General features: G+C 49.8%; 88 protein-coding genes and 8 tRNA genes. 17 read left to right on the plus strand and 79 right to left on the minus strand.

Annotated elements, in window-relative coordinates:
• Positions 1 to 343: 343 nt before the first annotated feature.
• Positions 344 to 1,216 (plus strand): 3-isopropylmalate dehydrogenase, encoded by an 873-nt coding sequence (locus DFR60_RS25245; protein WP_110325496.1) that lies wholly within the window; start codon positions 344 to 346, stop codon positions 1,214 to 1,216.
• A gap of 48 nt (positions 1,217 to 1,264) precedes the next feature.
• On the opposite strand, the gene DFR60_RS25250 is transcribed toward DFR60_RS25245, so the two are convergent.
• Positions 1,265 to 4,342 carry a glycoside hydrolase family 2 TIM barrel-domain containing protein gene (locus tag DFR60_RS25250; protein WP_110325498.1) on the minus strand — a complete coding sequence of 1,026 codons (3,078 nt, stop codon included), beginning with the start codon at positions 4,340 to 4,342 and terminating at the stop codon, positions 1,265 to 1,267.
• A gap of 144 nt (positions 4,343 to 4,486) precedes the next feature.
• Between DFR60_RS25250 and DFR60_RS25255 the strand changes: the two genes are divergently transcribed.
• Positions 4,487 to 5,338, plus strand: coding sequence for an AraC family transcriptional regulator (locus DFR60_RS25255; RefSeq protein ID WP_025529180.1), 852 nt, complete (start codon positions 4,487 to 4,489; stop codon positions 5,336 to 5,338).
• Positions 5,339 to 5,488: 150 nt separating this feature from the next.
• Here DFR60_RS25255 and DFR60_RS25260 read toward each other — a convergent pair whose 3' ends face one another.
• The 3 genes from DFR60_RS25260 to DFR60_RS25270 all read right to left on the minus strand — a co-directional run bounded on the left by DFR60_RS25260 (position 5,489) and on the right by DFR60_RS25270 (position 8,574).
• Complete coding sequence (locus DFR60_RS25260; RefSeq protein WP_110325500.1) at positions 5,489 to 7,354, minus strand: aryl-sulfate sulfotransferase; 1,866 nt, start codon at positions 7,352 to 7,354, stop codon at positions 5,489 to 5,491.
• 116 nt (positions 7,355 to 7,470) lie between these two features.
• Entirely contained in the window at positions 7,471 to 7,866 is a 396-nt protein-coding gene (locus tag DFR60_RS25265) for a nucleoside 2-deoxyribosyltransferase (protein ID WP_110325502.1), read from the minus strand.
• A 27-nt stretch (positions 7,867 to 7,893) separates the two neighbouring features.
• A complete protein-coding gene (locus DFR60_RS25270) occupies positions 7,894 to 8,574 on the minus strand; it encodes a Crp/Fnr family transcriptional regulator (RefSeq protein WP_110325504.1) in 681 nt (226 codons plus the stop codon).
• 175 nt (positions 8,575 to 8,749) lie between these two features.
• Here DFR60_RS25270 and DFR60_RS25275 point away from each other — a divergent pair, with 175 nt between their 5' ends.
• Entirely contained in the window at positions 8,750 to 10,213 is a 1,464-nt protein-coding gene (locus DFR60_RS25275; RefSeq protein WP_110325506.1) for an SLC13 family permease, read from the plus strand.
• Between the two features lie 97 nt (positions 10,214 to 10,310).
• Here the strand turns inward: DFR60_RS25275 and DFR60_RS25280 are convergent, their stop codons facing one another.
• Positions 10,311 to 10,670 (minus strand): helix-turn-helix domain-containing protein, encoded by a 360-nt coding sequence (locus DFR60_RS25280; RefSeq protein WP_110325508.1) that lies wholly within the window; start codon positions 10,668 to 10,670, stop codon positions 10,311 to 10,313.
• 210 nt (positions 10,671 to 10,880) lie between these two features.
• Between DFR60_RS25280 and DFR60_RS25285 the strand changes: the two genes are divergently transcribed.
• On the plus strand, positions 10,881 to 12,206 hold the full coding sequence (locus tag DFR60_RS25285) for a DEAD/DEAH box helicase (RefSeq protein ID WP_110325510.1): 1,326 nt from the start codon (positions 10,881 to 10,883) through the stop codon (positions 12,204 to 12,206).
• A gap of 96 nt (positions 12,207 to 12,302) precedes the next feature.
• On the opposite strand, the gene DFR60_RS25290 is transcribed toward DFR60_RS25285, so the two are convergent.
• Both DFR60_RS25290 and DFR60_RS25295 read right to left on the minus strand, forming a co-directional pair.
• Positions 12,303 to 20,147, minus strand: a complete 7,845-nt coding sequence (locus DFR60_RS25290) for a carboxypeptidase regulatory-like domain-containing protein (protein WP_110325512.1) — start codon at positions 20,145 to 20,147, stop codon at positions 12,303 to 12,305.
• A 214-nt stretch (positions 20,148 to 20,361) separates the two neighbouring features.
• Complete coding sequence (locus DFR60_RS25295; RefSeq protein WP_002601427.1) at positions 20,362 to 21,252, minus strand: S8 family peptidase; 891 nt, start codon at positions 21,250 to 21,252, stop codon at positions 20,362 to 20,364.
• Positions 21,253 to 21,351: 99 nt separating this feature from the next.
• Between DFR60_RS25295 and DFR60_RS25300 the strand changes: the two genes are divergently transcribed.
• Entirely contained in the window at positions 21,352 to 22,512 is a 1,161-nt protein-coding gene (locus DFR60_RS25300) for a M20 family metallopeptidase (protein WP_110325514.1), read from the plus strand.
• A gap of 104 nt (positions 22,513 to 22,616) precedes the next feature.
• Here DFR60_RS25300 and DFR60_RS25305 read toward each other — a convergent pair whose 3' ends face one another.
• The 6 genes from DFR60_RS25305 to DFR60_RS25335 all read right to left on the minus strand — a co-directional run bounded on the left by DFR60_RS25305 (position 22,617) and on the right by DFR60_RS25335 (position 31,732).
• Complete coding sequence (locus DFR60_RS25305) at positions 22,617 to 25,085, minus strand: transporter substrate-binding domain-containing diguanylate cyclase (RefSeq protein ID WP_110325516.1); 2,469 nt, start codon at positions 25,083 to 25,085, stop codon at positions 22,617 to 22,619.
• Between the two features lie 213 nt (positions 25,086 to 25,298).
• On the minus strand, positions 25,299 to 26,009 hold the full coding sequence (locus tag DFR60_RS25310; protein ID WP_110325518.1) for a Bax inhibitor-1/YccA family protein: 711 nt from the start codon (positions 26,007 to 26,009) through the stop codon (positions 25,299 to 25,301).
• Positions 26,010 to 26,750: 741 nt separating this feature from the next.
• Entirely contained in the window at positions 26,751 to 28,019 is a 1,269-nt protein-coding gene (locus DFR60_RS25315; protein WP_110325636.1) for a diaminopimelate decarboxylase, read from the minus strand.
• Between the two features lie 437 nt (positions 28,020 to 28,456).
• Positions 28,457 to 29,893: a pyruvate kinase gene (pyk, locus tag DFR60_RS25325; protein ID WP_110325522.1), complete on the minus strand. Its 1,437-nt coding sequence runs from the start codon at positions 29,891 to 29,893 to the stop codon at positions 28,457 to 28,459.
• 18 nt (positions 29,894 to 29,911) lie between these two features.
• Positions 29,912 to 30,757, minus strand: coding sequence for a rhomboid family intramembrane serine protease (locus tag DFR60_RS25330; RefSeq protein WP_055659672.1), 846 nt, complete (start codon positions 30,755 to 30,757; stop codon positions 29,912 to 29,914).
• 33 nt (positions 30,758 to 30,790) lie between these two features.
• Positions 30,791 to 31,732, minus strand: coding sequence for a magnesium transporter CorA family protein (locus tag DFR60_RS25335; protein WP_002601434.1), 942 nt, complete (start codon positions 31,730 to 31,732; stop codon positions 30,791 to 30,793).
• Positions 31,733 to 32,120: 388 nt separating this feature from the next.
• Here DFR60_RS25335 and DFR60_RS25340 point away from each other — a divergent pair, with 388 nt between their 5' ends.
• Positions 32,121 to 36,371 carry a 2-hydroxyacyl-CoA dehydratase gene (locus DFR60_RS25340; protein ID WP_110325524.1) on the plus strand — a complete coding sequence of 1,417 codons (4,251 nt, stop codon included), beginning with the start codon at positions 32,121 to 32,123 and terminating at the stop codon, positions 36,369 to 36,371.
• 68 nt (positions 36,372 to 36,439) lie between these two features.
• Here the strand turns inward: DFR60_RS25340 and DFR60_RS25345 are convergent, their stop codons facing one another.
• The 7 genes from DFR60_RS25345 to DFR60_RS25375 are packed head-to-tail and all read right to left on the minus strand — an operon-like array spanning position 36,440 to position 42,672.
• Positions 36,440 to 37,156 carry a creatininase family protein gene (locus tag DFR60_RS25345; RefSeq protein ID WP_110325526.1) on the minus strand — a complete coding sequence of 239 codons (717 nt, stop codon included), beginning with the start codon at positions 37,154 to 37,156 and terminating at the stop codon, positions 36,440 to 36,442.
• Positions 37,157 to 37,160: 4 nt separating this feature from the next.
• A complete protein-coding gene (locus DFR60_RS25350; protein WP_110325528.1) occupies positions 37,161 to 37,781 on the minus strand; it encodes a bifunctional 4-hydroxy-2-oxoglutarate aldolase/2-dehydro-3-deoxy-phosphogluconate aldolase in 621 nt (206 codons plus the stop codon).
• A gap of 11 nt (positions 37,782 to 37,792) precedes the next feature.
• Positions 37,793 to 38,710: a phosphotriesterase family protein gene (locus DFR60_RS25355; RefSeq protein WP_110325530.1), complete on the minus strand. Its 918-nt coding sequence runs from the start codon at positions 38,708 to 38,710 to the stop codon at positions 37,793 to 37,795.
• 43 nt (positions 38,711 to 38,753) lie between these two features.
• Positions 38,754 to 40,037, minus strand: coding sequence for a PTS ascorbate transporter subunit IIC (gene ulaA / locus DFR60_RS25360; RefSeq protein ID WP_110325532.1), 1,284 nt, complete (start codon positions 40,035 to 40,037; stop codon positions 38,754 to 38,756).
• A 30-nt stretch (positions 40,038 to 40,067) separates the two neighbouring features.
• On the minus strand, positions 40,068 to 40,331 hold the full coding sequence (locus DFR60_RS25365) for a PTS sugar transporter subunit IIB (RefSeq protein WP_002601440.1): 264 nt from the start codon (positions 40,329 to 40,331) through the stop codon (positions 40,068 to 40,070).
• Between the two features lie 11 nt (positions 40,332 to 40,342).
• Positions 40,343 to 40,780, minus strand: coding sequence for a PTS sugar transporter subunit IIA (locus DFR60_RS25370; RefSeq protein ID WP_110325534.1), 438 nt, complete (start codon positions 40,778 to 40,780; stop codon positions 40,343 to 40,345).
• On the minus strand, positions 40,774 to 42,672 hold the full coding sequence (locus tag DFR60_RS25375; RefSeq protein WP_110325536.1) for a BglG family transcription antiterminator: 1,899 nt from the start codon (positions 42,670 to 42,672) through the stop codon (positions 40,774 to 40,776). Before DFR60_RS25375 ends, DFR60_RS25370 begins: the two co-directional genes overlap by 7 nt.
• A gap of 342 nt (positions 42,673 to 43,014) precedes the next feature.
• On the opposite strand from DFR60_RS25375, the gene DFR60_RS25385 reads away from it, so the two are divergent.
• The 4 genes from DFR60_RS25385 to DFR60_RS25400 all read left to right on the plus strand — a co-directional run bounded on the left by DFR60_RS25385 (position 43,015) and on the right by DFR60_RS25400 (position 47,176).
• Positions 43,015 to 44,433 carry a PspC-like choline-binding domain-containing protein gene (locus DFR60_RS25385; RefSeq protein WP_110325539.1) on the plus strand — a complete coding sequence of 473 codons (1,419 nt, stop codon included), beginning with the start codon at positions 43,015 to 43,017 and terminating at the stop codon, positions 44,431 to 44,433.
• A 235-nt stretch (positions 44,434 to 44,668) separates the two neighbouring features.
• A complete protein-coding gene (locus tag DFR60_RS25390) occupies positions 44,669 to 45,313 on the plus strand; it encodes an ABC transporter permease (RefSeq protein WP_002601444.1) in 645 nt (214 codons plus the stop codon).
• A 29-nt stretch (positions 45,314 to 45,342) separates the two neighbouring features.
• Positions 45,343 to 46,065 (plus strand): ATP-binding cassette domain-containing protein, encoded by a 723-nt coding sequence (locus tag DFR60_RS25395; RefSeq protein WP_110325541.1) that lies wholly within the window; start codon positions 45,343 to 45,345, stop codon positions 46,063 to 46,065.
• Between the two features lie 205 nt (positions 46,066 to 46,270).
• Positions 46,271 to 47,176, plus strand: a complete 906-nt coding sequence (locus DFR60_RS25400; RefSeq protein WP_110325543.1) for a glycine betaine ABC transporter substrate-binding protein — start codon at positions 46,271 to 46,273, stop codon at positions 47,174 to 47,176.
• A gap of 144 nt (positions 47,177 to 47,320) precedes the next feature.
• On the opposite strand, the gene DFR60_RS25405 is transcribed toward DFR60_RS25400, so the two are convergent.
• The 26 genes from DFR60_RS25405 to DFR60_RS25530 form a co-directional block, all read right to left on the minus strand.
• Positions 47,321 to 48,130: a HipA domain-containing protein gene (locus DFR60_RS25405; RefSeq protein WP_110325545.1), complete on the minus strand. Its 810-nt coding sequence runs from the start codon at positions 48,128 to 48,130 to the stop codon at positions 47,321 to 47,323.
• Between the two features lie 6 nt (positions 48,131 to 48,136).
• Complete coding sequence (locus DFR60_RS25410; RefSeq protein WP_025529170.1) at positions 48,137 to 48,685, minus strand: helix-turn-helix domain-containing protein; 549 nt, start codon at positions 48,683 to 48,685, stop codon at positions 48,137 to 48,139.
• 323 nt (positions 48,686 to 49,008) lie between these two features.
• Positions 49,009 to 51,294, minus strand: a complete 2,286-nt coding sequence (locus DFR60_RS25415) for a xanthine dehydrogenase family protein molybdopterin-binding subunit (protein WP_110325640.1) — start codon at positions 51,292 to 51,294, stop codon at positions 49,009 to 49,011.
• A gap of 8 nt (positions 51,295 to 51,302) precedes the next feature.
• Positions 51,303 to 51,764 (minus strand): (2Fe-2S)-binding protein, encoded by a 462-nt coding sequence (locus tag DFR60_RS25420; protein WP_110325547.1) that lies wholly within the window; start codon positions 51,762 to 51,764, stop codon positions 51,303 to 51,305.
• 3 nt (positions 51,765 to 51,767) lie between these two features.
• Positions 51,768 to 52,538 (minus strand): FAD binding domain-containing protein, encoded by a 771-nt coding sequence (locus DFR60_RS25425; RefSeq protein ID WP_110325549.1) that lies wholly within the window; start codon positions 52,536 to 52,538, stop codon positions 51,768 to 51,770.
• A gap of 281 nt (positions 52,539 to 52,819) precedes the next feature.
• Positions 52,820 to 53,704 (minus strand): SDR family oxidoreductase, encoded by an 885-nt coding sequence (locus tag DFR60_RS25430; RefSeq protein WP_110325551.1) that lies wholly within the window; start codon positions 53,702 to 53,704, stop codon positions 52,820 to 52,822.
• A 17-nt stretch (positions 53,705 to 53,721) separates the two neighbouring features.
• On the minus strand, positions 53,722 to 54,297 hold the full coding sequence (locus tag DFR60_RS25435; RefSeq protein WP_110325553.1) for an RNA 2'-phosphotransferase: 576 nt from the start codon (positions 54,295 to 54,297) through the stop codon (positions 53,722 to 53,724).
• An 11-nt stretch (positions 54,298 to 54,308) separates the two neighbouring features.
• Positions 54,309 to 55,121, minus strand: coding sequence for a glycoside hydrolase family 25 protein (locus DFR60_RS25440; RefSeq protein WP_110325642.1), 813 nt, complete (start codon positions 55,119 to 55,121; stop codon positions 54,309 to 54,311).
• Positions 55,114 to 55,659 carry a DUF6560 family protein gene (locus DFR60_RS25445; protein ID WP_110325555.1) on the minus strand — a complete coding sequence of 182 codons (546 nt, stop codon included), beginning with the start codon at positions 55,657 to 55,659 and terminating at the stop codon, positions 55,114 to 55,116. The genes DFR60_RS25440 and DFR60_RS25445 overlap by 8 nt, the downstream gene beginning before the upstream one ends.
• 41 nt (positions 55,660 to 55,700) lie before the next feature.
• The gene (locus DFR60_RS25450; protein WP_110325557.1) at positions 55,701 to 56,393 is read right to left on the minus strand and encodes a hypothetical protein; all 693 of its coding nucleotides are present in this window, start codon (positions 56,391 to 56,393) and stop codon (positions 55,701 to 55,703) included.
• Between the two features lie 28 nt (positions 56,394 to 56,421).
• Entirely contained in the window at positions 56,422 to 57,282 is an 861-nt protein-coding gene (locus DFR60_RS25455) for a PhzF family phenazine biosynthesis protein (protein WP_110325559.1), read from the minus strand.
• Between the two features lie 68 nt (positions 57,283 to 57,350).
• Positions 57,351 to 57,590 (minus strand): hypothetical protein, encoded by a 240-nt coding sequence (locus DFR60_RS30550; RefSeq protein WP_167437732.1) that lies wholly within the window; start codon positions 57,588 to 57,590, stop codon positions 57,351 to 57,353.
• Positions 57,574 to 57,780, minus strand: a complete 207-nt coding sequence (locus DFR60_RS25460) for a hypothetical protein (RefSeq protein ID WP_110325561.1) — start codon at positions 57,778 to 57,780, stop codon at positions 57,574 to 57,576. Before DFR60_RS25460 ends, DFR60_RS30550 begins: the two co-directional genes overlap by 17 nt.
• 37 nt (positions 57,781 to 57,817) lie before the next feature.
• Positions 57,818 to 58,072 carry a TfoX/Sxy family protein gene (locus tag DFR60_RS25465; protein WP_110325563.1) on the minus strand — a complete coding sequence of 85 codons (255 nt, stop codon included), beginning with the start codon at positions 58,070 to 58,072 and terminating at the stop codon, positions 57,818 to 57,820.
• A gap of 370 nt (positions 58,073 to 58,442) precedes the next feature.
• Positions 58,443 to 59,519, minus strand: a complete 1,077-nt coding sequence (locus tag DFR60_RS25470) for a MerR family transcriptional regulator (protein ID WP_110325565.1) — start codon at positions 59,517 to 59,519, stop codon at positions 58,443 to 58,445.
• A 438-nt stretch (positions 59,520 to 59,957) separates the two neighbouring features.
• Positions 59,958 to 61,205: a serine hydroxymethyltransferase gene (glyA, locus tag DFR60_RS25475; protein ID WP_110325567.1), complete on the minus strand. Its 1,248-nt coding sequence runs from the start codon at positions 61,203 to 61,205 to the stop codon at positions 59,958 to 59,960.
• Between the two features lie 163 nt (positions 61,206 to 61,368).
• Entirely contained in the window at positions 61,369 to 62,838 is a 1,470-nt protein-coding gene (locus DFR60_RS25480) for a glycoside hydrolase family 32 protein (protein ID WP_110325569.1), read from the minus strand.
• Positions 62,825 to 63,892, minus strand: a complete 1,068-nt coding sequence (locus DFR60_RS25485) for a LacI family DNA-binding transcriptional regulator (RefSeq protein ID WP_110325571.1) — start codon at positions 63,890 to 63,892, stop codon at positions 62,825 to 62,827. The genes DFR60_RS25480 and DFR60_RS25485 overlap by 14 nt, the downstream gene beginning before the upstream one ends.
• A 24-nt stretch (positions 63,893 to 63,916) precedes the next feature.
• Positions 63,917 to 66,394 (minus strand): GH116 family glycosyl hydrolase, encoded by a 2,478-nt coding sequence (locus tag DFR60_RS25490; RefSeq protein ID WP_110325573.1) that lies wholly within the window; start codon positions 66,392 to 66,394, stop codon positions 63,917 to 63,919.
• Positions 66,395 to 66,414: 20 nt separating this feature from the next.
• On the minus strand, positions 66,415 to 67,299 hold the full coding sequence (locus DFR60_RS25495; protein ID WP_110325575.1) for a carbohydrate ABC transporter permease: 885 nt from the start codon (positions 67,297 to 67,299) through the stop codon (positions 66,415 to 66,417).
• On the minus strand, positions 67,292 to 68,203 hold the full coding sequence (locus DFR60_RS25500) for a carbohydrate ABC transporter permease (RefSeq protein ID WP_110325577.1): 912 nt from the start codon (positions 68,201 to 68,203) through the stop codon (positions 67,292 to 67,294). The genes DFR60_RS25495 and DFR60_RS25500 overlap by 8 nt, the downstream gene beginning before the upstream one ends.
• Before the next feature lie 34 nt (positions 68,204 to 68,237).
• Entirely contained in the window at positions 68,238 to 69,587 is a 1,350-nt protein-coding gene (locus DFR60_RS25505; protein WP_110325579.1) for an ABC transporter substrate-binding protein, read from the minus strand.
• Between the two features lie 360 nt (positions 69,588 to 69,947).
• Positions 69,948 to 71,084: a Gfo/Idh/MocA family protein gene (locus DFR60_RS25515; RefSeq protein WP_110325583.1), complete on the minus strand. Its 1,137-nt coding sequence runs from the start codon at positions 71,082 to 71,084 to the stop codon at positions 69,948 to 69,950.
• Between the two features lie 15 nt (positions 71,085 to 71,099).
• The gene (recJ, locus tag DFR60_RS25520; protein ID WP_110325585.1) at positions 71,100 to 72,812 is read right to left on the minus strand and encodes a single-stranded-DNA-specific exonuclease RecJ; all 1,713 of its coding nucleotides are present in this window, start codon (positions 72,810 to 72,812) and stop codon (positions 71,100 to 71,102) included.
• The gene (locus DFR60_RS25525) at positions 72,763 to 73,971 is read right to left on the minus strand and encodes an MCP four helix bundle domain-containing protein (protein WP_110325587.1); all 1,209 of its coding nucleotides are present in this window, start codon (positions 73,969 to 73,971) and stop codon (positions 72,763 to 72,765) included. Before DFR60_RS25525 ends, recJ begins: the two co-directional genes overlap by 50 nt.
• A complete protein-coding gene (locus DFR60_RS25530; RefSeq protein WP_243005183.1) occupies positions 73,937 to 74,668 on the minus strand; it encodes a M48 family metallopeptidase in 732 nt (243 codons plus the stop codon). The genes DFR60_RS25525 and DFR60_RS25530 overlap by 35 nt, the downstream gene beginning before the upstream one ends.
• Before the next feature lie 230 nt (positions 74,669 to 74,898).
• On the opposite strand from DFR60_RS25530, the gene DFR60_RS25535 reads away from it, so the two are divergent.
• Positions 74,899 to 75,795 carry a tocopherol cyclase family protein gene (locus DFR60_RS25535; protein WP_110325589.1) on the plus strand — a complete coding sequence of 299 codons (897 nt, stop codon included), beginning with the start codon at positions 74,899 to 74,901 and terminating at the stop codon, positions 75,793 to 75,795.
• A 35-nt stretch (positions 75,796 to 75,830) separates the two neighbouring features.
• On the opposite strand, the gene DFR60_RS25540 is transcribed toward DFR60_RS25535, so the two are convergent.
• The 10 genes from DFR60_RS25540 to DFR60_RS25585 all read right to left on the minus strand — a co-directional run bounded on the left by DFR60_RS25540 (position 75,831) and on the right by DFR60_RS25585 (position 87,266).
• Positions 75,831 to 76,676 (minus strand): serine hydrolase, encoded by an 846-nt coding sequence (locus tag DFR60_RS25540; RefSeq protein ID WP_110325591.1) that lies wholly within the window; start codon positions 76,674 to 76,676, stop codon positions 75,831 to 75,833.
• Between the two features lie 169 nt (positions 76,677 to 76,845).
• Positions 76,846 to 77,766, minus strand: a complete 921-nt coding sequence (locus tag DFR60_RS25545; RefSeq protein ID WP_110325593.1) for a C40 family peptidase — start codon at positions 77,764 to 77,766, stop codon at positions 76,846 to 76,848.
• A 149-nt stretch (positions 77,767 to 77,915) separates the two neighbouring features.
• Positions 77,916 to 78,845 carry an ATP-binding cassette domain-containing protein gene (locus DFR60_RS25550; protein WP_110325595.1) on the minus strand — a complete coding sequence of 310 codons (930 nt, stop codon included), beginning with the start codon at positions 78,843 to 78,845 and terminating at the stop codon, positions 77,916 to 77,918.
• Positions 78,845 to 79,894, minus strand: a complete 1,050-nt coding sequence (locus DFR60_RS25555; protein ID WP_110325597.1) for an ABC transporter ATP-binding protein — start codon at positions 79,892 to 79,894, stop codon at positions 78,845 to 78,847. The genes DFR60_RS25550 and DFR60_RS25555 overlap by 1 nt, the downstream gene beginning before the upstream one ends.
• 200 nt (positions 79,895 to 80,094) lie before the next feature.
• Positions 80,095 to 81,108, minus strand: coding sequence for an ABC transporter permease (locus tag DFR60_RS25560; RefSeq protein ID WP_207659574.1), 1,014 nt, complete (start codon positions 81,106 to 81,108; stop codon positions 80,095 to 80,097).
• Positions 81,105 to 82,046: an ABC transporter permease gene (locus DFR60_RS25565; RefSeq protein WP_110325648.1), complete on the minus strand. Its 942-nt coding sequence runs from the start codon at positions 82,044 to 82,046 to the stop codon at positions 81,105 to 81,107. Before DFR60_RS25565 ends, DFR60_RS25560 begins: the two co-directional genes overlap by 4 nt.
• Before the next feature lie 166 nt (positions 82,047 to 82,212).
• A complete protein-coding gene (locus DFR60_RS25570; RefSeq protein WP_110325599.1) occupies positions 82,213 to 84,165 on the minus strand; it encodes a peptide ABC transporter substrate-binding protein in 1,953 nt (650 codons plus the stop codon).
• 65 nt (positions 84,166 to 84,230) lie between these two features.
• Entirely contained in the window at positions 84,231 to 85,316 is a 1,086-nt protein-coding gene (locus DFR60_RS25575) for a dipeptide epimerase (RefSeq protein ID WP_110325601.1), read from the minus strand.
• On the minus strand, positions 85,313 to 86,113 hold the full coding sequence (locus tag DFR60_RS25580; protein ID WP_110325603.1) for a serine hydrolase: 801 nt from the start codon (positions 86,111 to 86,113) through the stop codon (positions 85,313 to 85,315). Before DFR60_RS25580 ends, DFR60_RS25575 begins: the two co-directional genes overlap by 4 nt.
• Positions 86,114 to 86,618: 505 nt before the next feature.
• Positions 86,619 to 87,266: a Crp/Fnr family transcriptional regulator gene (locus DFR60_RS25585; protein WP_110325605.1), complete on the minus strand. Its 648-nt coding sequence runs from the start codon at positions 87,264 to 87,266 to the stop codon at positions 86,619 to 86,621.
• A gap of 103 nt (positions 87,267 to 87,369) precedes the next feature.
• Between DFR60_RS25585 and DFR60_RS25590 the strand changes: the two genes are divergently transcribed.
• Positions 87,370 to 87,996 (plus strand): ATP-binding protein, encoded by a 627-nt coding sequence (locus DFR60_RS25590; protein ID WP_110325607.1) that lies wholly within the window; start codon positions 87,370 to 87,372, stop codon positions 87,994 to 87,996.
• A gap of 88 nt (positions 87,997 to 88,084) precedes the next feature.
• Here the strand turns inward: DFR60_RS25590 and DFR60_RS25595 are convergent.
• The 7 genes from DFR60_RS25595 to DFR60_RS25625 all read right to left on the minus strand — a co-directional run bounded on the left by DFR60_RS25595 (position 88,085) and on the right by DFR60_RS25625 (position 93,814).
• Positions 88,085 to 88,158 (minus strand) — tRNA-Arg (locus DFR60_RS25595).
• A 76-nt stretch (positions 88,159 to 88,234) separates the two neighbouring features.
• Positions 88,235 to 89,236, minus strand: coding sequence for an MBL fold metallo-hydrolase (locus DFR60_RS25600; protein WP_110325609.1), 1,002 nt, complete (start codon positions 89,234 to 89,236; stop codon positions 88,235 to 88,237).
• A gap of 219 nt (positions 89,237 to 89,455) precedes the next feature.
• Positions 89,456 to 89,557, minus strand: a complete 102-nt coding sequence (locus tag DFR60_RS31525) for a hypothetical protein (RefSeq protein ID WP_432764130.1) — start codon at positions 89,555 to 89,557, stop codon at positions 89,456 to 89,458.
• Between the two features lie 37 nt (positions 89,558 to 89,594).
• Positions 89,595 to 90,470, minus strand: coding sequence for a glycoside hydrolase family 16 protein (locus DFR60_RS25610; RefSeq protein WP_110325613.1), 876 nt, complete (start codon positions 90,468 to 90,470; stop codon positions 89,595 to 89,597).
• Positions 90,471 to 90,538: 68 nt separating this feature from the next.
• Positions 90,539 to 92,026 (minus strand): ABC transporter substrate-binding protein, encoded by a 1,488-nt coding sequence (locus DFR60_RS25615; RefSeq protein WP_110325615.1) that lies wholly within the window; start codon positions 92,024 to 92,026, stop codon positions 90,539 to 90,541.
• A 23-nt stretch (positions 92,027 to 92,049) separates the two neighbouring features.
• Positions 92,050 to 92,889 carry a carbohydrate ABC transporter permease gene (locus tag DFR60_RS25620; RefSeq protein ID WP_110325617.1) on the minus strand — a complete coding sequence of 280 codons (840 nt, stop codon included), beginning with the start codon at positions 92,887 to 92,889 and terminating at the stop codon, positions 92,050 to 92,052.
• Positions 92,890 to 92,908: 19 nt separating this feature from the next.
• Positions 92,909 to 93,814: a carbohydrate ABC transporter permease gene (locus tag DFR60_RS25625; RefSeq protein WP_110325619.1), complete on the minus strand. Its 906-nt coding sequence runs from the start codon at positions 93,812 to 93,814 to the stop codon at positions 92,909 to 92,911.
• A 289-nt stretch (positions 93,815 to 94,103) separates the two neighbouring features.
• Between DFR60_RS25625 and DFR60_RS25630 the strand changes: the two genes are divergently transcribed.
• The 3 genes from DFR60_RS25630 (at position 94,104) to DFR60_RS25640 (ending at position 98,217) form a co-directional block, all read left to right on the plus strand.
• Positions 94,104 to 96,002: a DUF4838 domain-containing protein gene (locus tag DFR60_RS25630; protein ID WP_110325621.1), complete on the plus strand. Its 1,899-nt coding sequence runs from the start codon at positions 94,104 to 94,106 to the stop codon at positions 96,000 to 96,002.
• A 13-nt stretch (positions 96,003 to 96,015) separates the two neighbouring features.
• Positions 96,016 to 97,224: an ROK family transcriptional regulator gene (locus DFR60_RS25635; RefSeq protein WP_146218633.1), complete on the plus strand. Its 1,209-nt coding sequence runs from the start codon at positions 96,016 to 96,018 to the stop codon at positions 97,222 to 97,224.
• An 84-nt stretch (positions 97,225 to 97,308) separates the two neighbouring features.
• Positions 97,309 to 98,217 (plus strand): LysR family transcriptional regulator, encoded by a 909-nt coding sequence (locus DFR60_RS25640; protein WP_110325625.1) that lies wholly within the window; start codon positions 97,309 to 97,311, stop codon positions 98,215 to 98,217.
• A 38-nt stretch (positions 98,218 to 98,255) separates the two neighbouring features.
• Here the strand turns inward: DFR60_RS25640 and DFR60_RS25645 are convergent, their stop codons facing one another.
• The 9 genes from DFR60_RS25645 to DFR60_RS25685 all read right to left on the minus strand — a co-directional run bounded on the left by DFR60_RS25645 (position 98,256) and on the right by DFR60_RS25685 (position 108,850).
• Positions 98,256 to 99,557 (minus strand): GntP family permease, encoded by a 1,302-nt coding sequence (locus DFR60_RS25645; protein WP_110325627.1) that lies wholly within the window; start codon positions 99,555 to 99,557, stop codon positions 98,256 to 98,258.
• 17 nt (positions 99,558 to 99,574) lie between these two features.
• Positions 99,575 to 100,888: an SLC5/6 family protein gene (locus DFR60_RS31030; protein WP_243005182.1), complete on the minus strand. Its 1,314-nt coding sequence runs from the start codon at positions 100,886 to 100,888 to the stop codon at positions 99,575 to 99,577.
• A gap of 11 nt (positions 100,889 to 100,899) precedes the next feature.
• Positions 100,900 to 101,457 (minus strand): hypothetical protein, encoded by a 558-nt coding sequence (locus DFR60_RS25655; protein WP_110325629.1) that lies wholly within the window; start codon positions 101,455 to 101,457, stop codon positions 100,900 to 100,902.
• Positions 101,450 to 103,093, minus strand: coding sequence for a medium-chain fatty-acid--CoA ligase (gene fadK / locus DFR60_RS25660; protein WP_110325631.1), 1,644 nt, complete (start codon positions 103,091 to 103,093; stop codon positions 101,450 to 101,452). Before fadK ends, DFR60_RS25655 begins: the two co-directional genes overlap by 8 nt.
• Before the next feature lie 103 nt (positions 103,094 to 103,196).
• Positions 103,197 to 104,210, minus strand: coding sequence for an electron transfer flavoprotein subunit alpha/FixB family protein (locus DFR60_RS25665; protein WP_025531486.1), 1,014 nt, complete (start codon positions 104,208 to 104,210; stop codon positions 103,197 to 103,199).
• A gap of 25 nt (positions 104,211 to 104,235) precedes the next feature.
• Positions 104,236 to 105,024 carry an electron transfer flavoprotein subunit beta/FixA family protein gene (locus DFR60_RS25670; protein WP_025531485.1) on the minus strand — a complete coding sequence of 263 codons (789 nt, stop codon included), beginning with the start codon at positions 105,022 to 105,024 and terminating at the stop codon, positions 104,236 to 104,238.
• Positions 105,025 to 105,130: 106 nt separating this feature from the next.
• Positions 105,131 to 106,273, minus strand: coding sequence for an acyl-CoA dehydrogenase family protein (locus DFR60_RS25675; RefSeq protein WP_002601499.1), 1,143 nt, complete (start codon positions 106,271 to 106,273; stop codon positions 105,131 to 105,133).
• A 39-nt stretch (positions 106,274 to 106,312) separates the two neighbouring features.
• Positions 106,313 to 107,539 (minus strand): CaiB/BaiF CoA transferase family protein, encoded by a 1,227-nt coding sequence (locus tag DFR60_RS25680; protein WP_110325633.1) that lies wholly within the window; start codon positions 107,537 to 107,539, stop codon positions 106,313 to 106,315.
• A 126-nt stretch (positions 107,540 to 107,665) separates the two neighbouring features.
• On the minus strand, positions 107,666 to 108,850 hold the full coding sequence (locus DFR60_RS25685) for an acyl-CoA dehydrogenase family protein (RefSeq protein WP_002601501.1): 1,185 nt from the start codon (positions 108,848 to 108,850) through the stop codon (positions 107,666 to 107,668).
• Positions 108,851 to 109,147: 297 nt separating this feature from the next.
• On the opposite strand from DFR60_RS25685, the gene DFR60_RS25690 reads away from it, so the two are divergent.
• Together DFR60_RS25690 and DFR60_RS25695 are read left to right on the plus strand one after the other, a co-directional pair.
• Complete coding sequence (locus DFR60_RS25690; RefSeq protein WP_002601502.1) at positions 109,148 to 109,546, plus strand: PaaI family thioesterase; 399 nt, start codon at positions 109,148 to 109,150, stop codon at positions 109,544 to 109,546.
• A 241-nt stretch (positions 109,547 to 109,787) separates the two neighbouring features.
• Positions 109,788 to 110,612 (plus strand): C45 family peptidase, encoded by an 825-nt coding sequence (locus tag DFR60_RS25695; RefSeq protein WP_110325635.1) that lies wholly within the window; start codon positions 109,788 to 109,790, stop codon positions 110,610 to 110,612.
• A 55-nt stretch (positions 110,613 to 110,667) separates the two neighbouring features.
• Here DFR60_RS25695 and DFR60_RS25700 read toward each other — a convergent pair.
• The 7 genes from DFR60_RS25700 to DFR60_RS25730 form a co-directional block, all read right to left on the minus strand.
• Positions 110,668 to 110,753: transfer RNA gene (locus tag DFR60_RS25700), tRNA-Leu, on the minus strand.
• 22 nt (positions 110,754 to 110,775) lie between these two features.
• A tRNA-Val gene (locus DFR60_RS25705) sits at positions 110,776 to 110,848 on the minus strand.
• Between the two features lie 73 nt (positions 110,849 to 110,921).
• Positions 110,922 to 110,995, minus strand: a tRNA-Asp gene (locus DFR60_RS25710).
• A gap of 28 nt (positions 110,996 to 111,023) precedes the next feature.
• A tRNA-Ile gene (locus tag DFR60_RS25715) sits at positions 111,024 to 111,097 on the minus strand.
• Between the two features lie 113 nt (positions 111,098 to 111,210).
• Positions 111,211 to 111,283: transfer RNA gene (locus tag DFR60_RS25720), tRNA-Thr, on the minus strand.
• Between the two features lie 37 nt (positions 111,284 to 111,320).
• Positions 111,321 to 111,392, minus strand: a tRNA-Glu gene (locus DFR60_RS25725).
• Positions 111,393 to 111,441: 49 nt separating this feature from the next.
• Positions 111,442 to 111,514 (minus strand) — tRNA-Asn (locus DFR60_RS25730).
• Between the last annotated feature and the right edge of the window lie 20 nt (positions 111,515 to 111,534).

Raw genomic sequence — 111,534 nt, forward strand, 5'->3', positions numbered from 1 at the left:
CATTCGTATAGGATTTGGTAATGTAAAAGGATTCTGAGTTTTTTGATCTGGATGTAGTAACCCGCATAAATAATCACCTCAACACCATTATAGCATATATCACTAAATATTACTATATAATAAAACTAAAAAGTTGACAAAAAAATAAGCCTACAATAAGGCTTTGCAGCACTTTTAGATTGATTGATGTGTCAAACGCCCGCGTCAGGGCCAGTTCGGCCATAATTTTCCATCACTGATTTTGGATACACCGCAAACAAAATATCTGACTCAAAGGGGGAATGTCTGTGAATGCCTGTTGATACCTGACGCATTTTTGATTATAATAACAGGAGAGGAATCGATGAAGAAAAAAGCTTTACAGTGGCATCCTGCTTTCCAGGCCGCCTTACAGATTGAGTTTATGGTTGAGCCCTGCCAGCTGGAATTTCTGAAAGAATTCAATCTGACCGAAAAACCGCTTCAGATTGATACCCTTGTGATCAAACCGGAGCCGGATAAAATTCTTTCTAAAAGTATTGGTCATATTTTCCGGAAGTACAATATTATTGAATATAAGAATCCGGAAGATTATTTCAGCATCAACGATTACTTCAGGGTAACAGGGTACACCTGCATTTATCAGTCCAACACGGAAAAAGAACGGGAAATTCCTCCAGAGGAGCTTACCATCTCACTGGCTGTCAGCCACTATCCCAGGAAGCTGGCCGCATTTTTAAAGGATCTCTATCATGCGGACATCTTTCAAAAATATCCTGGAATCTACTATGTGACGGGACTCATGTTCCCGCTGCAGATTCTGATTCTCCCCAGGCTTTCCAGAGAAGAGTTCACCTGGCTGAGCCGTCTTCGGACGAACCTGAGCCTTCAGGAGGACATCGAACCGCTTGCCAAAGCCTATGCAGGGAAAGAAAAGAACCCGCTCTACGAGGCGGCCATGGATTTCATTGTACGTGCAAACTGGAAAAAATATAAGGAGGGACGCGACATGTGTAACGCATTGGAAGAATTATTTGCAGACAAACTGGAGGAACGGGAAAAGCGCGGCGTGGAACAGGGTATGGAAAGGGGCATAGAACAGGGCATCCGTGCATTCATCCTGGACCATATAGAAGAAGGCACACCCCAAAACATAATCCTTCAGAAGCTGGAAAAATGTTTTTCCCTTTCGCCGGAGCAGGCAGAGGGATACTTCTGCCGTTTCCGGGAATGCTGATTTGAAAAGAATGCCGATACGGTCTGGGACCGTACCGGCATTCACATTTTACTCCGCTTTCACCTCCGGAATCAAGCTGATTCCAAAGGAAAACTCTTCTTCAGCCAACCGATACTTTTCAATCAGTCTCGGTCCGCAGCTGTTGGAACCGATGCCATTCATCCGGTAATCGAGACACAGCACCGTATAAGGCGAACGGACCAGTTCGTAATTATGGTCTTTTTCCGTCAGTTCCTCCTGGGTATACATGGAAGCGTTAAAGGAGAAGGTCTTATCTCCCGCTGCCGTCAAACCGGCTCTCCGGCCAGCCAGCGATACGAAATCGCAGTCATCGTGGCTTCCGTTTTCCTGCGGACGGATATAGTCCTCATGAAGCTCTGTCACATGAGCCGTAAATGTCCCGTGGCTGGACGCCCTTCTCTTGTCACAGTAACTCTCCACCGGCCCCAGTCCGTAGTAGGTGACGTCCTCCATGTCCTTCGGCAGGAATAAGCGGAGGCCAAATCTCGGAAGCTCCGGCAGCTCGGTGTCGCGCTTTACGTTTAAGTTCACATCCACTCTTCCGTCTGCTCCGATCAGCCACTCTGCCTCCATATTTAAAATCCTCTGGATAACCGGTGAGAGGATCGCAAGTACCGAATGGATACGCACGCCTTCCGCTGTGACAGAGTAATCCGTCTGATACGCCCTCGAATACGTGATATCGTAATGGGCCTTCTGCCATTTCAGTTTGATGTAGCGGTCATTATCCGTAGGCGCCCGCCATATGTTGTATTCCACAGGCCGTTCCAGGAGGCGGCACTGGTTGACATTCATCTCTTCCAGAACGCCGGTCAGTTTATTGTAAACGTGAGCAAAATTCGGTCCAGACACAAAGAGACGGCGGTCGTCTTCTTTTATCGTGAACGAGCTGGACTGATTCCTGTCCGCACACGCCTTGCCGCACCGTTCCAGCATGCGCAGGACGGTCTGGTTTCTTCCGTCTTCGTTCTTCAGCAGAATTTCATCGAATCCCAGCTCTGTCCCGGCCTCCGTCAGTCTCGTGCTCTCTCTGCGGATATAGCGGAGCTTTAAGAAACATTTTCCCGCTTCCGGCACTTGAAAGTCCAGGCGGACGGCTGCTTCCCTGTGAGGCAGAATATCCGGCATTGCAGCCCCCTCCAGCACGCCGTCTGCGATGCACGCTCCATCACACGTCACTTCCCATGCAACAGACGCATACTCCTTTAAATTGGTAAAATCCAGATAGTTATGGATTACGGCTTCCCGTGTCTCCTGACAGAAGGAAACGACTCTCGCCGGGCGGTTCACATTTTTCAGTTCCTTAAGACCCGTATGAGGCGTTCTGTCCGGATAGACCAGTCCATCCATACAGAAATTACTGTCGTGAGGATATTCTTTATGGTCTCCGCCGTAGAGATACATCGGGCGTCCCTCCAGGGTTCTTCCCTGGTAAATTCCGTGATCGCACCACTCCCATACAAATCCGCCGCAGAGGCCGTCATACTGCTCGATCACTTCGAAATAATCCTCGAGGTCTCCAGGCCCGTTGCCCATGGCATGGCAGTATTCGCACATGACGAACGGCTTCTTCGGATTCTCCGCAAAATACGTGTGAATGTCCTCCAGAGGCGGATACATCCGGCTGTATAAGTCAATGTTGGAAAAATCGTACGTTTTTTTGCTGTCTCTGTAGCGGGCGCTCTCATAGTGAGTCAGTCTCGTGGAATCAAATGCTTTCGTCCATGCTAAAGCAGCCTCAAAGGTGCAGCCGTAGGCGCATTCATTTCCCATGGACCAGATGAGGACACAGGGGCGGTTCTTATCGCGTTCCACCAGACGTTTTGCCCGGTCCACCGTAGCCTCTGTAAATGCAGGGTTATCGGAAATCGCGTGGTTCCAGCGCTCTCTCCATCCGGCCTCGTGGTCCTCTTCCATGTAAATATCGTTGGTTCCGTGGCTCTCATTATCCGCCTCGTCGATCACATAGAAGCCAAGCTCGTCGCAGAGCTGGTAAAACTGCGGGGCGTTAGGGTAATGGCTGGTGCGGATCGCGTTGACGTTATGCTGCTTCATCACCTGGAAATCCTTCTTCATCTGATCCAGGCTGATCACAAAGCCGGTGACCGGATCGCTGTCGTGGCGGTTTACACCGCGGAACTTGATCTTCGTTCCATTGACCAGTACGACGCCGTCCTTTACTTCGATCTCCCGGATTCCAAGGCGGTCTGTGATGACCTCCTTGCCGCACTCGTATACCACCGTGTAAAGATAAGGCTGTTCCGCATTCCACAGAACCGGACGCTCTACCGTAAGGGATAATCCAGCTTCTCCCGGTACACCTTCCGCCGACGCGGCCAGATTTCCTTCCTGATCGTATACCGAGCATTTGACTGGCATCTTCTGATCGAAGAAGGAAAATGTCACATCGATCTGCGCCTGCTGCTCACCAATCTGCGTTTTCAGGAAGTAATCAAAGATGCCCTGTTCCGGCCTCTTTAACAGATAGACATCCCGGAAAATACCGCTCATGCGGAATTTGTCCTGGTCCTCTAAATAGCTTCCGTCACACCATTTTAAGACGAGAACCGCAAGCTTATTTTCGCCTGCCCGGATATAAGGAGTTACATCAAATTCGCTGGTAGAGTGGGACACCTGGCTGTAGCCCACATAGCTTCCGTTCAGCCATACGTAGTAACAGGAATCCACGCCTTCAAAATTCAAAAACGCCTTCGGCGCCGCCCCGCCCGGCTCATAGACAAAATGATGGATATATGCTCCGCATGGATTTTCCTCGGGAACGTAAGGCGGGTCCATGGGGAACGGGTATCTCGTGTTCGTATACTGATGACCGTCAAAACCGTAATTCTGCCAGCAGCCCGGCACCGGAATCTCTTCGAAGCCCTCTTCCCCGTATCCTTCCTGGTAAAATTCATCCTTTAAATCGTAAATACTGTCAAAATACCGGAAACCCCACATTCCGTTCAACAGCTGAAAGCGTCCGGAATGCTCCCTGTTTTCCACCAGATCGTCAAACCGTTCTTCCGCCGGAATGTAATAGGATCGGTTTGCCACCGTATTCTCATGCAGCACATGCAGATTTTCGTAATGTCTCGGTATTATCATGGATTTTCAATCCTCCTCTTTCATTCTTTCCTTTATTATAAAATAGCGGGCTGAAAAATCCATATCCTTCGTTAGACAAAACATGCACAAAATGATACAATCATAGAATAGAAGGTATTGCAGACCTGAAAGGAGAATCAAGCCATGTATACGAATACGGGATATCTGGACATATCCGACGCGGAACTGGAAGATAATACGATCCCCCTGCGGATCAACTGCTGCGGAGTCTACCGCCTGCTGACCCGCGTCTCCATGACCACCATCAGGGCCACAGGCCGGCCCGATTACCAGCTTCTCTATATCGCCTCAGGCAAAGCCGAATTTGTCTTAAACGGTGAGGCAGTCACCATTCCCGCCGGGAGCATGGTTTTATACGGGCCGGGAGAATATCAGCAGTATACGTATCTCCTGGAGGACAGGCCGGAGGTCTTCTGGGTCCATTTCACGGGATATGAGGCGGCGGGGCTTCTCTCCAGCACCGGCCTGAGTCTGGAAGGCCGCCGCATTCTGCGCACCGGATGTGTCTCCCGCTACCAGGAGCTCTTTCTCTCCATGATCCGGGAGCTGCAGCTGCCGCGCCCCTTAAGCGGTGATTTCTCCTCGCTGTATTTTAAACAGCTTCTTCTGACCGTACAGCGCCAGATCGCAGAGGGCGGAAAGAATAAACCGCAGATCCAAAAAGAAATGGAGCACGCGGTCCAGTTCTTTCATGAAAATTTTTCTGCGGACATCGATATTTCCAATTACGCGGCCAGCCTTCATATGAGTACCTGCTGGTTTATCCGGAGCTTTAAGCAGTACGTGGGCGTGCCGCCCTGTAAATATCTGACTTCCATCCGGATTAATAAGGCGAAGGAGCTCTTAGAAAGCACCGACTGCCCGGTCAGCGAGATCGGTTCCATCATCGGCTACGAAAATCCGCTGTATTTCAGCAGAATATTTAAAAAACAGACAGGACTTTCACCGGCTGCTTACCGGAAAGTCCTGCCATAACAGAGCCGCATCAGGGAAAGCTCCCCGTTATAGGGTACGGGGAAGCGGATGCGGCCTCCTCAGTCTTTTCCCTGACATCTTTATGATTTTATGACGCGCCCTGAAGCGCGGCGGAAAATATTTTCAAACACGCTCCCGGGCAAAACAGCTTTAGCACTCTATGGATACTCCGCACGGATACTTGGTATCGTCGATCACAACAAAAACTTCGTACGTTCCCTTCATTCCCGCCTTGTTCACATTGGTCTTCGTCACACGCTCATCGGACTCCAGGAACGTTCCGCAGCACATGGCCTTGTGGGAAACCGCTGTGGTGGAAATATAGTAACGGTGTTTCTCTTCGCCCTGCTCCAGCATGAGCATAACCAGCTGGCCCTTCTCGAATTTTGCATGGAAGGTGAAACGGTCGTCCTCATCCTCGATTCTCGCCTCATAGCGGTCCGGAATCAGTTCGCTGCTTACCGGAGCCGGGATATCTGTGTCAAATTCCTTCGTGATGCCCATTTCGCCCAGCACGGAGCCCTCGCCCAGCTCTAAATTGCCCTGGTCCGCATACAGCTTCATCTTCTCAGCTCTGTAGTAATTGCCCTTGGTATGCAGCTCCAGCATCTTCCTGTCGTCGCAGAGCTCCACGGTTGTAGCGAAGAGCGTGCCGCCCATGTTCTGCTCCAGCGCGCCCAGGGACTCGGATATCTCGCCGTCCTTATTGTAGGCGCTTCCTCCGGAATGAACCATGTAATGGCCTTCATTATAGTATTCTACGTTGCAGATATAGGGGGAGAAGAACCTGGCGCCGCGGTCTTTTCCGTACTGCCAGATCTGCTCGATCGTCATATCCTTCGTATTAATCCTGTAACGCACGCCTCGGGAATAATTATTCTTCGCCGCGCGGTAGTTCTCCTTTATCTTGGATCCCCAGTGGTGGTTGTCAAAGCACATGACATCGCCGTCCGGGGTGATCAGGCACGCGTGCTGCTCATACTGCCACTCGAAGTCGGTTCCTACAGGCTTGAAGAAATAGCGGTCCACCCACTCCTGCGGCCATCCTTCCGGATCGGACAGGATCCAGTTAAGCTTTCCGGTCTCAAAATCGATGTTGACGATGGAATCCATATGTCTTCCGGAAAATGTCAGGCTGTGGCTCTTCTCATCGTACCACACCGCGTTGTTGTGGAACCAGTCCTTCTCCGACCAGCTGCCGCTCTTTCCCAGTCCGGGCTCCAGGAAATTCTTATAATCCCAGGTCTTTAAAATATCACCCGTTTCCCTGTCAATCAGCACGCACATATCTTCCACGGTACCCGATGTCAGATCCTCGGTCAGGCAGAGAAGGCTGCCGTCCGGCATCTCAAACGCATCATGGTGAGAGCCGCCAGGCAGACGGTACTCGTGGTAAATCTTGCCGCAGGCACTGGTCTCATACATGCCGGACATATAATACGGCATCTGCACGAGACGGTCCGTACCCATGAGAATATGGCCGTTTTTCAGCCGTTTCATATCGAATACGCATTTGATGTTCAGGCACCATCTGATATCTCCCGCATAATCAACAGCCACCGCCAGCTCCGCCCCCGACGGAGATAAGAAAATGCAGTCGTCCTGTAAGTATTCCGGCGTCGTATCCATGGACTCAACTGGTGAATTTCCTTCAAATACATCCGGCACCTCGATCTCTACCGTATGTACTTTTCCACGGTATTCCCGCACCTCCACCCGGTTTACGTGTCCGGAATAAAGGCCTACCACCGGCAGGACATGCTCTTTCGCCCTTGGAAATGTATGTGTGATATTGCCTTCCTTTGCTTTTCCAAATACAGTCACTGTAACGGCGGTCTCTTCCTCTGTGTAAAAGGAGATTACCGCGGAAAGCGGATTAATCAGATAGAGATTGTACGATACCAGCGGATTGTCAATGGTATACGCTCCGGAACGGAGTTCCTTTAACATTGCTTCCTCCGCTCTGGCCTGTTTTTTAATCATGTGTTCTTCAAATGAGTATACTGCACCTGCCATAAATTTTCTTCTCCTTCTTCCGGCGCCTGCCGGTTTTTCGTTTGACAAAAGTATAACACACGGGGAGAAGGCAGGAAATTAGCCTTGACTATATTCTGGAAATTTTTTCTGTCCTCTTACTGTAACTTTAACACCTCTTCCGCAATTTCCTGCGTATTTCCAATGAACTGTTTTACTTGCGGGAGCCAATAAAATGTTGATGTATTCTTATCGCACTTGAAATACGTATCGTCATGATGACACAGGTAAATTATTTTGTTCAGCGCGATTGCCATACCCAGTTCTATATGAGTTCCTCTGCCCTGGGGAGTTAAAATTATCACAACATCCGACTGCCTGATCCCCTCATATTCCTTTTCCCCGACAGACATCAGTGTCTCCGCGTCGTTTTCTTTCACCGGGCAGTACAATGCCCAGTCGAAGGTATGCTCCCATCCGGCATTTCTCAGCAGGCGTGAAAGGTCACGCACCTGTTCATAGTTAACAAGACTTGAAGCGATGTAGAATTTCATATATCCCCTCCCGTTGTATAATTACTGTTATATAAGAGCTTTTAAGCGGGCCTCGTCGATGATAAGGATGCGGCCTTTTTCTTTTTTGATGATGCCGGCTTTTTTCAGGGCGGAGGAGAGTTTGGAGACGGTGACCGGATGCATGCCCAAGTATTTGGCGATCTCAGCGTAGGTGAAGCCGTGGGGAACCGCACGGTACTGGCCCTCGCGGCTGCTGAAGGCGAGAAACCATTTATAGAGACGCTTCGAGGCGCATTCCTCCTGGGTATCATGGAATTTGCGGACCAGGGTGACGTAGTTGCAGGTCACAGCCTCCATGATGTAAGAGAGAAAACAGGAGTCTTCTTCCAGCAGAATCTCGAAGGTTCTCTCATCCAGACGGTAGAAGACACAGTCTGTCTTTGTGTCGATGCCGAACGGGATCTTTTCCTGTAAGCAGTCGTCTCCCGACAGCGTATGCTCTTCTCCGCGGATTTTTCTGTAGTGGCGCATCAGGGCCGGAGCAAAGCCAAGGAGATGGTCGTGGGGGAAATAGATGAAGTCTTTTTCTTCTCCATCCATGGTCAGGGAGGTCAGACTGGCAATTCCTTCCACCAGGTAATAAATATAAGAGTCGGACAGCCTGGGATTACAGATCGATGTCTCCCTCTTTACTTCAATTCTCATACCGTAACGCTCAAAGTATTGTTTTACTCCGTTTTGATCCATTTCACCGAAGTCCTCCCGTCAAATTGTCGCTTTTATCTCTGATTACTTCCTAATTATATCTTTTTACAAATATTGGAATAAAAATATAACCAAGACTATATTTTACTCTTTGTTAATATATTATCATATTTCTATGATATTTAAAACAGCAAAGAAAAACAATAGGGGGTTCACTATGGCACAAACGAAAAAAAAGGATTTCTACTCCATTCATCTGGTAATCGGAATTGGTATTATGCTGCTGTTCCGTTACCTTCCGCTGCAGCTTCCCTGTATCACGCCAATCGGCATGGAAATTCTGGGTATTTTTATCGGTACGCTGTATTTATGGACGACTTCCGACCCGATTATCTCCAGTATCCTCTCTATCTTTTTAGTGGGACTTTCCGGATACAGCACCATGAACGAGGTGCTGACCGCAACCTTTGGCAACCCGATTCTCGTTCAGGTTCTCTTTCTGCTGACAGCGATCAACTGTCTCATCGAGAACAACTTAACGGAATACTGCGGACGATTTTTCCTGACCAGGAAGATCTGCCTCGGCCGTCCCTGGGTGCTGGCATTCTTCATCATGCTTGGCTCCATGCTCATGGGCGCGTTTATGGGCGGCTTTACCCCGATCTTCTTATTCTGCCCCATCCTCTATGATATTTTTGAAACAGTAGGCCTCAAGAAGCATGACAAGTTCCCGACCATCATGCTGATTCTCGTCACCGTTGCGACCCTGCTGGGCTTCCCTATCCCGCCGTTCATGGGAAATGGCCTCGCCCTCATCAGCAACTACGCTTCCGTCACCGGCAACATGGGAACCGTAATCGAGATCAATAACGCCGGCTACCTGCTTACCGGCCTGATCCATGCGACCGTCTGTATCGTGGTTCTGGTACTGTTCTGTAAGTTTGTACTGAGACCAGATACCAGCAAGCTGAAAGAATTAAAGATGGAAACATTAAATAAGAACCCGCTTCCGCCAATGAGCCTGCGCCAGAAATTCATTGCAATTTCTTTCACCGTGTTCATTCTGATCCTTTTAATTCCCAGCGTACTGCCAACGCACCCGGTCGGACGCTTCGTAAAAGCCAATACATACGGCATCGCCGCCTTCTATGTGTTCCTGCTGTGCGCGATCCGGATCTCCAAAAAGCCGCTGATGGATTTCTCCAGCACCATGAAGAGATTTTCCTGGAGTACCTATTTCCTCATCGCTTCCGCGATCCTGCTGGGAAATGCACTGACCAACGAGAGTACAGGCGTGTCCGCATTCTTAAACACCGTACTGATGCCGGTACTTCAGAACGTCCCGGCCTCCGCATTTGCCGTAATCATCATGATTCTTACCGTGATCTTAACGAACGTGTGCAACAGCTTCGTAATCGGCCTCTTAATGCAGCCGGTTATCGCAACCTTCTGCATGGCGACAGGAATGAACTCCGCTCCGGTGGTGTCCATGATGATTTTGTTCGTGCTCTCCTCCGCGGCCATAACACCGGCAGCCTCCCCGTTTGCCGCACTGCTTTTCGGCAACAAGGACTGGCTGAAATCCGGAGAAATATACAAATATACGACCATCTTTGTGGTGATCGAACTGGCTATCGTGCTGCTGATCAGTATGCCGGTTGCTAACCTGCTGATTCATTAAACATGAAAGGTCTGCAGACTGCCGTTGTAAAAAGAAAAGACTTGAAGCGCTGACTGATACAGCCTTCAAGTCTTTTTTTATCCCTGTTAAGTTCCGCTCACTTTTCCTGCCGTTTTGCATCCATCCTGGTTTCATAATTGATCATGGTCTCTACCACAGTCAGAATACGGTCCTGGGCAGTGATGGAAAGATCGCCTATTTTTTCATCGATATATTTGAATCTCTCCTCCCGCTCTTTCCTGTGTTCGCTGGGTTCAATTCCCAGAAGCCAGTCAGCGGAAACATCCAGCACGTTGATCAGTTTGGTAAAGGTTTGGATACTGGGTTTCTTCCTGTCGCCCTCCAGCGCGACGATAAAGTTATAGGACAGCCCCAGCACCTCCGCCAAAGCCTCCTGCGTATAGTGCAGTTCTTCCCTTCGTTCCTGTACTCTCCCCCCAAATGTAGCCTTCTTCATACAGTATCCTATCCTTTCAGTATCATAAAAATTACTAAAAGTATATCCATTATCCCGCCGCCAAAACAGAGACCACAAGTATCTATACTATTACTTCCAGTATCATAATTTTATTATTTTTCTAACTATGTCTGGTATTTTTCATAAATCTGTGGTAGCATAAGGCGTTCACCATTAACAACCATAGAAGAAAAGGAAAACTACAAATACATGACTTTTAAAGACTTACAACTATCTCCGCTGCTGTTAAAGGCGCTGGAAGAAAAGGGTTATATAACACCATCTCCTATTCAGCAGCAGGCAATTCCCTATGCGCTGGCCGGACGGGATGTATTGGGCTGCGCCCAGACAGGCACAGGAAAGACCGCCGCATTTGCCTTACCAATTATACAAAACCTGATGAAACCGTCGGATAAAAAACATTCCAAAAAAGTGATCCGCTCTCTGATTCTCACCCCGACCCGGGAGCTGGCCCTGCAGATTGCGGAAAATTTAAATGAGTACGGTTCCCATACCCAGGTGAGGAGCGCCGTCATCTTCGGCGGAGTCTCCGCAAATCCTCAGATCAAAGAGCTGCGGCGCGGTATCGATATCCTGGTTGCCACCCCAGGACGGTTAAATGATTTAATCGGCCAGGGAGAGATAAGCCTGTCTCATGTGGAAATCTTCGTTTTGGATGAGGCGGACCGCATGCTGGACATGGGCTTTATCCATGATGTAAAGAAGATCCTTGCTCTGCTCCCCGCCCAAAAACAGACGCTGTTCTTTTCGGCAACCATGCCCGCTGAGATTCAGGCGCTGACCGAAAAGCTATTGAAAAATCCAGCCCGGGTGGAGGTGACTCCGGTCTCATCCACCGTGGATATCATAGACGGCTCTCTCTACTATGTGGATAAAGAGAATAAGCGCGCGCTGTTAGTCCACCTGCTGAAGCGTGAGGCCATCACCTCTACCCTGGTCTTTACCCGCACCAAGCACGGCGCCGACCGGGTAGCCAAATTTCTGACGAAAAACAAAGTAAGCGCCGCCGCGATTCACGGTGACAAATCCCAGGGCGCGCGTCAGAAAGCGCTGGGTCAGTTTAAATCCGGGGAAATCCAGGTGCTGGTAGCCACCGATATTGCAGCCAGAGGCATTGACATCGAGGAGCTTTCCTGTGTAATCAACTATGATCTTCCAAACGTTCCGGAAACCTATGTCCATCGAATCGGCAGGACCGGACGGGCCGGTCTCGGAGGACGGGCCATCTCCTTCAGCGATATCGAAGAAAAAGAATATGTGAAGGATATTGAAAAGCTCATTGGAAAGACGATTCCTGTCGTGGAAAACCACCCGTTCCCCATGTCCGTATTCATCGTTCCTCCGAAAGAGACAAAACCGCGGCCAGTAAAGAGTGCGCGCAAAACTGATGGAAAACGCCCGGCAAAACCATCGGCTAAGCCATCGGCCAAGCCATCAGCTAAACCATCGGCCAAGCCACAGCAGCGCGCCTTTCAAAAGCCATCGCCCGGCCGCAGGATAACCAAAGTGAAATAAGTATCTCTTCTTTCTAACCCGGATTAAAACAGTCAAAGATCGGACAGAAGGCATTTACCCTCTGTCCGATCTTCTGTATTGAAGCCCGTTCTTATTCTATTTACTGTTCTGATTCCCGCCCGGCATATTCCATACGCCGTCAGATCCGACTGTATAGCCATCCGGCGTCATGGTATTCACGGCCATGGCTCCGTTCCAGTCCAGATAATACCATTTGTCATTCCACAGGATCCATCTCTGAGCCGCCATACTTCCATTTTCATTCAGATAATACCAGATTCCATGATCCATGATCCAGCCGGTCTTCATATAGCCGGATTCATCGAAATAGTACCACTGACCGTCGATTCTGGCCCAGGAGGCGCTGATGTATCCGCCTTCTCTCTTCTCGTACCACCAGCCGGTATCATCTTTCTTCCATGTTCCGGGAATGGTGTATCCCGGCCCCTGGTTATCCGCATCACTTCCGCTGTCTTTGCCCGGACTCACCGGTTTGGGCGTTTCCTTTGTATTGGCCGCCACGTACAGCGAAAGCTCCCAGATATCAAAACTCATCTGTTTTCCGCTGATGACAGGGCGGATTAATTCAATCCCGCCGTTGTGGTAATGGTAGAGAACCAGCTTCTCTTTTTCCAGTCCAGCCGGAATGTCCATAGTGACTCTGACCGGCAGTTTTGGCTGGATTTCTTCTCCGTCTGCCAGAAGCGTTATATCCATTGCAACGTAATTCGTTACTTTATCCGTTATGTCATCCGGTATGCCATCTGCCGGCTTCTTAAACCGCAGCCGCAGCTCCTGGATCTTCCCGGACTCAAAATCCGCACTCATGCCAAGTCCTGCAGCCTGCACATTCTTCAGACGGCTGTCAGCCTGCACAGAAGTGGTAATGTTTCCAAATGTCTCCAAAACCGCCTTCTCCATTCTTCTGAGCAGTGCAGATGTCCTGTCACTCAGCCTTCCTTTGCTTTCCAGATCCTGAAGCGTCTCCGATGCGTCATCGAGCGCCTGCTTAAACGCCTCCTGTTTCTCTTCCTCCGTTAAGTACGCTCCAAGACTTAATTCCTTATCCAGCTTCCGCCAGACAGCGTCCATTTTCCCTTCCGTCAGGGCGGCGCCGGACCTAACGACCGTCACGCTGATCGTATCCGTAAATTCCGTTTCCTCCCCGTCTTCTCCGTCGGCATAACAGGTGACTGTCACCTTCTTCTTTCCGGTTTTTGAGAACTCCTCCGCCTCGATTTCCAGTTCCTCGAGAGGCAGTGTTTCCGTATAGACTGCATTGCTGGAGGAAGCCACTGTCACTCTCACAGTCTTTTTTACCACCATACCGGCTTCGTCAAAGTCTTCATCCAGTCCGTACACCGTCCGATGCGGATTCTCTGTAATCGTAATTCCGGTAACAAAGGCATATCCCTCTTCGTCTCCGAACACCGTCACTTCGAAAGAATCCGTCAGTTCTGTTCCCGCTGCCTCCCCATCTTCCGGGATAACGCTTACGGTAACTGTCACCTTTCCCGGTTTTGAGAAATCGGACACTGCTTCGTAATCTTCTGCATTTAATATGGTCACGCCGGTCTCATCAAGGTTTAATCCCCTCACTTCCATGCCAGTAAGATCCAGATCTTCTCCCCACAGATAGAAAAGCTTATTGGGTTTTCTCACGATCTTAATCTCCGGAACTGCCCCCTCTTTATAGACGGTGACCTCAAATGAGGTTTTCAGTACCTTCTGATTCTCGTCTTCATACGTAATTATAATTTTCTTAGTCCCGGGTGTTGTGGAATCCAACTTCCCTACGGTATACTCCTCTTCATCCAGAACGCGTTCCTTCCCGCCATCCAGGAACAACGATACCTCCAGACCCTCCAGATCCAGATTCTCACCGGTCAGATAGGATCTCCTGACAGGCAGGGAGGTGACCCGTATCTCCGTCTTTTCCTCCTCTTCTGTTTTCTTCGTCAGGCTGAACTCAACGTTCTCCACATCTTCGCCGTTTACAGTGATGACCCTTACTTCCTGCTTAAAGCCTGCCTGCTCCGGCACCTCAATGCTGTAAATCCCGTCCTTTAAGTTCCTAAAGGCAAACGTTCCGTCTTCCCTTGTTCTCACTGCATTGGATGGGCTTGCTTCGGTAATATCGCTTCCCTCATATAAATTGATCTTTAAGTCTGCAATTCCCTGTTCCGAACCGTCTTTTGCCGCGGTCACAGTCCCTGTAACCTCATGGAGCGTCTCTTCAGAATCACTTTTTTCCAGTGCAAAATCAACGTCTGCTATGTCCCGGCCATTGACAGCAATTTCCTTAACTTCCTGTTTAAATCCATCCTGCTGCGGCACTTCAACGCGGTAAGTTCCATCCTTTAATTCCTTAAAGGTGTAGGTTCCGTCTTCCCCAGTCTTCACGGCATCCGACGGACTCGACAGGTTCTTATCATCTCCTGCGTAAAGCTTCACTTCAAAACCTTTCGCCGCGTCATCGTCTGCGCTTACGGTACCAGAGATCGTATGAAGCGTCTCCACCGTTTTTTCCGGTACAATGCTGATAAAACTCAGCACGGGATCCGCATCACCGGCCTTTTCCACGCGAACGGTCACCCTGCAGGTACTGCTTTCCGTCTTTGGAACCGTAACTTTCAGTTCCTGCACCAGATTCCGGTCGCTCCGTCCCAGGGTAAATGTCTTTGAGGAAAGGATTTCTTCCCTTCCGTCTCCACTTTCCATGACCGCCGATATCCTGGTATCACGGTCCGTATTCCACCATTCCTGATATCCGGTAAAGACGCTGTATTCTCCCGGAGTCAGGTCAAATGCATATTCAATAGCTTCATCCGCCTTTGCCCACCAGCCGTTTCCATACAGCCCGCCGCCGGTGTGCTTTCCAAAATTCACATCTTCCGCACCGAGATAACCGGCGTGGTTTTCCGGCTGGTACGCCTGATCCGGCTGTGTATTGCGCAGGCCATCCGCAGTTGCCTTCAGCAGTTCAAAATAATCGGAGGTTTCCGTTCCGCAGTCAAAGAAATAGCTGGTGTTTCCATTTAGAATAGCAACCGTATATCCGACTTTTCTGCTTACGCCTTCCAGCGTGCCGTAAACCGTATAATCTCCGACTGCCGGAATACCTGTATCGATCGGATCCCATGTAATGGCGACATCCTTTTTGATCTCGCCGCCTGCCATCACGTCCACCCTGTCAGGCAGTGCTTCTGCAAGTTCAGCCAGGGAAGCAAACTGTTTTGGTATCTCCGTGATGATTGTAGCCAGTTCCTCCAGCTTCCAGTTCTCATCGCGTCTCAGCGCTATGCGGCCGTCTTCCTGAAACTCCACCGGAAGCCATACGTAACGGGAATCCCTTAGATATCCTGCGTTCCAGCGGTCGCCCATATAGATGAATTTGCCGTTTTCCGCATCGACCGGAAATACGCAGGTGCTCTGTGTGTCGTAGGTGGTGTCGGAACCCCAGTCTGTACACGGATCACCCATGCTGGTCCACGGCCCCATGGGGTGATCTGCCACCGCATAATCCGCCCGGTTCGGCGACCATCCGGTACAGCCTGAATTTATGATATAATACTTGTCATTGTACTTGAACATCGCCGGCGCTTCTCTCGACCAGCCGACAAAGTTTCTGGTGAAATGTTCCCCTTCCACTGCCTCGTCCCGGTCTGCTTCCAGTGCCGTATAATCATCATTCAGCCTGGAGATAAAGGTCGTTCTGTTGCCTTCCGAGGAATAGATCACATAAGCGGTTTTGTCATCGTCGACAAACAGATTCATATCTCTCACAGAACCTCTTCCATCCCATCCATCGTAGCCGTGGTCTGCATTCGGATCATTGTGATAGTTTAATTTGTAGGACCCCAGCAGTTTAAACGGGCCGGCCGGACTGTCGCTGACCGCGACGCCTGCCTTTGCTTTCCCATAGTCCGCGTCACTGTCCGGTGTTCTTCCGTCTGCATGGAACCAGATGACGTAATTGTCATTCTTTTCATTATAAATCATCTTCGGCCGTTCCATTACACAGTTGTTCTTATCCAAATCTACAAAGATTTTTTCCCTCTCCTCCTCAGTATAATCTCCGTACAGCTCTTTGAAGTAAGGATCAGATTCAAATTCTTCCATGCTCTCCATGGTCTGGAGCACCACGCCTTCATCATCCCAGTTATACAGGTCATCAGAAGAATATACATGAATGCCGCCTACCGGACGGTAATCGTTTGTCTTATCTTCTCCTACCCAGTACCACTTCGTCTCACCATCTACGGTAAGCTGCTGAATCTGCCCGCCATGGGCCTGGATGTAGTTTCCATTCGAGTCGTACATGGGTGCTCCGGCCGCTCCCGTAAAAGAGTCATATTCCGTAATTTCAGGCTCTTTCTCTTCCACAGCCCTTACCTTGATGAAATTCAGGATGGGATCCTGTTTGCTGCTGTTTCTCCTCGGGCTTCCAACTTCGACGTTCAGCACGCCATCCGTCACTTCTGTGGTAAAGGTTTTGCTGACCCATTCGTCATATCCGATTCCGATATCAGTGGCCACAGTCTTCCCTTCCAGGGAGATATTGACCCATCTCTCATCCCACTGGTGCTTAAATGCAACCGTCACCTCATAAGTATTGGATTCAATCCCCTCCAGGCCATTCTCCGGCAGTTCAAAGGAATATCCAAGCCTGCTCTTATCTTTATCAAAAACCGCATCCTCAGCCATATAGATAAAGCTGTTCCCGATGTCGTACGCGTCTTCGCCCTGCTTTAACGCCTTCGAGTATTCATCATCTGGATTACGCCCCCACGTGCTGCCGGTTTCCGGGTCTTTTCCATATTCCTGGTCCACATTGGACTGCAGCAGCCCCATCTTTTCCGTATTGGAATTAGGGAGCACTGTCGGATCCGGAGTCCCGCAGTTTACGGTATACAGAACGTAATTATTGGCCAGCAGCTCCTCTTTCGTGTACAGCTCACTGCTTCCGCCCAGCGTAAAGTCGGCCTCTGTCACGTCAGCAGTTTCAACCGTCACTCTCTTTACGATCTCCTTATAATCGCCCACAGCCGAGAGAACTACGCTGTAAACGCCTTCCTCCAGTTCTTTAAAGGCATAGGATCCCGAGGCGTCCGTTCTGACTGCGGCGACAGGCTCCACGCCGGTATCTTTTCCCCTGTAAAGCTTCACTTCAAGGTCTCCTACGGCCTCACCGCGGTCGGATTTCACAGTTCCCGAAATGCTGTATGTCTCCTCCAGCGCACGCACCTTGATGAAATTCAAGACCGGATCCTGGCTGCTGCCGGTTCTCTGCGGGTTCTTAACCTGGACATTCAGCACACCGTCGGTTACTTTTGTCTTATACGTTTTACTTACCCACTGATACCGGTCCAATCCGACACCGGAATCAACTACATTCCCTTCCAGAGAAATATCTATCGTTCTCCAATCCCACGGATGCTTAAATGCAACAGTAACCTCGTAAGTATCAGAATCAACTCCCGCAAGCTTTTCCTGCGGCATCTCGAAGGAATAACCGAGACAGCTCTTATCCCTGTCAAAGACAGCACTGTCCGACATGTAGATAAAGCTGTTTCCAATATCGGCCGCATCACCTTCATAGTTCACAGCAATGGAATTCTCCGTATCTGCATCACGGCCCCAGGATCTGCCTGTCTTTGCATCATTTCCATAGGCCTGGTCTACATTTGACTGAAGAAGCCCCAGTCTTTCCGAATCGGTATTGGGAACAACGGAGGGATCAGGCGTTCCACAGTTTACCGTATACAGAACGTAATCGTTGGCAGCCAGTGCCTCCTTCGTGTATTCGGATGTGCCTTCTTCTATTCTTCCATGTGCAATTTCTGCAAATTCCAGCACAATCTCAGGCTTGCTTACTGTCTGTTCTTCCGCCATGCGTATGGCGACGGTATGTTCTCCGTCTTCAAGCAGAGGCGTTGTGTACAGATGGCTCCTCCTGGCTTCTGACTGTGCCCCTGCGTTTACAGACACTGCTTCTCCTCCATCGACTGAAATCAGTATCTTCGCGCCATTCCTGGATTTCTTGCCGTAAATTGCAGCCTGGACACCACTGAACCGAAAGACCGCTTCGGCGTCTTTTTCGGTCGTGTATTTCTCCTGTGTACCCCAATCCCAGCCTTCGCCCCAGGAGCCGGTGTATGTAAACTTATTTGTATCCGTGGCTCCTGCCGCACGGGTATCTTCCGTAGCCTCGACATTGCTGTCCACTATCTTTTTATATCCGGTCTCGTCGTAAAGCGGTTCCTCCTCTCCCGTTACGACATAAGTCGATACGGAATAGCCTGCAGGCATCGATACATTTAACACGCTTCCGGTTATGGCTGCCTCAACCTCCTGGCAATTCTCAGAATCGCTGGTACGGTACAGCTTTACACTGGAGGCATTAGGAAATGCACTTAGGTCTATGGTGGTATCCCTGGTGTCTCCGCTGAAATTCTGCGCCACAATCACCAGTTCTTTGCGGTCCGGAGATACTGCGGCGCACATATTACTGTCCCCAATCTCAATCATGGTGTAGCCGGCCTTTAGATACTTGCTGTACTGCATCATGGTATAGAACTGTTTCGTTACCGCCCAGTACCCAGCTTCCGGAACACTGTCTTTCACACTTCCATCTCCGTTAAACAAATTGGTATGATAGCCTTTTACCGGCCCATCCTCTTCAAATACGTAGTGAATCAATCCCCAGTTCTGGTTGGTCTGGATGCACTCGTATTCGCTGTCTGCAACCAGCCATGCGATCCATGCGGAAGACTGCATGCTCTTTAAATCGGACATGATTCCCTCGCTCTGCGACTTCGTCTGACACTGGCCCATATTCCCATGGGACCACTCGTTATGAACATCTCCGCCGCCCTTGGTAACCTCTGACATCCACAGCCCCTTATCGTAGGAAGCCGCCATATCCCGCAGTCTGGCCCGCTCGCTGTCACTGCCGCTGTAGGTATGGGCACTGATAACCTCCAGATCGCCCCGCGTCTGAGTGTTCAGCTTGTTGAAGGATCCGATCGCCCTCCCCAGGCTGGTTTCATCCGTTCCGGTCAGTCTTACCTCTGTCATACCTTCCGCTGCCAGTGCTTTCTTCATCTCCTGATACGCCTTTATCTGGCTTTCTCCCGGATAAAAGATACATCCTTCCTGCTTCGTACTGCCATTCAGCCAGTAATTGGTATCCGGCTCGTTGAGCGGTTCTACATAATCAATGCCAGTACCGAACTTCTCGTCTAAATTCCCGTCCAGCCACTTCACGGCACGCGCAAGGTACCGGCCGAAATCGTCATAACAGTCTTCCTTTAAATTCTCCTTTTCCCAGTCGTTCCAGTCATTTCCTCCCGTAGAACTGCCGGATTTTGTCATGTAATAGGGCGGGGAATTAGAGAATACTTCGTTGATGATATCGCCGCTGTCAAGCCGCCACTGATTGGCCTGCTCCAGCATCCATATCTGGCCGGCGTCATTCATCTGTGTCGATTCCTTTTGATAAAAGGCATCTTCCAGAAATGTCCCGCTTCCGTCATCCGTTCCAAACATGTCCTTACTCCACCCCGGAACACGTCCTTCCACACGTTTGATAGAAGAATCCGGCTTATCACCGCCGCCCACATTATAACGGACAATATTCAGATTCAGATAATCCGGTGAAAATGCCAGCTCCGCTATTTCTTCACGGTCCGGCCGGCCATTTCCATTGGTATCCCGCTCCCCCGCGGAACCAATTACATTGCCCCACCAGCACAGAGAAGTCCCCCACCCCTCCAGGGTCTGATAATGAATCCGGGGATCTACCGTGATCTCCCCCGCTGCCCCTGCCGCTGTCTGCATCTGCATCTGCGCGGCGGCAGGAAACGGGACACCGGACAGCGCCATCGGTATGGCCAGCAGAGCCGCAGCCCCTCTTCGAATCCCATTAGACTTTTTCATAAAATACCTCCTAACTTACAATTATTATGACATATTAATGATAACAACTGATGAGTCAGAAAAATATGATAAAAAGTCATATTTCTTGATAATTAGTTAGGAATTAACTCTATGCTAAAAGAATAAAGAGTGCACATACCCGATCAAGCGGGGAGCCGCTGTCCAGCGGCTTCATCTCCCGGACAGCGGCTCCGTTATTCTGATGATTTCAAAGTCATTCAATCAGACGTTCCACATCAAGCATTCCCCAGCCCTGCTGATTCATGGGCAGCCCCAAATCCACCGCCCGTTCTCTCAGCCTGAGTTTTACATCCCGGTTGCTCATATAGGGATATTTCTGCAGTAAAAGCGCAATCGCCCCTGAGACCAGGGGCGTGGACATGGACGTTCCGCTTTTTGACTGGTAGCCCCCTGTTTCCGGGGCGCAGCTGATGATTCCGGCTCCGGGAGCGATGATTTCCGGTTTACAGATACAGGCCCCGGTAGGCCCTCTGCCGGAATAGTCGATCATACGGTTTCCCATCACATTCACTTCTTTATAGTCATCGGAGCATCCCACCGTAATCACCTTCCGGCTGATGCCCGGCGTAGTTATGGTGTTCTTTCCGGGACCCATGTTGCCGGCAGCCACACAGACCACCAGACCGTCGTCCCAGGCGGCATTGACGCCGCGCACCAGGACGGAGTTTTCAGTCATGCCTTTCTTACTGAAAGAACCGACTGATATATTTACAATCCGGATTCCCAGCCGTTCCCGGTTCTCCCGAATCCATTTGATACCGGCCAGAACATCGGATGCATATCCGTTTCCTTTCTGGTCCAGCACCTTGACCATGATAATATGGCACTCCGGCGCCACCCCCTGATACCTTCCATCGGAAGAATTTCCGCTTCCGCCAATAATTCCTGAAATATGCGTTCCATGACCGTTGTCATCATATGGCTCCCGTCTCCGGTGCACCATATCCGTAAACGCAGCTACTCTATGTTCAAAATCTTCATGAAGATAAATTCCCGTATCCAGCACGGCCACACCGATACCGCGGCCAGTCAGGCCCATACGGTAGGCCGCTTCACATCGGATTACTTCTCTCGCATGGTTCACAGTCCACTTACCTGATTCCTTTTTTATTAGCATATTCCATTTACATTCCCATGTTTCACCCCTATAATGGAAATAACTGAAAAAAAGGAGAATCGTATTATGGATAACCACAATTCAGACGCCATGGAGCTGACCATGAACCTGGTCCGCATCGACAGCACCGATCCCGGCGCCTATGAAGGAGAAATCGGAGAATTCATTTTCCAATATCTGAAAGGCCTGGACGTTCCCGTCATCAAAAAGGAGGTCCTCCCGGGCCGTTTTAACGTCATGGCGAGGCTGGAGGGGGAGAAACAGACTCCCGCGCTCGTCTATATCTGCCACATGGACACCGTCACCACAGGGGAGGGCTGGACCGTATCCCCATTTGGCGCCGAAGTGATCAAAGGCCGCATCTACGGCAGGGGAGCCTGTGACATGAAATCCGGCCTCGCCTGCGCCCTGTCCGCCTTTACCACCATGGCTCTCAAAGCCCGAAACGGCCAAAAACCGAAGCGTACTCTCGTCTTCATCGGAACGGTGGATGAGGAAGACTTCATGCGCGGAGCCGAGGCCGCCATCGCGGATGGCTGGGTCACGAAGGACTGCTGGGTCCTGGATACTGAGCCCACGGGCGGACAGATCGAGGTAGCCCATAAAGGCCGCACCTGGTTTGAGATTGCAGTGAAGGGAATCACGGCCCACGCCAGCACTCCATGGAAGGGGGCGGATGCCATCGCGGCCATGGCGGAGATCATCTCCTTTATACGCCGCCGGATCGCCTCCTGCCCGGTCCATCCGGATCTGGGCGCTTCCACCGTAACCTTCGGACAGATTGAGGGGGGCTACCGTCCTTACGTGGTACCCGATTCCTGCCGTGTCTGGATCGACATGCGCCTCGTTCCGCCGACGGACACAACAAGCGCCGTGACGATCGTGGAAGATGCAATTGCTGCCGCCATACAGGAAATTCCCGGCATCACTGCATCGTATCAGATCACCGGGAACCGCCCCTATGTGGAAAAAGACGAGCAGTCGCCCCTCTTAAAGGCACTGTCGGAAGCCTGCGAAAAGGTCACCGGCGAACCGGCAGCCATAAGCTTTTTCCCTGGTTACACAGACACCGCCGTCATCGCCGGAACACTGGGCAGCCATAACTGCATGTCCTACGGCCCCGGCGACCTGGAGCTGGCCCACAAACCGGACGAATATGTGCCCTGTGAGGATATTCTGCGCTGTGAAGAGGTGCTGACTCAGCTGGCAGAAAATTTGCTGTTCTGATTCTCCTCCGGAGAAAAACGACTGCACAAATAACGACTGCATAAAAATACGCCCGTCCGGGATCCCATTCTCTATGGTATCCCGGCGGGCGTATTCCTTATTCCTTATTCCACTACTAAAACCTCACTCCTGCCATGCTTCTTTATCTGGTACAGCGCCTGGTCTGCCTTCCGGTAGAGCACATCATAATCAGTCTCTCCACCCGCCATGGCTGCGCCGATACTCAGCGTCACTTCTTTTCCATGTTTCTCCAGTGTCACACCTTTCACACGCTCCAGTACCTCGGTACAGCGCTGCTTCACAATCTCCGGATCGCTCACCGCTTTCATGAAGACCACAAACTCGTCGCCGCCCAGTCTGCCGACTATATCATCCGTGCGGAAACATGCCTGCAGAATCTCAGCAGTCTCTTCCAGCACCTGATCGCCCGTATAATGGCCCAGATAGTCATTAATCTGCTTAAAGTAATCGATATCCATGATAATCATGGCTCCGGCTCCATTCCGGTCTTCCTCCACGAGCCTCTGTTTCATCAGCTGATGGCTGGTGGCCGAATTGTACACCCCTGTCAGGCTGTCCCGTTGGGCTCTCGCTTCCAGCTGACTCTTAATCTCGCGTTCCGTCTGAATATCAATCAGCTTCCCCACCGCGTACAACGGTCTTCCCGCAGTATCCAGAACCATCTTGGAGATGACCTTTAACCACCGCACATTTCCCCGTGGAAGCAGACATTCGTGTTCCGTATTGTTTTCCTCCTGGGTAATCATATAACCAAATACCGGATACTTCTGTTTCATGGTCTCCGGCTTTTGTATCTTCCTCTCGCACCCCAGAAATCCAGCTGTCTGTTCCGTCAGATTTAAGGTACCTTCCCTGATATTATACTCATACAGGAACTCGTTGGACAGCTCACTAAGCTGCTCATACCGCTGGTTCTCCAGCGCCTTCCTTGCCATATTCTTCCTTCTGGTAACCTCCACGGTAATAAATACCGCGGTGACCACCATCAGCCAGAAAAGGACCAGATAAAGTATGCTCTGTTCCGGATTTCGCATCACATATTCAGAAAATGTCAGGTCTCCAGCATCATACGCATTCTCATACAGAAAACGGTTTACCCGATCCTCTGGAAGTACCCGGATTACCTTATTCATAATCGAAAGCAGCATAATATCCACCGGTCTTCTGATTCCAAAACAGTATTTCTGTGTCCAGTTCTCTGATTGTGCAAATGTGAGCAGATTTTTATAATTATGGGCAGTCAGATAATACTGAACCGCATAGCTGTTGCCGTAACAGTAATCTGCTTCCCCTTTATGAACCGCCTCCATGCATTCTTCTACATTGTCATAGTAGAGCTGTTCTCCCTGCAGGCCCTGCTCCATCAACAGCGACTTCTGCAGCGCAACCCTTTTTCCCGACAAGTCCGTAAGCATCTTCATGTCATCATTCATGATCAGCTGCAGGGGAACTGACAGATAAGGCAGCGTAAGCGCACAGCTTCCCGCTCCGCTCCCTTCATAGTCATCCGCAATACCGATCACCAGATCGATGGTACCTTCCTCCATTGCTCTGGAATACTCTTCCCAGTTATAAAAGGGAACGATCTCATACGTCAATCCGGTCTGTTCCTCGATATACTTAAGAACCTCGATGGAAATCCCCCTGATCTCCCCGTTCTTTGCCTGGTACTGCAGCGGCGCCCGCCCCAGCATCACACCTGCCCTGATGGTTTCCTTCTGACCGATATACTCCAGTTCCGAATTCGAAAGGACCAGCCCATCCTCCCCGGTAAAATATTTTCTGTTAAGCTCTGCGCTCATGAATGGATTGGTGGAGGTGGTGATCTCCATTGCCTTATTAAGTTCTCCCGCCACCTCCTGATTTCCCTTCGTCACACCAAAGTAAAAAGGACGGGAATCAAATCGGGATATCACACGCAGTTCATGGTTGCTTAAGCTGACATCCATACTCAGAATCGCGTCAACGCTTCCGTCCCTCAGCAGATCCATCTGCTCCGCTCCTGTACGGCACAGAACCTGATTCACATGAAAGCCGTTCATTTTCGAAAATCCATTTAACTTTTCATCTTCCTGACCATCATAGCTGATCACTGCGACCCGGATATTGTCAAATGAGTCGTAATCAAATTCTGTATACTCCAGATTATCCTTCAAAACGGAAAGCGTCTTGTGTGCGGTTCCATAGCTGTATTCGGGATAATTAATGATCTCTGCAAGCCCATCCGTATAATTCATGGCCCCCATTAAATCGATTTCCCCATTTATAAGCATGGCAAGCAGATCCGACAACTGTTCATCCAGCGTGCCTTCCACTGTAACAAATTCATATTCCCAATTGGTATAGCGTGCGATCTCCTGCAAGTAGTCATACGTATATCCGCTGTAATTTCCATTTGCATCGATCTCTGTAAACCCCTGCTGTATCGGATAACCTACCCGCACAACCCTGGCATCATTTTCGGCAGCTCTCGCTGTAAAGGAAAACAAAAGCAGGCAGAACAGAACCATAAACGGTATCCCTGTCTTATCCCGCCAATTCCTGTCCCCCATATCTTTACCTCCTGCAAGTAAAACTTAAATTCTTAATTCCAATCATAAGCCAGAATTCTTTGATCGTCAAATACTTCCGGCATTTTCCTGCCATCTATGTCGAAAATTCGTCCATGATAACCGGAAATATGATTTCCTATGGCTGGAAACAGCATCCGATATGCAAAAAAATAAAAAGGCGGACCGCACCGGACCGCCTCATTCTGACAATTCTTATTTACGTCTGCCCACAATTCTGATGATATAGAGGAACAGGTTCACAAAATCCAGGTATAACTGAAGTGCGGAAAAGATGGATGCCTTCGCCGCCATATCCTGATCCTGTGCGTAATACTGGTGGTAAGCTCTGATTTTCTGAGTATCGTACGCGGTAAATCCAAGGAAAATAAAGATACCGATGTAACATACGATCAGTTCAAACTGTCCCAGGTTTATAAACATGGATAATACCCAGAAAACAACCAGGAAGATCAGTCCGCCCATTAAGAAGTTGCGGATACGGCTGAAATCCGCATTGGTCACGTATCCGATCACAGCCATTACGCCAAAGAAGATGGATGTGGCGCCGAAGACCAGAATCAGGTCAACCATGTCGTACATTAAGAAGTATGCGGAAAAGACAATACCATTTAAAATCGCATAGGTAAAGAACAGCGCTCTCGCCGTGCCGACGGACATCTTGCTGATCCGTGCGGATAAGAATAAAACCACCGCTATCTCCGCCACTCCTAAAACCAGATAGGCGTAAGGAATCGCAAATACGTAGATGATCGTTCCAGTCGTATAACCAAACATGGCTACAAGGAATGTGATAAGAAGTCCGGCAAACATCCAGCCGAAAGTTTTTGCGGTGTATTTGCCCAGCGGTTCTGCACTGGTGCTGTCGGAATAAACGTAAGGCTGATTTGTTGAATTATAATCCATATGTATAATCCCCTCTTTCTTTTTTTATAGTTTACTATATTTCATAGGAAAAGTCTATGAATTATTTCACAAAGTTAGGCCTCAAAAGCGAATATAGTTACAGTTCAATCCCCACCAGGGACACCGCAGTCCGGTTCGGCCGGGCAGGCTCGCTCAGTCTTTCCTGTTCCGGTTTCGGGCATAAGAAGTTCTAAACGTGCAGAATTTTTCTAAAAACCAGATGAAATTCCCAAACTCGCTGCGCTCAGACAAGTGGGAATTTCACCTGAACGAAAAATTTTGCGCGTTAAGAACTTCTAATACCCTGCAAAGTCACAAGAAAGACTGAGCGAGCCTGCCCGGCCGAACCGGACTGCGGTGTCCCTGGTGGAGATTGAACTGTAACGCGAATATGTCACCAATTGCCGCTTCCCTGTCACCAATTGTAAAAAAACCGTTATCTTTTTTAACTTTTCATTTTAAGCAAATTGGGAAGCATCGCCCTCACTGGCCTCCCCGATTTATGGAAACAGATGATGAATTAAGAAAATCTTCATAATCTATTCAAACAATATACAAACATTTCCAAGGGCAGTATGCTATACTAAGTACATAAGAAATGCACAAAGTAACAAATTATCCTTTCACCCTTTTTGAAAATCCGAAAATCCTAAAGAAAAATCAACCCTGTGTCGAAAGACACAGGGATTTTTCTTTTCTATGACCAAAACACCTCATTCACACTGCCCTCAGGCAAGAATCCTATATAAGATCCTCTAAGATATCGCAGAAATCAAAGGTTGCGAAGTAATCCTTTGGCGTCTCCGCCCTCCGGATCATTTCCACAGAGCCGTCTTCCCGAAGAAGAAGCTCGGCTGATTTCAGTTTCCCGTTGTAATTATATCCCATGGCGAACCCGTGTGCTCCCGTGTCGTGAATGTAGAGCAGATCCCCTTTGTGAATCTCCGGCAGCATCCGGTCGATGGCAAACTTGTCATTATTCTCACAGAGAGAACCGACCACATCGTACTTATGGTCGCACGGGTCGTTCTCGCGCCCCATAACGGTCACATGGTGATACGCTCCGTACATGGCCGGACGCATCAGGTTCACCGCGCAGGCGTCCACGCCCACATACTCCTTGTGAGTGTGTTTCTCATGGATGGCTCTCGTCACCAGCGCGCCGTAGGGCCCCAGCATGTAGCGGCCCAGCTCCGTGTAGATCGCCACATCATCCATGCCCGCAGGCACCAGAATCTCCTCGTAAGCCTTTCTTACGCCCTCGCCGATGGCCATGATATCGTTTGGCTCCTGGTCCGGACGATACGGAATTCCGATTCCGCCCGACAGGTTGATAAACTTAACATGGGCTCCGGTCTCCTCTTTGAGCTTCACCGCCAGCTCAAATAAGATCTTGGCCAGCAGTGGATAATACTCGTTCGTCACCGTATTGCTGGCTAAAAATGCATGGATTCCGAAATGCTTCGCGCCCTTTTCCTTTAAGATCTTATACGCCTCAAACATCTGCTCCGTCGTCATACCATACTTGGAATCGCCGGGATTGTCCATGATGTCGTTGCTGATCTTGAACACGCCGCCCGGGTTATAACGGCAGCTGATGGTCTCCGGGATCTCCCCGATGGCCTTTTCCAGATACTCAATATGGGTGATATCATCGAGATTGATAATCGCGCCGATCTTATGGGCAAACTGAAACTCTTCCGCAGGTGTGTCGTTGGAAGAAAACATGATATCGCCGCCGGAAAATCCCAGGGCATCCGCCATCATCAGCTCCGTCTCGGAGGAACAGTCTGTCCCGCAGCCGAATTCCTTCAGAATGTTTAAAATAAACGGATTCGGGGTCGCCTTCACCGCAAAGTACTCTTTATAGCCAGGATTCCATGCAAACGCTTCCTTCAGCTTCTTCGCATTCTCCCTGATTCCCTTTTCATCATAAATATGAAATGGAGTTGGATACTGTTCTGCAATCTCTTCCAGTTTTTCTTTCGTCACAAATGGTCTTTTCTCCAAAGCCTTGTCTCCTCCTTTGATAAAAACTTTCCATACTCCAGGTATTTCCCCAGATTCTTCCGCAATTCCTTCTATCATAATAAAAAGGTCTGACCGGGTACAGATTCCGTTACGAATCATTGTACTGGGGACAGACCTTTTTGTCTATACTTTTTTTAGTAAATAATCAAAATAGTGGTTTGGCGAATGCTACGCCAAAAAGCTTGAGGGGAGCAGGGGCAAAATCGCGTTTTCAGGACGCGATTTTGCGGGCACTGAGAGCGAACGCATCAGGCGTTCGGTCGAATTGCCCGGGACCCCTGCGGAGGGGGCTGTTCGCCCTTAGTCCCACCCCCTCGGAATCCCTGAACCTTTCCCTCCCTGCCGCCTGCTCTCCCTTTTCCTCGATCCCCCATGCAAAAGTCCGCGTATCTACCACCACAAAACCACTCTTTTACTTAATCAACCGTTACCACCCGTAAAATATTGGTGTGCGCCGCAGGCTCATGCTTGCTCGTCGGGCTTACCACTCCCGCTGTAACAATAACCAGATCATCTTCCTTCACGATATTCTTAGCCTTCAACAGCTCGATGGAGGAGTAGATCAGAACGTCGGTGGACTCTGCACGTTTCGCATGGAAAGGCTTAACGCCCCAGTAGAGCTGCATCTGACGCACAGCGGAAGCGCTCGGTGACAGGCCGATTACCAGGGACTCCGGTCTCCATTTGGAAAGCATTCTCGTCGTAAATCCGGTGATACTCGGCGCAACGATGGCTTTCGCGTTTAAGTCATGGGCGGTTCCCACGGATGAAGAACAGACGGCATTGGAGATGTTGTGCACGTTGGCTGCGGATACGCGGCGCTGGCGATAAGCGGAGTAATCAAGATGTTTCTCCGTCTCCTCCACGATGGACGCCATCATCGACAGCGCTTCCACCGGATACTTGCCCATAGCGGTCTCGCCGGACAGCATCACCGCATCGGTTCCGTCATATACGGCATTGGCTACGTCGGTAACCTCGGCTCTCGTCGGGCGCGGATTGCGGATCATGGAATCCAGCATCTGAGTCGCGGTGATAACCGGTTTGCAGGCTACGTTGCATTTTTCAATAATCATCTTCTGGATATACGGTACTTCCTGAGCCGGGATCTCCACGCCCATGTCACCGCGGGCTACCATGATTCCGTCGCTGGCCTCGATGATCGCGTCCAGGTTTTCAATGCCTTCTGCATTCTCAATCTTAGCGATTACGGCCATGTTGGAGCCATGCGCGGAAAGGATTTCCTTAATCTCAAGAATCGCAGCAGCGGTTCTTACAAATGATGCCGCGATAAAATCAAAGCCCTGCTCGATACCGAATAAGATATCGGCTTTATCCTTCTCTGTCAGCGCCGGAAGCTTAACCTTTACGTTCGGCACGTTCACGCCCTTTTTCTCACCCAGCTCACCGCCGTTTACAACGCTGCAGACAATGTTGTTTCCATTCACTTCCACAACGTCCAGTTCGATCAGGCCGTCATCGATCAGAATCTTGTTGCCTGCCTTCACATCCTCGTGCAGACGCTCATAGGTAATGTGGCCCATCGTCTCGTCGCCGATGATGTCATCGGTTGTGAGCGTATACGTCTGGCCTTCCACCAGGGTAACCTTCTTTCCGTCCTTTAAAACGCCGGTACGGATCTCCGGTCCCTTTGTATCTAAAAGAGCGGCGATCGGTAAATCCAGCTCCTCTCTGACACTCTTTAACATATCGAGACGCGTTTTCTGCTCCTCGTAATCTCCATGGGAAAAGTTAAATCTTGCAACATCCATGCCGTTCTCGGCAAGTGCCTTCATTAAATTGCGGTCATTCGTGTTCGGACCCATGGTGCAGATAATTTTAGTTCTCTTCATTGATTTCCTCCAAGCTGGTTATTTCGTGGTTTTCCGGGCTTCGTCTTCCTCCCGGGTAACGTGTTTATGTGTATATAAATGTTCGGAACAGTACTCATAGCTGCCCTCGCATTTGGAACAATAACGGAATTCTAAGTTCGGATCATCCTTTTCCGTCCTGCCGCAGACCGCGCATTTGTGATGGGTGCTTCCCTGGGGCATGATCTTCGTCTGCCTCTGGAAATCCCGTTTGCGCTTGATCTCCTTCGGATTCACCCGGTTAAAGTTCCTCGTCATAAAGAAGAACAGGATGAAGTTTAGCAGAGACAACACGATGGTGACACGAACGCTCGTTCCCCCTTTGACAAAGCCGTACAGGAAGTAGATACCATTAAACAGAGCCAGCCATTTCGCCTTGATCGGAATAACGAAAAACAGCAGAAATTCCAGATCGGGAAATGTCGCAGCAAAGGCAAAAAACAGGGAAAAGTTTAAGAATTCGGTTGTCAGATACACCGGCGTGCCAAAGAACACATACAGAATCAGCGACGCCGCCACATGGCCGATAATTCCCATGAAGAAATACACATTAAACCGGAATGCCCCCCATACACGTTCCAGCGTATTTCCTACCATATAGTATAAATACATGGAAATCAGGCTTCCAAAGATACCGCCTCCCGGCGGGTAAATCATAAATGTCACGATTCTCCAGATCTGACCGTGCAGAATCGCCTGCGCGTCCAGCGATAAAAACCGCCAGTAAAATCCCGGAGCGAACATCTCCATTAAGAGTCCGACGCCGTACATCAGGATAATATAATACATCAGGTTCGGAATCGCATACCGTTTAAACTTGCGTTCCAGATTGTAAAAAAATTTCATTCTTCCATCCTTCTCACATACATTGATAACAGATCAGAACAGATCTTTTTTAGAAAAGATCCAGGCTACGATCAGCGTCAGCACCAGCGTAAATCCCAGGACGATCAAAAATCCGTAAGGGCTGTCTGCAAACGGCATTCCACTTGAATTCACATTCATTCCGTAGAAGCTGGCCACCATGGTCGGTATGGACATGACGATGGTGATGGTCGCCAGAAACTTCATGACGATATTCAAGTTGTTGGAAATAACGGAGGCAAATGCATCCATGGTGCCGCTCAAAATTCCGCTGTAAATGTTGGCCATTTCGATGGCCTGCTTGTTCTCGATGATAACATCCTCCAGAAGGTCCGTGTCCTCCGGATACTTCTTGATTTTCTCGTTTCTCATCAGCTTTTCCAGTACGACTTCGTTGGACCGTAAGGAGGTCGTGAAGTATACAAGGCTCTTCTCCAGCTCCAGGAGCTCGATGAGTTCCCGGTTCTTCGTGGATTTGTGAAGCTTTTCCTCGATAACGCCGCTCTTCTTGTCGATGATTCTCAGATACTGAAGGAACAGCGATGCGTTTTTATAAAGCACCTGCAGAATAAACCTGGTCTTCATATACGTGTGGAAATCCCTCACACGGCCGTCCATAAACGCCCCCAGTACCGGTGTCTCTTCCAGGCAGACCGTGATGATGACCTCTTCCGTCGTGATGATGCCCATAGGGATCGTCACATACCAGTCCTTGTCGTTTCGTTCCTCGATACTCGGAATATCCACCAGTATTAAGGTGTAATTATCCTCGGTTTCAATACGGGAACGCTCTTCTTCATCCAGAGGCGCCCTTAAATCATCGGGATCAATCCCGTAAGTGTTGGCAATCTCCAGAATCTCCGTTGCCGTAGGGTTTGTAAGCGCGATCCAGGATCCTGGTGACAGCTCATCCTTCTGGTGAATCAGACCGTTCTCTGTTTTAAAAATGCGAATCATGAGATACTTCCCCCTTTACTTGGCATACTTAGACTTATACATTATAGAGTCCCATACCTTTTTTGTCAAACGAACTTTAAACAGATTTGGCGATCTTACACAAATTTTACTATTTTTTAACACTTTTTAACACAGCACGGCGATTGTATTATTTCTTATTTTATGGTAAACTGGGTGCGGTGAGCCCGACAACTGTTCCCGTTCACTCCGTGACCGGCAACTCGATGCACAGAAACGGCAAGAAACGCCGTTTCGCGCTGCAAGCCTCGGGTTTTCTGTGACTTTCGCTTCACTCCACTCACAAAAAACACCTCGCGGGACACTGGCAGTGAACAGTAGCTGACAACTTACTTATACACGAAGGAGGCAGGGGAGTATCCCCGCGCATATGACTACATATAACACGTTAGGAATCGATATCGGTTCTACCACCGTAAAGATTGCAATATTAGACGGTGATCATCACATATTGTTCGCTGATTACGAACGGCATTTTGCCAATATACAGGAAACGCTGGCGAGTCTCCTAAAAAAAGCCTATGACTTGCTCGGTCCCATGGACTTACGGCCTGCCATTACCGGCTCCGGCGGACTCACGCTGTCGAAGCATCTGGAGATTCCATTTATTCAGGAAGTCGTTGCGGTAGCCGCTTCTCTTACTGATTATGCCCCACAGACCGATGTTGCAATCGAACTTGGCGGAGAAGATGCAAAAATCATCTATTTTACCGGAGGCATCGACCAGCGTATGAACGGTATCTGCGCAGGCGGCACCGGTTCTTTTATTGACCAGATGGCTGCGCTCTTACAGACAGACGCGGCCGGACTTAATGAATATGCGGCGGATTACAAAGCGATCTACCCGATTGCGGCCCGCTGCGGCGTTTTCGCTAAATCTGATATCCAGCCTCTCATCAACGAGGGCGCTACGAGAGAAGACTTAGCGGCCTCCATCTTTCAGGCGGTGGTCAACCAGACCATCAGCGGCCTGGCCTGCGGGAAGCCAATCCGGGGCAATGTAGCATTTCTGGGAGGTCCGCTTCATTTCCTGCCGGAGCTCCGTAAGGCATTTATCCGCACGCTGCATCTGAGCGGCGACGCGATCATCGCCCCGGAGAACTCTCATTTATTCGCCGCCATCGGCGCGGCCTTAAACGCGGAGGAACGCGGCGCGCTCCTGTCCGCGGAAGAGTTAATTACCCGCTTATCCTCCGGAATCCGGATGGAATTCGAGGTAAAGCGCATGGATCCGCTGTTTGCAGACCAGACGGATTACGATGAATTCACAAGACGCCACGAGAATCACTGCGTGACAAAGGGCGATTTGTCCTCTTACCACGGGAAATGCTTCCTGGGTATCGACGCCGGTTCCACCACCACCAAGGTGGCTTTAGTCGGCGAGGACGGCACGCTCCTATACAGCTTTTACAGCAGCAATAACGGCAGCCCTCTGGCCACGGCGATCCGGGCCATGGGGGAGATCGACAGCCAGCTGCCCGGGGACAGTGAGATCGTCTACTCCTGTTCCACCGGATACGGCGAGGCGCTCTTAAAAGCCGCGTTCCTGCTGGACGAAGGAGAAGTGGAGACCATTTCCCACTACTACGCCGCGGCGTTTTTTGAGCCGGACGTGGACTGCATCCTGGACATCGGCGGCCAGGACATGAAGTGCATCCGCATTAAGAACGGCACCGTGGACAGCGTTCAGCTAAACGAGGCCTGCTCCTCCGGCTGCGGTTCTTTCATCGAGACATTTGCCAATTCCCTGAATTTCAGTGTGGAGGACTTTGCGAGAGAAGCGCTCTTTGCAAAAAATCCCACGGATCTCGGAACCCGCTGCACTGTGTTCATGAACTCCAATGTAAAACAGGCGCAGAAGGAAGGGGCGACCGTGGCCGACATTTCCGCCGGTCTCGCCTACTCTGTTATCAAGAACGCCTTATTTAAGGTCATCAAGATTACCAGCGCCTCCGATTTAGGCGAACACGTCGTCGTACAGGGCGGTACGTTCTACAACGACGCGGTTTTAAGAAGCTTTGAGAAGATCGCCGAGTGTGACGCGGTACGCCCCGACATCGCCGGCATCATGGGCGCCTTCGGAGCCGCGCTGATCGCAAGAGAGCGGTATGACAGCACGAAGACCACCTCCATGTTAAGCATGGAGAAGATCTTAAGCCTTCACTACGAGACCTCCATGACGCGCTGCAAGGGCTGTACCAACAGCTGCGTTCTGACGATCAACCGTTTCGACGGCGGACGGCAGTTCATCACCGGCAACCGCTGTGAGAGAGGGCTGGGTAAGGAACGGGCCAAGAGGGAGATCCCCAACTTATTTGATTACAAATACCACCGCATGTTCGATTACGAGCCGCTGAGCGCGGATTTAGCCACAAGAGGCGTCCTCGGAATCCCACGGGTGCTGAACATGTATGAGAACTACCCCTTCTGGGCTGTCTTTTTAAAGGAGCTGAAGTTCCGCACGGTACTCTCCCCGCAGTCCAGCAGAAAGATATATGAGCTGGGAATCGAATCCATCCCCAGTGAATCGGAATGCTACCCGGCCAAGATCACTCACGGCCACATCGAGTGGCTGATCAAGCAGGGCATTAAGACCATCTTCTATCCCTGCATTCCGTACGAGCGCAACGAGACTCCTGACGCCGGCAACCATTTTAACTGCCCCATCGTCACCTCTTACGCCGAAAACATCAAAAACAACGTGGAAGAACTGGGTACGGAAAACGTCCGTTTCCTCAATCCTTTTATGGCGTTTACCAATGAAGAGGTGCTGACAAAACGGCTGACCGAGGTCTTCTTTGAGGATTTCCAGATTCCCGCTGAGGAAGTGAAAGCGGCCGCCCACAAGGCGTGGGAGGAGCTTCTGGCCTCCCGTCTGGACATGGAGAAAAAGGGCGAGGAGACACTGAAGTGGATGGAAGAAAACGACCGCCACGGCATCGTCCTTGCAGGCCGTCCCTACCACGTGGACCCGGAGATCAACCACGGAATTCCGGAACTGATCACCTCCTACGGCTTCGCAGTCCTGACAGAGGACTCCATCTCCCATTTGGGAGAGATTGAACGGCCTCTTGTCGTCACGGACCAGTGGATGTACCACACCCGCCTCTACCGTGCCGCAAGCTACGTAAAATCACAGAACAACCTGGATTTAATCCAGTTAAACTCCTTTGGCTGCGGCCTCGACGCTGTCACCACGGACCAGGTAAATGATATCTTAACCGGCTCCGGAAAGATTTATACGGTGCTCAAGATCGACGAGGTCAACAATTTAGGCGCAGCCAGAATCCGCGTCCGCTCTCTCATTGCTGCGCTCCGCGTGCGCGATAAGAAGCACTATGAGCGGAAAGTGATTTCCAGCGCCTACCACCGCATAACATTTACGAAGGACATGAAGAAGGATTATACCATCCTCTGCCCGCAGATGTCGCCGATCCATTTCGACTTAATCGAACCGGCGATCCGCTCCTTCGGCTACAAGGTGGAGGTCCTGCAGAATGACAACCGCTCCGCCATCGACACAGGCTTAAAGTACGTCAACAACGACGCCTGCTACCCCTCTTTAATTGTGGTAGGCCAGATCATGGACGCCCTGCTGTCCGGCAAATACGATTTAGACCACACAGCCATTTTCATGAGCCAGACCGGAGGCGGCTGCCGTGCGTCCAACTATATCGGCTTTATCCGCCGTGCCTTAGAGCGCGCCGGCATGGGCCAGATTCCGGTCATCTCCGTCAACGCCAACGGCATGGAGACGAACCCCGGATTTGCCATCACGCTGCCGCTGCTTACCAAGGCCATGCAGGCGGTCGTCTACGGCGACATTTTCATGAGGGTTCTCTACGCCACAAGGCCATACGAGAAGGAGCCCGGCTCCGCCAATGCGCTTCACCAGAAATGGAAAGAGCGGTGCATTAAGTCCCTGTCGAAGCGGATCCCGAACATGATGGAGTTTTCCCGTAATATTTCAGGAATCATCCGGGATTTCGATGAGCTTCCCAGAATTCCGGGACTCCAGAAGCCAAAGGTCGGAATCGTCGGAGAAATCCTCGTCAAGTTCTCGCCTCTGGCCAACAACCACATCGTGGAACTGCTGGAATCCGAGGGCGCCGAGGCCGTGATGCCGGATCTGATGGATTTCCTGTTATATTGCTTCTACAACAGCAACTTTAAGGCCGCCAACTTAGGAGGCAAAAAATCGAGCGCCAATCTCTGCAACATGGGAATCTCGCTCCTCGAGTATTTCCGCAGGGTAGCCCGCAGGGAACTGGTAAAGAGCAAACACTTTACCGCCCCGGCCCGCATCGCTAATTTGGCAGACATGGCCAAGGACTTTGTCTCCATCGGCAACCAGACCGGCGAGGGCTGGTTCCTGACCGGTGAGATGCTGGAGCTCATCCACAGCGGCGTCGGCAACATCGTCTGCACGCAGCCGTTCGGATGCCTCCCCAACCACATCGTGGGCAAGGGCGTCATCAAGGAGCTTCGGAGGGCATATCCGAATTCCAATATCATCGCCGTGGACTACGATCCGGGCGCAAGCGAGGTAAACCAGTTAAACCGAATTAAACTGATGCTGTCTACCGCGCAGAAGAATCTGCGTGTGCAGGATACAAAATAATAAGAAGGCCGCCGCAGGGTTTTTAAAGCCCTGCAGCGGCCTTCTTTTCGATACTGTGCATCTATTCTTTATTGCCTGGTAATCAGATCCGCTGCTTTCGCGGCGAACTCCTCAAACATGCGGTCCCCCTTATCTTTAGCCGCGGCCGTGGGATCGCCGTATGTACCGGACACGCTCAAGTCGCCGATGGAGGTATTGTCCATCCCGTAAAGGGGCGGCCTGTCCGGATACTCGGCCCGGGCCAGGTCCATGTGAACCAGCTCTTCCCTGGCAGACAGCATAAGTGATGTCTCAAACTCGCAGGCGTGGAACATGCCTCCCCAGGTAGGACTCTCCATATATTTGTCGTAAATGGGCTGAAGTCCCGGGTAAAACATTCCCAGAACCTTCACAGAGGTGGTGTCCTGGATATCGCGGATCGCATACTTCATGGAGACGCCGTTGGCTTCATGGCCGTTTAAAAAGACGAGCTTCGTCACGCCGTACCGCTCCACGGATTTTACAATGTCCTTTAATATAAGCTGTAAATGGTCCTGAGGGAGGGATATGGTGCCGATCCGGTCGCGCCATACCCAGGAATAGCCAAAATTGAGTGTTGGAAATACCAGCGCCCCAGTGCGGTCGGATATGAGCCGAGCCAGATGTTCCGCCAGGAAGACGTCGGTTCCCAGAGGGAGGTGATAGCCGTGCTGTTCCGTGGAGCCTATGGGTACTATGGCGGTGGAACACACCTCCAGCCGTTCTTTCACCATAGGCCAGGTCATATTCTGGACGATAAATGCCATCGCTTTATGCCTCCCTTTCCATTGCCTGGACGTACAGCCGGGCTTTCTGCCGGATCAGCTCCAGATTCCCGTCCGTGGACTTACGGGGCACCAGATTGCTGCCGGCGGCCGCACCGGCAAAACCTGCTTTCAGAAACTGGGACACATTCGCCTCATTCACACCTCCCACAGCCACAAACTCTGCCTGCGGAAAAGGTCCCTTCAGACTTTTAATATAAGACATTCCAAAGGCATCGGCCGGGAACAGCTTGAGACGCCTGACGCCTCTGTTAAGCGCCTTCTGAACGTCTCCCGGTGTCAGGACGCCAGGCAGAACCTCCATGCCCTTTGACAGGCCGTAAGCCACCAGATCGTCGTCGTAGCCCGGCGTTAAGAAAAAAGGAATCTTCATGGCGGCCAGCCGGTCCACCTCCTCCTTCTTCGTAACCGTGCCGGCTCCCAAACAGATTTTATCCGGTGAAAATCTCTTCTGAATGTTCTCAATACAGCCGAATCCTTTTTCTGCGTCACTTAAGGACACTTCAATGCCGGTTATTCCTTCGCTCACCAGCGTCTCTGCAATGGGGACAGCGTAAATGGGCTCCACATCACGGATAATTGCCATGAGTCTGATCGATTCAATCATGTGCGCCCTCCTTAAAATACGGCCAGCCACCGCTTGGGATTCTCGATAAAGATTGTGTCGATATCCTGCTGGCTGATACCCTCGTCCAGAAGACGGGCGATAAATTTCGTCTTGATAAAGCGGAATCCCGGACCTCCGCCGTAGGCCTCTAAATAGGAGGCGCGTCCCATATCCCCGGATATCAGCAGCTGCCTGCCGTAACCATGTCCGATCAGGGAGCGGATGAGGGCTACTCTCGTAGAATCGGGATGGTATTTTACCTTGCCTGGCCCGTCAAACTGAATATAGATTCCCCGGTCGGCCAGCTTAAGCAGATAGTACTCGTCCGGATTGCGGTCCAGATGGCCCAGGGCCACCGTGGTTAAATCCACGCCTTCATTTTCCAGGATATCAAGCACCTCCATGCCCATGGTGCCGGCCTCCGTATGCCCCCAGATCGGCGCTTTGCAGGCTTTCTGTGCGGTGGCCGCCGCGATTGTCGTCTTTTTCTCCAAAGGATGGATCATATTGTAATACGTGCCGATTTTGATGAATCCGGCTCTCGCATCCGATCCGTCGCCGCCTTCCATCACATCCTTTGCCAGCATGTCCGCGATCTCTTCCATGGACTTTTCCGCCACCCAGGCTGGATAGTAGATGTGCTTATTAAAGCCGGTGGTAGCGATAATATGAACTCCGGTCTCCTGAGCCATCCGTTTCAGAATGTTCAAATCCCTGCCATAGTCCAGCGTAGAGGCTTCCACCAGGGTACGTCCCCCGACCTCCTTAAAATTCAGGAGTTCCTGTACGCTGTTTTCATAGCTGCTCAGCTCTAAATCTCTATCCTTCTGGCATGGCGGCGGAACCGCGTGGAGATGCTCATGGGGATACGTAAATCCCATCTCCTCTCCCTTTATGTCACCCAAAACTGTCCTTGCGAATCTTTTCATTTTGTGTCCTTCTTTCTAAATAAAATTGTAACAATCAACCGTCTTACAGCGGGATGCCGAACACCATACCCACAAGGCGCATCAGCACCGATACGATAATGGCATCCGTCGAAGCAAACCATAAGCCTTCCACTCCGTAAGCGCCCACATTGACGAAGGGATATGCAACCGCCACAATCAGTGTGAAGAACACACCGAGGAAGAGACCTGCTGCCACAGCGCCCTTTTTGCCGCCCAGTTTATCGCCGAACACACCTGCCGCGCCGCCCATGAAGAAGAGGCCGATCACACCCGGAAGCACGACAACGTTCATTCTGGTGGTAATCATGGTGCTGATGATACCGCCCACCATCGCCGCCAGGAAACCAACAGTAGTTGCCATCGGTCCGACGCTGTAGAAAATCGGGATATCCAGGGCCGGTCTGGCGCCTGGAACCAGCTTCTCACTGATGCCCTTGAACGCGGGAATAATTTCCCCCAGGAACATGCGGACTCCCTGTAAGAGGACGAGTACGCCCGCCACAAAGGTGAGAGCCTGAATCAGGGTATAGATGATGTAGTTCTGTCCGCCCGACAGCGCCGTCACCGTCTCACGGCCTGCAATCAGTGCGGTCAGGATATATACCACAATCATGACGATGGCCATGAGGATGGACATATCCTTCAGGAAACCCAATTTGTCAGATACGTGAACCTGTTCCCAGGTGTCCTGTTCCGGATCACGGTCCTTTTTGCCGAACAGGCCGCCTACGAATCCGCTCAGACAGACAAGGGAACTTCCCCAGAAACCAAACGCCACTTCATCCGTCTTTAATATTTTTCTCACAAACGGCTGGGCGATAGCCGGGAATACGATCATGGATATTCCCTGAATTACAGAGCCGATAGCCACCGCTTCCCATCCCCTGATTCCCATCTGATCCAGTACGATTGCCATGGTACCTGCGAATGAGAACATCATATGTCCGGTCAGGAAAATATACTTAAACGGCGTGATGCGCGCAAGAAGCAGATTGATCAGAAATGAGAACAGCATAATGAGAGGCGTCTCAAATCCCAATACGACCTGCACAGCAGCCACCAGAGAGTTATCCTCCGGCACAATTCCCGCCATGCCGAACGCGCTGTTAAACATAGAACTGAACGGAATCAAAGCCCCCACAATGACATTGGATCCGGCGCTCAGTATTAAAAATCCCAGAATCGTCTTAAAGGTTCCTGAAATCACATCCGACACGCTGTTTTTCATAGCGATCAGACCAATCATAGCTACAAGGCCTAACACAACCGTAGGCTGGCTTAAGAAATCAACTAAAAATTTTATCATACCGTTCTTCTCCTTTTGTCTTCTCCTCAGTTATTTCATATAAGGAAGAATCATTTCTTCGATCCCCTTTTTGTCGAGTAAATTGGTAACCGACAGAACCGGCACATCGGCCACGATCTGTTTGGCGATCTCCGAGGAAGCCGCAATCAGATCACAGGGCTTTCCTTTGTAGGAACCCAGATCCACTGCTTCCCCTTCCACCGCTACGTGATGCTTCTTACCGATATCCTTAATCGTCATCAGAAGCATAAGACTGGTGCCAAATCCCATTCCACACACTGTTATCACTCTCATAAATTCTCCTTCTATATTAATTTTGCCAGTTCCCCGTAAGAGGTGATTGTCAATAGCCGTTCTCTGACGTTATCGTCCTCCAGAAATCTCCCCAGTTCCTGAAGTAATGCCAGATGGCTGTCGTTTTCCACACCGCCCAGAGCAAATACGAGTCTCACCGGATCATTAAAGGGGTGATGAAACGACACAGGTTCTTTGAGCCTGATGAAGCTGATGCAGGGCTCAGACACATCTCCCGATGGTCTTGCGTGAGGCATCGCGATTCCCGGCGCCATGACCATATAGGGGCCCAGGTTATGGAATGCCTCCTCCATTTTTTCAATATAAGTTTCCTTCACTTTCCCACTGTCCACTAACAGCTGACCGCTAAAATGAATTACCTCCTCCGGTGTTGTAAGTCCTTCCACATCCAGCCGGACTACGTCCTTTGTCAATATGTCTGTCAGCATAGGTACCCTCCATCAAATTCCCTTAAATATGTAATAAATTCTTCATAGCATTTACTGCCTGCCAGTTTATTGATCCACTCTTCATCCGATACCAGCAGGAACAGTCGTTCCAGCACTTCTTTGATTTTCTCATCTCCTCTTTTAAAGCAGCCCAGAATCACCAGCCTCACGTTGGCCTTTCCCCATGGAACAGGATTTTTCATCAGTACGAAGACGAAAAAGCTCTCTCCATCAATCAGACAGTGTGGCAGCGCCGCAAAGGGCGATATCTCCGTGGACACCAGATTTTCCCGCTTCATGACGGCATTCTTCTGTTCTTCTTCAAGCCTTCCCTGCTCGATCAGCAGATCGCAGATTCTGGTGAGCACGCCTTTTTTTCTCATGGGCTTGTCCCACAGATAAAAACCGTCCCGCCTGCACAGGGTCTCTAAGCTTTCCCGCCTTTTCAACCGCATCAGGGCGAAATTGATCCTCATCTGGTCCTTTTCATTCAGAAACGGGCTGACTGTGACCACTTCCTTTCCCAGGCTGCTCTCCTGGCCGCAGGGAAGCATCGTGATATAAAAGTCCGCCTCCTCCGGAAGCGCATCTCCTTCTCCGTAATTCCCCATATCCATTACTTCCAGCCCGGTATAGGTCTGCTCCAGCCGGCTCTTTAAGAGGCGCGCAGCCCCAGGCATGGTCTCACTGATTAAAACAGTCTTAAACTTACGGATCTTATTCTCCTGTTCCAGGGAAGATGCAAAGTACATGGTGAGGAATCCCAGTTCTCCGACGGAGAGATTCTGTTTTGTGTACTCCGTAATGCATTCCGCCAGCTCGATGGCGTAATAGTAGGCCGTTGGATAGATCTTCTGCAGTTCCTCATAAAACGGATTCTCCGTCTCCATATGTACCAGGTATTTGCCGTAACTGGAGGCCACATGGAGGATCAGGCCGTTGACCAGCACTTCATCGCCGTTCAAATCCACACCGTAGTTATCCTTGATTTTTTTCAGCCCCTTCATGACCAGGCCGTGGAAAAACATGAGATTGTGCTCGTCGATCTGGTTGATCCGGCTGTTTCCTCCAAACGTCTGCATCCAGATCAGAGTCAAATACATACACTCCCCTTCCAGCCTGTTATTGGGAAAATACTTCTTTAACAGACACCTGGTCGTCTTCATCTGTGCTTTGAACGGCTCTTTTCCGTCCAGATGAGCCAGATAGCCGAAGTAAATCTCCTTTCCGAGAGAGATTCTCTTGATCGTAATGGCCAGGTATTTGAAAAACTGCTGCTCTTCTTTTTCCTTTGCACTGAGCCCGTATTTTTTGAAGCATCTGTCCATCCACTTGCGGATATCCCTCTCCTGCACCTCCCGGATATCGAGGGCGTTCCAGATTTCCTCTTCCTCTGTCTTTTCCAGCAGATGGTACATACAGTCCCGGATGCTGATCTCATTCCCGCTGATGTAGAGTCCCGTATAGGCTTTGCTGAACAGCTCCAGGCCGAAATTCTCCAGATAGGAGTTGGACAGCGTCGTAATTCTGGACATGCTGGAACGGCTGTAATTGAACAGCTCTTCCAGCTCATCCATTTTACATCCGTCACAGATCAGGATCCGTCTCACCACTTCCCGTATCAGCTCATCCCCCTTACTGTCCGTGTGGCCTCCCATGTCCTTAAAAAATGCCTGGCAGCGCACCTGATCTGTGATTTTTATTTGATACCCCCTTCCCTTATAAGAACGGATTTCAAATCCGTTCTCCCCTCCCAGCGCTTCTGCTTCCTTGACATAGCGAAGAATCATCCTGCTGCTGACTCCCAGATGTGCCCCCAGCTGTCCGGAGGTGACATAACTATCCAGAGTGTCAGCCAGGTATTGGACAACCTGAAATGTTTTTGTATACATAATGTTTTCCTCTCTGTTGCAGCACTGCCCGTCTCCTGTAACTTCATTATAATAATCTGACAATAAGATGTCGATTTCAACAAATGACGGTTAGTAAGTGACATTATCATTATATAGCTATCTTAACACGGTAGGATTGGGATGAAAAAAGTATTTATTTTAAACCATGGAGCAGGTCCATGGTCAAGAGCTGATTTTCTTAATATTTTTTTATTTTCTTACGCATTCTTACGCCTTTTTTACTCCTCTTGACCTTGGAGCTGCTCCATGGTTTAAAGTCGTGTTATCAGCAGGAGAGCTGCTGAGAGGATACGATTTTCTTTTGAAAGGGGAAATTAATTTATGAAGAAACAGATGAAAAAATGGATTCTTCCATGCGCTGCCGCGCTATTTACCATAGGCGCATCTATGACAGCATTTGCAGCACAGGGCTGGACCATGGAAGGCGACAACTGGGTCTATATCGACTCCAGCGGAAGCAGAGTGACCGATGCCTGGAAGAAATCAGGCGACAACTGGTTCTATCTCGATTCATCAGGAGATATGGCCAAGAGCAGCGTCATTGAATATGACGATGATTACTATTATGTAAACTCCGTAGGTGCCATGGTATCCAACGAATGGCGGGAAATCCCTTCCGATTACGAGGAAGAGGACTCACCGGAGACGTACTGGTACTACTTCCAGAACAACGGAAAAGCCTACAAGGCCTCCAGCTCCGGAAAGACCTCCTTTAAATCGATCCGCAAAGCCAGCGGAGATTGGAAAAAATATGCGTTTGACTCAGAAGGAAGAATGCTCTTCGGATGGGTTGGCGAGGATTCCGAACGAATCACAGGCGATGAAGCCTGGAGAGAGGGCGTGTACTACTGCGGCAACTCCGATGACGGCGCTTCTGTATTAAACGCATGGAGCCTTCAGGAGGTCGACGATCCGGATACGGAAGAGGATAACTTCGACGGAACCTACTGGTTCTACTTCGGTACCAACGGTAAAAAAGTAAAAGATACCACCAAGACCATCAACGGTTTAAAATACCGCTTCAATGAAAACGGCGCAGCGGAATCCGAGTGGTATGCCAAGGCTTCCACCACAACTGCAAGCGGAAGCAACTTATACTACAACCTTCCGGAACAGTGCTGGCTGGCCAAGGGCTGGTTCAAGACCATTCCAGGCGCAGAGGTAGATCCTGAAGCTTACGATGACGGAACAGAATACTGGTTCTACGCTCAGAACAACGGCGATCTCGTCAAGAGCCAGATCAAGACAATCAACAACTACCGCTACGCATTTAACGAAAAGGGCGAAATGCTTCACGGACTCTATATGCTGACCTTCGATGACGACAAGAAGATCGATTCCTACGAAGAGATCGAGGCAGAAAGCGATCTTCCGGATTCTGCTGACGAGCGCGACGTATACTACTTCGGAGATTCTCCTAAGGAAGGCGTCATGGCTACCGGCAAGACCACCATCGATATCGACGGCGAGAAATACACCTACAACTTCCGCAAGTCCGGCAGCGACAAGGGCGCCGGCTACAACGGAATCTATGACGATTCCATCTACATCAAGGGCCGCCTGCTGAAGGCTGACCGCGATGCAAAATACGAGGTTGTATCTTACAATGGCGAAGACTACTTAATCGGCACCTCCGGAAAACTCGCTAAGGGCAAGAAGAACTTAAAGAACGGCGACGACAAATACTTCAGCACAAATAAGCAGGGTATTGTCACCTATGAAGGTTACGAAAAAGAGTAATGAAATTCCGCCATCACAAGCACTCTTTTCTAAAAATAAAAGTGAGGTCTGCCAATCCGGCAGGCCTCATTTTCATTTTGTTCTTTTCGTTTCCGGCCACATTAAAGTACACGGAATGAGCAATAAATATTTTCCAGAATCTGGTTGCTTCCCCACCACTTTTGTAGTATAATAATCAGAACGTGTGTTCTATCTCACGTATCATTCATACCAATGACAGAATGGAGGTCATCTCATGATTCACGGAATCTTTTCCCTCTACGCGGAACGCTGGCCGTTCTTCCAGGAGCTGATTCTTCAGCATATAAAGATCGCATCGACAGCGATTCTCATCTCCGGCTCTATCGGTCTCTTTCTCGGTATTTTAATCAGCGAGCACCGGCGGTTCGCCACATGGATTATCGGGGTCATCAACGTGGCCTATACGATTCCGTCGATTTCCATGCTGGGCTTTTTAATCCCATTTACCGGCATCGGCAATAAGACTGCGACCATCGCGCTCACCATCTATGGGCTGCTGCCTATGGTCCGCAACACCTATACCGGCATCACCACCATTGAGGCGTCCACCATCGAGGTGGCAAAGGGCATGGGAAGCACGCCCTGGCAGATTCTTTATAAGGTCAAGCTGCCTCTGGCGCTCCCGGTCATCGTGGCAGGACTCCGCAGTATGGTGGTGATGACGATCTCACTCAGCGGTATCGCCTCCTATATCGGAGCAGGCGGCCTGGGAGTAGCCATCTACCGCGGCATCACGACGAACAACGCCGCCATGACGTATGCAGGCAGCATCCTGATCGCCCTCGTGGCTCTCGCATCCGATCAGCTGGTGGCTTATATTGAACGTCATATTCGTAAGAAATGGCATCTGGCTCCGTAAGGGGACAGACCGCTGTAAGGAGGATTATCATGAGCGTCATCGAATTAAAGGATATTACCATGTCCTATGGACCAAACCGGATCCTGGAACATTTTAATTTAAGTGTGGAACAGGGCACATTTTTAACCATGATCGGCAGTTCCGGCTGCGGCAAGACCACAGCCCTGAAGCTGATGAACGGGCTGCTCACACCGGAGCAGGGAACCGTCTGTATCAACGGCACGGACATTTCCCATACAGATATCAATGAGCTGCGTCGGGGAATCGGCTATGTCATTCAGGAGATCGGCCTCTTCCCGCATATGACCATCGAGAAAAATATCTGCTATGTGCCGAATCTCTATAAGTCCCCGGACAAAGCGGCCATCGCGGCCCGCGCCCGTCAGCTGGCGAAGACCGTCGGTCTGGACGCAGAGATGCTGAAGCGCTATCCCAGCGAATTATCCGGAGGCCAGCGCCAGAGAGTCGGAATCGCCAGAGCACTGATGAACTCTCCAAAGATCATTCTGATGGACGAGCCCTTCGGCGCAGTCGACGAGATCACCCGCAAGCGGCTTCAGGAGGAGATCCTTCGGATTCATGAGGAACTGGGCGGAACCATCGTCTTTGTCACTCACGATATCAAGGAAGCCTTAAAGCTTGGCAGCCGCGTCCTCGTCATGGATCAGGGGCATATCATTCAGGATGGAACCCCTGCCCGGCTCCTGGAACATCCTGCAACGGATTTTGTCCGCCGGCTGGTGGCCGGTTAAGATAGAACCCCTTGCTTTTATATAAAGGGCTCCGTATCACACGGACCACAAATCAAAAAAACGCCGCAAGCAGCGTAACATCAAATTTACAGTGCAGCGGGCGGCGGGTATTTGACCCTCGCGGCAGTCGCCAAATGAACGCGCCAGCGTGTCCGTCAGGCTCATTGCCCGCGGGAATACAGATCGATTACAGGAGGATTCAGTAATGAAAAAATTGAAAAAACTAGCTGCCGCCGCAGTCATCGGAACAGCAGCCATCGCAGCGCTGTCACTCGGCGGTTGTGCAAAGAAAGAACAGGGAACCATAAAGATCGCGTCCAAGCCCATGACGGAGCAGTACGTACTGACCGAGATTATCGGCCAGTTAATCGAGCATGATCTTGGTGTAAAAGTAGAGATTACCAAAGGCGTCGGCGGTGGTACCACGAACATCCAGCCGGCACTGTTAAAGGGGGATTTCGACTTATATCCGGAATACACTGGAACCGGCTGGCTCACCGTATTAAAGAAGGAACAGGAGAACGATTCCGATGTCCTCTATGAGAATCTTCAGAAGGGCTACGAAGAGATGGGACTCCACTGGACCGGCCTCTATGGCTTCCAGAACTCCTATACCCTGGCAGTGAGAAAAGAAGCTGCCGACCAGTATTCCCTCAAGACCTTCACAGACCTGGCCGCCGTATCAGACCAGCTGGTATTTGGGGGGAATCCCGACTACATGGAGCGTGAGGATGGCTTCAACTACCTCGCGTCCGCCTACAACATGAACTTCAAGGATGTCAAGGACATCGATATCGCCTTAAAGTACACCGCCATGGCCGATAAACAGATCGATGTCACCAATGCATACACCACCGACGCCCAGCTGAGCGTGGCCGATGTATCCCTGCTGGAAGATGATCAGCACATCTTTGCCACCTATTACGGCGCCACCGTGGTCCGCCAGGACACCTTAAAGAAATATCCCAAGTTAAGCGAGACCCTGGAAAAACTGACAGGCCAGATCTCCGACGATGAGATGCGCGCCATGAACTACGCTGTGGAAGTGGATCAGAAGGATGAAAAAGATGTCGCAAAAGACTTTTTGACTGAGAAGGGACTTTTAAAGTAAATTGAGCGACATTGTGTAAGTTTCTGTGAATAATACTTTCATCATATGCAAAACCGGACGGCCCTCGGGACCTTATCAGGTGATACACTTAAGGGGCCGTCCGGTTTCACATATGCAGTCCCTGCATAATTATAAATGCTGAATTCACAGGAATAAATAAGCGTACTTTTTCATCTGATACAAAAGGATATCTTCTGCTCTGTTTTTTATTTCTATTGGATAGTATGGCTCTGACATAATCAATCTGTGTACCTCCTGCTTTGTGAATCGAAAGGTGATCTGCCTCCCATACAGTTTTTCCACAATATCTAACTGCTCATCAAAACTGCTGCAAAACGTTTTGGATTTTACTTCATTCATCAGCGGATATACCTCCTGATTCAAAGGATAATCCATGGAGGTATCTGACAGCAGCGAGGCGCCATGATCAAAAAAAGGACAGTAGTGAAACTGGTTGTATGAATCTATAAGAACAGCTATATTGTGGGTATGCCTGTCTTCATTCAGAAAAAGGGCGTCAATTGTAATAAGCCTGCTTACATACTTTCCAAAATCCGTCAATCCGGTTATTCGGATAATCTGATCTACCATAAATTTAATTCTTTCTTCATAGGAAGTAATTTTATACATACTTGTCATCAAACTCTCTCCAAAAAAGTTTTTAAACAAGCGTTCCAATGTAATCAACTGCCAGCCATCCGATAAAAAATTCGTACTCTTACACCCATGAAACATATTCTTTTTATATCTTATCTGCTCTGTATCATAAAGACAGACATCATTCTTTTTCAGATCAGACAGAACCAGAAGATGGGAGACCATATATTCCGCCAAACCTTCATAGCCTGTATAATCAGCTTTATACCATGTATTCCCATTATACCATTTTAACTGATTTCCTTTAGAAGACTGCCTGTTATCAGTCTTTCTATCCTGCTCAAATAATTCTGTCATATGAGATCACCTCTCAATTCTGATCCAGAAATCATCCTCCGCCATTTTGCCCTCTGTCTTTTCAATGATCAGCATCGGCTCATAGAACGGTATTCCCAGATCATCTAAAATTAATTTCATCTTATCTCTGTCTTTCGGGAAACATCGCGATTCGATAAATTCCTCATAATCCTGGTAGTTCGGCTCCGAATTCCTGCCGAAGGCCCTTTTCAAATAGCTGTCAGTAAAATTATAAAGCTTGATTCTCCTGTTTTTCTCGTCTACATCTATAACCGAGCATATCTCATCATGATACATATACCAAAGTCTTAAGGGAAAACATCTCTCAGGGATTGTATAGTATTCCATTAAAGCGGGATTTTCTTCCAATATCTTTAACAGAGTGACAACAGGCCCTGTAATTGGTTTCTTTTTTCGTTCCCAGTATTCTACTGTTTTTTTTGAAACATTCATAAAGTCTGCCAGTCTCTGCTGAGTTAAACTCAACCGTTTTCTAATTTTGATAATATCCTCTGCTGATGCCTGGCTTCTGATGGCAAACGTTTTATTCTCCACTTCATCACTTCCTCTCACAATAATTATATCCTCATTTTTAGGATATAACAACACTTTTTTACCCTAAAATTTAGGATATTTTGTTTTTATACCACTCCACGATCCCTCTGCTGCTTTCTAAAACAACTGATTTTCTTATTATACCTGTACACTAGATTCGTGAAACACCTCATCAAGTGTACAGGTATGACTCGCACTAAGCTCGTGAAAGACCTCGCTAAGTGCTCATAGTATACCGGCGCTGTTCTCATGTTATACTCTTCTTATCATAAAAGAGGGACCAGAACATTGAGAATATTTCATGTTCCGGTCCCTCTTTTATTTTACTCTTTTCCCTGCTCACGCATCCCCCGATACACTTTTTCCGCAGTGATCGGAAGCTCCCGAATCTGCACTCCGACCGCATTTGCCACAGCGCCCGCGATGGCAGGTGATGGAGTGTTGATCACGATCTCGCCGATGGACTTCGCGCCAAACGGGCCGGTCGGCTCGTAACTGCTCTCAAATTCCACCCGGATGTTTCCCACATCGATCCTGGTTGGAAGCTTATATTGAAGGAAGGAATTTTCAATCAGATGGCCCTTCTTCGTGTAGGTGATATCCTCGTATAGCGCCATACCGATGCCCTGAGCGATTCCGCCCTCGGTCTGAACTCTCGCCAGATTCGGATTGATGACGGTTCCGCAGTCAACAACAGCCGCGTAATCGATCAGTTCCACCTCGCCGGTCTCCGTATCCACCTCCACCTCGGCCATTCCCACCATAAATGGAGGCGGTGATACCGGGGAAGTATGGGTGTATCCGGCTGACAGCATCTTCTCGTTGCAGCACATGATGCGGTTGCCGATATCCTTTAAGGAGATCTCTAATTCCCCTTCCGGCTGATAGACCCGTTTGCCGTCAAATTCCAGCTTCGCTGCATCGCATCCTAAGTAATCCGCTCCCTTTTCCACGATTTTCTGCCTCAGTTCCTCACAGGCCCGGACAACCGCCATTCCCGTCAGATACGTAGTGCTGGAGGCATAAGAACCGGAATCGTAAGGAGACACATCCGTATCGGTGCCGTGCACGACGATCTGGTCCATACTGCACTCCAGACAGTCTGCTGCCATCTGTGCCAGAATCGTGTCACATCCGGTACCCATGTCGGAGGCACCGATCATCAGGGTATAGAAGCCGTCGTCATTGACACGGATCTCCACAGAGCCCACATCCACATTAGATATGGATGATCCCTGCATGGCCATAGCCGCTCCGACTCCCCGGACCTTCCCATTTCCCATGTCCACGCGCGGGTATTTCCGATCCCAGCCGATCATTTCCTTCGCTCTCGCCATACAGCGGTCCAGCGCGCAGCTGTTCAGCTTCTCGCCGTAGTAGGCCGGCATCACATCGCCTTCCTTTACCATGTTCTTCTCCCGCAGCACAACCGGATCCATGTGAAGCGCGGCCGCAAGCTCATTGACGGCAGATTCCACTGCGAAAATCCCCTGTGTCGCTCCATATCCGCGGTAAGCACCGGAGGACATAACGTTTGTATAGACCACGTCATAACGGAACCGGAATGCTTCCGGCGTCCGGTAAAGCGGAATGGATTTATGGCCGGAAAGACCAACCGTTGTTGGTCCGTGCTCTCCGTACGCCCCCGTATTGGAAAGGGTGTAGACGTCAATAGCCTTAATCGTTCCTTCCGCGTCCGCTCCCAGGCGCACGCGTATCTCCATCTCGTGGCGCGGAGACGAGGCAATCTGGGTCTCATAGCGGGAATAGACGATCTTGGCCGCCCTTCCCGTCTTCATGGTCACTATAGCCGGATAGACTTCCGCCACCACGGTCTGCTTCGCTCCGAATCCGCCGCCGATTCTCGGTTTAATCACGCGCACCATGGATTTCGGTACATCGAGCGCATGGGCGAGGATCCTTCTCACATGAAATGGAATCTGAGTGGAGGCCACCACATTCAGACGGCCATATGTATCCATATAGGTGTGAGCGCGGAACGTCTCCATCATGGCCTGCTGGTTTGCCTTCGTATGGTAAACACGATCAATCACATACTCGCACCGTTTCAGCGTGCTCTCCACGTCGCCGTCCTCCTCTCCGCCGCAAGCGCACAGATTACGTTTATTATCCGCTCCAACCGGACAGAGGCTCTTCCAGTTTTCTTCCGGATGAACCAGAATCTCGTGATCCTTCGCCTGACGGAAATCGAGGACGGGCTCCAGGACCTCATACTCCACCTTGATGAGGCGAAGGGCGCGATCCACCGCTTCCTCTGTCTCGCCCGCCACGACAGCCGCTGCATCTCCTACAAACCGCATTCTCCTGTCCAGAATCAGCCTGTCATAGGGGCTGGGCTCCGGATACGTCTGTCCTGCCATGGTAAAACGCTTATCCGGCACATCCTCATAGGTCAGTACACAGGCAATCCCGTCCACTTCGGAGGCAGCCTTCACATCGATTGCCTTAATCAGGGCATGAGCGTGAGGACTGCGGAGCACCTTTACAATCAGGCTGTCCTTCGGCGCCAAATCATCCGTATAGACGGGCTTTCCCGTTACCAGCGCCTTGGCATCCACCTTTACTACGGGGGAATTTACCGCATGCATTTCCATTTTCATCTCGCCTCTCCTCCCCTCGCCAGATACTTTCTGATGGCCCTCATCTGGCCCATATAGCCGCTGCACCGGCAGAGATTGCCAGCAAGGTACTCCCTGATCGCATCCTCTTCCGGCTGAATCAGTTCCTTTTCCATTGCAAGCACGTTCATGATCAGGCCGGGACTGCAGAATCCGCACTGTTCGGCCCCCTCTCCCGCCAGATACATTCCAAACTCTTCCGCTTCCTTCTGAACGCCTTCCAGAGTCACCACGTCCCGGTCATCGACACGGGCCGCCAGCATAGAGCAGGAGAGAACCGACTTCCCATCGACCAGAACGGTGCACAGGCCGCAGTTTTCCGTCTCACAGCCACATTTTACACTGTAGCAGCCTTTTGCCCGGAGTAAATCATACAGGGATGTATCGTCCTTGATCTCCGCATACGTCACTTTTCCATTTAAAGTAAATTCTATCTCCACGTTCTATACCTCCCCGCCGAGCTGCTTCATCAGCCGCCCTGCGTAAACTTCCGTCAGATGCCTCCGGTATTCGGCGCTTCCTCTCGTATTACTCCCAAAATGGAAACAGTCTGCCACTGTACCGCAATCCACACTGCCATTCACGCCTGTGCCTGCGACTTCCACCACTTCCGCTCTGGAAGGCCTGGCTCCGGCCGATACGTACCATGTCCCCTCTTTTTTTGCCACACAGCAGGCAATCAGCGGGAAATCCGTACCGGACCGTCTCTGAGCCGCGTAAGCAGCCCTTCTGCCGTCTTTTTTTATAATAATGCGCACCAGAATATCGCGGTCGTATTTCATGTGGTTAAACTCTTTCAGAGAGACGACTCCGCCCTGATAAAGCTCCACATAAGTATCGAGCGCCATCAGGCAGGTCATGATATCGGAAAAACCAAATCTTCCGAACACACTGCCTCCGACCGTGGCCCCGTTTCGAAACTGAACGCCCACAATCGCCCGCGTGCACTCCTTAAAAACTCCCTGAAAATATGTATTCAGCCCCTCATGTGTCTCCAGCATGCGCAGGGTGCACATGCAGCCGATCCGGAATTCCTCATCCGTCTCCTCGATCGTATCGAGCCCCAGTCCCGACAAATCGATCAGTGTCATTTTCACGCGGTTCTGAAGCTTCAGCCACATCATACCGCCGCCTACAATACTGCTCTTTTTCTGATTCAGCTCATAGGCCTCTGAAAGGCTTCCCGCCTTCACGTAATTTTTAAACCTTACCACCAGAATTTCCTCCTGACTCCAAAGCTTTCCTTCTTTTGTAACAACAGAATATATAACAGATTCCGCATCCGGCCTTACGCCGCCTCACTCCGGGCAGACATAAAGCCGGGAAAAGTATATCATACTCTCTCCGGCTTTGACAATCGATTCTTCAGCTTTCCGCTGTTTTTCTACATTTTTCGACTTTTCCCTGATGATTCTCCGGGAAGTTAAGGCACTTTTCCGCCCGGCTTCCCCTCATTTCGACTCTCATGCCTTTTCCCCGCGAAAGGCCATTCCTATCACTGCCGGATCATCCCCGTCATATATTCCGGACTCTCCTCAAAACACCTGCGGAATCCTTCCACCGTATCCGGAAATTCAATCCCACAGCCTCGTATTTTTTCCGTATCCATCAGCAGGTTCCTGGGCTGTTCTGCAAACCGCTCCCGGTCAGGAATGAGAAGTCCGCTTCTGTCCTCCCCTTCTGTCACCATCGCCAGAACCGCTCTCGCCGTCTCATATGTGGACAGCGTACCTCCGCTGCCAAAGTTATAGATTCCCGCTGGAAGCTTTCCCGCCGCCTCTATATTTTTCACAACCTCCATGGCCCAGGTGATTCCGCGATAATCGTGGACAGGAAGCGTCAATGGGCAGTTTTGAATCAAAGCCTTCAGTAAATTCCCCAGAAGGTTGCTGTTGCTCTTTAGCCCCCGCCAGGGGAAATCATACATCCACGGCAATCGGAGGCACACCGAGTCCGGAAGTATGGCCATAATCTCCTCCTCTGCCTGCCGTTTGTGAAGACCGTAGACATTGACCAGCTCCGGAGTATTCTCCTCCTTCGCCGGTACCATGGTCCGGTTTCCTGCGTAAATCTGATCCGAGCTCATAAAAATCAGCCTGCTCCCGGTCTCCCTGCAGGCCCGTGCCAGGTTCACAGCCCCGTTCACATTGACCGCCTCCGACAGGCCCGGATTTTCCTGGCACGTCCCGGTGTTGGAGATGGCCGCGCAGTGAATAACCAGCTGTGGGGCCGCCGCTCTCACGAATTCTGCCGCCGCTGCCTCATCCGTGATATCCAGATTCCCGTGATGTGCTCCTGTTATCTCATATTTTTCCTGGTAAAATTTCATAAGCCTGGAGCCTAGAAATCCGTTTGCTCCTGTTACCAACCATCTCTCCATACTGCTTCCTCCGTCACTTATTCTCTGTCCATGACTTCCAGATATTTACTCTCCACCGGTCTGGTCAGCCACACTCCGTTTTCAGACTGGTAAAATACCGCTCCGTCTCTCGTCATTCTTTCCGTATCGACGCTCAATACCACCGGCTTTCCGTGCCTTTTTCCAACCTTTACAGCCGTTTCATAATCCCCGGACAGATGGACGTACAGCCGGCTCATGGATTTCAGCCCCTGGGCCATAATGGATGGGAGAAAACGCTCCGCCGTCCCATGATACAGCACTTTGGGCGGTTTCGTTTCTTTCAGTTCCACATCCACCGGAATACTGTGGCCCTGGTTTGCCCGGATCAGCGTACCGTCTTCACTCATGCGGTAACGCCCTTTTTCATCCGTTCTCACAATTTCCTTCAGCATTTCCAGATCCAGAGGCCTTCCCGTTTTCTGAAATCCCTCAATCAATTCCTCCACATCAGCCCAGCCATGTTCGTCCAGCGTGATGCCGGCCGCATCGGGCTGATGGCGAAGAACCAGGCTTAAAAACACGCTCATCTTCTTCCATTTATTATTTTTCGAATTGTCGTTCTTATTCTCCATCCTTTGCTCCTTCATGTTCCTGTCCCGCGGGGGAAGGCTGTAACTGGCCTGTAGTTCCAGCCCATCTCGTAATTCCTGGACCAGAATTCCCAATCATCACGGTCGCCCTCAAACACATTCATGTCAATATACGTTTCATCTCCCTCGTATCCGTTCAGCTTTTTCCGGTTTGTATACTGCCAGAACACCCAATTCCAGTTACCTGTATCCGGTTTCTTCATCACGCTTCTAATCCAAAGGGGATACGCCTCATATCTTCCTTCCAAATATAAATGCATCGTATCTTCCGTTGCATAGATCACCGGTTTGACGCCATAATGTGCCTCCAGCCCCTGCAGCATCACATCCAGCTGCGCGCATACCGTCTCTCGATCGGGCGGATTTACTTTCTTATCGCCATAGAATTCGAAATCAACCACTGGCGGAAGCATTTGCCGGAAGGCTGGTACTGTCTCTGTAAAATGCTTCAGCTGGCTCTCCCCCGGGCTGTCAAAACTGAAAAAATGGTATGCACCGATCCTGAGTCCCGTGTCCTTCGCCGCTTCCCAGTTCTCTGCAAACTTCTCATCCGTGTGGGAGCTTCCCTCTGTTGCCTTTATGTATGCAAAATCCAGATCCTGCGCCGCCAGAACCGGCCAGTCGATGGTCCCCTGATAGTGGGAGACATCTACACCACGTACCGGATAGCGCTTCTTTGAAGGATTATTTAACTGAATCAGGCCGCAATAGACCGCGTACCCATAGAACGCGCACAGGACGGCCGCCGTCACACAGACAACGCCGGCTGCTATTATCCGTCTTTTTCCTCTTCTGCTCTTATCCATTCCATATCCCATCTGCATTGCGCCGGATTTTCCGGCTCTCCATGTCCTTCACAAAATATTCCGCATTCACCAGATTGGAGCGAATCCAGAATAACCTTCTTCCCTCCCTGTCAAATACCTCGATCTTTCCGGGTTTCGACTGTCCGCCTGCCGACTCCGTCACATGAAGCCCGGATATTCCCGTCGTCTGTATTCTTCCGCTTCTGTCCCGGTACGAAATCTCCATGACGGTGACCGTAATCCGCATTGTAAAGAACAGAAAAATTTCCCTGACTAAGTTCACAATGGCACAGACACCTATTGCATAAAAAAACAGGCTGTTTTTCCCATTCAGATATTCGGGATACACCGCTCTCCAGACGAAAAGGAGCACAATCAACGCGATCACAATCGTAAGGAGAAGTCCCCCTGCATTCTCATATACCTGATACTCTTCTCTCTGGCGATTCTTCTCCGCAGCCTGCTTAAGACCGCGTTCCAGAGCCCATGCCGCTGCTGTCACAACAACGCAGGCCGCCAATATCCTGTTAAATTCCATTCCTGCCCTCCTCTGCCGCTGTCACTGGGAACGATCCGCTGTCAACGGGAATGGGCCGCTTTCGCCATTCGAAACTTAAGGCCTGTCTCCCTGTTCACTCTGTCTGCCATGGATGCTGATGCATATAAATACAATGGCGCCTCATGGCTGTTATCCAGATAAAAGCGCTGTTCTCCGCCGCCCTGCCGGTCCAGAATCCGGTTTAAAAATCCCGCCATCCCGGTATCCATCCAGTCGCGGTTTTTTCTGGCCTTCCATTGATAAGCACGGTCATGAAAACGGAAGCTTACCGCATAACGTTCCACCCCGCTGATCTCCTCAAACGGCAGCCCGGATATCGCCTTCAGACCATTTAATATCTTTCCGTAGGAATCCCACTGATAGATACACTCCCGGTCCCCGGTCGAATAGACGCAGTTCAGCGCCTTCCTGCTCCCGGCCAGTATACAGAATCCATAGTATGGGTGACTGGCAAGATACTCATTTTCCGAAGGCGTAAGCCCGAGAATAAATTCCTGTTCCATATCAGCCGGAGCAATGGAGATCCCCGCTTCCTTCAGTACCCGTATCTGCTCCAGTTTCGGAACACAATCGTCTCCCTCCACTCCCATTATACCCTCAATTGCCGCCATGGCGCGCCGTTTTACAATCTGCACACAGACGGCCAGTGCCACCGCAGCAGCCAGTAAAATCAGGAGACTGATCATTACCGTGCTGATGAAACCTGCTGCCATATCCGCTTCACTTCCTTTCCCGAACATCTCAATCCACGGTGATCGTTTTCATCGATTCCACATACCCGTACCCGCCTGCGAACACGCCGGAAACAGTATTGCCGTTGCTATGAACATGAACATATATTTCGGAAATGCGATTCAAACTGCGTCCCTGTTCAAATATATACTGACTCCGTTTCTGTTGGTATTTATGCAGATAACAGGCCAGCGCACAGTTGGAGGTTCCGGTGGCGGATTCCTCATCAATTCCATACAGAGGCGCGAAATTTCTGCATACCGCAGTTAAATTTCCGTCCCCTGTAAGAGAAAATGCATGAATCCCGACGCAGTCCCGTTCCTGACTGAGTTTCGTAATAGCGGCGAAATTGGGAACCATGTTCTCCAGTACCATCGGCGACTCAATCGGAACAATAATATCTTTTAGACCGGTCGATACCATTTGAACAGGCAGATTCCCTATACCGGAGCCAGCATTTAAACCGAAACATGGTTCGACCTCTGCCCTGTTCAGTGTTTCGTAAAATTGCGGAGTATTCTGCTGCATGAATATTGCCCCGTCATCCTCCACATTTATGCTCAATATCCCAGACCTTGTCTCGATCGTATACCCGGATTTTTTCAGTCTGTTTAAATGTTTTAACACGACAAACGATGCAATTGTCGCATGGCCGCACAAGGGAACTTCTCCCGCCGGTGTAAAATATTCCAGACTATAATCCGCCCGTTCTGACTGAGAAAGAAAGGCAGTCTCGGAATATCCTAACTGATACGCTATCTTTGTTTTTTCTTCCTTACTCAAAACAGGGCACTGCAAAACTACACCGGCTCTATTTCCGCCCATATTGTTTTTACTAAATGCGCTTGCTGCGCAGACATCGATCAACATAGGAATTCCTTTCGCTGTAACAACGGTTTATTGCTGCAGGACATGCTGTCCTTATAAAAATGGATCATTTATGAAATATGAATAGTGCCATAAGATACCATCACCACACTTACCAGCATTACGATACCATCAATCCTAACGGTCCAGTCTGGAAGGGGCCTGATAAATACGTTTATCCCCATAAGCAGCAGTGTAACAATCAAAACCGTTAATCTGATTATCTGCATTTTTTTCATTTGAATTCTCCCGTTTTTTACAATCCGCAATTTATCTGGAACCTTACCGTTATGGTCAGTCTGTTTTTTCAAAAATGATGATCTGCTCTTTCATCGATATTTTACCGACCTGCCAGCCATACTCTGTTAACTCTTTTTTGTAGTTCAAAAAAGAATGGTCTAATGGTATTCCAACAATATCCGCTATCTCATCAAACGTTAATTTCAATGATTTGCTTTCCTTTTCCCGTACATATTCCCACAATGCCTGATATTTGCTCATTTCGTATTACTCCTTTCCAATTCTCTGAAGCTGCCGTTTATTGAAAACCATCGCAAAACGCCTTCAGATCTCTTTTGACTTCATCAGGCAATTGATTATAACCCATATCATCAATCGCTCCCTGAAGCGTATATAAGTGGACTAAGCAGACATTTGGGTAACGTAATTTCAAACGCCGAAAAGCTTCTTTGCTTCCTGTCTGCCTTAACTCCTCTGCCGTATAAATATCGACAGCTTTCAACTTTTCTTCCATTGTTTTTCCGATATTTCGCATAGAAGTCAATTCTGTCATAGAATAATACCTCCTGAACTTTGTCGTTTATTTTCACCTGATCGGTCAACAGACGCTGCTGATAAGCCAGTAATTCATGGCCTTTCGGGCAAAAAATGATCACTGGTTTATACCCCGTATAAAGTCTAAAAAATACGATCGACCGCCATAGTTTCATTTTACAGTAATCCCCACTATTTTACTACCACGTTTATTACGAAAATTCATTTTGTAATTCTGTATCAGCGCTAACCTAAAAAATACAGGTACCTGCAGGACCACACAAATGACGCATCTGTTACAGACTATCATTGTAAGGCAAAGCTTAGCGGCGCCGTATAACCGATTTTCCACTTCTGCGGTGCCGCATTGATTCCGTTCTCTGCCTCGTCTAATCCCCGGCCCTTCTATCCCCGCCCCTTCTATCCCCGGTCACAATCCAAATTAACGGATCCACCTGTACATGCCTGGCATCGAATCCCAATGTTTCCAACACGCCTTCCAGCCGGTCCACATATGCGAAATATTCATCCTCCAGATCTTCCCGTTCCGCGTCAGAACAGTTTTCCGCAAATATCTTCCTTGCCTCTTCATCGGCAAACATCAGATCCGCAATCACAATACGCCCCGCCGGTTTCAGAATCCGGGCCATCTCCTTGACAGCCAGGATTTTCTCCTCCTCATTACAATGATGGAACGCATAGGATGATACCACGGTATCCACACTCCCGGAATCCATGGGAAGCTGCAGAAACGTTCCCAGTTTCACCTTCAGCTTGGGAAACTTCTTTTTAGTCACCTTGAGCATATTCACCGACTGGTCGATGCCAGTAATTTCACAACCAGAAAGCCGCCGGCCGGCCAGTTCTCCCGTACCGACTCCGATTTCCGCCATGATTCCCCCATGCTCCCGAGCCAGCCGCGCCGTCTCATTTAGGACCGTTTCATAATTCTCATAAAATGCGAGCCCATTCACACCACGTCTCACCATCTCATCGTAATGAACCGCAGAACTATCGAAGTCCCACCGGTCCTCCCACTCCGCCATCCCCGCAAGCAGTGCCCCAGTTTTCTCCAACTCCTCCATGGCACTTGCCGGTATGGCCGCATTGGAACCGGAACCTCCGTCTTCCGTTCCATTTATCTCTCCCAGCATCCCGTCTATGCACCCCGCCAGGGAATCCCGAATCAGGCTCATGGAATGAACATGGCGGTTTAAAATATCATACTGCTGAAAAAATAAATTCACCGGACTTTCCTCCTGCCCGAGCAGTTTTAAAATCATTTCTATGGAAAATCCCATCCTTCGGTACAGCAGAACAATCTGAATCCTGGCGACATCATCCATCGTATACATCCGATAACCATTTTCATCCCTGTGCGGTGCAAGAACCCCCTTCTTTTCATAAAAGCGCAGGGCGTTTGGATTGACATGCAGCATTTTAGCCGCCTCGTTGATTTTAAGCATCTTCTTTCCTCCTAAACATACCGTTTTCCCGGTGACAACGTAAGTATAGAGCTTCGCCCAGGGTGAATGTCAAGCGGGTATTTTTCACCATATTCATTATTGGGGCACTGTCCTGCACTTTTTTTACAATGGAGTCATTGAAGTCACTGCCGAGATCTGCATAAAATTACATCTGCTTTTATTTTAACTCCTGCCTGCTGTGAAAAAGCCAAAAAGCGATAAAATAAAATAAAATAAAATGAAATAAAATAAAAACAAAAAAACAGCAGACCGAAACCGCACAGTCTCCCATTCCAGGGAACCGCACGCCTCCGGCCTGCCTCAATCTCATTTACTGCTATTTTATTTACTGCTGTCTCATTTACCGCTGTCTCATTACCGTGTCGCATTCTATCATTATCTGTGATTTACTCTACAATTTTCTATATATTTACTGAATTATTCGTAGATCGGATACTTCGTACAGATTTTCGTCACTTCGGCTCTGATGTAGTCGGCCTTGTTCTCAAAATCAGTCGCAGCCAGCCAGATGCATTCTGCGATCTTTTCCATATCCTCTTCCTTTAATCCTCTGGAGGTTACAGCCGGGGTTCCTACACGAACGCCGGAGGTCACGAACGGGCTTCTCGGATCATTCGGAACCGCATTCTTATTCAGTGTAAGATAAACCTCGTCACAACGGTTCTGAAGCTCCTTACCGGTTACTTCCATACCGCGTAAGTCGATTAGCATCAGATGATTATCCGTGCCGCCGGTCAAAATGTTGAAGCCCTGCTTCACAAGAGCCGCAGCCAGAGCTTTGGCGTTTTTCACTACCTGCTCCTGATACGCTTTGAATTCCGGCTTCAGCGCCTCACCGAAGCACACTGCCTTGCCAGCGATTACATGCTCTAAAGGACCGCCCTGGGTGCCCGGGAAAATAGCTTTGTTGAAATTGAATTTCTCAGCAGCTTCCTTATTGGCCAGAATCATACCGCCTCTCGGTCCGCGAAGCGTCTTATGGGTCGTGGTTGTCACGACATCTGCATACGGAATCGGACTTGGATGAAGCCCTGCTGCCACTAATCCGGCGATATGAGCCATATCTACCATCAGGTAAGCGCCTACCTTATCGGCAACCTCACGGAATCTCTTGAAATCAATGGTTCTTCCGTAAGCACTTGCGCCTGCAATGATCAGTTTCGGTTTGTTTTCAACAGCGATCCGCTCCATCTCGTCGTAATCGATGAATCCCTCGTCACCCACACCGTAAGGAACAATATTAAAATAAAGACCGGAAAAGTTGACTGGACTACCATGTGTTAAATGGCCGCCGTGGTTCAAATTCATGCCCATCACGGTATCGCCCGGCTGCACCATGGCTACAAATGCCGCCATATTAGCCTGTGCTCCTGAATGCGGCTGTACGTTGGCGTAATCACAGCCAAACAGCTTCTTTGCTCGCTCGATGGCAATATTCTCCACAATGTCCACATCCTCGCAGCCGCCGTAATAACGTTTTCCAGGATATCCTTCTGCATACTTGTTGGTGAGAACGGTTCCCATCGCCATCATAACCGGCTCAGAAACGATGTTTTCCGACGCGATCAGCTCTAAGTTTCTTCTCTGGCGCGCGCATTCCAGCTCAATAGCCTCGCCCACTTCCTTGTCATAGCTGGTGATAAACTTCATTACTTCATTGACCATGTCCACTTTCCCTCTCTTTTCCCTTTCAATTTAACAGTTGCACAAAGACGCTGGCAGAGGGACTCTTCCCTGCACCAGCGCCTCTTTCCGTTGAGGTTGATTATAATGCATTTTTAATAAGACTGTCAAGTTCTTTCCGGGGTCTTAACAATCTTAGGTCCCCCTAATCCCAGATCGTGTGAAACGATATAACCTCCAGGCGTTCAAGCGCTGCAGTTTTATACGGTGTTCTTATAAAACAGCCGGTCTGTTCCTTATCCGGATATACATTAGTCGTCATACAGCAGCGCCCCTCATCCGTAATCACCTCCACGGAACTGTGATCGACCAGTATTCTCATCTCAAACACCGGACGTGAGGCGTCAAAAGGCGCGTGAATGCGGCCCACATCCCACGGTCCCATACGGCTCTTATCAATCGTAACGACACCCGCTACAAAGTCTGCATCAATCATCAGCACATGCTCACCGTCATCGAACAGCCCGATCTCAATGGCCTGTGATTCGATGTTCTTGATACTTACGCGCACCGACACTTCAAAACAAAAGGGGTCTCCCGGATAGAGATATCGTTTCCTCGCAGTCAGTTCGCACCGTTCTGCAACGGTCCGGTCCCTTTGTATGGTATCCAGAGAGATCGGCGCTGCACAGATACTCCCCTCCGAATCCAATGTAATTCTCCTTGGAAGTGCCAGAACACACCGCCATCCTTCTTTTCCTGTTGGCCCCTGCCCTGTACACCATGGCATCCAGTCCCAGCCATTCTGCCAGGCCGTCATAATGCGTTTTCCGTATTGATCCAGACAGGACTGTGCTGCATAATAATCAGAACCATAATCCAGACATCCGATTTTCTCCACTTCATAACGACATGTTTCAAAATCCATGGTTCCCACACAGTAAAGCGCCTTATTTCCTCTCGGATGATACATAGGCGAACAGGTAACGATCCATTTTCCATCCAATTCAAACATATCTGGACACTCAAACATGGTGCCAAGCCTGCCGTCAGATGCGAGCACTGTACCGGCAAAATTCCATTTTAAAAGATCCTCGGATCGGTAGAGATAGATTCTTCCATCTCCCCCGCCTCCGTCCCCGCAGGCGGAACCGCCTACCACCATGTTCCAGCTTCCTTCCGCAAAAAAAACTTTGGGATCTCTGAAATCTTCAGAATTGCCTTCCGGCGGCTCTGCAATTACAGGATTGAAACGATACTTATGAAAAATAACCCCGTCATCAGAATAGGCCATACACTGTGTCTGAACAGCTCTGCCGCCTCGTTTTACCGCCCCTGTGTAAAAGAGCCACAGTCTTCCATCCTTCTCTACTGCACTGCCCGAAAAGCAGCCTCCTTCCGGATCGTCGTCATACGGCTGGTCTGGTTTCAGTGCAGGGGGCAAATCTTTCCAGTGCAGAAAATCCCTGCTCACGGCATGTCCCCAGTGCATAGGGCCCCATTCGCAGCCAGCCGGATTGTATTGATAAAACAAATGATACCAGCCTTTGTAATAAATAAGCCCATTCGGATCATTCAGCCATCCTGACGGCGCCGTAAAATGATACGCCGGACGCCAGAACTCTTTCTTCTCCCCCTTAAACCGTTCAGAGGGAAGTAACTCATCCTCTATCATCAAACTCCTCCTCACCGATGCTGCGGACGGAACTGCGGATAATCAGCTTGGGACTGATTAAAATCTGCTCCGCATCAAACGGGTACTGGTGGCGGAACAAGTAGTTCACCGCCTGGTCTCCCATCTCGTAATGGGGCAGCTCAATCGTCGTTAAAAAAGGTACCAGGAATTCTGCGATAACTGTCTGATTATCGTAACCAATCACAGATAAATCCTCCGGTATTTTGAGTCCCAGCGCATTCGCAGCGGAATACACGCCCATCGCCATCCTGTCATTATAACACATGACAGCAGTCGGACGGTCCGCAGACGATAAAATATCCGTTGCCGCCTCAAATACATCATGGCCTGTTATGGAGATCGGAATAATCGCAGCAGTTTCTGATGAAACTCCATGATCTTCAAACGCCGCCTTAAATCCCCGTTCTCTTAACAGAGTGGCTGGCAGTCTCTCGCCATTTCCCGCCTCACGCTTCTCGTTGCTTAAGTAGATAACATTCCTGTGACCACATTCAATCAGGTAGGATGCCGCCTGATAGGCCCCCGAATAATCGTCCGGCAGAATGGCCGGATACCGGTTTTCAGAGTCGAAGCAGTTGACCAGTACGGTCGGAATATCCTTTAGATTTGACGGAAGTTCGATTCTCCTGTGATACATGGAGGCATAAAGGATGCTGTCCACCCGGTATCCGATCATCATATCGACCGATTTTTCCACCAGCCGCCCCTCGTTCTCCAGGGCCGCAAGCATCAGTATCTTATTTTTTCCCAGGGCACGTTCCTGGGCGCCCTTTACAATTGCACCGGCAAAGTTCGTCGTGATCAGCTCATCTGTCAGCATGCCTATGATTCCGCTGCCTGTACTGTTTAACGCACTGGCCAGCTTGTTCACCCGATATCCCAGTTCACTGCTGGCCTGGAATATCCGGTCCCTGGTAGCCTCCGGTATGTTATCCCCCGCTTTCCCCCGAAGCACAAGAGAGACTGTGGACTGTGAAACTCCTGCTAACCTGGCGACATCCGTCATAGTAGGCAATTTTCTATTGGCACCCATTTTAACCCTCACATTCTATTGTTCTTATCTTTCTAATATTCTAACACCGTCCAGACTTCCGTACAATACTTGAATACCAGATTTTACCACGCCATCCTCGCCAATGGATTGTTCATAAGTGCCCCAGGCTTTTCCGTTAATCCAGAAGGACTTAAAGTGATTCTGGTTGATTACCGGCTGGAAGGACATGGTCTTCTCCGTCATATCACACTCATAACCGGACAGAGCCGGAATCAGGGAAAAGCTGGACATTGGCCGTATATAGTGATGTCCCGCCTCAGTCTCACTCCAGGGGCATCTCTTATATCCGTCATACCTGTCACGGACTGCCTTTATAATGGTAAATGCTTCCTCCAGCATCCCCTCCTTAATCATACATACTGCCACCTGATATTCAACGCCAGTCCACACTTCATCACAGTAAGCGAACGGAAATCTCGGACGGCCGCCTTTTGGCCAGGAGCAGAGAACCAGCCCCGCCTCGTCATTCAGCGCATAGGTTCGCTGAACATTAGGGACCTCTTCCATGCAGTCACGGAAATTATAGCGGTAAATGGATTCCAGCGTCTTTTTTACATGATCTTTCGGAAGCACGTATCCCAGCCCCGCCGCATGTGCCATGAACTGTCCCAGAAGCTGGTCCGTAAGGCACCCGGTACCGTACTGGTAACGATAAGCGTCCACATCATCAAGCTTCTGCACGTAATACTCCCCGTTAAACAGCATTTCATCCACCAGCGGTTCTGCTTTCTCATACAAAGCATGATATTTTTCCGCCTCTTCTGTCTTTCCCAGATGTTCTGCCATCAAAGCAACACCTTTGACAGCTGCCAGATAAATGGTATTTGTCATCGTATTCGGACCATAGAATTCGATGTCATAGGTCACATGCATTTTTCCGTCGAGAACGCCGTCTCCATCCGTATCCCACTCATGGACCGCATATTCAAGTGCTTTTATCATTGGCTCCCATATTTCTTTCAGGAAATCGTCGTCGCCGGTATACTTCCACTCGCGATACACCCGTAAAACAGAGCCAAACTGCCCGTCACATGCGGGTATCATATCCCAGCGGCTCTCCCCAAGAACCTTTCTTGCCCTGAATGGCATACCGCCGTCGTCATCCAGTTCCTTCTTAAATTCTACATTTCGCATGGTAATTTCAAGATCCGGGAACAGGGCCGCCACAGCGGTAGCATAATTCCACACATGGTTTACATTACCCTGACCACAGCCTACATAGTCTCTGATCCCTTCCCAGCCCAGGAACTCTCCCGTCTCAATCCGGAAGCAGCAGTGACTCTTCATTGACATGATATTGGCAGCCACTGCATCGATCACATAAGCTGGAATCGTAGTATCAAACAGTGCCTCTTCAAATGCTCGGGAAGGCGTTTCCAGCTCGTTCATTTTTTCGGCTACATACTCCGTTACATTCCATGCATCGGTAAATCTTGTGGCATAATAATTGCGTATCGTATCATATCCGCCATTTCTGTATCGATCTAAATCCTCATCATACTCGATCCAGCCCTTTGGACGGTTGGGAAAATACCAGGAAATCACGAATTCAAATGTCTTCTCCTCGTTTGGCCCCACCATTTCCATACTTCCGACAGAGCTGATGCGTTCCTTGAGATTTAAGAAGCTGAAGTCGTAATGGGAAAGAAGATCACATCCTTTTGACTCAATTGTTTCCATATCATCCAGAATTCCATCCTCCGTAAAATCATCCCAGAAGTCCTGCGCGTTATCCGTCCACTGGCCATGCAGCCACTGTTTCTTATAAGTATTTTTCGCTCCCACAGATGCGATGGACATGCTTCCAAATTTCATATCCGTTTCTTTTAAGTGCTTTGCAGTATAATACCAGCCTTTGATTTCTCCTTTTTCACGATATTCATTCTGTACTTCATCAACCAGCTTAACATTATTAAATACATCGTAGCCCTGAAATCCGACCACATTAGCCATGGTGCCCACTACGGATACTTCTACCGCTCTATCGGTTGGATTCTTCACATGGTAACGGATAATTGCTGTTGGAATCCCGGAATCATCGGAATTAAGCGGTATAAATGGTGTAAATGCCTCCATTTTTACCTCGACCGGCACCTTGCTGTCCTCCAGATCAATATATACGAAGGGCTGCTTCCCTACCATTTTAGAAGATTCAAAACGAGGGATTCCTGCCAATTCCCCATTTAAAAATCCGTGAGATTTATAGTAGGGCGGACATATCTTCGACTCCAGAATCCTGCTGACCGGTTCCTTTCCCTCCTCCCTGGTACGGATTGCAAAAAATGAAAATGGTACGAATTGTCCCTTTCCCGGCCAGTTAAATATTTCCCAGTCCCTAAGCTCCCCTCTGGCCCCCACGGAAATATTGCCCGTTCCTATTCCGCCTAAAAGAAATTTAGCAACTCCGGCATCCCCATGATAGGAGATCTCCCCGCCGGTCTTAAATAAATCTGTCTTTGAATGCAGCTTTTCTCTGTTCATCTCTTAAAATACTCCTCCTCTTATCCCTTCACTCCCACATGTGTCATGCTCTGTACGATCCATTTCTGCCCCAAAATAAACACGAATAGGACCGGCAGCACCGCGAGACAAACTGCGGCAAATACAACATTATCACCTGTGGAAAACGGTTGTTTGATTGATAGAATTCCTACGGGCAGCGTCAGCTTTTCCGTAGAGTTAATCATAATAAATGTAGTAAAATAATCATTCCAGGCAAATGTAAAAACTATAATTGCCAGGGACGCCAGCGTCGATTTTGCCATGGGCAGCATGATGGCAAAAAAAGTTCTGATAATGCCTGCCCCATCAATAGTAGCCGCCTCTTCCATCTCAGCCGGCACCGTCATAAAAAACTGCCTCATCATAAATATTCCAAATGCTCCCGCAAATCCCGGGCACATGGCTCCAAAAACAGAAGGCAGCGTCACGGCAGTCGCCGTGTTGATAACCCCCAGCAGATTCATAATCTTAAATAAAGGGACTATCGTCACCTGCACCGGTACCATCATCCCCACCAGCATCAGCCCGAACATCATATTCTTCCCTTTAAAGGAGAGACGGGCATAAGCATAGCCTGCCAGCGCGCCGTGACATACCATTCCAGCAGTGATGATTGCGCTGATTTTCAGACTGTTCCGCATAAAGGTAAAAAATGGAATCTGTCCCGAAAATAATTTATCAAAATACTTCATATTCCACTCGCCGAGGGCAGGCGGAAGCCATTTGGGCGGCAGTGCCGTCGCATCACTGAATGTCCGCAGCGACGCTGAGAAGACCCACAAAAACGGGGCAATCATGATCACGGCCACAAGTATCATACCAATGGCCAGAAGAATCTGTCCGGGACGTATCCTTTTTCCTTTTATTCTTATTATCTTAGTCATAATGTACCCACCACCTGCTTCCCGCGAATTGAATCATTGTAATGATCCCGATCAAAATCAGAAGAATCATGGACAGAGCCGAAGCTATTCCATAATCGAATGAGGTAAACGCCTTTTCCGCAATAAGCATAACAAGACTTCTGCTGGAATCTCCCGGTCCGCCGTTTGTCAGAACATAAACTGATTCGTAAATACGCAGCGCACCCGTCACGTTCATGACCAGCACAAAGAAAATGGTCGGAGACGCGAGGGGAAGAGTCATCTTTAAGAACTTCTGCACAGGACCAGCCCCATCGATGCCCGCTGCCTCTAAAAGGCCTCTGTCGATATTCTGGAGTCCCGCCAGGATAAGCAGCATGGACATCCCACAGTTCTTCCATACGTCTAGGATCAGAACAGAAAACTTTGCCATGCTCTTGTCACTGAGCCAACCGATTTTACTGATTCCAACCTTCCCCAGATAATAATTAATCACCCCGGCATCCGTCTGAAAAAAATACTGCCAGATAATTGCTACAAAGACCAGGCCGATTAAGGACGGAAAAAAATAGATGGATCGGAAGAATACCGTAACCTTTCCCGGAAGCTTATTGTCCACAGCTATCGCTAAAAGAAGCCCCACCGCTGTGTTTCCTACCGTTGCGAAGACTGCATACCACAAAGTATTCCCCAGTGTGGTCACAGATCTTGGATCCTGTAAAATATGCAGATAATTCTTTACCCCGTTCCATGTGCTGGCCCCGGTAAATACATTGTATTTTTGAAATGAAATGATAAGGGCCCAGAATACCGGAATCAGAACAAAGGCTATGAATCCAAGGAAGGATGGCAGGGTAAATAAATACCCTGTCAAAGCCTCTTTTTTCTTTCTTCGGTTACCTGGTCTTCGTTTTATTCCTGCCATCGCTTCCTCCAATCTAGTGTTTCGTCGAACTGTCCTACTTGTTTGCAATCGTCGTCTCCACCTCTGACTGTGCCTGATTCATGGCATCTTCTACACTCATGGAACCTGAGAATACATTTTCCAGTCCACGAAGCATCGCCTGTTCGATATCACCAAAGAATACGGGAGCCGCAACCGGTGAGGCTATTGTAACTGCTTTCCAAAGCCCAAGAATGTTATCCGGTACTGTCCCCATGATTGCCGTGTCACAAGCCAGCTTCTCTGTCGGAGGTATCTGCTGTCCGCCCGCCGCTACTGCAGTTAACGTCTCGTCTGCCACCATTTCCTTCAGCAGTTCGACAGCAAGTTCTGTCTCCTTTGTCATAGAACCGATACACCATGCGGAACCACCATATACACTGCCCTCTTCCGTCTTCTTCGGCCACTGTACGCAGTCAAAATTCTTCATTCCCGCATCCTGCCATGTATTCAGTACCCATCTGCCAGCACCTACCATAGCCAGCTGACCAGAAGAAAACATCGTATAAACATCGGAGCTGATCGGGTCCGGCGTCACCTTCTTATCTACCATGGATTTTAAGAATGTTATGGATTCCAGCATAGCCGGTGAATTTAATGTTGGTTTCTCATAGTCTTCACTGACCGGGTATGCACTGTTTGTGGTCCACCACGGTGTCAGCTGAAAATAAGAACTGGATAATCCGTATCCATATATTGTCTTTCCATCTTTTTCAAATGTAAGCTTTTCAGCCTTTTCCATAAATTCATCCCAGGTCCAGCCTTCCTTCGGATACTCGACGCCCTTTTCATCGAAAATATCCTTGTTATAGTACATAACCATGGTCTGTGTTCCACTAGGAAGCCCATAAAGCGTCCCTCCCTCGCTGAATCCTTCCAGCAGCGACTCCGCATACTGTTCTTTCTTACTCTGTAATTCTGCATCCCCTGCTACAATCTCATCGAGCGGAAGCAGTAAATCATTGGCGACCGCCATCTTCGCGCCTTCCAGTCCCAGATTAATCACATCCGGCGCCTCCCCCGAGGTGCTCATGGTAATCCACTTCTGGATAAAGTCAGACCAGGAATCAACTGGAACACAGGTCTGTTCCACCTCCACTCCCGGATGCTTCTCCTTAAATCTGCCGATCGCATCATTGGCGATAGCTTCCTCCTCCGTATTTCCCCAGTTCAACATCCGGAGTGTCTCCGTCTTTTCTTCTCCCCCCGCAGAAGATTCTTTTGAGACCTCGCCAGACGTCTGCGCTTCCTTCTGGCTGCTTACCGTAGCTGTATCTGCCGCCTTTTGCGGGCCGCAGCCTGCTGTCTGGAATACCATGAGCGCGCCGAGTGCCAGTGCCGTAAACCGTTTCCATTCTTTTTTCATTTTACCTTCTCCTTTTTTCTTAAAGTTAGTAATTCGAATTAGTAATACGTATTACTAACTTTAAATTAACACATTACCAGACCTTTGTCAAGAGTAATTCCTCCACTAAAGGCGAATTTTTCAAAAAAAAGAACGCTGTTTTCACAGCATTCCTTCCCTAATCAGATCACCTAGAAACAATCCGTCCCAAAGCTATATAGCTCAATCCAATATCTCTGCGTAATCTTTCCACGATACGGGACTTCATTTTCCAATACCGCGCCGTTTTTCTTCATAGTGGCGATCGAATAAGTTGTTTTGTTCCATCCTCCATTAGAAAAACAGATCAAATTCCCTTCGCATTTAAGCCTGAACACTTCATCAATCAAGACGAGACAGCGATTTCTGTTCGTCCCGTACCTTCTCCTCCAGCATAACCGCATACTTCTCATCATCAATCGGGAACTCAACCCGCTGTCCCTGCCAGGAAGAAAGGTACGCTCCATTCGCAATCATCAGTACGCGGAGTCCATCCTCTCCCGTTGCAAGCAGCGGTTCCCCTTTTAACAAATGATCCGTAAAATTCTGGAAGATCTTCTGATATCCCTCGGCCCCATTTTTCTCCACCGTAATCTCCCTTACGTGGTGCTCCGGCATTCCATAGATATCCTGATTCAGACGGTTAAATTCATCCGTAGACACCACATTTTCGTCAAATATAATCCGGCTGCTGTCCTCGATGCACAGTCTTCCCTTCGTCCCCCAGATTTCCAGCCGGTTGACTCCCGGATACTCGCCGCTGGAGGCAATAAAAGTTCCATGGAGCCCATTGCTATAGAAGAATTGGAGGTCCATACTGTCATCTACCGTGATATCACTGTATTTTCCGTATTCCACCGTTGCCAGAACCTGGTCCGGCATGCCGAGAAGCCACTGCCACACATCGAGGAAATGCTGGCTCTGATTGATCAGCAGACCGCCGTGCTCTCCCTCCCATGTGCTGCGCCAGGGCGCGGAATTGTGATAGGCCGGAGTACGGAACCAGATATTGGATATCCACACAGCGCGGTTAAGCCGCCCCAGTTCTCCACGCTCGATCATCTCCTTTGCACGGAAAAATACGCGATTCATCCTTGTATTAAAGATCATTCCCAGACAGACTCCCGCGCGGTCTGCCGTATCTATGAGTCCCTTCACTTCCTTCGTCGATATCCCGGCCGGCTTATCCAACAGGATATGCTTTCCCGCCGCGGCCGCCATCTTTCCGATCTCGACATGGGTGGCGTGAGGTGTCACGACAACTACAGCATCAAATTCGTCTCCGCATGCGAACAGCGCCTCCGCATTCGGATAGACAGATGCCCCTGGATAGACTGTCCTGATCTCATTCTGCCCCTTTTCATTTCGGCAGCAAACTCCGGCAAGTACCATACCATCGATTTCACCGTCATAAATCATCTGTACGTACTGGCGGCCCATACCGCCGAATCCAACCACTGCGGCTCTGATTTTCTCCATCGTCCTGCTCCTTCGTCAAACCGGTATTTTATAATTTTTGATTATAATCTGTAAAGTCCTGCTGCCATTGTATACATTAACCGTCGGATAATAAATCACATCAATTACCCGGCTTCTGCCGAGTTCCTCCAAAAATGCGTCGCCGTCTGTAAACAGCATGGCGTCAATCGGAACGCCCTTATCGTCAGCCAGGGAAAACTTCACCGCGTTCCGGTTCTTTCCCAGCACCCGCACGCTTCTGATATGAAGTCCTTTCAGTGCAAACAGCGGCTTTTCATTGCCCTGTCCAAATGGTTCCAATAGCTCCAGCTCTTCAATAAGAGGCTCATTTATGTAATCGAGAGGCATGGGAACATCGATCCAGATCTTGCGGACAAAGTCATCCTCTGTAAGTTCCGCCTCCTCATTCAGCCTGCGGCGGAATTCATCGATATTTTCTTTTTCAAGTGAGAGTCCTGCGGCCATGGGATGGCCTCCGAATTTAAGCAGGAGATCCTTTACCTTCACCAGCCCTTCAAACATATGATACTGCTCGATCGACCGCCCTGATCCCTTCGCGCATTCCTCTCCATCCGTCAATACAAAGGCCGGTTTCTGATACTGCTCCCGTAAACGACCTGCAATGATTCCCGCCAGAGATTCATGGCAGGAAGGCAGATACGCCACCAGAACCTTATCGTCACGATAGCACGCCTCCACCTGCGCAACGGCTTCCTCGGTCCCCTGCTTCGTCATATCTTTTCTCTGGTCATTTAACTCCTTCAGTTCCATGGCCAGCCGGTCCGCCTCTTCCCCGTCCTCACACAGCAGAAGCGACAGAGCCAGCTTGGCTGTCTGTAGACGTCCGCCTGCATTTAAACAGGGACCGATGACAAATCCGATATGATACGCGGTAATCTGGTCTTTATCCAGGTCATTCCGCTCGATCAGCTTTAAAAGACCAATACTTTTCGTATTTGCAATTCTTTTTAATCCTTCTTTGACAATGATACGGTTTTCATCCCGCAGCTTCATCACGTCGCCCACCGTGGCAATCGCCGCAAATTCCAGCATGGACAGCCATTCCTCCTCCGGAACGGAAAATGCCTCGTAGAGGGCCTTTACAAGCTTATAAGCGACCATTCCGCCGCATATCTCCGGGTATGGATAGCTGCACTCACTCTGTTTTGGATTGACCACCGCGTCCGCGGGCGGAAGCAGATCATGGCCATCCTCCTGCATGATATCGTGATGGTCCGTGATCAGCACGGTAAGTCCCAGTTCCTTCGCCAGGCTGATCTGCGCCACAGCGGCGATTCCATTGTCACAGGTCAGGATCGTATCGACTCCGTCCTCAGCCGCGGCGCGGATAATGGATTCATTGATTCCATAGCCATCCTTGATCCGGTCCGGAATCTCATAATCCACGTTGGCTCCGATTCTCGTGAGCGCCCGGTAAAGCAGATACGTAGAGCAGACGCCGTCTATATCATAATCCCCGACAATCCGGATCCGTTTTCCCTGCTCCGTCTTCTCCTTCAGGATCTCTACTGCAAGATCCATGTCCTTTAACAGATGAGGACTGTACAGATCCTTTAATGATCCCCTGAGATACTTCTCTACCGCCTCCTCTCCCACAATATCCCTGTTCCTGATAATCCTCGCTGTTACAGGTGTAATATGATGGATTCTTGCCATCTCATGAAAGTCTGCCTTCTTCGTCTGTAGCATCCATCGTTCTGCTGCCATTCTTTTTCGTCTCCTCACCAGCCTGTTCTGCATCAGGCGTTTTCATTTTCTCTGCCTGCGTTTTCTCTTCCGCCAGCTTCTTCTCTTCCGCCAGCTTCGCTTCTTCCGCCAGCTTCACTTCTTCCGCCAGCTTCGCTTCTTCCGCCGCCTTCTTCTCCGCCAGCATCTCCGCCGCAACCCGCTCTTCCAGCCGCTTTTTCAGTTCTTCCTTCTTCTGCTTCGCAATATCCAGTCTGCTCATCAGACTGGCAATGGAATACAGGATAGGTGCAAAATCCCCTCTGTAAGCCTGTTCGCAGGTAGACTTCACCTCGAAGTTCTCGCTTCCGATCTCGCGGAAAAGGTATTTCTCATCGTCAATAATGTTCTTCAGCCGCTCAATCAGCTGATTCACGGAATCCGTCAGAATTCCGATCTCATCCTCAGAATCGTAGGGAAGGTACACATCCAGGTCACCGTTGGAGACCCTTCTGGTCCCCTCCACAATCGCCTTAACCGGCTTATCGATAGCAATAATGATATAGATGACAAGCAGCGTGATCATCAGCGCAATCAGGCAGATGGAAACGATCTTCACCCTGGCCAGCCTGGCATAAAGCTGATCGCCCCGGACACTGGCCGCCTCGGCTCCAAGACGGTTAAACTCCGCCATCTTTAAAAAGTTGCCGCTGGCCTCATCGAATAAGAGCCTGGACTCTCCGATGATCATCTTCAGCGATTCCTCGTTATCATTGCCCCGGCTGATCGGAAGAAGCCTGTCGCTGTATTCCAAGTACCGGTCCCAATAGGCCCTGGCGTTTTCCATCAGCTCCCGGTCCGTTTCGTCCGTAATATAATTCTGCTCATACTCCGTAAAAGCCGCGTCGATCTCATCACGGACCGCCATCATCTCTTTTTCCAGATGATCCATGGTCTCCTGGTCGTGGGTTATGGCATGGTAAAATTCCTTGATCCTGTAATCCGAGGTCTCGGTATTCAGTTCCTCCGCGATGATGATCGCCGGAACCCAGGACTGGGAAATCTCCGTGCTGGCCTGGTTAATCTGTCTCGCCGTGATAATGGACTCCGCGCCGATAAACACGAGTCCCAGAATGCTGACTCCTCCCAGAAACAAAAGCTTCGTTTTAATCCTGATATTTCTGATTGATTTCACTTTCATAACCCTTAAGTCTTCTCCTTCTTTGCCGGTAATCCGGCAGTTCTCTCTCAACGACTTTCCAGAAGTCCTTTGAATGATTCATCTCTATGCGATGAGCCAGTTCGTGCACTACAACGTAATCCGCCAGCTCCACGGGCAGAAGCACCAGCTTCCAGTTATAGTTAATATTACCGCGGGCGCTGCAGCTTCCCCATCTGGTGGCCTGATCCCGAATGGCGATTCGCAGATACGACACCCCCATCCGATCCGCCCACCACGCGGTTCTCTCCTCCAGAAAACGCCTCGCCTGCTTCCGGTACCAGTTTTCCATGGCCGCCTTCACAAGCGGCTCGTCTTCCTCCTGCTCCGTAAAGGGGCCGGATACCAGAAATTTATCGCCGGTATCGCATACCCGGAACCGTTCCGTCTCATAGTCCCGCTCAAAATGGAGTTTTCTGGGGCTTCCATGAAAGAGCAGTAAAGCCCCCTCTGTCCAGTGAAACTGTTCCCGTTTCTCCAGTTCCTCCCTGATCCTGGAAGCGTGCGCAAAGATCCATTCCTGATTCCGCTGCGCAAATTCATGGCCGGTCTTCCACGATAGCCGATCCGGTATCCGCACGACAATCTCTCCCTCCCTGGTAACGGAGACCGCCATCGTGCGCCTGGCGGATTTCAATATCCTGTAAGGGAAAAAATCCCCATCTTCACAGATGAGTATCCCTTGGTCAGGCAGCGCCTGTTTTTCAGTTTTCATTTATTTTCACATTCTTTTCCATCATGCTAATGCCTTGCTTTTACCTTCTGTACACGCCGCATTCTCACGGCCTGTATGTCACATTATAGCGGATAATGTCAAAAGAAACAAGTGTGAATGTTTCCGCAGCGCCTGGACAGACTATAAATGGTACTATCTGCTAAAAAACACAAAAAAATACGGAGGTTCCCTTCATGAAATATTTTCACGGCTATCAGAAAAAACACTCTTTCTTTGAAGGCTGGTACTTAAAACATCAGTCGCCGGACGGCGTACTCGCCCTGATTCCGGCATACCATATCGACAGGCAGGGAAAGCCATCCGCCTCCCTCCAGATTATCACCAATACCGAGTCGTGGGTGATCCCCTGCTCCGCCGACCAGTTTCAGGCGGCCTCCAGTTTATTTTATGTAAACCTAGACACGTCAACCTTCTCAGAGCAGGGCATCCATCTGGATATTGCCACAAAAGAGGTGACACTGACCGGTCACCTCTCCTATGGGCCATTTACACCGCCCAGCTACGATATTATGGGGCCTTTCTGCGCCGTTCCGTTCATGCAGTGCCGCCACGGAGTCTTAAGTCTCTCCCACCGCCTGTCCGGCCAGCTGGTCTTAAACAGGAAAAAGCTGAGCTTTGACGGCGGTCTCGGCTACATTGAAAAAGACTGGGGCCGTTCCTTTCCCTCCCGGTACGTGTGGACACAGTGTACCTGGACCGACAGGAAGACGAAAGCACCCTGCTGCGTCATGCTTTCCGTAGCCGATATTCCCTTTGCCGGAACGCATTTTAACGGTTCTGTCGGTTCGGTTTTATTCCGCGGAAAGGAATACCGCCTCGCCACCTACAAAGGGCTTAAAATCCTGGAATTCACCGACCGCGAGCTTCTGGTCAGCCAGGGCGGCCTGATGCTTCACGTCAACCTGATTAAGGACCAGCCCCTGTCTCTGGCCGCGCCCTCTTTCGGAAGCATGAGCCGCACCATAAAAGAGAGCGCGGCCTGCCAGGTACGCTACCAGTTCTTCTACCAGGAAAAAAAGATATTTGACATCCTGTGCCACCATGCAGGATTTGAATCACAGGGCGTGTGACAAACATCTGACAAAAGGCAATTTTCAGACACTCTCTATAAATGAAAACGGCCTTCCAGCGCGATGAACTGATCAAACAGCATCCGGCTGACTCTGGCGCCGAACACCGTCGCCGGATGCGCCGGATAATACATGGCGTCGCTGAACTTCTTATTGAACATCACCAGCACATACGGACCGTACGGGGTGTATATGATGCCGCCGTCATTTCGGCAGGCGTTCATACTGCCGCTCTTGGAGGCCACATTCACCATCACATCATCCGTATTGTCGCTGTCCATGTAAACAGCCGGAAAATCCTTTGTAATCATACTGTTGTAATGCTGCTTCTTAAAAATCTCCAGCATCTTCGCGTCCGCTTCAGGGCTTATCAAAGTCCCCGCCGCCAGCCTCGTAAAAATGCTGGCGTAATCCCTGGGAGTCGATGTTCCCAGCTTATCATACCGCTCAAAATGAAGCGGATTGTGCAGCACCGTGTCCCTGCATCCCAGGCCGTGGATGCACGCATTGATCGTATCCAGCCCCAGATAGTCGATCATCATGTTCGTCGCCACATTGTCGCTGACAATAATCATCAGGGTGGCCGCGTCCTTCACCCGGAGAACTGCACCCGGCTCCAGCGCACACAGGACTCCGCTGCCGTCGACCGTGTGTTTCTCCTTAAATTCCACCATATCCTCTAAGCTGGCTTTTCCCTTTTCCACCTGGTCAAACAGACTCGCCAGAATATACGTCTTTATGGTACTGGCCGTCTCAAACGGCTCTTCCGCGCCGATGGCAATAACATTTCCATGAAAATCGTCGGCGTAGATCCCCATCGTCCCATCATAACTCATGAGCTCCGCCTCAATCCGTTTCTCTATTGTCAGTCTCTTATCCATTCTCTTTCTCCTCTTCCGTCTCTGCGCCGCGAACGATCACTCGCACGCTCTGCGCACGAGTCACCGTAACAATCAGTGCTGTGCTGCTTATCCGCCCCAATACCTATCCGCTCCCAAAAACTATCCGTTCCTGAAACCTATCCGCTCCCGAAACGGCATGGTTCCTCTGTCAGAAAATACTTCCCACCGCATACAGGCTCTCTGCCAGATCTGCTCTGAAATCCGCATCCTCCGGATTCAGGCTGTTGATCACCACTCCGCCGCTTCCCGCCTTTCCGGTGGAATGAATATACTTTCCATTCCCCATATACATGGCGATGTGTCCTGGGAAATACAGCAGATCTCCCATTTTTTTCTCACCCGATGCGATCTCGCGGACCGGATACCCGTCCACGATTTTTGCATCCCGGTAGGTCAGGATTCCATTCATCATATAACTTACCGAGGTCAGCCCGGAACAGTCGATCCCAGCGGTGGAACGGCCTCCCCACCGGTACTGAATCCCCAGATACGTCTTGGCAGTCTCCACTACAGCGCGGCGAAATGCATCTTTATCCACAATTTTCTTCTGCGGAAGCACCTCTGTCCACAATCCAGCCTGCGAAAACTCCTTGTTTTCCAGAAACTGCTCCCTGATGTATCCGAAACGGCCGTCTGCCAGCTTCACCTTCCCCCAGCCTTCAATCCCGCATTCATACGGTATTACACTCACCAGAGCGCCCCGGAACAGGCTGACAAGCCTTACCCCCTGTACTTTTGGCACAGACACTACATCGACGCAGAAAGCTGTGGTCACCATAAGACCGCCTTCCTCCCACGCCATCATTTCCTCTAAAGAGACAAGCCTCACCGCTTCTTTCCGCACATAGCCCGTATAACCGTAAAACGTGCGCACCGGCAGAAATCCCTGCCCGGCAGCCTCCCTCCCGGTAATCTCTGCCCCGGTGACCTCCGCCCCGGTAATCGCAAGCCCCGTTCCATACATCGCCTCATCCGCAATAGCAGACAGCGTCATTCCATCCTTAATTCTAGTCTCCGCCGGAATCTCATAAATAGTTGCAACCGGCTGTATCACAATTCCATACTGCATCGTTCTATCTCCTGTTCCGGACTCCCTGGAATTCCCTGAACCACAGGAAAGGCAGCGCCAAAGCGCCGCCTTCCTGCTGCCTCTTTCCTCTTTCCTCTTTCCATATGGTCCTTTTCTATGATTTCGGCGAAGATCCCCTCCGCGCCTGTTTACCGGTAGCGCTTCTTATACGCCTCATACTCGCTGCTGTTAGCCAGCACATAATGTTCCGGCCTTACCTCCCGCCAGGAAGGCGGATCCGTCTCATAGTGATGCATGGAGGCGTCATAGACCAGAAGCTTCTTCTCCCTCTCATGCCGCGGATCCGGCATGGGGATCGCTGACAGCAGCGCCCTTGTATATGGATGAATAGCGTGAGTAATCAGTTCCTCCGTCTCCGCCATCTCCACGATCTCCCCTTTTCTGATGACCGCAATTCTGTCGGTGATAAACCGCATAACCGACAGATCGTGTGCGATAAACAGATAGGTGATCCCGCGCTTCTTCTGCATATCCGCCAGAAGGTTTAACACCTGCGCCCGAACCGACACGTCCAGCGCGGAGATCGGTTCATCCGCGATGATAAACTCCGGATTCATAATAAGTGCCCTGGCAATACCGATTCTCTGCCGCTGACCGCCCGAAAACTCGTGAGGGAAACGGCTGGCAAATTCCGGCAGCAGCCCCACATCGAGGAGGGCCTGATCCACCCGCTTCTTCCGTTCCTTCTCGCCGATCCCTTTCTCGATGTTCATCAGGCCTTCGCTGATGATGTAATCCACCTTGGCCCGCTCATTCAGTGAAGCCTGGGGATCCTGAAAGATCATCTGGATCTCCCCCATTACCTTCCGGTCCAGTTCTCCGGTGATCCTGCCGTTGATCTTCTCGCCTTTATAGATGACCTCCCCGCCCGACGACGGGATAATTCTCATAATCGCCCGGCCGATGGTCGTTTTTCCGGAACCGGATTCTCCTACCAGTCCGAAGGTCTCTCCCTTGTAGATCTTGAAATTGACCTTCTTTACCGCCTCATACCGCTTCTTCCGCTCGCCGAACGTGACGTCTAAATCCTTTACATCCAATAATACTTCTCTCTCCATTAAAACAGACCTCCGTTTCGTATTTTTTCTACCACGGAAGGCGGTTCCACCTTTGGAGCCCGTTTATCGAGCAGCCAGGTCTTGGCCTTATGGGTCGGTGATACATCGAAATACGGAGGCTGTTTGATAAAATCGATCTTTAGCGCCTGGGGATTTCTCGGCGCGAACGCATCCCCCTTTATCTCCGTAAATAAGTTGGGCGGCGTCCCCGGAATCGAGAAGAGATCCGTTCCCTTCACGCCCACCTGCGGAAGCGACGAGAGCAGTGCCCACGTATACGGATGCCTCGCATCGTAGAAAATATCCTCGCCCGTCCCGATCTCGATAATATCTCCCGCATACATCACAGCCACGCGGTCCGCGATATTGGCGACCACGCCCAGATCGTGCGTAATCAGGATGACGGATAAATGGTATTTGTGGCGCAGTTCCTTGATCAGATCGAGTATCTGTGCCTGGATCGTCACGTCCAGCGCCGTTGTCGGCTCGTCACAGATTAAAATCTGCGGGTTGCAGGCAATGGCGATGGCGATCACCACACGCTGCCGCATGCCGCCGGAAAACTCATGGGGATACTGGCTGAACCGTTTCTCAGGCTCACTGATTCCCACATCCGCCAGGTATTGCAGCGTTCTGGCCTTCGCCTCGGCACGGTTCACATTCTGATGAAGCAGCACCGCCTCCATAATCTGCACGCCGATCGTCTTTAACGGGCTTAAGCTGGTCATGGGGTCCTGCATAATCATGGCGATCTCATGGCCCCGGATCTTCAGCCATTCCTTTTCCTTCTTTAAGGAAGTCAGTTCCACCGGCTCTTTGTTGTCCGCACCGTAATACGTGGCCTTCCCCGCCGTCACATGGCCGTTCTGGTCCAGAAGTCCCATGAAGGACTTGGTAAACACGGATTTTCCGCTTCCCGACTCGCCCACGATGGCCAGGATCTCTCCTCTATGTAATTCCATGGAAATTCCTCTGATTGCATGCAGAGTCTTTCCTCTCAGTTCAAATTTAATCTCTAAATCTTCTACCGTCAGTATCTTCTCTGGCATTCCTTTTCTCCTTCTGATTGATCCGTTCTGTCTCAGGACAGAATTGCACAAGTCTTACTGCAACCAGCACCCGCTATCCACACCAGGTGCACGTCTGCGAAGCTAACCGTAGCCCACTACGCCGTCGCTTCGCAGACGCACACCTGGCGCGTATATCAGGCACTGCTTACAGCAAGGCTTATGCAATTCTGTCCTGTCTTCTACACATGGTTCTTCGGGTCAGCCGCGTCGGAAAACGCGTTGCCGATAATATAGAATGAAATAGTGACGAACGAAAGAATGATGGTCGGATATATGAGCTGGTAACGGAGCGCCGGGCTGGTGATGAGGGCGCGGCCCTCATTGATTAAGTTGCCAAGGCTTGGAATGTTGACCGGAAGCCCCAAACCGATATATGTGATAAAAACCTCATTTCCAATGGCGGACGGAATCGTCAGCGCCATACGCAGCATGATAACCGACACCAGATAAGGAAGCAGGTTTTTTATGATAATCTTCGCCGTCGGCGTGCCGAGACAGCGGCTGGCCACATTGTAATCCCTGTCACGGATAATCAGAATCTGGTTTCTGATGAAACGCGCCATCTGAATCCATCCCGTAAGGCACATGGCGAAGATCAGTGTCTTCACCCCCGGCTTCAAGATATAGGAAATCAGAATCAGGACGATCGTATTCGGTATGTTGTCTATAATATTATAAATCTCAGTCAGTATAAAATCAGCCTTCCGCACGTAACCCCAGATGACGCCGACCGTGATGCCAATCAAAGCTTCCGCCAGTGCCACAGATAAGCCAATCAGCAGGGAGGTTCTGGTTCCCGCCCAGATTCTGGCCCACAGATCCTGGCCAATGGAGTTTGTTCCCAGAATAAACTGGTCTCCGGGCGGAATATTGCGATACTGCATCCCCGCTTCATCATTAACGATCGTGTTTGGATCATACTGACCCGGAAGATGCGGCTGAATGAAGGTAAAGGCCAGAAGAAGGAGCAGGAGAACGAGAAGAACAACCGCCCCCTTATTCTTTAAGAAAGCCCGGAACGTGCTGCTCCAGTAGGAATAGTTGCTGTAGCCGGTCCGCTCCACTTCCGCTTCGTTAAATCCAGCGAAGGAGAACAGCTCCTCATCGGTCTGTGGGGCGCCCTTTGACGCCTGTTCCATGCTGTCCATCAGCTCTGCCTCTTTCGTATGGCGGTAAGAAAACTGCTTCATCATCTGTCACCTCCCTTTTTGCTCAGGCTGATTCTCGGGTCGAGCAGAACCATCAGGATATCGCCGAAAAGCAGCCCCATAACACCGACGCAGGCATAGAGGAGCACGATTCCCTGAACCATGGTATTGTCGTGTTTCTTAATCACCGTGACGAGCAGGCCGCCCATTCCCGGAATGCTGTATAAGGATTCGATATAGATGGAGCCGATGACCGTATTCAAAAATGCGGTCGGTATGTACTGGGCCAGCGGAACAAAGGCGTTTCGGAAAATATGCTTGAACATGACGCCGCCCTCGGACATGCCCTTTGCCCTGGCCAGCTTCACATAGTCCTTATTGCTCTCATCCACCATGTAGCGCCTCAGCCACATGCCGTAAAATGCGATATTATTTAAAGACATGGAGACAACCGGAAGAATCCAGTACTTCGGATCATCGATTTGAAACAGCAGACCGACTCCCAGCGCCTGCGTTCCGTACAGCTGGATATAAAGGAAGTAGACCGCCGCAGGAACCGCCTGGATACAGACGATAAATAACGTCCCCAGCTTGTCAAACCATCTGTACTTGTACCGCGCCATCAGTGCTCCCATGGGAAGCCCGACAAACAGCGAAACAATCATGGACAGGACGCCCAGCTTAATGGACACCGGAACCTTATCGGCCAGAATCTCCGCTACCGGCACATTTGCCCGGTAAATTCTGGATACCCCCAAATCTCCGTGCACCAGATCGTTAAAGAAGCGTACCACCTGAACCGGAAGCGGATCCGTAAGTCCCATCTCCTGTAAGCTTACCTGGATCTGCTGCGGAGTCAGCTTATCGAAATTGGTGAAATAGCCTTCAATGGGCATCAGACGAAGCAGGCAGAAAACGACAGTCAGAATAATGATTAGAGTAAGAAACGATCGCGCAATTCTTTTACCTAGATATTTTAGCATCAGCAACATAACTCCTTTGTAATTTCTTTTATAAAAACACTCTCGGAAGCAGATGTCATCGGCAATTTCGTAAATTACATCTATTTCCGAGAACATTTTTACTTATTTCCGCAGTGATGCGGATACTTACCGAAGTAAATGTTCCGGTAAGCATCCGCCCTCCGCTCTACTGGCCTGCTTTCTCTTTATTCGCCTCAAACTCTTCCATAGAGATATAATGATCCTGCAGATGCTGGCCCTTATACTTTAAGTTGGACACACCAAACGGCGCATACTGGCCTTCAAACACATTGAGCTTCGTCGCAAGATATTTGCTTACGCTGATGCTGAAAGGCACGACAAGCGCATGATTAATCAGAGTGGCCTCCGCTTTGGCAAATGCCTCATAGCGGGCGTTGATATCCACCTTGATGTCCTTGGCTTCCTCAATCGTTGTAAAATACTCTAATACAGCGTCGGCAGAAGGGGTTCCATCCTCAATGGCTTTCGCAAGGTTTGCATACTTGTAGCCCAGATCGTAGCCGCTCTCGCCTTTCGCCTGGTAGAATGGATCGGTCCATGTCTCCGGGTCCGCGTAATCGGCGCCCCAGTTACACTTTAACATTGCGTACTTTCCGTTACGGCGGATCTCAGTCAGGAATCCGTCGGTTGGACCTGTCTGCACGATAATATCGATGAAATCAGTTCCCAGCAGCGATTCCATCTGCTGTTCCACAACCTGACACTCCTTATCCCAGTTGACCTCGGTAGGATTGTACGGCAGCAGCACCTTCACCGGGAAGGTCACGCCTTCGGCCGCCAGCTCACTCTTTGCCAGATCACGGTACTCCACGGCCTTCGCCTCATTAAAGGTATCTCCCAGAGCCGCCATATCGCCGATCTCTGTAAAATCGGTTCCATCCGCATTGAAGGTAAACTTCGCCGGAGTGATGGTATTGATCACGTAATCTTCCGGAACGTTCGGCTCCAGCACAGCGACTTCCTTGGTCTTATTCAGAGCGGAAGAGAGGGCCTTCCGGAAGTTCTCATTATTCACAGCCTTTCTCCAGTTATCCGGCTCATACTCTGCATCGAACTGTGGATCAAAGTTGAAGCAATAGAAATAGGAGTAGCTGTTTCTCGGCCTCTCACGGCTGATCAGATTCTTTGTATCCTCGTTGCTCATCCAGTCGTCCAGAATATCGGCTGTGATTTCCGCGTAATCGATCTCACCGCGCTTGATCATCTCCGGTCCGATCGTAGTCGATTCCGCATTGTAAATCTTCTGTATTTCATCGATATAGACGATGTCCGCATCATAGTTTAATGTATTCTTTTTATAGATCCGGCGCTCCTGAGGAGAAAATTCCGACATATAGTAAGAACCATTGTAGTACATCTTATCTGCGGCCGTTGCAAACGTCTTGCCCAGTTCCTCCAGCTGAGGTCCATAAGCCGGCATATAGACGATATAAGCCAGAGAAGACAGGAAATACGGCACTTCCGTCTCCAGCGTATAGGTAAGCGTATGGTCATCCACTGCCTTTACTCCCACCTCGGAGAAATCGACAGCATTCCATACCACACCGTCCTCATCGGCTCCGCCGTTATATACAAGGCCATTGTAATAGGCTTTGGCATTTGCTATCACACCGAACAGATTCTGCACAATTCCGCTCTCGTATTCCGGTGTCAGCTGGTATTTGATGGCGTCGACAAAGTCCTGTGCCGTCACGTCGGCTACCGGCGCGCCTGTGTTATCCACCCATTTGGCTTCTCTTAAATGAAAGGTCCACGTCTTGGACGCCTCGTCATATTCCCATTCCGTCGCCTGTCCCGGACGGATCTTGCCTTCACTGTCGTACTCAATCAGCGTATCGATACAATATGCTGCTGTTTTAAAATCCGCTTCTGACGCAGAAACCAGATAGTTTAATGTTGTAACTTCCCCCGAATACAGCTCTGTGTACACGACGGGTTTTCCCCCGTCTTCGCCTTTACCGGCCTCGTTTTTCCCAGCCTCCGTTCCAGCAGCCGCAGAGCCGCCTTCCGTCGTCTTTTTACCGCCGCATCCGCTGAGCACGGTCGAAGCAGCAAGAACAGCACAGAGCAGTGCCGCAGTCAATCTTCTTTTCTTCATAAGTTTTCCTCCATGTTCCTAATATTCTAACCCTTGCGGGATTAGTTTCCATACGATTACGCCAGTTACGGCTCAAATGCGGGAACTCTGGTAATCCCGATCCCGTCATTGTCATTCATTCGGATGACCGCGCCCTCATAAACCGGTCCCCCTGTATACGGATCGGTGGAACAGAGGGATGGACCGTCCAAATCCGCACGGGTAATAATCCCCTTACCCGCCGCCAGATGAGCCGCCGCGCTGACCGCGATCTTGCTCTCCAGCATACACCCGATCATGCACTCCACTCCGTAGCTTTCCGCAATGGCACAGATCTTCAGCGCCTCATAGATCCCGCCGGTCTTCATCAGCTTAATGTTAATGAGATCCGCCGCCCGGTTCTGGATAATCCGAACCGCATCCTCCGGAGAAAACACGCTTTCATCCGCCAGGACAGGTGTGGCCACATTGGCCGTCACAAACTTCATCCCGTCAAAATCATGAGCATTCACCGGCTGTTCCACTAAATCCATCTCAATTCCCGAATCCTCCATGGCCCTGATGATGCGAACGGCCTCTTTGGCCGTCCAGCCCTGGTTGGCGTCGATGCGCAGCCGGATCTCCGGCCCCACAGCCGCCCGGATCTCCCGGATTCTCCGGATATCTTTTACGCCTTCTTTTCCCACCTTGATTTTCAGGATTCGAAAGCCCTGTTTAACCGCCTTTATGCTGTCCTCCACCATCTCGTCCACACCGTTGACGCTGATGGTCAGATCTGTCTCCACTTCTGTCCTGCTGCCTCCCAGAATCCGGTACAAAGGCTTCCTGCAGGACTGCGCATACAGATCATAGAGCGCCATATCCACCGCCGCCTTGGCCGATGTATTCTTCACCATACAGCCGTGAAGCTTCTTCATCATGCCGTCCAGGTTATCGATCTCCATACCGATCAGATTCGGAGCAATAAACTCCTCGATGGCACACCGGATGGAGCCTTTCGTATCCCCGGTAATCACAGCAGTGGGAGGGGCCTCTCCAAAGCCCGTTCTGCCGTCATCCGCGGTAACCCTGACCACAATATCATTCACACTGTTCACGGTCCGCAAAGCCGTCTTAAACGGCGTTACAAGCGGAATATTCACTTCCGCTGTCTCTATCTTCGCAATTCTCATACTCTAACCTCCGAATTTCTATGGTACAGCCACAGGGAAGTCTCCGCCATCACGCGCTCATATGCCGGCGTATCGGTATCGTTTCCGCAGTAGCACACGATAAATGGCTGTTTTGCATATACAATTCCAACATCATGTGTAATTCCGCAGTCTTCCCCTGTCTTGTGGGCGATTTCCGGTTCCTCCGGCAGTGCCTGCAGATAAAACGGAATCTTGCTGCACAGCTGCTGGTTCTTTAAAATAGAAATCATCTTTTCACTGGCCTGCCGGCTCACCAGTCTGCCCTGATACATCTCACGCAGCAGACGGCCCGTCTCCGCTGCCGTTATGTAATTCTGGATTCCCTGCTTTGATTTCTCCGTATCGTACATCTTCCGCTGGAGCACCGTATCGCGGTATCCCATCCGCCTGATCGTGCGGTTAATCTCCTCGATTCCAAGAAGATCGATGAGTACATTCGTCGCCGTATTATCGCTGAAAATAATCATCAGCGTCACGAGATCGAGAACCGTCACTTCGATTCCGTCATGGAGATACGTAAGTGCCCCGCAGGACGGCACACAGTCCTCCCGCTTCATGCGGATGATCCTGTCGGAACTCAGAGTCCCCTCCTCGAACCTCACAAATGCTTCTGTCATCACAAACAGCTTGATAACGCTGGCGGCCATCATCCGTTCGTCCTCGTGATGCGCCGCCCGCTCACCGGTCACAAGGTTTTCATAATAAAATCCCGTTTTTCCCGGAAGTCTCCTGATCTTCTCGGTCACTTCCTCTTCCAGACTGCCTGTCAACCGCATAAGTCCCCTCTCTACGCCTGTCGAATTTTCATATAGAAAAAAAGAGGCACTGCACCTACCACCTACAGCTACCTCATTGCACCTGATTTTGCGACTGATCCGTATTCTTTATGAAATATAATCTTATGTATAAGTATAATAAATTTCACAAAAAAAGCAAGCGCTATTTCCCTCTGTTTCGGTAATTTTATAACAGTTCAGACGGCTCATCTTCTTGACCGAAAAATCCGGTCAAGAAGCATCGGATATTCATCCGATGTAAAAAATGGTGCAAAGACGGCCTTATGAGCCAGCTCAACGTCCGTTTTTGCACCATTTTTCCCGCCGTCTGAACTGTTACGTCATTTTATTACGGTTTGCAGCCCCTCCGGCCTCGGCTGGCCGGTTTGCGGCTCCTTTGGCCTCAGCTGGCCGGTTTGCAGTCCCTCTGGCTTCGGTTGTCCAGTCTGCTCTGCCGTTCACGGCTTTAAAAATTGGCTGCCCCGCTGCCTGCCACGTTTTTTGACTACCGCAGCTCCGCTTTCAGCAGCTGAAACTGATTTTTATGGAAGGCTATCTGTCCTTCCTCCTTCAGCCGCCCCAGCTCCTTCGACATGGCGCTCCTGTCCACGGCCAGATAATCAGCCATCTCCTGACGGTTTAACGGAATAGTAAAGGACTCCCCTCCCGCCTTCTTTGCCTGCTCCGACAAATAAGAAAGAATCTTCTCCCTGGTTGTGCGTTTTCCCATATGGCCGATCTTCTGCGTCAGCGTCATATTCTTTTCCGCCAGGATTTTAAGCATATTGCGGACCAGACGGTTATGAAACTCACATGCGGACGGACAGACGGTTATAATTCTCTCACAGTTGATAAAGAGCACCTCCGTCTTCTCCGCGGCGGTCACACTGACCGGCAGACACTCCACGCGCGCAAAGGAAAACGCCTCGCCGAACAGACCTCCCCGCTCCACATGGGCCAGTATGGTCCGGTTGCCCCAGAAGTCGTCGGAAAATACCAGCACGCTGCCGGACAGAACCATACCTACCTGATCCGCCCGGTCGCCCGCCATTAAGATGTACTCTCCTTCATCAAATAAAACTCTTCTTCCGCCAAGACACGGAAGCAGCTGTTCCAGTTCCCCATTTTCAATCCCGTCAAATAATGAAACCATCGTACTCCGCCATTTCGATTTATTTTCAATTTCGTTGCAAAAACAACATACATTTATTTTTTAGTATAGTATGATACAGCTATCGAGTCAAGGAGGAAAAAACATGATAAGAAAAATCATTCACATTGATACAGACGCCTGTACCGGCTGCGGACTGTGTGCCGAAGCCTGCCACGAGGGAGCCATTCAGATGATAGACGGAAAAGCAGTTTTAACGAGAGAGGATTACTGTGACGGTCTGGGAGACTGCCTGCCCGCCTGTCCCGCAGGGGCCATCTCCTTTGTAGAGCGCGAAGCGCCTGCCTACGATCACTCCGCTGTACAGCAGGCCAAGCAGGCCCGGAACCAGGCCGGACCGGAAGACGTTCCAAGCTGCCTGTCCCAGTGGCCGGTCCAGATTAAACTGGCGCCCATCCACGCCCCCTATTTCGCCAATGCCGACCTGTTGATCGCAGCGGACTGCACCGCTTTCTCCTATGGTAATTTCCACCACGATTTTATCCGGGACCACATCACTCTGATCGGATGTCCGAAATTAGACAGCACGGATTATTCCGAGAAACTGACGGAAATCCTGCGTGAAAATGACATCCGCTCCATAACGGTAACCCGTATGGAAGTTCCCTGCTGCGGCGGAATTCAATTTGCAGTGGAACGCGCGCTGGAAAACAGTGGGAAAGATATCCCCTGTAACGTATTTACTATAGGGATTGATGGGCATTTGCAGTAAAGACGAATTGAAATAAGCTAGAATGTTAATCAAAAATAGAAAAGACATCCACAATCGGATGTCTTTTCTATTTGGAACCCTATTTTAATGCGCCGAACATGATTCGAACACGCGGCCTTCTGGTCCGTAGCCAGACGCTCTATCCAGCTGAGCTATCGGCGCATATTGCTTTCGCAACGGTATTAAGTATATACGATAGAATCAGTTTTGTCAACTGGTTTTTTAAATTTTTCCATAGCTAGGATTTCCAGTAAATAATTCCCTCCCGCTCGTTTCTCTCCACAAGCCCTTCCCCATACATAAATTCCAAACAGGAAAAAGTCTTCGCCCAAATCTGGGTACAGGAGACGAAATGGCGGTAATCAGGCGGTCCCTGGCTTCTTCCGTATGCTCGAACGCCGACATCCCGGGTGGTCATAAATCCCCTATCCTCTTCCAGTATCCTCTTCATGATTTCGCATTTATCCAGATAGCCGAGAATAATCCGGTTGGCTTCCTTTTCCACATCCTCTATGGGACCGTAATGGCAGGGCAGAATCCGACAGTCCGCATATCGGTGCTTCATATCGCCGAGAGATTCCATATAGCATTTTAAAAGTCCCAGATCCTTCTGCTGGCTGCCCACGATCGGCACAATGGTAGTCATAATCTGATCCCCGCAAAACAGCAATCCGCGTGTCTTCTCATAGAGTCCGCACTGTCCGAACGTATGACCCTTTAAAGAAACGACATCGAATCCATACTCCCCATAGCCCAGGGTCTCACCGGGGCAGGTCGGGATAAAGCTGAAATCCTGGGCCTTTCCCCGTTCCGCATAAGCGCGGCCGGTATATTCCATAATAGCCTGATAGACCTCCGGCGTATCCTTTTCCGTCACACCCACAGTCCGCAAATTCTGTACGCGCGACTCTTCATCCGCCAGATAGCAGTGAAGCAGGTCTGCCCGCTTCCTGGTCTCCTCCGGATTCATCAACACACTTGCCCCCAGCTCCTGCAAAGCCGGCACAAGCCCCGTATGGTCCGGATGGTCGTGGGTAATAAACACGTCTAAATCCTTATAGGACACTCCAAGCGCCTCTACCATACCGCTCAGAATCTCCCAGTCCCGCTCAAACCGGAAGGAGGTATCCACCATCAGGCTGCGCCCGGGCTGCCGGATCAGATAGAGATTGCGGGGACTCATGTGACGGTCAGAATAGGAAATCGTCTCCTGAAATATATTGTGGTAAATTTCCTGCATAGTTTCCTCCCCCTCACATCATCGCTGCTTTCCGTTAATAACCTTCATTGTAAAAACTTTTCGGACAAATGTCAAATGGAATTCGGACTATATCCCTCTTCATAAGCAGCTGTTCCTCCGGCACGCTATCCGTTTCTCAGCACAGCACTATAACATTGAAGATAAAAAACGCAGGCGCAGGTAAGAATCTTTGTTCTTTTCCTGCGCCTGTCCCACCGTTCAATCTACAGCTGTGAAGATCCACTGCTGATTATCATGCCCCGTATCGTTCCACTGGATAATTGGAGCCTGATCCGTGGTCAGACGGCCCTTAATATCCAAAACCAGACCACTGTTCTTATTAACTATTTTATAATAATCACCTGATTGTTTGATAGACCCGGACGTAATCTACCAGCATCTCCGCGGGCAGCCTTGATTCATCCGGAGTTCCTATCCAGCTTCCGCCCATACCAAGACTGAGAATAAGGAATTCCGGCCCCTGCGGTACTGCGATTCCGGAATAAACAGCCGTCACAGCTCCGTCAACCATAAATTTCAGGGAAGATGGCGACCATTCTACTGCAAATACATGCCAGTCATAAGGATCTCCTTCCATTACCGGCTTGGGAACAGCTGTCCAGCTTTTATGCCCGTCTCCATATCCCCCCCAATGCACCGTGGACTGATAGGCATTTCCATCTGTGTATATATGCTCCAGGATATCCACTTCGGCACCGTATCCCTCTTCCCCTTTTGAATTTTCAAGACCTATAAAAGAGAATCCATCCTCATACTTATGGGGCATGAGCCAAAATGCAGGATTGCTGCCAGGAAGATCAGGCATCTTAATTCTTGCCTCAAACAGCCCGTAGCTCAGTTCTGTTTTATTCCTTGACTGGAGAATTCCGGTGCGGTACTTATGTTCTACACCATCGCCCAGATCAATGGGGTTATTCTCTGCCAGTATATGAAGACTGCCGTCCTTTACATAGACATTTTCAGGACAAACGACTGTTTCTGAAGTGCTCCCGTAAAAAAAGTAGTCCTCATTGTCAATTGCCGCCGGGAAACGGTTCCAAACCTGTGTATTAACAGCATCACCGTCAAACTCATCATTAAATACCAAACGCCACTCATCAGCCTCCTCCGCACCGGAAGAGACGGCTGCAGCAGCCGGAAATACGGCAAGTGAACATACCATCATACATGCAAACAGACTTCCCAGTAACCTTCTTATCACACGGTTTTTCATAGTCCCTCCAATCTCTGCAAAACAGCGGCCGAAAAAGCAGTACGCAGAACCGCTTCTTATACAATACCTCACTTCGAGTAATCATAATCCTTCATCGGATCCCAGTCGTCAAACTGGAATTTACTTTTATCCACTCCAGCTTCATTCATGGCACTTTCCCACTCCTTCTCGACAGCATCCGAAAAGCGGTCCAGTTCCGCGTCCGTATCTTTGATAGAGCCTGCCATTACCCCCTGCATGATCTGGCCCAGATTCGGCGTAACCTCCTTCACCTTGGCATAGACCTCCGCAGTCTCCGGATTAAGCGCCAGAGGATCCGGACACAGTTTTCCGCTGGTTTTCGCCAGATTATAATATTCCAGCATAGCAGTATCCGTCATAGCTTCTTCATTTACGCCCTTTATACACGATACAAAGCCTCCGTCCGATACCACCAGGCTCTGATAGTCTTTTCCAAACAACTCAGTCAGGTATAGAGCGGCCGCCTCCGGATGCTGGCATTTCGCAGAGATACCCATCCATGGCTGGGCACCGATATAAGGGTTGCCGCCTTTCGCCCCCTCATCCGGAACGGGAAGCGCCATAACGCCAAAATTAAGATTAGGATTTTCTTCACGCCAGGTAGGAATGCACCAGGACCCCTGAATCAGAAAGCCTGCTTTTCCCTGTGCAAACATCGCCCGGGCGGAAGGAGCATCCAAATTGATGGAATCCGGGTGAATCGATCCTTCCTTCGTCAAATCCGCATACAAATTCAGCGCCTTTTTCATCCCCTCACTTGCAAAAGGATTTTTTCCATCCACTATACTTATTACGCCATAGTAGTTGCTCTTTGCTCCTGCCAGATTGGCAAAGGATCTGAGTTCAATCTCCGTCCTGACTGCCGCCGCGCCGCTTTCGATCAGGCCATAATACTGGCCGCCTCCTGTTTCTGTAATGGCTTTGCAGGCATCGGTAAACTCAGACCAGGTTTTCGGAGGATTCTCCGGGTCCAGCCCTGCCTGCCCAAGAATATCTTTATTGTAAAACATAAGGGAATTCACAATGTTGGCAGCTTCCGGAAGTGCATAAATCTCTCCGTCAAACGTAGTAACCCCCTCATTCAGGGAACCGGTTTCAAAAGAATCGATAAATTCCTGTGTCAGATAAGGAGACATGGACTGATACCAGCCTTCTGATATGGCAGTACTCAGCTTCACCCCGCTTGGAAGTGCAAACAGGTCAGGAGCATCTCCCGACTTAATGGCTGTCGTTAACGTCTGCGTCATCTGATCACCGGACATCATCGTATATTCAACCTTAATCTCAGGATGGCGTTTCATAAACTCTTCGTTAAATACTTTACGCCGTTCCTGTGTGCTGTCGCTGCTGTCCATGATGCGGAGTACGATACTCTCTCCTTCTTCTGCTTTCACTTCTGCTTCGGCAGACATTGTGCTTTCAGCGCCGGCCTCCGGTGCTTTTTGTGTCTCCGATGTGCTATTCGTCCCACACGCTGTTAATCCGGCCGCCATAACCAGTGCCAGACTGATACTCAATAATTCTTTCTTTTTCATAGTAACCTCCTATATTTTTATGCTCAGCTTTTTACGGCGCCGGCAATACCATCGACAAAATATTTCTGCAGACAAATAAACAGGATAATAACGGGCACAACTGCGATACTGGCGCCCGCCGCAATGCCGGTCCAGTCCACGACATGCTCGCCTTTCAGTGCATACAGCCCCACCGCCAGGGTTCTCAGCTCAGGCTTACTCAGTGTCAGCACCAGCGGAAGCAGGAAACTGTTCCACGTCCATATAAACTGCATAATCACCACGGTGACAATTACCGGTTTACCCAGGGGAAACATAATTTTAAAATACGTCTGCAGAAAGCCGCAACCATCTACAATAGCCGCCTCCTCCATTTCATTGGGAATCGAGGTGTAGAAGCTGGAAAACAACATCAGAAACAGAATATGGCTTCCTCCACATTCAGCAATAATCAGGCCGAGCAGGCTGTTTGTCATATGTAAACCATTTAACAATTCGTAAATTGGAATAATCGTAAAGGTCAGTGGAACCGTAATGCTGGCCATGAATATGCCAAGGATCAGCTTTTTTCCCGGAAAACCGTAGCGCCCCAGGGCGTAACCTGCCGCCGACGTGCACAGCAGCACAATAACAACCGAGCATACCGTAACGACAATTGTATTGGAAAAATACTGGCTGAAATTGGCGTTATTCCACGAACGGATAAAATTATCCAGAGTTGGATGCTGAGGAAAAATATTAAGGCCGCTGCCCCAAAACTCATCCTGAGTCTTAAACGACGCTGTAATCATCCAGATAAACGGGTAGACCCAGACAAATGCAAAAATACTGAGGACTGTATACAGGCCGCCTCTGCCTGCTATATGTTTTATTTTTGTGTTCATTTTTGTCATTCTCCTTCCTTCAGTCCACACGTTTCCGGCTGATCAGGTTCTTTAATGTATTCAGGATAAATCCGATCAGAATCACGCAGAGACCAAACAGCATGGCGGCCGCACTGGCGTATCCAAGACGCGGCATTCCCACGGAACTTGCATATGCCGTCCGGTATACGAAGGTCCCCATCACATCCGTAGCGAAAAACGGGCCTCCGCCGGTCATTGTCTGCACAATATCAAATACCTTCAGAGAATTAATCGTCGCCAGCAGGATAATGACTCCCCCGATCGGCAGAATAATCGGAACCGTGATATACCGGAATTCCTCCCATTTTCCCGCACCGTCAATTTTCGCAGCCTCGACCACATCCTGAGGAACGCTTTGAAGAGCAGCGAGCCAGTAAATCATATAGATCCCCACATCCTTCCAGACACCGATAACTGCTACTGTCGGCAGGGCCAGACTGGCCTGCCCTAAAAAATTGACCGTCCTCTTTGCGCCGAATAACTGCATCAAACCGTTGATCGCCCCTGTAGGACTCCAGATAAACAGCATGATAATACCTACTATGGAAGCAGTTGTGATAACCGGCAGAAAAAACAGAGTGCGGTAGACCTCTCTCATCTTAAGAGTCTTCTCATTTAAAAGAACCGCAAGAAACAGTGATAACACAATTAACAGCGGTACAGAATACAGCATATATTTAAAGCTGTTTGCAAATGCATTCCAAAACCAGTGATCTGACAGCAGCTCCTTAAAATTAGACAATCCTACAAACGACTTATCCGAACTGATTCCAGACCAGTTCAAGGCGGAATAATAAATACTGGAAAGTATCGGCCAGCCCTGAAACCCTATATAAAACAGAGTGGTAGGCAGTATGAAAATCCAGCACCAGATGTATTGGCGTAATTTTCGTTTTTTGTGCATTTTTTGTCCTCCTTATTTTCAATAACTAAAATAATTATTTTCTGTGTTTTATAAGTTCAATATACTGCTTTCCGCTATAAAGGTCAACACTTTTTCTCTTTTTCAGCGTTTTAAACAAACTTTTTCTATGCATTATGTCTAATCAGACGATTTACTTCCCGAGTTTCTCATCTTATAATATGCATATATTTATTTTAATAATTAAATTTATTCATCATTATATTGCTATAATATTTTAAATTTTAAATATTTAATCAACTATTGCTGTCTCAGCATCTAAGGAGGACTTATGATTCATTTGAATTTTATCCGTGTTACTGAAAACCAGGTCGTAGACTACGCCCAAAAGGAACTTACCGGCTATCTCTGCCGGTTATTAAGGGAAGAAATTACAGAGTGCAGCATTCCGGTTGAATTTGCTTATGGAATGCCCATTCCAGGTCTTGCAGTTCCGGAAGCGAATGATCTGGATGATCAATTTCAGATTCTTGCATCGCCTCAGTTGATTCAAATATCCGGCTCCAACCCCCGTTCCATATTATTAGGCGTTTACCGGCTGCTGTCTGAAACAGGCTGCCGTTTTCCCATGCCCGGCAAGGAATGTGAGTACATACCGGCCATCCGTCTGGACCAGTTGAATATCCGCTTATGTGAAGCCGCTTCCTTCCGGCACAGGGGCGTCTGCATCGAAGGGGCCGACAGTATTGAGAACATTCTCGACTTTATCGACTGGCTCCCCAAGCTGGGCTGCAACTCCTTTTTCGTACAGCACTTCGAACCTGAAGTATTCTTGAAGAACTGGTACTCCCACAAATATAATCCACTGCTTTCGGAAGAGATCCCAGGCAGGGAAGAACTGGAACATATGTACCGGAAAATTGATAAGGCCATGGCAGTCCGGGGCCTCTTACACCACCGTGTCGGGCATGGCTGGACCTCAAAAGCCATGGGAGTTCCCTACGCGTGCGCGCCTGCAGTAACGGCCCCTGCAAAAGAGCAGAAGCCCATGCTCGCCCTGGTAAACGGAAGCAGAGAGTTCTGGGAGGGTATCCCCTCCAACACGAATCTCTGTTACTCCAATCCCAAAGCAAGAGACGCATTTATAAAAACAGTGGCAGACTATGCCCTAAGCCATCCGGAAGTCGATTATATCCATGTCTGGCTGGCCGACGAGTACAACAACGTATGCGAATGCAGAAGCTGCCGGAGTACCTCTTTATCAGACCAGTACATCAGCCTGTTAAATGAGATTGACCATACGCTGGAACAGTCGGGCGTCACCACGCACATCGTCCTGCTGCTGTACCAGGAGCTGCTTTGGCCCCCGATCCGCCAGGCGCTCGTGCATCCGGAACGTTTTACACTGATGTTTGCCCCCATCAGTCGTACATTTAACCGCTCCTATTCCTGCCGCGGGCCAATTCCCCACCTTATGCCTTACCGGAGAAATCAGATTGCGCTTCCTCACACCCTGGAAGAAAATCTGGCTTTTCTGGAGGCGTGGAAGGAACACTATGATATAGATTCGTTCGTTTACGATTATCCTCTGGGCCGAGCCCATTACGGCGATCTCGGATATCATACGATCGCCAGGGTTATCTCCTCTGATATCAAGGAGCTGCCCTCGCTTGGTCTCAACGGATACATGAGCTGCCAGGAACTGCGCGCCGCTTTTCCAAATGCATTTCCCAATTACGTAATGGGCCGCACTCTGTGGAACAGCAGTCTTTCCTTTGAGAAACTTGAGGAGGAGTATTATTCTGTGATATACGGCAGCGGCTGGCGCACAATAAAAGAGTATCTTAAACGGCTCTCTTCTCTGTCCTCCTCCGATTATTTCAATGGCATTGGCCCGCGTATTAATTCGGAACAGGCCGCCCATTATAAGGAGGTCCAGAGATATGTGGAAGAATCATACCAATATATCAGACAGTGCATTAACCCTCCAACCCCTTTTCAGAAAATATTTTTTACTTTGCTTGACTACCATGCAGAATATTGTATACTGATTACAAAAGCGTTAGCAGCTCTGGCCGCAGGCTGTGCGGCAGATGTTCCCGGGGCATGGGATTCCTTTATGAAATTTATTCGGTACCATGAAACGGAATTTCAGCCTTATCTTGACGTCTACCGCGTACTGGAGGTCGGAACAAAATATACCGGATTTGATTTAGATATTGATCGATAGAAAGGATTTCATTATGTATATTGAAACAGGGGAAGGCTTTGACCGTTTCACCACTTCCAGCCGTATCTTGCGGTATATTTTCCGCAATCAGCCAGTTTCCCGTTCTGAGATTGCAAAACAACTGGGCCTGTCACCTGCCATGGTGACGACCGTCATCTCATCACTGATAGAAGACAATATCATAAATGATTTAGAAAAAACTGCGGAAAATGACTGTAAAACCTCCGGCCGGAAGCGTTCCCTGCTGGGGATCCGGGCGGAAGCCCGGTACAGCGCCGGGGTTGAAGTAGGAATGGGCCATTTTCGTTTCTGCCTCACCGATCTGTCCGGAGCGATTCTGGAACAGATCAGCTACGTTCCAAACCATCAACAGATTTACAATGTCAATACTGCCATCGAACAGGGTGTTCAGAAGCTGATCAATGACAGTGGGGTTCCCAAAGAGCAGGTAATCGGTGTCGGCATAGCTCTGCCTGGCCATCTCGATCCTCAGGACGGCCATATGGTTACCCTTTCTTCCAACTGGACCAATTTTAATGCTCATGCCCTGGCGGAATCCCTGTGCATGAAAGTCGCTGCTGAAAATAACGTCCGCTCCATGGCATATCAAAAATACCTGTTTAATTACAAAACCTGTCCTGAAAATTTTGTATTCATACATGTCGGCGTAGGTATTTTTTGTGCCAGCTTTACTTCCGGACAGCTGGCCCAGGGAAGCTATATATCTGGAGAAATCGGACACACCATCTCCAATCCGGAAGGTCCGCGCTGTGAATGCGGTAAAAACGGCTGTCTGCAGACGTATGCCAGCGAAAGCTGGATTATGCAGAAGATACGTATCCTTTACGATGCCGCTCCTCACTCCCTTCTGCATGGCCTGGCCTCCTGCGCGGACGATATTACACTGGATACAGTGCTTACCGCATACAGCCTGGGGGATGAGACGGTCACCCGCATTCTGCAGGAGGCAGTTCGTTATCTGGGCATTGCAATCGCAAATATTTCTATTATCATGAATCCACAAAAGCTATATCTGCACAGCTGTATGTTTCAGCACAGGCTCCTGCGTGATGAATTACAGCGCTATACAGAAAGCCAGTTGACATTTCTTGATAAACACTGCACGGAAGAAATCAATATACTTGATTACGATTCCTCAAGGGCTGCCACGGGTGCGGCCGCCCTGGCCATAGACCGCCTGTTTATCTGCCGTCAGCCATAATTCACTGTGATCTCATTTCATGGGGCACTGGCTTTTCCCTTGTTAATCCTGTATAATAAATACATCGATTATATGGAGGGGCTTATGAACTTACCACAACTGTACTATTTCCGAAAACTGGCTGAAGTCCAGCATTACACGGAAGCAGCCAAGGCACTTTATATTACGCAGCCCAGCTTAAGCGATTCCATCGCATCTCTGGAAAAGGAACTGGGGGTATCCCTCTTCCAGAAAAAGGGGCGTAATATTAAGCTCACCAAATACGGGGAAGAATTTTACCAGTATGTCAGCGAATCCCTGGGTATCCTGGAGCACGGCATCTCCCTGATCAAGGAGAAATCAGGTCATATCAGCGGTTCCATCGATGTCGGATGCATTCCCACCCTGTTAGGTGACTTTTTACCGGAAGCGCTGGATCGTTATCAGAAGAAGAATCCGCTGGCCACGCTGAATATCTATCACGGAATGTCCATCGAGGTGGCGCAGGGCGTTTCCTGCGGCAAGTATGATATCGGCTTCTGTTCCATGGTGGACGACATGCCCGACTTAGTCTTCGTCCCCATCACCTATCAGGAGCTGATCGCCATCGTCCAGGACAACCACCCGTTAGCAGACCGTGGAGCCATGTATCTGTCGGACTTAAAGGATTACAGGCTGACCACCTACCGGGACACGATTCCCATCGGCAAGGTCGTCCGCAAGCTTCTCAAAGAAAAAGGTGTGGAGGCCGTCTATTCCTACGATGACGAAATCTCCATTGCAGGCAGGATTTCCAAGTCCTCAAAAGTGGCCATCGTGGCCGATACCCCCTATTTGAGGCAGTTTAACAATCTTGCCAAGGTCCGGCTTTTGGACGTGCCCAAAGACACCCGTATGATTTACATGGTATACAGCAATAAAAACTTCATTACCTCAGCCGTGGAAGCCTTTGCAAACTTTATGGTTGCCAGTTGCTTAAATATGCCGGAAAAGGAACCGTCCTCTGTTGTCTGAAACAGAGGTACGGTTCCTTTTCTCATACTTACAAATTCCTAAAACGTAATGCCAAAGGTGGCCATCAAAGCGATAACCAAACCCGCAACAGCCGCCGGAATCATGGTCCCAAGAATTACATGCTTGTAACTCTCTTTTAAACTGCATCCGCAGATGGACATCGTAAGAATCGCCACGGAAGAGTTAGGCAGCTTATTTAAAATCAGGGCAGACTCTGTCACAATTCTGTGCAGGGCCTGAACATTGACCCCCATATCCACAAATGCCTGACCAAAGCTCTCCAGGAAAATGGTTTCACCGGAGATTGCAGACCCGGTCAGACCGGTCAAAACCGCGGTCCCGAAATACGCCTTTAAATACACGGGCATATTCATGGATAAAACGGCCTGCTGCAGCGCCTGAAATGCAGGCGACAGGCTGAGCACCTTGGAAAGTCCCATGACCGCAGCCACGGTCAGCATGGAATTCAGTCCGGATCCCGCGCCCGTTTTCGCGGAGGACTTGATGTTTTCAATATGCTTGAACTGAGTCGCCATAATCAGCAGAATACCTACGGTCAGCGAAAACAGGATACTGGTGGAGGTTCCCCAGCTGGAGGTCGCCACTACAATGCCGAATACCACGATGAACGGAAGCACCGACATCCCAATGCCGGGAAGCTCTTCATCGCTCATAACCTTGTTGGAGCTGGTATACATGGCCAGCAGCTCCTCATTCGTATGCTTCTTATGGCTCTGCGCCTGTGCATAGTTGAAATATAAGAAGTAGCACACAGCCAGGATCACGGTAAACACCAGAGATAAGAACGGCGCCGATCCCAGAGACGTTCCCAGATAACCGCTGGGCAGTACGTTGCAGATATCCAGAGTGTACATAAAACCATTGGCAGAAGCTCCGCCGCCCAGCAGCATGAACGGAAGCAGCCGGCGATCCATCTTGTTCTCACGAAGCAGATTGTCCGCGATCGGATACAGTACAAATACCATGATATAACCGTTGATGCCTAAAAGCGTAATAAAAAAGGTACAGATCAGGATAACCAGCCCCACCATTTTGGCTCCCAGCTTCTGCGTCAGCCATTTGGCAATTTTTGTGGCCAGTCCGGTTTCCAGCACCAGCTGTCCGAAGATGCCTCCCATACCCAGGATCAGGAACCAGGAAGTTACGAAACCGCCGGCGCCGCCGGAGAATGTGGTAAGAAGACCGTCGGACAGGCTGAGCTGACTGCTTAATAAGATAATTACCGCCGTGATTACGGTGGCGCAGATCATGTCAATCCCCTTGATGATCATGACTACTAAGAGAGCAATGGCAAAGATAAGACCCATTGTTGCTAACATAAAAATACCTCCATCATTTATTTTTTAGTTCCGGCCTGCACCTTCCTGCCGCTGTCATACTCTCTGTCCGGCCATCCGATTATCACATTCATCACCGTGGGAAGGATGAGGGTGAATAAATTGATATAGGATGCCGCGGTCAGTCCCTTGGATACCAGTGCCGTAAGCCCCGCCTGGGAAATCACCCAGGTAAGACAGATATAGACAAAAGTAAGGACAGCTCCCCGCCGGTTGCGCCTGGCTTCGGAAACCTTCGGATCTTCCCCGGTCTTTTTCTGATACCAGTTCAGAGCACGGTCATTAAAGCCCTGTGCATAGTTGATCGCCGTGGAGATTGTTGCAAAAAAGATTGCTATGGTAAGCAGTGTCAGCGAAATTGCCTTGACGGCGCCGCCCGCCCAGCCGTTCTGTACCACCAGGATTGTGTACACGGCTTTTCCATTTGCCCATCCATCGTAAACCGCGCTGTAGTTACCCGCCAGGTTTATGGCGTTCATCTCCAGAAATATCCAGTTTACAATCACGGACAGAATCACCGCCCTGCGCAGAGTTTTCTTATTGTTAAACAGCTGCGCATGATTGACGTACGCGCCGAATCCAGCCAGATTCTGACCGGAAAAGATATAGGCCCATACAAATGCAATCAAAAGATATTTTAAAAAGCTGCCCGCGCCCGACGCGATTCCGGCCTCCATGCTGCTGCTCATAACAGCCATCTCGTTTGCCAGTTTTCCGCTCCCGATATTGAAAATAAGATTTGGAACGTGAACGACAACCAGGGCGATAAAGATAACAGCGCTCATGAACACAGCATTCTTGCGGACCAGCTCCGTGCCTTTCATACAGAGAAGAAACATGATAATTCCTACAATAAATGTGGTCCATATGTACGGAATCCCCGTCAGCTCCTTAAGGGCTGAGCCGGAGGTGGAATAGGCCAGTGCCATACATACGATGAGCAGCCAGTTAAAATTCAGCTCATACACGATCTGCATCGGTTTTGCCAACACGCCTCCCCAGAATCTGGAACCGTATTTTTCAAGGAAATTCCCATAGTCAAAGGTTTTAAAATCCATGGCGAATTTCATGAAGAAATAGATAATAAAGCAGTTGATCGCCGCCACCACAAGAGGCATCAGCAGGCAGAAGTAAGGCTGTGTCACCTCCGGAAGCATACCGTAAAATCCTGTGTTCTGGAAAAAATAAGTCCAGGGTGTGGAGCCTGACGCAAAACCGCCTCCGCACTGCGAGCTGAATGCAATGGATACAAACACCAGCACTGCTCTCCAGTCCACCGCTGTCCCACCACTTCCGACATTTTCGCTTTTCATATGTACCTCCCCTACCTCTCCGTTTCCTTTTCCCGTGTCTGCCAGTGGGCTGTCATTCTGTCCAGCGGCATTTCCAATAGTCCCGTCCCCTCTGAATAAGCGTAAACCGTAAAGCCCCTCTTACAGCGGAACACGCATTCCAGACAGGGATCTTCATCGCAGTAGCAGAACGCATCCGTGTCTGCCAGTGCAAATACCATGGGGGAACGTTTTTCCTTCATCACGTATTTTAGATAACCGCCCGTGAAGGTCTTCAAATAAATCCACTGCGGTGCGCACTCCTGTTTTTTCGTCTTCCAGGATACCTTTACCGCGTTGTCGTTATAGCCGCCGGTAATCTGGTAACTGAGTTCTAAAAACTCCTTTGCCTCCCCGGCGTCTGTCGGCGCCAGGCGCTCTGCTTCCTCATTGCAGCAGAGAATCTTCTTCTCCTCAAGCGCCTGGCCTCCGGTAACTGGAAATAAGCTGTTACAGCTTCTGCAGCGATAAAATACGACATCCGGACACTGATCCGCGCGTGGTTTTCTGGTATCCCGGCACCTTCTCGGTCCAAATTTCTGCTCAATCATTGCGTTCCGGGCCCTCCATTCTTTTTTCCAGTTCCTCTTTCAACAGATACTTCTTCACCTTTCCGCTGCCCGTATGGGGAATACGGTCAATCAGCTCCAGCCTCTCCGGCCAGAACCGTTTCGGGACGCCGTTCTGACAGAGCCATCCGGTCACGTCCTCCAGCTTCAGATGTTCAAATCCCGGCAGCGGAACGGCAAAGGCGCAGATTCTTTCGCCCAGCCGGTCGTCCGGCATCCCGATCACCGTGTGGTCGCCCATTCCCGGACAGCCCTCCAGCCGGTCATTGATCTCATTGGAATTCAAATTCTCGCCGCCGCGGACGATCATATCCTTCTTTCTTCCAATTATGCGAATATTCCCCGCTTCATCCATGACGCACAGATCGCCGCTGTGAAACCATCCATCGTCATCCAGGGCACTGTCCGTAATCTTCTTATCCTTTAGGTATCCCACAAATACATTGGGTCCCCTGGAAAGCTCTTCTCCCGGTACACCAGGCGGCACGTCGTTTCCCTCGTCATCCACGACGCGGATCTCAACGCCTTCTACCGGACGGCCGGAAGTGGTTCCGTTTAATTTAAGCGCCTCATCGGGCCGTACAAACACGTGGGGGACACTTTCCGTCGAACCGTAGACCTCGCAGAGCAGGATCCCGAAGCTCCACGCCTTCTGTACCATATATCCCGGCACCGGAGCGCCTCCGCAGAGGTATAGCTTCAGAAACGGCAGTTCTCCGCCTCCGTTCTCCAGTTCCCGGAGAATGTCATAGATAAATGGCGTAGCGCCCATGGAGAAGGTACACCGCTCCCGGTTCATCAGATCAATGGCTTCCCGGCAGCGGTATTTCTGCTGAAGCACCACTTTCGCCCCGATCAGCATGGGAGCAATCAGCCCGTGATGAAAGCCCGTTGCATGATTTAACGGCGCAGGCATGAACATGATGTCCTCACTGGTCAGCCCCAGCTCTTTGGTAAATACCTCCTCGCTGTAGCGGATATTATTGTGGATAAGCAGTACTCCCTTCGTCCCGCTGGTCGTCCCGGAGGTGCAGAGAATCAGCGCCAGATCCTCACCTTTCCTCCTGATCTCCGGCATTACCGTATCCGCCTGGTCCATAACCTCCGTAAACGCCAATACCCCGTTTCCCTCCGGCTTCTCACCGCCCACGATGACGACACAGGACAGCGACGGAATGCGTTCTCTCACAGCCAGAATCCGGCTTGCATAATCCGTTTTATGAAAAAAGGAGGGGCCGAAGTAAACCTTTGACTCCGTTAAATTCATGCTCCGGATCAGTTCCTTTTCCTCATAGGACATGGCGATGGGATGGGCTACGGCCCCGGTCATAAAGCAGGCGATGGTCACCACCACGAACTCGCTCCAGATGGGGAGCTGGAACGATACCGCGTCTCCCGGCAAAACACCCTGCTTCCGGAGAAAGGCCGCCACTTTTGACGCAGCCTCATCCATCTGCCGGTAGGTATACCGATTCCCCCTGTCATCCACCACATATTCTCGTTCGGAATACTTCTTCACGGATTCTTTCCAACAGTCCAGCAGCGTGATATCTTTCCAGAAGCCCTCGGAAAGATACTTTTCCCGCTGGATGGCATTGATCTTCATCTCATCAATCATGACCCGTCTCCTATACCTTTTTGCGCGCATCCTGCCGGATCGCGCCTGCCATCAGCGCATGTACTGCGGTATGCTCTGAGGAACGCTTCCTCATCCCTGCTGTCTAGTGCAAAGCTGCACTAGCCTTTAACTCCTTCACAAGAGCCGGAACAATCTCGAACACGTCGCCTACGATGCCGTAATCCGCCACCTCGAAGATCGGCGCCGTGTCATCCTTATTGATCGCCACAATGGTTCCGGAGCCGCTCATGCCCGCCACATGCTGGACAGCGCCGGATATGGCGCAGGCGAAGTATATCTTCGGAGTTACCGTGGTTCCCGTCTGCCCTACCTGTTTGGACTGCGGCATCCATCCCGAATCGACCGCTGCCCTGGAGCATCCGACGGTTCCGCCAAGCACGTCTGCCAGTTCCTTCAACACTTTGAAATTCTCTCCGTTCTTCATGCCGCGGCCGCCGGATACGATCACCTCCGCGTCCTGAAGCGGGATATCGTTGTCCTCGCACGCCTTAATGAAATCAATCACCTTAGTCCTGATCTCGTTTTCCGGTGTGTGGATCGGTTCCATGATGATCTCCGGCTTGTTGTCCATCACCTTCTCCGGCTTCTTAAATGCGCCTGGTCTGCAGGTTCCCATCTGCGGCCTTGTCTCGCTGCACAGGATCTGTGCGTAAAGATTTCCGCCAAATGCAGGCCGTTCCCAGACCACATTTCCTGTCTCCTCGTCTACGCTAAGCGCCGTACAGTCTGCGGTCAGACCCGTACGCAGGCTGACTGCAATCTTAGAGCCCAAATCCCTGCCGTTTACGGTTGCTCCTACCAGAATCGTATTGGGATCATACTTTTCGCAGAGCTTTAAGAATACATTTCCATAAGCGTCAGCGGAGTAATTCTCATATTCGTCTCCCTTTACCACATAAATCTTATCCGCGCCGTACTCGCCGGCCTCCTTCACCGCCTCATCCACATCCTTTGCGATGACTACGGCACATAACTTCTGCTTTAAGCCGTCCGCCAGCTTTCGTCCCTGGCCAAGCAGCTCAAGGCCCACGCTTTTAGGCTGACCCTGGAAGCATTCGATAAATACCCATACGTCCTTACATGTATCAAAACTCATCTCTCGCGACCTCCTTTTGCCGTCCTTAAAGTACTTTTGCCTCTGTCAGCCTGTCAATCAGGGTCCCTGCGGTCTCCGCCGGGCTGCTGCCTTCAATGTTCATGCAGTTTGCATTTCTCTTTGGCGTAAACGTTGCTTTTACCTTTGTGGGGGAACCCTTTAAGCCCATCTTGGTCGTATCGGAACCCGGCAGACTCGCCAGAGTGATCTCTCCGATCTCTGCTCTTAAGGAAGTCAGCACGCCTTTAATGGTAGCGTATCTGGGCTTATTGCTCTCCTTTGTCGCGGTACAAAGCACCGGAAGGCTGGCCTCTATGACCTCCACGCCCTCTTCCACCTGGCGTCTGGCGATCACCTTATCGCCCTCTACCTCCATATCGAGAATATACGTCAGCCTGACAGCCCCCAGATGCTCCGCAATACTGGGGGCTGTCTGTCCCGTATCTCCGTCGATGGCCTGTTTGCCGCCCAGGATTACATCGAACCCGCCCAGCATCTGAATCGCCTGAGACAGAATATAACTGGTGGCATACGTATCGGAACCGCCAAAGGCGCGGTCGGTAACGAGATACGCCTCATCAGCTCCCATGGCCAGCGCTTCCCGGAGCACTGCCTTCGCCTGAGGCGGCCCCATGGAAATCACGGTCACTTTTCCGCCGTAGCGGTCCTTCAGCTGAAGGCCTGTTTCCAGCGCATTTTTATCAAAAGGGTTCATGATACTCGGCACGCCGGTACGAATCAGCGTATTTTTCACCGGATCAATCTTGATCTCAGTGGTATCCGGAACCTGTTTTATACAAACAACGATATTCATCTTCATTCCTCCTCGTTATGAGCACTTAGCGGCTGTCTTTTAGCCGGTTACGTGCGATACATGTCACTGGCACTTAGCGAGGTCTTTCACGAGCTTAGTGCAGTGACTATTTATATTCCTTATCCAATACGCCTGCAATTGTCATTCTCTGGATCTGGTTCGTTCCCTCAAAGATCTGGAATACCTTGCAGTCTCTCATGAGTTTTTCCACCGGATACTCTTTGCTGTAGCCGTATCCGCCAAAGATCTGAACCGCGTTGGAGGTCACTTCCTGTGCACAGTCGGACACAAATGTCTTACAAATGGAGCCTTCCTTCTGTACCATGATTCCCTGATCCATCATCCGCATGGTGTTATTCACCAGACACCTGGATGCTTCAATCTTAATTGCCATGTCGGCCAGCATCTGCTGTACCATCTGGAATTTAATAATAGGGGTGTTAAACTGTTTTCTTTCCTTTGCATACTTCACGGATTCATCCAGCGCCCGCTGCATGATACCCACAGCCAGAGTCGCCACAAAGGCTCTGGATAAGTTCAGCGCGTTTAAGGCCAGCTTGAACCCGGAGCCCTCAGGTCCCACCATGGCGGAAGCCTTCACACGGACGTTTTCGAAAATCAAGTCCGTCGTGTTGGAAAGCCTGAGCCCCATCTTGTTCTCATGGGCTCCTACGGTAACGCCTTCTGCATCGGCATCGATGATAAATGCGGACATGCCTCTGTGTCCTGCCGCCGGATCCGTCTTAAAGAATCCCACAAAAACATCTGCCAGAGCGCCGTTGGTGATAAATGTCTTGGTTCCGTTTAAAATATATTCGTCCCCGTCCTTCACCGCCGTGGCGCGCATAGCCGCGGGGTCGGAACCTGCATTAGGCTCCGTCAGGGCAAATCCGGCAAATCCGCCGGGAGCAATCTTATCTGCAAAATACTGTCCCTGCTCCTTCGTTCCGGCAAGGATTACATTTCTAAGCGCCACAAACGTGGTTACAAAGGTGATGGCGTAGCCCGCGTCCACCTTTGCCAGCTCCTCAAAAATCATGGCGGTGGTCTCATAGCTTAAACCGGTTCCACCGTATTCCTCCGGGATTTCCAGCATGTGAAGTCCCATATCGAATCCCCATTTAAACAGCTCTCTCGGACACTCCCCTTTCTCGTCCGCGTCCTTTACATGAGGTTTTATTTCATTTTCTGCCATCTCCCTTACAAGAGCAAGCAGCGCTTTCTGTTCTTCGGTGTAAAGTAAGCTCATGTTATTTTCACTTTCCCCTTTCTGGTTGTTCGTTGTTTATTACAGTGGTTTCAGTCCTGTCGCGCCTTCTGCGGCTCCGGAAGCAATGATTTCCCCGATCTGTTCGTCACTGTATCCCAGCTGCTTCATAATCTCCACCGTATGGGCGCCCTGCATGCCTCCGATCACATAGTCCGGTTTGCCCAGAGATGCGAAGCCTACGGGGTTGGTCGGCATGATCTTTCCGCCTGACGGATAAGGAATCTTTGTCAGCACATCGTTGGCCCACGCCTGCTCATCCTCATAGATATCCAGCGGCTCATATGCGGCTTCACACGGCATATCATTTTCCTTTAACATCTTCATTAAGTCTTCTCTGTCGATCTTTGCAATGGCTGCATCCAGCACATCGGTCACGTCTTTATTCAAATGGTTGTTGTTGACATCCGCGCAGTGACGGTACTGCTCTTTTTCCAGCATTTCCGGACAGCCCAGGAGCGTGAACATCTTCTCATAATCGCGGTCATACTCCGGACAGCAGATGCAGACCCACTTGTTGTCCCTGGTGCGGAATACATTATTAAATGGATTGGGAACTTCTTTTCTGCTCTTCGGGTACTGGTTTCCGTACTGTGCGGAAATCAGGCCTGTGCTCAGCGCATAGACAGCCGCGTGATGCAGTCCGATGGTGACCTTGTCTCCCTCGCCGGATTTCTCTTTGCGGTACAGAGCCGCACAGATGCCGGACGCCAGAGCCATGGCAACCTGGAAATCTCCGAAACCGTTGGTCGGAATCATGGGAGCGTCTCCGCGGTTTACCGTAGTTCCAAACACGCCGCCTCTCGCCATGTAACAGGTCACGTCGAAGCCCGCCGTATCCTTTTCCGGTCCCTTTTCCCCGTATCCCAGGACCTGGGCGAAAATCAGCTTCGGAAACCTCTCCTTTAAAGTATCGTAGTCCAGTCCCAGCTTTACCAGGGATTTCGTTCTCGTATTGGTTACGAATACGTCCGCTTCCTCCAGAAGCTTATAACAAACCTCCAGCCCCTTTTCTGTCTTCAGGTTCAGAGTGATAAATTTCTTATTTAAGTTTGCCACATCAAAGGCCAGGTTCTCGTCGTCTGTAAACGGCATGTTGAACACGGCGCCCTGAGTCCTGGCAGGATCTCCTTTGTGTGATTCGATCTTGATACAGTCGGCTCCCCATTCGCCAAGTACGCGAACCGTGGTAGGGGCTGCCAGATATGTGGTTAAATCCACTACTTTTACGCCTTCTAATGGTTTCATTGTCTTCCCTCCATATATGGAAAAGGGTCGGCAGGTCCGGAGTATGAACCTGATGACCCTTTTGTGTCAGATATCTTCGGTTTCAAAGCGGCTTGCCCGAAATAGCTTTAAAATACTGAATCAGTTTTAGACCACGTATTCGATATGAGCGCCGTGTTTAATGGTGTTTCTGGAAATTGTAATTCTCTGTACAGTCGGAGCGCCTTCCTCTAACCACATCGCGCGGCAGTCACGGTAGAGACGCTCAACCGGGCCGTACTTGCAGTCTTCAAAGTATCCGACACCGCCGAAGATCTCCAGCATTTCATCGCTGACTCTTCTGGTTGTATCGATGCTGTACAGCTTACACATAGCAGCTTTTTCTTCGATATATTCGCCGGTTGGATTCTCCATATAGGATTTGGCAAAATCGTAAACCATGCAGCGAAGTGCGTGTACCATCATGGACATATCGGCAATCTTGCAGCGGATTGCCTGACGGGTTCCGATCGGCTTTCCGAAGGTTACACGGTCAGCGGCATACTGTAAGGACAGTTCCAGCATTCTCTGTGCCATACCCAAGTTGCTGGCAGCAATGTGAGCACGGGATACGGATAAGGAGTGCATGGCAATCTCCAGTCCCTGTCCCTCTTTGCCTAAGAGGTATTTCTTGTCGATGCGGCAGTCTGTGAATTTCAGCTCGCCATGGCCGGCTCCGCGGCATCCCATCATATGAGGCATGTTGATCACTTCAAATCCAGGAGCGTCCATTGGAACGAAGAATGCGGACAGTCTGTCATTCTTATCGGATTCCGGATTGGTTACTGCGATTACATAAGCAAATTCGCAGCAGTCGGTATGGGAAATCAGTGTCTTCTCACCGTTTAATACATAAGAATCGCCGTCTCTCACTGCGATGGTATGTAAGTCAGCGCCGGTACCGCCGGTCGCCTCTGTCAGTGCGAAACAGGTAAATACTTCCTTGTTCTGGAACTTTGGCATATACTCTGCCTTTACTTCCTCATTGCCGTAATCGTCGAGAATTCTCCAGTTTAAATCCATTGCATAGTGAAGATGCATTCTCATTCCGCCCGGTCCTCTGGAGAACTCCTCCTGAACCTGTAAAATCTCCAGCTCGTTCAATCCGTATCCGCCGTACTCCTCCGGAAGGGAACAACGATATAAATCGTTCTGGATTGCTAAGTCGTAGAACTCCTGAGGAAACTTATTGGTTACTTCCACTTCCTTCTGGATTTCCTCAAGGGGCCCCTCTGCCAGCTCACGGATCTGTTTTAAATACGCCTGGAATTCTTCATTGGATAACTTGCTCATTTGATATATCCTCCTTATTTATTCATGTTAAATATTTTTTTAACAATCTTGATAAATCCATTATAGCCTGTAGCGAAGGAAATATCCAATCGGCCCTGTCCGCGATAATTTCGATAATTGATAGTTAAAACCTATGATTCCTTTTTCCTGTTGTAAATGGATTTTTGCAATGATATAGTATAGCCTGAAGTCACTGCGCTAAGCTCGAAAAGACCTCGCCAAGCGCCAGTGACATGTATCGCACGTAAGCGGCCAAAAGACGTCCGCTAAGTGCTCATAACGAGGAGGTATGCATACATGAGACCAGAGATAATGGACGGCATTCTGAGACATATTCATCCGATCGGAGGCATAGAAAACGCCAGGCTTTTGGAGGTTTCTCCGGGCCATGCGAAACTCTCCATGGAAATTACTCAGGAAGCTTTAAATCTTTACGGAAATGTCCACGGCGGTTTTTTATTCTCTCTCTGTGATATGGCGGCAGGAATGTCCACTTACGCCTGCGAGACCACCAATGTCACGGAATGCAGCAGCATCAATTTCTTAAGAGGGGTGAATACCGGAACCATCTATATAGAATCCAACGCCATACACAAAGGCCGTAAAACCGTTGTCAATCAGGTAACCGTCACCAACGACGCCGGCAAACTGGTGGCATCCGCAAGCTTTACGATGTTTTTAATCGCACCGGTCTAGGACGTGTTTCCCAACTTCATTCAGCACGAAAAATACAGCCAGCCATAACGTAATCCAGCCTCTGTCTGCTTGACAAAGACCGGTTCCCGTCATGGCTGGCTGCCTTTTAAAGCTTAAGCTTGCGTGGAGCATTTTCGGTTCAGAAAAATGTTGTAGGTTGAACCTTCGATATACCTGATGATATCATATGGATAGAAACCATATGATATCACAAACTTATGTATGAAAAGGAGGTTCCAAAATGTGTACAAGTTTTGCAGTATACCATCAAAAAAAGGCTGTTTACGGAATGAATTTCGATACCGATGAAATTTATTTAAAACTAATAATCAATAGTTATCATGATAAGAACTTATTTTATTTTTCAGCCCTGTTAGAAAACAAATACAGGGATATCGCCAGTATGAATAGTGAGGGTCTTTTTATCTGTACGCAGGCCGTAGAATATGGTCCAGGCTTTCAGTCAGGCTGTGACGAAAATGATTGGTATGCCTTTGATATTCTTGATGAGGTGCTAAAGAAAACAGGAAAATCATCAGAATTTTTTGAAGTTCTCAATAAAAGAGTAATCTCGTATCCCAGAAATCCATTATACCCCGATTTAGGGCTGCATACTATGATCGCTGATAAAACCGGGGATGCATTTATTCTGGAAGAGGGAAATAATACAAATAGAATAACCCCTGTTTCGGGTGATTTTATTGTCATGACTAATTTTCCAAACGGGAATTTCAAGGAAGCAGATTATAATAAGGTATATGGGATCGGAGCTGACAGATATATTTGTGCTTATGAATATATACAGAATCATATTCATAGCTTTGGAATCAATGAAGCCTTCGATGCTTTAAACAAAACCAGCCAGAAAAATACACTCTGTTCAATCGTATATGATCCCTTAGAGAAGGAAATTTATATCAGTTTTAAGAAAGATCTGAGCAAAAGATGGAAAATCTCTATGATCGAAAAAACAATTCAGTCAACGGATGGATTTTTAAGCAGCAATAAAATCCAATTTACAAACGAAGAGATACTTGTGAATGATCTTATTCGCTTATATAAGTGAGAACCAAAAAAGCTTGAAACTCTCCTAAACAGAGACTTTCAAGCTTTTTCATTCATGCCGGCGACCGGAATCGAACCGGTACGGGCGATTAGGCCCGCAGGATTTTAAGTCCTGTGCGTCTGCCAGTTCCGCCACGCCGGCATATCATGATTTCTCATGAAAATGGGACCTACAGGGCTCGAACCTGTGACCCTCTGCTTGTAAGGCAGATGCTCTCCCAGCTGAGCTAAGATCCCGTTTTTATAACATGCTGTGAAACGATACAACATATGCTGGTAGTGAATGCTGCATCAAAATGTTTCATGCAAACGACCCGGATGGGATTCGAACCCACGACCTCCGCCGTGACAGGGCGGCGCTCTAACCAGCTGAGCCACCAGGCCAAATTTCAAATATTTAGTTCAGTGTTAGTGGACCTTCGGGGACTCGAACCCAGGACCGACCGGTTATGAGCCGGTTGCTCTAACCAACTGAGCTAAAGGTCCAAACATAAATATAGTATGGTAACACTATGCTCAATGTCACGTAATATACACGCTCGTTTCGCAAGTGTGCTTAACTGCTAAGTTCGAAAGGACCTCACTAAGCAATTAATGCAAGCCGATGATCGGACTCGAACCGATAACCTGCTGATTACAAATCAGCTGCTCTGCCAATTGAGCCACATCGGCATTCTCATTCCTCCCTGCATATGCCTGGTGGAACAAATGACCCCAACGAGATTCGAACTCGTGTTACCGCCGTGAAAGGGCGATGTCTTAACCGCTTGACCATGGGGCCTTATAAATTCGTATCTGTTGAGTCAGAAATACATAAAAGCATTTCCAAACTCCCCGAGTAGGACTTGAACCTACGACAGCGCGGTTAACAGCCGCGTGCTCTACCGACTGAGCTATCGAGGATTATTATACCATGAGGTATC

This window comes from Hungatella effluvii, from assembly GCF_003201875.1.
Lineage (GTDB): Bacteria > Bacillota > Clostridia > Lachnospirales > Lachnospiraceae > Hungatella > Hungatella effluvii.

Coding starts and splice junctions, on each gene's coding strand:
- DFR60_RS25245 (WP_110325496.1), top strand. CDS start 344: ATGAAGAAAAAAGCTTTACAGTGGCATCCTGCTTTCCAGGCCGCCTTA.
- DFR60_RS25250 (WP_110325498.1), bottom strand. CDS start 4,342: ATGATAATACCGAGACATTACGAAAATCTGCATGTGCTGCATGAGAAT.
- DFR60_RS25255 (WP_025529180.1), top strand. CDS start 4,487: ATGTATACGAATACGGGATATCTGGACATATCCGACGCGGAACTGGAA.
- DFR60_RS25260 (WP_110325500.1), bottom strand. CDS start 7,354: ATGGCAGGTGCAGTATACTCATTTGAAGAACACATGATTAAAAAACAG.
- DFR60_RS25265 (WP_110325502.1), bottom strand. CDS start 7,866: ATGAAATTCTACATCGCTTCAAGTCTTGTTAACTATGAACAGGTGCGT.
- DFR60_RS25270 (WP_110325504.1), bottom strand. CDS start 8,574: ATGGATCAAAACGGAGTAAAACAATACTTTGAGCGTTACGGTATGAGA.
- DFR60_RS25275 (WP_110325506.1), top strand. CDS start 8,750: ATGGCACAAACGAAAAAAAAGGATTTCTACTCCATTCATCTGGTAATC.
- DFR60_RS25280 (WP_110325508.1), bottom strand. CDS start 10,670: ATGAAGAAGGCTACATTTGGGGGGAGAGTACAGGAACGAAGGGAAGAA.
- DFR60_RS25285 (WP_110325510.1), top strand. CDS start 10,881: ATGACTTTTAAAGACTTACAACTATCTCCGCTGCTGTTAAAGGCGCTG.
- DFR60_RS25290 (WP_110325512.1), bottom strand. CDS start 20,147: ATGAAAAAGTCTAATGGGATTCGAAGAGGGGCTGCGGCTCTGCTGGCC.
- DFR60_RS25300 (WP_110325514.1), top strand. CDS start 21,352: ATGGATAACCACAATTCAGACGCCATGGAGCTGACCATGAACCTGGTC.
- DFR60_RS25305 (WP_110325516.1), bottom strand. CDS start 25,085: ATGGGGGACAGGAATTGGCGGGATAAGACAGGGATACCGTTTATGGTT.
- DFR60_RS25310 (WP_110325518.1), bottom strand. CDS start 26,009: ATGGATTATAATTCAACAAATCAGCCTTACGTTTATTCCGACAGCACC.
- pyk (WP_110325522.1), bottom strand. CDS start 29,893: ATGAAGAGAACTAAAATTATCTGCACCATGGGTCCGAACACGAATGAC.
- DFR60_RS25330 (WP_055659672.1), bottom strand. CDS start 30,757: ATGAAATTTTTTTACAATCTGGAACGCAAGTTTAAACGGTATGCGATT.
- DFR60_RS25335 (WP_002601434.1), bottom strand. CDS start 31,732: ATGATTCGCATTTTTAAAACAGAGAACGGTCTGATTCACCAGAAGGAT.
- DFR60_RS25340 (WP_110325524.1), top strand. CDS start 32,121: ATGACTACATATAACACGTTAGGAATCGATATCGGTTCTACCACCGTA.
- DFR60_RS25345 (WP_110325526.1), bottom strand. CDS start 37,156: ATGGCATTTATCGTCCAGAATATGACCTGGCCTATGGTGAAAGAACGG.
- DFR60_RS25350 (WP_110325528.1), bottom strand. CDS start 37,781: ATGATTGAATCGATCAGACTCATGGCAATTATCCGTGATGTGGAGCCC.
- DFR60_RS25355 (WP_110325530.1), bottom strand. CDS start 38,710: ATGAAAAGATTCGCAAGGACAGTTTTGGGTGACATAAAGGGAGAGGAG.
- ulaA (WP_110325532.1), bottom strand. CDS start 40,037: ATGATAAAATTTTTAGTTGATTTCTTAAGCCAGCCTACGGTTGTGTTA.
- DFR60_RS25365 (WP_002601440.1), bottom strand. CDS start 40,331: ATGAGAGTGATAACAGTGTGTGGAATGGGATTTGGCACCAGTCTTATG.
- DFR60_RS25370 (WP_110325534.1), bottom strand. CDS start 40,780: ATGCTGACAGACATATTGACAAAGGACGTAGTCCGGCTGGATGTGGAA.
- DFR60_RS25375 (WP_110325536.1), bottom strand. CDS start 42,672: ATGTATACAAAAACATTTCAGGTTGTCCAATACCTGGCTGACACTCTG.
- DFR60_RS25385 (WP_110325539.1), top strand. CDS start 43,015: ATGAAGAAACAGATGAAAAAATGGATTCTTCCATGCGCTGCCGCGCTA.
- DFR60_RS25390 (WP_002601444.1), top strand. CDS start 44,669: ATGATTCACGGAATCTTTTCCCTCTACGCGGAACGCTGGCCGTTCTTC.
- DFR60_RS25395 (WP_110325541.1), top strand. CDS start 45,343: ATGAGCGTCATCGAATTAAAGGATATTACCATGTCCTATGGACCAAAC.
- DFR60_RS25400 (WP_110325543.1), top strand. CDS start 46,271: ATGAAAAAATTGAAAAAACTAGCTGCCGCCGCAGTCATCGGAACAGCA.
- DFR60_RS25405 (WP_110325545.1), bottom strand. CDS start 48,130: ATGACAGAATTATTTGAGCAGGATAGAAAGACTGATAACAGGCAGTCT.
- DFR60_RS25415 (WP_110325640.1), bottom strand. CDS start 51,294: ATGCATGCGGTAAATTCCCCCGTAGTAAAGGTGGATGCCAAGGCGCTG.
- DFR60_RS25430 (WP_110325551.1), bottom strand. CDS start 53,704: ATGGAGAGATGGTTGGTAACAGGAGCAAACGGATTTCTAGGCTCCAGG.
- DFR60_RS25435 (WP_110325553.1), bottom strand. CDS start 54,297: ATGGAGAATAAGAACGACAATTCGAAAAATAATAAATGGAAGAAGATG.
- DFR60_RS25440 (WP_110325642.1), bottom strand. CDS start 55,121: ATGGATAAGAGCAGAAGAGGAAAAAGACGGATAATAGCAGCCGGCGTT.
- DFR60_RS25445 (WP_110325555.1), bottom strand. CDS start 55,659: ATGGAATTTAACAGGATATTGGCGGCCTGCGTTGTTGTGACAGCAGCG.
- DFR60_RS25450 (WP_110325557.1), bottom strand. CDS start 56,393: ATGGCAGCAGGTTTCATCAGCACGGTAATGATCAGTCTCCTGATTTTA.
- DFR60_RS25455 (WP_110325559.1), bottom strand. CDS start 57,282: ATGTTGATCGATGTCTGCGCAGCAAGCGCATTTAGTAAAAACAATATG.
- DFR60_RS25460 (WP_110325561.1), bottom strand. CDS start 57,780: ATGAGCAAATATCAGGCATTGTGGGAATATGTACGGGAAAAGGAAAGC.
- DFR60_RS25465 (WP_110325563.1), bottom strand. CDS start 58,072: ATGACAGAATTGACTTCTATGCGAAATATCGGAAAAACAATGGAAGAA.
- DFR60_RS25470 (WP_110325565.1), bottom strand. CDS start 59,519: ATGCTTAAAATCAACGAGGCGGCTAAAATGCTGCATGTCAATCCAAAC.
- glyA (WP_110325567.1), bottom strand. CDS start 61,205: ATGGTCAATGAAGTAATGAAGTTTATCACCAGCTATGACAAGGAAGTG.
- DFR60_RS25480 (WP_110325569.1), bottom strand. CDS start 62,838: ATGATAGAGGATGAGTTACTTCCCTCTGAACGGTTTAAGGGGGAGAAG.
- DFR60_RS25485 (WP_110325571.1), bottom strand. CDS start 63,892: ATGGGTGCCAATAGAAAATTGCCTACTATGACGGATGTCGCCAGGTTA.
- DFR60_RS25490 (WP_110325573.1), bottom strand. CDS start 66,394: ATGAACAGAGAAAAGCTGCATTCAAAGACAGATTTATTTAAGACCGGC.
- DFR60_RS25495 (WP_110325575.1), bottom strand. CDS start 67,299: ATGACTAAGATAATAAGAATAAAAGGAAAAAGGATACGTCCCGGACAG.
- DFR60_RS25500 (WP_110325577.1), bottom strand. CDS start 68,203: ATGGCAGGAATAAAACGAAGACCAGGTAACCGAAGAAAGAAAAAAGAG.
- DFR60_RS25505 (WP_110325579.1), bottom strand. CDS start 69,587: ATGAAAAAAGAATGGAAACGGTTTACGGCACTGGCACTCGGCGCGCTC.
- DFR60_RS25515 (WP_110325583.1), bottom strand. CDS start 71,084: ATGGAGAAAATCAGAGCCGCAGTGGTTGGATTCGGCGGTATGGGCCGC.
- recJ (WP_110325585.1), bottom strand. CDS start 72,812: ATGGCAGCAGAACGATGGATGCTACAGACGAAGAAGGCAGACTTTCAT.
- DFR60_RS25525 (WP_110325587.1), bottom strand. CDS start 73,971: ATGAAAGTGAAATCAATCAGAAATATCAGGATTAAAACGAAGCTTTTG.
- DFR60_RS25535 (WP_110325589.1), top strand. CDS start 74,899: ATGAAATATTTTCACGGCTATCAGAAAAAACACTCTTTCTTTGAAGGC.
- DFR60_RS25540 (WP_110325591.1), bottom strand. CDS start 76,676: ATGGATAAGAGACTGACAATAGAGAAACGGATTGAGGCGGAGCTCATG.
- DFR60_RS25545 (WP_110325593.1), bottom strand. CDS start 77,766: ATGCAGTATGGAATTGTGATACAGCCGGTTGCAACTATTTATGAGATT.
- DFR60_RS25550 (WP_110325595.1), bottom strand. CDS start 78,845: ATGGAGAGAGAAGTATTATTGGATGTAAAGGATTTAGACGTCACGTTC.
- DFR60_RS25555 (WP_110325597.1), bottom strand. CDS start 79,894: ATGCCAGAGAAGATACTGACGGTAGAAGATTTAGAGATTAAATTTGAA.
- DFR60_RS25560 (WP_207659574.1), bottom strand. CDS start 81,108: ATGATGAAGCAGTTTTCTTACCGCCATACGAAAGAGGCAGAGCTGATG.
- DFR60_RS25565 (WP_110325648.1), bottom strand. CDS start 82,046: ATGCTAAAATATCTAGGTAAAAGAATTGCGCGATCGTTTCTTACTCTA.
- DFR60_RS25570 (WP_110325599.1), bottom strand. CDS start 84,165: ATGAAGAAAAGAAGATTGACTGCGGCACTGCTCTGTGCTGTTCTTGCT.
- DFR60_RS25575 (WP_110325601.1), bottom strand. CDS start 85,316: ATGAGAATTGCGAAGATAGAGACAGCGGAAGTGAATATTCCGCTTGTA.
- DFR60_RS25580 (WP_110325603.1), bottom strand. CDS start 86,113: ATGCGGTTGACAGGCAGTCTGGAAGAGGAAGTGACCGAGAAGATCAGG.
- DFR60_RS25585 (WP_110325605.1), bottom strand. CDS start 87,266: ATGGTTTCATTATTTGACGGGATTGAAAATGGGGAACTGGAACAGCTG.
- DFR60_RS25590 (WP_110325607.1), top strand. CDS start 87,370: ATGATAAGAAAAATCATTCACATTGATACAGACGCCTGTACCGGCTGC.
- DFR60_RS25600 (WP_110325609.1), bottom strand. CDS start 89,236: ATGCAGGAAATTTACCACAATATATTTCAGGAGACGATTTCCTATTCT.
- DFR60_RS25610 (WP_110325613.1), bottom strand. CDS start 90,470: ATGAAAAACCGTGTGATAAGAAGGTTACTGGGAAGTCTGTTTGCATGT.
- DFR60_RS25615 (WP_110325615.1), bottom strand. CDS start 92,026: ATGAAAAAGAAAGAATTATTGAGTATCAGTCTGGCACTGGTTATGGCG.
- DFR60_RS25620 (WP_110325617.1), bottom strand. CDS start 92,889: ATGAACACAAAAATAAAACATATAGCAGGCAGAGGCGGCCTGTATACA.
- DFR60_RS25625 (WP_110325619.1), bottom strand. CDS start 93,814: ATGCACAAAAAACGAAAATTACGCCAATACATCTGGTGCTGGATTTTC.
- DFR60_RS25630 (WP_110325621.1), top strand. CDS start 94,104: ATGATTCATTTGAATTTTATCCGTGTTACTGAAAACCAGGTCGTAGAC.
- DFR60_RS25635 (WP_146218633.1), top strand. CDS start 96,016: ATGTATATTGAAACAGGGGAAGGCTTTGACCGTTTCACCACTTCCAGC.
- DFR60_RS25640 (WP_110325625.1), top strand. CDS start 97,309: ATGAACTTACCACAACTGTACTATTTCCGAAAACTGGCTGAAGTCCAG.
- DFR60_RS25645 (WP_110325627.1), bottom strand. CDS start 99,557: ATGTTAGCAACAATGGGTCTTATCTTTGCCATTGCTCTCTTAGTAGTC.
- DFR60_RS31030 (WP_243005182.1), bottom strand. CDS start 100,888: ATGAAAAGCGAAAATGTCGGAAGTGGTGGGACAGCGGTGGACTGGAGA.
- DFR60_RS25655 (WP_110325629.1), bottom strand. CDS start 101,457: ATGATTGAGCAGAAATTTGGACCGAGAAGGTGCCGGGATACCAGAAAA.
- fadK (WP_110325631.1), bottom strand. CDS start 103,093: ATGATTGATGAGATGAAGATCAATGCCATCCAGCGGGAAAAGTATCTT.
- DFR60_RS25665 (WP_025531486.1), bottom strand. CDS start 104,210: ATGAGTTTTGATACATGTAAGGACGTATGGGTATTTATCGAATGCTTC.
- DFR60_RS25670 (WP_025531485.1), bottom strand. CDS start 105,024: ATGAATATCGTTGTTTGTATAAAACAGGTTCCGGATACCACTGAGATC.
- DFR60_RS25675 (WP_002601499.1), bottom strand. CDS start 106,273: ATGAGCTTACTTTACACCGAAGAACAGAAAGCGCTGCTTGCTCTTGTA.
- DFR60_RS25680 (WP_110325633.1), bottom strand. CDS start 107,539: ATGAAACCATTAGAAGGCGTAAAAGTAGTGGATTTAACCACATATCTG.
- DFR60_RS25685 (WP_002601501.1), bottom strand. CDS start 108,850: ATGAGCAAGTTATCCAATGAAGAATTCCAGGCGTATTTAAAACAGATC.
- DFR60_RS25690 (WP_002601502.1), top strand. CDS start 109,148: ATGAGACCAGAGATAATGGACGGCATTCTGAGACATATTCATCCGATC.
- DFR60_RS25695 (WP_110325635.1), top strand. CDS start 109,788: ATGTGTACAAGTTTTGCAGTATACCATCAAAAAAAGGCTGTTTACGGA.